Source organism: Nonomuraea sp. NPDC049378 (assembly GCF_055586745.1).
In genome coordinates this window covers 1-111,960 of record NZ_JBVJHP010000015.1, presented here as the reverse complement: position 1 = coordinate 111,960, position 111,960 = coordinate 1, and the positions used below count along the sequence as shown (strand labels likewise).

Genomic DNA, 111,960 nt, shown 5'->3' with positions numbered 1-111,960 from the left:
GCGTGGCGGGGATAGTCGGCGCCCTTGAGCACGAACAGTTCCCGCGTTTTGAGCAGCGGGAAGTTGCGCTTGTCGGTGGCGCCCCAGGCGCGCATGGTGCGCTCGACCGCCTTGCGGCCCACCTTGTGGATCAGCAGGTCGGTGGCCGTGTTGTCGCTGATGGAGATCATCAGCTTGGCGGCCTCCATCACGGTGACCTTGCTGCCGTCGGGCCGGTCCTGGAGCTCGCCGCTGGGCAGGCTCTTCAGCTCGGGGGTGATGGTGAGCTCGGTGTCCCAGCTGAACGCGCCGGCCTTGATGCGCTGGGCCACGGTGCCGAGCACGTACAGCTTGAAGATCGAGCCCAGCGGGCGCTTCTTGCCGCGGGCGATGGCGTGCACGGGGCGGCAGTCGCCGTTCTTGGCCACCTCGGCTGCGACGAAGCCTGCCTGCGGCGCCGCCTTCTTCAGCCGCTCGTCCAGTTCCGCCCAGCTCTTGGGGGCGGGCGCACGGAACAGCAGGCCGTTGATCAGCCCGGCGGTGTCCACCGACACCGAGATCTCGTGTCGCCACTCGCCCTCGGTCGCCAGGGCGATCAGCGCGTTCTCCTTCGACGTCGTGACCTTCTCCAGCCGCAGACCCTTGTAGTTCGCCAGGACCTGGTTGATGACCTTGGCCGGGGTTCCCTTGAGGAAGTCGGCGGCGAAGTGCTTGCCGATCTCCGCCTCCGGGACCGGCGGGGAGGTCAACGCGTCGAGCAGCCAGGCCAGCTGCTTGCCTGCGGGCGTGTCAGGGATTCCGGGCGCGGCGACGGCGGTCGCCGGCACGGTGGCTGCCTGGACGCTCGCGGCCCCAGCGGGAATGGGCTGGTTCACGCAGGCCGTCATGGAGACCGCGACCGCGGCAGTCGCCAGAACCCGGGTGGGCTTCGACGGGATGTTCATGAGGGGGCTCCTTCGACCTCGACTTCGGCGTATCACCAGCGAACCGGAGCGCGGGGTCGCGGGCCACCAGGTGGACCGCCGTTCTCGCAGGTAAGGCTGTCCGTAGGAAATATGCGGATAACCTCATAGACGCCCTCCCGATCCCCCATGACGATGGAGGCTTATGACATCCAGGCTGGTGGCCGGGCTGCTCGCGGTGGCCTCGGCCATGGGGATCGTGACGGGCATGTCGCTGGTGGGAGGCTGGCCCTCCTCACTGGTGGCGCTGGTGTCCATCATGATCGTCCTGATGCTGCCCGCCGTGGGCTGGTTGCTGGCGTTCAGACGTCCGGAGATCCGCTACGGCTGGGTCCTGCTCGCGGCCGGCCTGTCGCTGGGGATCGGCACGCTCGGCGTGGGGCTGACCGCTTCCGGCGCCCCCGCGGGACTGTTCAACCACGTGTCCACCGTCGCGTACGCTCTGTTCTACGGGCTGACCTGGATCTTCGTCCCGCTGCTGTTCCCCGACGGCCGGCTGCCCTCGAGGCGCTGGCGGGCCGTCCCGTGGATCTCGGGCATCGCGATCGCCGTGCACGGCATCGGCACGGCGATGGCCGGGCTGGATCCCGGCAGCCCGGCGATGACGTCCTTGCCGGCTGACCGCCTGGTCGCGGCGTCGGTGGGCGGCTTCGGGCAGTTCGTCACGTGGGTCATCGCGGGGGTCGTGTTCTGCGGCCTGGTGCTCCGCTGGCGGCGCAGCGAGCCGCCCGAGCGCGGGCAGTACGCGTGCATGGTCGCGGGTATCGCCGCGACCGCGGCGGGCGGCGTGCTGACGTCGCTCTTCCTTCTCGGGCTGAGCACGCCGACCCTCACGGCGATCGCGGGCCTCGCGCTGGTCGGATCCCTTCCCGCCGCCCTCGGGGTGGCGATCGTGCGGCACCGGTTGCTCGACATCCGGTTCGGCATCAGGGGGTCGCGCCTGCACCTGGTGTTCGACGTGCGGCCGACGGTCGGCGAGATGTTGTCGGACCTGGGCACCGCGCTGGAGGACACGCCGGAGCCGGTGGAGCAGCTCGGCCGGCTGGCCGCCGCGGTGCGCGCCGGGCTGGAGCTCGAATGGGCGGCCGTGACGCTCGCCGACGGGACCCGCGTGGTGGCGGGCCGGGCGGAGGGCCCGGCCGCGCTGACGATGCCGGTACGCGGCGGTCTCGGGCACATCGAATGCGGCCCCAGGGACGCCGGACCGTTGACCGCCCAGGACCGGCGGCTCCTGGAGGCGCTGGCCGTGCCCGCGGGCCTGGCGATCCAGAGCGCCGGGCTGGTCACCCGGCTGGTCAACGCGCAGGAGGCCGAACGCCGCCGCATCGAACGCAACATCCACGACGGCGTCCAGCAGCAGCTCGTCGCCCTCATCGCCGGCATCGAGCTGGCCCGCGCCACGGGAGCGGGCGCCGACATGCTCGCCCACCTGCGCGAGCAGGCCCGCCAGACGCTCGCCGACCTGCGCGAGCTGGCGGCCGGCATCCACCCGTCGTCCCTCAGCCAGGGCGGCCTGGTGGAGGCCGTCGAGGAGCGCTGCTCGCGCCTGCCCGTGCGCACGACGGTGACCTCGTCCCCGGACCTGCGGTCGAGGCGCTTCACCGACGAGATAGAAGGTGCGATGTACTTCACGGTGAGCGAGGCCGTGGCCAACGCGCTCAAGCACGCTAAGGCCGCGACCATAGACGTACGCCTGTCGCGGGCGGGCGGCCGCCTGACCGCCGCCGTCACCGACGACGGGAAGGGCTTCGACGCCGCGCTCACGCGGCGCAGGGGACTGGCGACGTTGTCGGACCGGCTGGACGCCCTCGGCGGCGGCCTCGCCGTCGGCAGCGAGCCGGGGAAGGGGACACGGGTGAACGCGTGGGTGCCGGTCGATGAGTGAGCCGATCCGCACGGTCGTGGCCGACGACCACTATCTGGTGCGCGAGGGCACCCGCCGGCTGCTCGAGATGTCGGGCGAGGTGGCGGTCGTGGGCGCGGTGGGCAACGCCGACGAACTCCTCGACGCCGTACGCCGGCTCGGCCCCGACGTCGTGATCACCGACATCCGCATGCCGGGAGGGGAGTGGCGGCCGGGCTTCGAGGGCATCGACGCCGCCCACCGCATCCGCTCCGCCCACCCGGGCGTCGGGGTGGTGGTGTTGTCGCAGTTCGCGGACGCGCTGTTCGCGTTCGAGCTGTTCAAGCACGGCACCGAGGGCTACGCCTACCTGCTGAAGGACCGGGTGGGGGATCTGGACGAGCTGCTCGGCGCGATCAACGCGGTGGCCTCGGGCGGCTCGGTCATCGACCCGAAGGTGGTGGAGGGCCTGCTGGCCAGGCGTGACGTGCGCGGCCAGCGGGAGGAGCTGACCGGCCGCGAGCGCGACGTGCTGCGGGAGATGGCGCACGGCCGTTCGAACTCGGCCATCGCCCGGGCCCTGCACCTGTCGATCTCGTCGGTGGAGAAGAACGTCAACGCCATCTTCACCAAACTCGGCCTGGAGAACAGCGGGGACGTGCACCGCAGGGTGGCCGCCGTCCTCGCCTACCTGGGACCCGACCCGTCGTAGCGTGCTGCCCCCGCTCAGCCCTCGCTGCTGGCGTGAGCGGCCTGCACGGCCTTGCGCAGCGCGGTGGCCACCGGTTCGACCGGCTCCGACAGTTGCTCGATCCGTCTCCTGCCGTGGTGGCGTTGCTCCCGCGCCGGCGGCATGATCTTCAGCCTGGCCGCCGCCGCGAGGGCCGCCAGGATCCGGACGTCCTGGTCGAGGCGGCTCACGGGCCGGCCGCCGAGCGCGGCCCTGCTGACGCGCTCGGCGAGCTTGCGCGACAGGTACGGCCTTCGCGGCGTGATCCGCTCGACGGGGAACAGCAGCACCCGCCGCCGCTCCACCCGGATGAGCCGGGCGGCCTCCAGCTCGTCGCGGACGAGGCGGAACGCGTCCGCGCGGTCCTTGCGGATCCACTGCCGCCACGACCTGGGCGGGGAGTTCGAGATCTGCTCCCACACGGCCGCCTGGAGCGGGCCGGGGTCGACGGGGGCGATGACCGCCCGCGCCATGCCCGCGTCGTCCGTCAGGTTGCCGGCCACCAGCAGCTCGGCCAGCGCCGCCGCGCGCAGCAGGTAGCCCAGCTCGCCGCGGTTGGCCAGTCGTTCCTTGCGCAGGTCGAAGGCGAGCAGGAACGCCGACCTCGGCAGGGACTCATCCCGCTTCACCTGTATCTCCGTCTTCATCCGCCGGCTCCTTGTCCTCCTGGGTTTCCTCCTGGCTTTCCTGGTTCTTCCGGGGGCGTCCGCGGGGCCGCATCCGTCCCACGCCGTCGGGCAGGCGCCCGGCCTCCGACAAGGCCCTGCGCAGCAGGAACTCGATCTGCGAGTTGGTGCTGCGCAGGTCGTCGGAAGCCCACCTGGCCAGCGCGTCGTGGACCACCGGGTCGAGCCGAAGGAGGATCTTCTTCCGTTCCACGACGTTTACTGGTAGAGCGTTCCGGTGTTCACGATCGGCTGGGTGTCACGATCGCCCACCAGCACCACGAGCAGGTTGCTCACCATGGCGGCCTTGCGCTCCTCGTCCAGCTCGACCACCTCGTGCTCGGCGAGCTTGGCCAGCGCCGTCTCGACCATGCCGACCGCTCCTTCGACGATCCGCTGGCGGGCCGCCACCACCGCGCCGGCCTGCTGGCGGCGCAACATCGCGTGGGCGATCTCCGGCGCGTAGGCCAGGTGGATGATGCGGGACTCGATGACCTTCACCCCGGCCGCGGCCACCCTGATCGAGATCTCCGCGGACAGCTTCTCGTTGATCTCGTCGGCGTTGTCGCGCAGGGACAACCGCGGCTCGCCGTGCGAGTCGTACGGGTAGCTGCCCGCGATGTGGCGCACCGCCGTCTCCGCCTGGATGGCGACGAACTCCACGAAGTCGTCCACCTCGAAGACCGCCTGCGCCGTGTCCTCCACCTGCCAGACCACGACGGTCGCGATCTGGATGGGGCTGCCGTCCGCGTCGTTGACCTTCGTCACGTCCGTCTCATGGTTGCGGATCCTGGTGGACACCCGCCGCCGCAGGGTGATCGGGTTGACCCACTGCAGGCCGGGCGTGCGCAGGGTGCCGACGTAGCGGCCGAGCAGCTGCACGACCCTGGCCTCACCCGGGGCCACCGCGGTGAGCCCGAAGGACAGCACGATGCCGATGAGGATCGCCAGCACGGACGCCACGAGCAGCCACACGCCGCCCTGCCCTGCCTCCGAGGCGAGCATGGCGATGGCCACGACGAGCAGGGCCACCCCCGCGAGCGTGACCAGCGTGGACACGCCGGCCATCACGAACCCGTTGGCCGCCCGGACCGGGCGCTCGTTCGTGCGCGGCGCCGGCATGTCGATGACGGCCCCTTCGACTGTGACCCCGCCTGTTGTGCCGCTCATGGCCGGTCTCCTTCTCTGCCGATTTCACGTTGCTATCTAAGTGATATCATTTTTTGAGCAAGAGGGCGAGAGGGATTTCCGGGCACAGGTCGGCCCCGCCCGGAGCGGGGCGCGTGCGGGCGGGGTGGTTCGGGATCAGCCGAAGACGGCGGGTGGGGGGACGGGCGCCAGGACGGGGTCGCCGTCGTTGATGGGGGCGGCCCCGGCGACGAAGTTGGTCAGCGCCTCGCCGTGCACGCAGCGCGCCTGCGTCAGGCCCCCGGCCGCCCTGCGGCTCAGCAGGTCGAGCGGGAGCGCGGTGCGGGACGCGGCCACGATGAGGTTGCCGAAGCGTCGGCCGCGCATGATCCCCGGCTCGGCCATCAGGGCCACGTGGCCGAAGGTGGCCGTCACGGTGGCCATCAGGCGCCGGGCGAACGCCAGCCCCTTGCCGTCGGCCAGGTTGATCAGCAGGGTGCCCGACGGGCGGAGGACGCGCGCGATGTCGCCCATGTACTCGGTCGTGGCCAGCTCCACCGGCATCGTCGCGCCGGAGAAGGCGTCGAGCACCACCAGGTCGGCCGAGGCGTCCCAGATCTTGGCGGTGCCCGCGCGGCCTCCGTCGACGATGACCTTCAGTTTCGGGACGGACCGGAGGTTCAGCTGCTCGCGTACGAGGTTGACCAGCAGGCCGTCGGGCTCGATGACGATGTGGCGGGAGCCGGGGCGGGTGGCGGCGACGTAACGGGGGATCGTGCAGGCGCCGCCGCCCACGTGGAGGCAGCTCAGCGGCCCTTCCGCCAGGAGGTCGATCACGTCCGCCATGAGCCGGACATACTCGAATTCCAGAAATGTCGGGTCTTGTAGGTCTACGTACGACTGAGGTACGCCATCCTTGGACAGCACCCAGCCGTCCTGCCTGTCCAGATCCCGGAGAAGTTCGATCTCGCCGAACGTCACCGGATAAAGGCCGGGCATCGGTTCCCGCTGTCCACGTGCCACGCTGATCCCTCCTGGGAGAACCGTATGCGACGAAGAAGACTGATGGTGCTCGTTGTCGCTCTTGTCGCGGTGCTCGGTGCGGGTGCGTTCGCCGTGATGGCGTCGAGCCGGGTCCGGGGGAGCGCGTCCGAGACCGCCGCGGCGTATTTCGCGGCGTGGCGCGAGGGCGACGTCCTGGGCATGGTCCGCCTGGTGCACCGGCCGCCCCCCGACTTCTCCCAGCGGCACTACGCGCTGACGGAGGAGTTGCGCGTCGAGTCCATCCAGCTCACTTCCGGCCAGGTGAAGAGCGCGGGCGACGAGAGTGCCGAGGTGCCGTTCTCGGGGGTGCGCCGGCTCGCCGAGCTCGGGGCATGGCCGTTCACCGGCGTGTTACGGCTCGGCGTGCGCGAGCGGGCCTGGAAGGTGTTGTGGGCGCCCGAGACGCTGCACCCCCTGCTCAAGGACGGCGGCACGCTGGAGCTGGGCGAGGTCGAGGCGCCGGCGGCCGAACTGGTCACCAGAGAGGGCCACAAGATCCCCAACGACAGCTACGCGGAGGCGTACCTCGATCCGCTCAAACCCGAGTTCGAGACCGCCCATCACGGCTGGGAGCTGGTGTCCAGGGTCCCGGGCCGGCCCGCCAGGCGGGTGCTGGCCCGCGCGCCCGAGGCGAACGTCGAGCGCACCACCCTGTCGCGCCCGGTCCAGGCGGCGGCCGCCAGGGCCCTGGACGGGGTGGACGACTCGGCGGTCATCGTCATCCGGCCGAGCACCGGCGAGATCCTGGCGCTGGCCGACCGCCTCAGGAACAACTACAGCGCCGTACGGGACGTCTTCCCGCCCGGCTCCGTCTTCAAGACGATCACCGCCGCCGCGCTGCTGAAGTCGGGGCTCGACCCGTCGGCCCAGGTCGAGTGCCCCGGCACGTACACCATCCCGTTCCACCGCGCCTTCCAGAACGACGGCCAGGTGGACCGCGGCGTCGTCAGCTTCGCCGACGCGTTCGCCCACTCGTGCAACACGACCTTCGTCCAGCAGGCCACCACCAGGATCGACGCCGGCGCGCTGCGCGAGACCGCGGACCTGTGGGGGTTCGGCCGGCCCATCGCGACCGGCATCGGCGGGACCTGCGGCGCCATGCCCGACACCGACGATCTCGACATGTTCGCCGCGGACGCGATCGGCCAGGGTGAGGTGGTCGCCACCCCGCTGTGCATGGCCACGCTGGCCGCCGCCGTGCAGAGCGGCGTCTGGCGCTCGCCCCGGCTGCTGTCGAAGGAGCTGGTACGCCGCATCGACGGTCCGCCGCACGACGACGTGCCCATGGACCAGGCGGTCGTGAGCGCGCTGCGCGACATGATGGCCGCCGTGGTCGATCACGGCACGGCCAGTGAGGCCGGGCTGCCCGAGGGCGTGGCGGGCAAGACGGGCACGGCCGAGGCCGTGGACGGCGAGGGGCCGCACGGATGGTTCATCGGTTACCGCGATGACCTGGCCTTCTGCGTGTTCGTCCGGCATGGGGGATCGGGGCGCCGGGCGGCCGTCCCCATAGCGGCCCGGTTCCTCAACGGGCTGTGACCTCTGGGGCCTCTGAGCTGAGGGGCCGGCCGCGTGAGGGAACAAACCTACGGTACCGTAGGTTTCCATGACGACCCTCACCGTCAAGCCACGGCTGCGGGGCTGGTTGCACACCGGAGCACTGCCCGTCACGCTGGTCGCGGGGTTCGTGCTCGTGGCGCTCGGCCCGACCCTGCAGGCCCGCCTGGCCTCCGCCGTCTACGCGATCACCTCGGCCCTGCTGTTCGGCATCTCGGCCACCTACCACCGCAGCACGCTGGGTCCCCGCCTGGCGGAGTTCCTGCGCAGGTTCGACCACGCCAACATCTACCTGATCATCGCCGGCACCTACACGCCCTTCGCCCTGCTGGCGCTCGACGGGGTGGCCAGGGTCGCGGTGCTCTCCGTCATCTGGGGCGGAGCGCTGGCCGGCGTGCTGTTCCGGGTGTTCTGGATGAGCGCCCCGCGCTGGCTCTACACGGTCCTCTACCTGGCGCTGGGCTGGACCGCGATCTTCGTGATGCCGCAGTTGCTGCAGGGGGCGGGCGTGGCCGCCGTCGTGCTGGTGGCCGTCGGCGGCGTGTTCTACTCGGCCGGAGCGATCGTGTACGGCCTGCGCCGTCCCGACCCGGCGCCCCGCTGGTTCGGCTTCCACGAGGTCTTCCACGCCTGCACCGTCGCCGCCTACCTGGTGCAGTACATCGCGGTCTCGATCGTGGTTTACTCGCACGGGTGAGCGCGGCGGCGACCCGTGGCCGGCGACGGCGGCCGGGTCACTGACATTTGACCCGGTGCTGGTCTGTTCTCGGGTGTTTCCCGGAAAACAGACCAGTATGGGTGATATCGCAAGTTCGTGGTGGATGTTGCTGATCCGTGGCCTCGCGGCCATCGTCTTCGGCTTCCTGGCGCTCATCTGGCCGGGCATGACGTTGCTCGTGCTGGTGATCTTCTTCGCCGCGTACGTCCTGGTGAACGGGGTGTTCGCGCTGCTGTCCGCCTTCCGTCACGGCGCCGGGTCGCGGATCTGGCTGCTCATCTCCGGAATCGTCGGCATCGTGGCCGGCGTGGTGGCGTTCGCCTGGCCGGGGATCACCTCCATCGCCCTGCTCTACGTCGTGGCCTTCTGGGCCATCGTCGCCGGCGTCGCCGAGGCCATCGCCGGGATCCAGCTGCGCAAGGACATCGAGAACGAGTGGATGCTCATCGTCGGCGGCATCCTGTCGGTGATCTTCGGCGTCCTGCTGCTCATCTGGCCGGGGCCGGGCCTGCTCAGCCTCGTCTGGCTCCTCGGCATCTTCGCCATCCTGTATGGCATCGCCGAGGTCGCTCTGGCGCTTCGCGTGAAGAACTTCACTTCCAGTCCACGTGTGCCGTAAATTTTATGTGTGAGAAGGCGTTCCTCGAAAGGAACGTACGACCCTACGTGGAGGCGCCATGGACGTGCACACCCGCCTTGCCCACCACCTGCTCGTCGACGGCTACCGCCTGGTGCTCGACCTGGAGCTCAGCCGCGGCTCCTGGCTCGTCGACGCCCGCGACGGCCGCCGCTACCTCGACTTCTACACCTTCTTCGCCTCCGCCCCCCTCGGCGTGAACCCGCCCTTCGACGCCGACTTCACCCAGCTCCTCGGCCAGGTCGCCCGCAACAAGCCGGCCAACCCCGACATCTACACCGAGCACCTCGCCGACTTCGTCGACACCTTCGTCCGCGTGCTCGGCGACCCCGCGCTCCCGCACCTGTTCTTCGTCGAGGGCGGCGCCCTCGCCGTCGAGAACGCGCTCAAGACGGCCTTCGACTGGAAGAGCCGCCGCAACGAGGCCGAGGGCCGCTCACGCGACCTCGGCACCAAGGTTCTGCACCTGACCAAGGCCTTCCACGGCCGCAGCGGCTACACCCTCAGCCTGACCAACACCGAGCCGGGCAAGACCGACCGGTTCCCCATGTTCGACTGGCCGCGCATCGACGTGCCCGCCATCCACTTCGGCGACGTCGAGGCGGCCGAGCAGCGCGCCCTCGCCCAGGCCAGGGAGGCGTTCGAACGCCACCCCCACGACATCGCCTGCTTCATCGCCGAGCCCGTCCAGGGCGAAGGCGGCGACAACCACATGCGACCGGAGTTCCTCCAGGCCATGCAGCGCCTGTGCCACGAGTACGACGCCCTGTTCATCCTCGACGAGGTGCAGACCGGCGGCGGGACGACCGGGACGCCGTGGGCCTACCAGCAGCTCGGACTGGAGCCCGACGTGGTGGCGTTCGCCAAGAAGGTCCAGGTCGGCGGGATCATGGCCGGTCGCAGGGTGGACGCGGTGCCGGACAACGTGTTCCAGCTGAGCGGCCGCATCAACTCCACCTGGGGCGGCGGCCTGGTGGACATGGTGCGCAGCCGGGGCATCCTCGAGATCGTCGAGCGCGACGGCCTGATCCAGCGCGCCGCCACCCTGGGCACCGTGCTGCTCGAACGCCTCACCAAGCTGGAGGCCGAGCACCCCGAGACCATGGCGAACGTGCGCGGCCGGGGTCTCATGTGCGCGTTCGACCTGCCCGACAGGGCCGCCCGCGACGCGCTGGTGGCCAGGCTCAGGGAGGAGCAGGGGGTGGTGGTGCTGCCGTGCGGCCCCCGCTCCGTACGCCTCCGGCCGGCGCTGAACATCCTGGAGAGCGACATCGACCACGGCATGGCGGCCCTGGCCGCGGTGCTCTGAGCGCCGTCACTGCGTGACGCTGGTGGCGGTGCGGCGCGGCCCGAGGTAGCGCCAGAAGAAGTTGATCAGCACGTTGACCCGGTTGCGCCCGCCCAGCAGGTACGCCACGTGCACGAAGATCCACACCAGCCAGGCGGGCAGCCCGCGCATGGTCATCCCGTTGGACAGCTGGAGCACCGCCTCCGCCTTGCCGACGGTGGCCATGATGCCTGGGTCACGGTAGGAGAAGCGCCGCAGCGGCCTGCCGTGCGCGGCGGCCAGGATCTGCCTGCCCACGTGCTTGCCCATCTGGATCGCCGGCTGGGCGAGCTGGGGCAGCGGGTCCGGCTGCCCCGACAGATCGCCGGCCACGAAGATCTCGGGGTGGTCGCGCACGTTCAGCGCCTCCGTCAGCGTCACCCGGCCGCCCTTGCCCTGCGGCAGGCCCCAGTCGGACACCTGCTTGGGCGCGGCGACGCCGAGCGCCCACACGGTCACGTCGCTCGGCAGCCGCGTGCCGTCCTCCAGCACCACGGCGTCCGGTTCCACGGACGCCACCGTCGCCCCCAGGCGCAGCTGCACCCCTCTCCTGCGCAGCGCCTCGGCCGCCGCGTCGCGCAGCCGCGGCTTGTACGGCGACAACACGAAGTCGAACCGTTCGACGAGCGTCACGCTGGTCTGGTCGGGGCGGAGCTCGGGATGCGTCAGCGGCGTCGTGTGCCGGCGCAGCTCGGCCAGCGTGCCCGCCATCTCGACGCCGGTCGCGCCCGCGCCCACCACCACGACGTGCGTGCTCGCGCGCCGGCCCGCCGCGGTGTCCTCCAGGTAGTGCTGGAGCCGCCGGCGCAGCGCCGCCGCGTCACCGAGGGAGTAGATCGGCAACGCGTTCTCCGGCGCGCCCGGCACGTTCAGCCAGTTGGTGGTGACGCCCGTGGCCAGCACGAGGTAGTCGTAGTCGAGCCCGCTGCCGTCCTCGAACTCCACCCGCCGCTCCGCGGGCAGCACCTTGCTCACCGCCGCCCGGCGAGCCCGCACGTTCGGCCACCTGGCCGCGAACGTCCTGATCGGATAGGACACGTCGGCCGTTCCCATCCCCGCCGTGGCCACCTGGTAGAGCAGCGGCTGGAAGGTCGAGTAGGGGTTGCGGTCGACGAGCGTCACCAGCGCGCCGCCCTTGGCCAGTTCCCGGGTCGCGTTCAGACCGGCGAAGCCGGCTCCTACGACGATGACTCGTGGTCTCCTCGTCATGACAGTCCTCTCCCCGCGAAACGGCGTCATGCATCCCTATGGCACCGACAGCGGCCTTTAAACCACCACGGGGAGAAGAGCGCTCCTCCTGCGCGGCCGCCGGGACGTGGCCTCAAGGGGCGGATCGGCCAAGGGCGGGTGCGACGAACCCGGCCGGGGAGCATGGGCGCGCCGCAGCCATGCGGCGCGGCCGGTCAGGAGGTCAGGGGCGCAGGGACACGGCCCACCGGCGAACCCGTTCCGGTGGGCGTTCCCGGGCGCGGACGGCTACTTCTGGCGTGACTGCCACAACCCGATGGCGGTGACGCGTGAGCTGACGCCGAGCTTCGCGTAGATACGGTTGACGTGGTTTTTCACCGTTTTCTCGCTGAGGAACAGGCGCTGCGCGATCTGACCGTTGGACTGGCCAGTGGCGATCAGGTCCATGACCTCGGCTTCGCGTTTGCTCAAGGACGTGAATACGCTATCGAACGCTGCGTCGTCGACTCTCATCCGGCCTCCGGGGGCGCGCAGACGGTCAGATCGCCGATGGCCCCCGTGCTCCGGCGTTAGCGGTAGACAGCGAGCATAACTCGCATTGTCAGGATTTGGGGGCGTTGTTGGAAGAAAACGACGACGGCCGGTCCCGAAGGACCGGCCGTTCGTTCAGGGTGAGTGAAGGGACTTGAACCCTCGACATCCAGGACCACAACCTGGCGCTCTACCAGCTGAGCTACACCCACCATGGCCGCCGCTGCGCGGTGGCACAAGAAAAGTGTAGCGGTGTTCGGGAGTCTTTACGCCACTGGTTTAGTCTCCGACACGCTCGGCAAGCGATCTCGCGGTGGCAGAATCGGGCCCCGGCTGGGCCACGAAGATCGCCGCGCGGTAGTAGCGAAGCTCCCTGATGCTCTCCTTGATATCCGCCAGAGCACGGTGTCCGCCCTGCTTTTCCGGGGCGGCGAAGTAGACCCGGGGATACCACCGGCGGACCAGTTCCTTGATCGACGAAACGTCCACCATCCGGTAGTGCAAATAGGCATCGACCCCGGGCATGTCGCGGGCGATGAACGTGCGGTCCGTGCCGATGGAGTTGCCGCACAGCGGCGCCTTCTTCGGCTCGGGCACGTGGCGGCGGATGTAGTCGAGCACGAGGGACTCGGCCTCCGCCAGCGTCACGCCGCCCGGCAGCTCGGGAAGCAGCCCGGAGGCGGTGTGCATCTCGCGCACGACCTCCGACATCTGCTCCAGCGATTCGGGCGGCGGCTTGATGACCACGTCGACGCCTTCGTCCAGCTGCCGGAGCTCGCTGTCGGTGATGACGCACGCCACCTCGACGAGCGCGTCGCGCCCGAGGTCGAGCCCGGTCATCTCGCAGTCGATCCAGACCAGCAAGTCACTCATTCGCTCTCCTCGCACAGCGGCTCGGAGCAATCCGCCCGCTTGTTACCCCCACCAGCCTAGTGCCACCGGTCATGCGGGCTTGAGCGAGTCGATGACGTCACCCACCACATCGGTGCCCAGATTGTCGGGGACGGAGACGTAGACGATGGCCGGCCGCCGGCCGTCGCCGCGGTCCATGAGCACGATAGCGCCGTTCTCCTTCTTCCACTTGTAGTCGTTCTCCTCCGACACCTTGCTGAAGTCGAGCTCGAACTGCAGGATCCAGGCGTCACTGTCGCCGATCTTCATCGCCTTGTCCTCGACGATCTTGCTCTCGTGCGCGAGCCGGTAGTACCTGCCGAAGTTCATGAAGACGGCCTTGGCCGTGTCACCCAGACGGGAGGCGCCGGTGTAGGGGTAGATCGGGTTGAGCACGCCCGCGTAGACGTTGCCGATCCAGTCGCCGTCGCCCTCGTAGTTCTCGTGCGAGACCTTCTGCACCCCGCTCGACCACTTCTGCTGGGCGGGGTCGGGGCCGTTGATGGCGCTGGACTCGGGCACCGTCCAGTCGTCGGGCGCCTGGAAGGAGACCCCGGCCTGCGGGTCGGTGACGCGGCCGCTCACCGGTTGCGGGAGCTCGACGGCGCCCTGGCTGGGCGGCGGCTGGTTCGACGGGGGATCGTTGGTGGGCGGGTCCGGCTGGAACGTGTCGGTGGGCGACGGGCCGGCCATGGGTTCGGTGCCGCCGCGGTTGACGAGGACGACGCCTCCGACCACGATCAGCGCGACCACCACGAGTGCCGCCAGCCCGCCGAACACCCACGGCATCGGATTGCCCTGCCTGGGCGGCGGGCCGTGGCCGGGCCCCGGCAGCGGAACGCCGCCCCACTGCTGCGCGGGCGGCGCGGGCTGGCCGTAGGCCGACTGCCCGTACGTCGGCCCGCCGTACTGCAGCGTGGGGTTGGCCGGCGTCGCCGACCAGCCAGGGTCCGGCTGCGGTCCGGAACCGGGTGACCTGGGCCCCGGACCCTGCGACGGGGGCTCGAAACCGGGCGGCTGGAGATCGGGGCCGTGCGCCTGGGGCCCGGTGACCGGCTGCTGGGGGGCGCCTGCGGCCGGCTCCTGCGCGTGGGTGGCGTCGGTCCACTGGCTGCCGTCCCACCAGCGCAGCCGGGGCTCTCCATAGGGGTCCGGGTACCACCCCGCGGGGGTCTGCGTGGTCATGTTCGCCAGATTAGTCCTCTCTCACGCGAAACTCGGACTTCCCGGTACGGCGGCCGGCCCGTGACCCCTTCGAGCCGGGAGTGAGAGCTCTCCTGGCAGCCGGCCCCGGCGCTCAGCACTTGTAGGTGAAGGTCGCCTCGCCCGATCGCACGGGGCCCGGCGTGAGGACACGCAGCGTCGCCGTGGCCTTGACGGTGCTCTTCCCCTGCAGCTTCCAGCGCAGCGGCAGCGCGTACGACGTCTCGCCGGCCCTGGTGCGCAGCGTCCCCTTGACGACCTCCTCGTCCAGGCTCTTGCGCCATTCGAAGGCGATCTCGCCGGGCGCTCCGTTGGTGACCACCGTGCCGGTGATCAGGACGGAGCTGTCGCAACCCTGGGTCTTCTCCGGCGCCGTCACCTCGACCGACGTGATCGCCAGGCCGGGCGTTCCGCCCAGCCTGTACCAGGCCAGGATCGCCCCCGCCATGACGGCGGCGAACACCGCGGTGGACAGGATCGTACGCCGGCGCCGGGCTCGCGAGGCCCTGCCCGCCTGCTTCGGGTGCGCGGCGGGTTCGCCGCGCCCGTCCCGCCAGATCCGCTCGGCCGTGGTCTGCGGGCGCTGCGGCTCCGTGCCCACCCCCGGCCCGAACCGCACGGGCCCAGGGGAACGGCCGGGCACGTGCAGCAGCGTGACGACGTCGCCCTCGTCCCGCGGCACGACCGGCGCCCGCGCGTGCGCGGGCGGCTGCGCGAACGCCGACCTGCCGCGGGCCGCCCGGGCCAGCGCGTCCCTGCTGACCGTGCCGCCGGGCAGCGCCGAACGTCCGGTGACCAGCGTGTCCCTGGCGGCGGCCAGGCCGAGGGTGGTGGCCGAGGTGGCGGCGCGGGTGAACAGCCCGGCGGCCTCCGGCGTGCTCTGCTCGCAGGAGGCGGCCAGCCCGCGCGCCAGGGACGCCCAGCCGGTCGCGTCCCGCGCGGGTGCGGAGGCCTGGCCGCGGACGGCGTCGGACAGGCCGCGTTCCGACAGCAGCGCGGCGCCCTCCGCCGTGATCACCACCGTGCGCGGATGCACGGAGCCGTGCGTGACCCCGGACGCGTGCAGCGCGAGCAGGGTCTGGGCGGTCTCCACCAGTACGGCCGCCGCGCCGTCGGCGGGGATCGGCCCCGAGGCGAGCAGGTCGGCCACGGTGGGGCCGGCCGCCTGCGCGGTGAGCAGCCACACCTGCTCGCCGGTGGCCACGACGTCGGCCACCGGGATCAGCCCGGTCAGGCCGGCGAGCACGAGCCGCTGGTCGGTCATCACCGACTGGACGACCCGGTCGCGGACACCGGGCAGTACGATGATCTTGGGATCGAACAGCAGCGCCCCGGCCCTGCGGCCGTCGGGGGAGATGGCGTCGATCCAGTTGCCGAGCTCGGTCACCCAGGTGTGCTGGGTGAGCCGGAAGCCGGCGATTCCGTTACCGGGGCCGTTCGCAGGGTCGTCCATCGCCGTTACCCCCCCGCCTGTGAGTGTCTAGCGCCTGCCTCCGTGGCGTCGCGGGGTGCGGCGCCGCACCGCAAGTGTGACCGGAAGCGTGCCCGTCGTCACGAGTCCGGTCGCCAACAGCAGGGCCTGCGCCTGGGCCGAGGCGTCCTGCCGGGGCTGCTCCCCGGCGGTCGGCAGGTCACCGGCGGGCCGGTCGTCTCCCGGCTCGCTGCGCGGCGTCCCGGGCCCCGGCGGCTGCTCGCCTTCCGGCCCGTCGGAGGCGGGCGGTTGCGTGGGCTCGGTCGGCCGGTTCGTCGGGATGGTGAAGGTGGGCGCGGACGTCGGGGTGGGGTCGGGCGACGTCGACGGCGGCCGGTCACCGTCGGGCACGTGGACGTCGCCGCTGAGCCGCGGCCGCTCGGGGGTCGGCGTCGGGGTCGGGGTCGCGGTCGGCTTCCTGTTCTGGCGGGGAGTCCTGACCCGGGTCGGCGTGGGCCGGGGCTTCGGGGTGCGCGTCCGCGTGGCCGGGCGGTCGCTGGGCGGGGCGGTTGGCGCCGTGCCGCTCACGGTGGGAGCCGGCGTGGCCGGCGTGGCGTCCGGCGTACGGCTGGTCTCCTCCGGCGAGGGCGCCGGCTCCTCATCCGTCATCGGGGGCTCCGGTGCCCCCGGCTCGGTCGTGGCCGGCGTGACCAGGGTGAGCTGCGCCTGCAACACGGGTTTGTCCTCGGCCGCGTTGACGAGGAGCACGATCGCGGCGACCAGCACGACGGCGGCGGTGGCGCCGATGGCGAGCTTGGCGGGAAGCGTGCGAAGGAGGCGCGACGGGTCGCGGAAGCGGGTCTCGACCACCGTCGTGCCCGTCTCGGCCGGCTCGTCGAGCCCGGTCGGGAAGAACAGCACCAGCATGCCGGCCAGGGCGGCAAGGCGGCGGCGTCCGCGCTCTTCCCAGTCGGGGCCGTACGCCCCGGCCGCGACGGTCTCCAGCTCGGCCAGGAACGCCTCGGCCGACGACGGGCGCGCGGCCGGATCCTTGGCGAGGCCGCGTTCGACCAGGCCGCGCAGGTGCTCGGGCACGTCGCCGACCGGCGGGGTGGCGCGCTGGTGCTGGTGGGCCAGCGCGGCCACGTTGGCCGCGCGGAAGGGGCGGGAGCCGGTCAGGCACTCGAAGAAGACGACGGTGGCGGCGTAGACGTCGGTGGCGGGCCCCGCCGGCGCGCCCGACCACTGCTCAGGAGCCATGTACGGGGGCGTGCCCGCGGGGCTCGCCCCCTGGCCCGTCCTGACCGCGATGCCGAAGTCCACCAGCTTGCTGGTGCCGTCGCTCTGGACCATGACGTTCTCGGGCTTGAAGTCGCGGTGCACGACGCCGATCGCGTGGGCCGAGGCCAGGCCCCTGAGCGAGCCCTTGAGCACGGTCAGCGCCGCCTCGGGGCCCGTGGGGCCCTCGGACCGGATGAGCTCGCGCAAGGAGACCCCGTTGACGAGCTCCATGATGATCGCCGCGCCCTGGCCGCTCTCGACGTAGTCGATGAGGCGGGCGTGATAGGCGCTCTGCAGCGTGGAGAGCAGCCGGGCCTCGTGCCGGAAGCGGGCGACGAAGCCGACGTCGGAGCGGAGCTCGTCGCTGAGATATTTGATGGCCACCTCGGCGCCGTCGTAGTCGCGCCGGGCCAGGACCACGCGACCGGCGGCGCCCGCCCCGAGCTCACGAACCGCGGCATAGCCAGGGACCCCCCACTGACCATCACCATGCATAGCGGTCTCCTCCGGAGTCGTACGGGCCCCCACCTCATCAAACGGTCCGTAGCTTAACCAGAGGGAACCACAATCCCGCTACTGATATCGCTAGATGTCAGCTTTGTCACCTGATGGTGCCGGGTGACTCCGCCCTCGGGCTCTGGCTCGGCTCGTCCTCCGGCTCCTCCTTGGGACATTCCGGCGTGCTACCGGAGGCGCCGGCGTCGCCGTTGCCCGCCGCGGGCACGGTGGCGGCCGTCACCGTCCACGTCGAGCCGCAGCGGAGCTTGGCGGGGAAGCGCAGCGTTCTCGTGTACGAGGTGCCGCCGGACAGGGTGACCGCCCGGGTGCCCAGGCGTTCGCCGCCGGCCGCGAACGAGACGGCCAGGCGTACCCGCTGGGTGTCCGACGTGACCACCGCGACCGTCGCGGCCAGCCCGTCGCCGGACGCCGCGGCCCGCTGGACCGACACCCGCCGCACGGCCGGAGGGCACGGGACCCGGGCCCGCGCGCCTGCCGTCCTGCCGCCCGCGCGCACGGTCACCGACAACGTCGCGCCGCACGGGCGTGACCGGAAGGTGTGGGCGAGCGAGCGGGCGTACGAGGTCCGGCCGGACAGGTTCGCGGAACGGGTGGCGACCTGGTCCCCGTTGACCGCGAACTCGGCCCGTACGGGGATCTCCGCCGTGCCGCTCGCGCTCACCCGCAGCCGGGCGGTCGCGGTGCGGCCCGGCGCGGCGGGCAGGCCGAGCGAGACGCGCAGGCCCGTCACCTCGGTCGGGCAGGGCGGCAGGGAGAACGTGCCCGACCCGGCGCCACCGGCCGCCGCGGGTGACGTGGTGACGGCCAGCCGGAGCGCGCCGCCGCACGGGCGCTCTCCCATGGCCCAGGTGAGCGTGCGGGTGTACGACGTGTCGCCGCTCAGGCGTACGCGCTGGACATGGCCGTCCGTGCCGGGGGCCCGCCAGGTCGCGACGGCGACGACGGGGGCGGTGCCGCTGGTGCGCAGCGTGACCGTGGCGCGGGCGACCCCTTTCTCATCCACCGCGAGAGCGCCCACGCCGATCCGCAGCACCGTGGTGGCCGGTGCGGACGTCGGCGTGGAGGTGCCGGTGGGCCCGCCCGGCGCGGACCCGGACGCGTCGGGGGTCCGTACCGGCGTGGTGGTCGCGCCGGGACTGCGCACCGGCGTCACGGGCGTCACGGTCGCGCCGGGGGTTCGTGCCGGTGCGGTGGCGCGGGGTGTCCGCGCGGGGCCGGTGGTCGCGCGCGGCGGGGCGCCGCTCTCCTCGGGCGTGCTCGCGTCCCTCGTCGGCGTGCCCTCCGGCGGCGTGCCGGCCGTGCTCTCCGAGGGTGTCCCCGGGGTCGTCGCGGGCGTCGTCTCCGGCCCGCCGGAGACCGGTGCCGTCGAGAGCTCCGTCGGCGGCACCGCCGCAGCCGCGCCGATCTGCGCCGGTGGCGGCTGCCGGTTGACCAGCACGACCGCCACCGTCACGGCCGTCGCCGCCGCCACGCCGGCGGTCACCACCACGCGGGCCGCCTTCGAGCGCATCCCGCGGAGCACCCTTGCACGGGCCGCTCCCGGCCGCATCCTCACGCGGCTCGCTTTCGAGCCCGTTCCGCGGAACACCGTCCTGGCCAGCGACGTGCCGACCTCGGGGGCGGGCGTTTCCGGCCGGGGCAGCAGCAGGGCGAGCAGCGCGACGAGCGCCGCCAGCCGCCGCCTGCCGCGCTCCTCCCAGTCGTCCCCGTACGCCGCCCTCGCGGTGGCCTCCACCTCGGCCACGAACGCCGACGCGCTCGCCGGCCGCAGCGCCGGGTCCTTGGCCAGGCCACGGCTGATCAGCCCGCGCACCGGCTCGGCGACGTCGTGGGCGGGCACCGGGGCGTACAGGTGCTGGTAGCCCAGGACGCTCGGCTCGGTGGACCGGTACGGACGGTGCCCGGTCAGGCACTCGAAGAAGACGGCCGTGGCCGCGTACACGTCGGTGGCGGGGGAGGCGGGCCGCTCCTCCCACAACTCGGGCGCCATGTAAGGAGGAGTGCCCTCGGTGCGCGCGACCGTGCCCTGGCGTACCGCGATGCCGAAGTCGACGAGCTTGCTCACCCCGTCGTCGCGGACGATCACGTTCTCCGGCTTGTAGTCCCGGTGCACCAGGCCGAGGGCGTGCGCCTTGGCCAGGCCGAGCAGCGAGCCCTTCAGCACGACCAGCGCCGCCTCCGGCCCGGTCGTGCCGTTCTCGCGCAACAGCGCCCGCAGCGAGACGCCGTTGACCAGTTCCATGACGATGGCCGCGCCGTGAAGGTCCTGGATGTACTCCCACAGCGTGGCGATGTGCGGGTCGCGCAACGTGATCAGCAGCCGCGCCTCCGACTGGAACCTGGCCAGGGCGGCGGGATCGTGCAGCAGCCGCGTCGACAGGTATTTGACGGCGACCTCGACGCCCGTCTCGTCATGGACGGCCAGCGTCACCCGCCCGCCGGCACCCTGCCCGAGCTGCTTGATCTCCGTGTAACCGGGGGCGCTCCACTGCATATGCCTCTCCCATCAGGGCCGGCCCACCTGATGAGACGCGTGATCAAGCAGTCAGGTTTTCCAGGTGCGCCTGCTTTATGGAACTACTCACGGGAGAGGACGTGAACAGGTGTGGCGATACCTTCTGGGAGCACCGGATCGGGCTCCGGCTCGCCCCGGGACGTGACCAGGGGCACCACCCCGGCCCACACGGGCAGCTCGTAGTCCTCGGGTTCGTCCTTGGGCGCGCCGCGCCGGATCTTGACCGACGCCTCCTCCAGCGACAGCGCGAGCACGGCCGTGGCGGCGAGCTCCTTGCGCGAGGGCAGGCGGGCGTAGTCCCACTGGCCGGGCGCGAGCTGTTCGGACAGCGCCCGCAGCGCATCCATGCGCTCGTCGGCGTCGGTCACCAGCCTGGGGCGGCCGTAGATGATCGCCGAGCGGTAGTTGAAGGAGTGGTTGAAGATCGAGCGGGCGAGCACGATGCCGTCCAGGTGGGTCACCGTGACGCACACCTCGCTCCCGTCACCGGCCCGCAGGGACCGCGCGCCGGTGGAGCCGTGCAGGTAGAGGGTCTCACCGATGCGCCCGTAGCCGGTCGGCACGACCATGGGGTGGCCGTCGACGACCACCCCCAGGTGGCAGACCAGCCCGGTGTCCAGCACCTCGTAGAGATCGTTCCTGTCGGTGCTGCCGCGCTCTTTGGCACGGCCGAGCGTGGTGCGCGAAGTGGTGGAGAGCATGGTTCGACCGTACGGGCGAAGTGGACCTATTCTGTAGGGCCACTATCAGCCCCTTCGTAGAGACCACTTCCGCCGGTGCACACTCCGCCATCCACCGCGGGCCGTCGGCCGCAGCCTACCGCCCGCACCCACGTCGACCTGCCCGTGTCCCTGTCGCGCGACTCGGCCGAGCCGCTCACGGCGCAGCTCGCCGGCTGGTTGCGCCGCGCCATGCTGGACGGCGCCCTGGCGCCGGGGGAGCGGCTGCCGTCCACGCGGGCGCTGGCGGTGCAGCTGGCGGTGAGCAGGACCGTGGTCACCGAGGCGTACCAGCAGCTCTACGCCGAGGGCTGGCTGGACGGGCGGCACGGCTCCGGCACGTACGTGGCCGACATCGAGGCGCCGCGGCCGCCCCAGGAGAGGCCGTCACAGGAGGCGCGCGTGCCCGCCGAGCCGCTCCCCGGCAGGGAGGTCGACGGCGGGATCGACCTCAGGCCGGGCCGGCCCTGGGTGCGCGACTACGACAGGGCGGCGTGGAAGCGGGCCTGGCGCAAGGCGGCCGACCTGCCGCCCGGCGGCTCGCCCGACTCCTACGGCCTGCCGCGGCTGAGGGAGCTCCTCGCCGACCATCTGCGCCGCGCCAGAGGGATGGCCGTCGGCCCGGAGAACGTCCTGGTCACCCGGGGCACCGGCAACGGGCTCGACCTGTGCGCGATGGCGCTGCTCGGCACGGGCGCCAGAGCGGGGGTCGAGGACCCCGGCTATCACGTGGCGCGCACGGTCTTCGCGGCCAGGGGCGCGGAGGTGGTGCCGTGCCCGGTGGACGCCGACGGCGTCGTCGTCGACGGGCTCCCGCGCGACCTGCGCGTGCTCTACACCACGCCCGCCCACCAGTATCCGCTGGGCGGCAGGCTGCCGATCCCGCGCAGGGAACGCCTGCTGGCCTGGGCCAGGAGCACCGGCGCGACGATCGTCGAGGACGACTACGACGCCGAGTTCCGCTACGACGTCGCCCCGCTGCCCGCCCTCTACGGCCTCGACCCCGCGCGGGTGGTGCTCCTGGGCACGCTGTCCAAGATCCTCGCCCCTGACGTCGGGGTGGGCTGGCTGGTCGGCGACCCCGCGCTCGTCGAGCGGATCGCGGGGCTGCGCCACACGGTGGCCGACCGCACCAGCGGTCCCGTGCAGCAGGCCGTCGCCACCCTGCTGGAGCGCGGCGACCTCGACCGGCACCTGCGCAGGATGCGCCTGGAATACGCGCGCCGCCGGGCGCTGGTCGTCGACCTGCTCGGGCCCGTCTGCAGGCTGCGGGGCGACACGGCGGGGCTGCACGTGCTGGCCGAGCTGCCCGAGGCCGTCGCGCCCGCGGTCGTCGCGCGGGCCAGGGAACACGGCATCCTGCTCGACTCCATCGAGCACCACCACCACGGCCGTCCCCGCCTGCACGGCCTGGTGATCGGGTACGGCTCCGCCTCGCTCGCCGACGTCCGGCGCGGCTGCCACATCCTGGCCGGCCTGATCAGGCGGGCGACCGGCTGACGGGGCCCTCCGAGGGCTCCAGACGGCGCAGGACGGGCAGGGCGCGGGCGGCGTACAGCGGGTCGACGGGCAGCACGTGCCCGGCCCACCAGCGCGCGGGGGCGGGGTGCGGTGACGCCTCGGCGTAGCCGGGCGCGTAGTCGTCGTACGGCGGGTCGTACAGGTAGCCCGTCGCCACCCCGTGCCGCTCCAGCTCGGCGATGGCCGCGTCCCTGTCGCGCACGAGCAGCGGCACGCGGAACAACGGCTGGTCCAGGTTGTCGCGCACGGCGGGAGCGACCGTGGGCAGTTCGGCCAGCCGCCGGACGCCCGCCAGGCGGCGGGCCCGCGTCCTGGGCACCTGGGCCAGCCGCCTTGACCGGTACCAGCGGACGAGCCGGCCCCGGTGACGGCGGTAGTCGTGCAGGTCGGCGCGGACCCAGGGGTCGAAGGGCGGCAGCGCGGGCGCGTGCTTGAGCGCCGCCCGCAGCCCGTCGGGGTCGAGCGGGATCCGGTAACCCTCGCGCGACTCGTGCAGGCCGAGAGCCCTGGAGAGGGCGAGCGCGGGGCGTACGAGGTTGGACCGGAGCGCTGCCTGGCGGGCCATGGACGTGGCCACGCTCATCAGGTCGGCGCGCAGCGAGCCGGGGGCCAGCAGCTCGTCGCGGGCGCGGGCCAGCGCCCTCATGTCCGACACGCTCTCGACGGCGAGCACGCCGCCCGAGCCGGCCCCGGCGTGTTTGGAGAGGCTGAAGACGCCCGCTTGGCCGAACGTTCCCAGCGGCCGGCCGTCGACGTGGCTGTCCAGGGCGTGGGCCACGTCCTCGATGAGGATCTTGCCGGTGAGGGCGGGGACGCGGTCGGGCAGGCCGTACAGGTTGGTGGTCAGGACCGCGTCCACGCCGTCGAGGTCCACGCGGGTGACGTCGATGTTGCCGTCACGGGGGGAGAGCGGCGCGATCACCGGCCGCAGCCCGGCGGCCAGCACCAGGAACAGGATCTCGTCGGCGGAGATGGGCGACATGAGCAGCCGCTGGCCGGGCCGGCACCAGTGGCGTAACGCCAGGTAGAGGCCTAACCGGTTGGACGGAAGCGACAGGCAGTGACGGCCTGTGCGCTCTGCGATTGCCTTCATCCTTGTAGGACAGTACGCAGCTTTCCATACGTTTTCAACGCTTTGTCGGCCGTCTTGAGCAAGATCGGGTTGGCCATCACCGTGGCGCGCGTCTTGCGCGCGGGCACCCGCACCATCCAGTGCAGCCCCGCCGCGGCGCCGACCCTGGCCACCCGGCCCTCGGCCACCTGCAGCTCGCCGGTCTTGAGCTTGTCTTTGTACTCCTTCTGGCCCCGGCCCATGTCGATGACGCGGATGCCGGCCTCGGCGGCGCGCTCGGCCATCGCGAGATGATGGATGAGGCCGGGGGAGTATTTCGCGAAGCGGGGGTCGTAGGCGGGGAACCAGCCGACCAGCGCGGTGCCGGTGCGCAGCCCGAAGTGCCCGGCCACCGGCTGGTCGTCGGCGTGGACCATGTCGAGCACCCCGGCGAAGCTCTCCGACCGGGTGGCCAGCAGCCGCTCGACCAGCTCCACGATCCACCGCTGGGAGAACCGGTCGGTGCGGCCCGTGCGGCGGTACTGGTCGGTCTTCCAGCCGAGCAGCGTGCGCAGCGGCGCCACGTCGGCGCTCGCGTAGTCGTGGCGGATCTTCCCGACCTCGCGCTCCAGCTTGCGGGCCTTGGCCAGGGTTGATTTGTACGTCTTGCCGGAGTGCTGCCTCAGGAACTCGGTGTAGCGGTCGTAGCCGTCGCTCAGGTCGATGATCGGCGACGGGTGCCGCTCGTGCCGGGGTTCCAGCAACGGCTGCCCGGCCACCAGGTGGTCGAACTCGTAGACCGACAGCCCGCAGTCCCTGATCAGCCGACGGGGATCGAGGTCGAGGCCCTTGACGTGGACGATGCCCTGCGCGTCGGTGAGCCCGGCGGCGACCGGCTTGCCGATGCCCAGCGGATGCCGCTCGAAGGGGAAGAACCCGACGATCTCCGGACCGTCGTGAAGCACGGCCACGCGGACGACATCGCGGACCTCGCCCACCGTGATCGTGAACTCGGGCGACAGGAACGGGTTGTCGAAGACGGTGCCGGGCTCCTGCAGGCTCCGCCACCGATCGATCTCGGGCTCTCCCAGCTCACGAGGCAGGGCAAGGGTGACGCGCATGGGCTCCTACTGTGTGCAGCCACTCTGTGTCCAGCGTCTGGGCAGACGTGTACTCCCCAGGGTAAAGGATCTCGCGCCATGCACATCGCCGCTGGTCTGGAACGTTACGCAACTCCCAGCTGGCATTCAGCACAGAATGAGGTTCTAATGTGTGTTCATGACCGTACCTGGCATCGACCATCCCAGCCTGGTCGCGTGGATGGGCCGTAACGTGCCCGACGCGGGCGAGCCCCTGTCCGTCTCGCTGATCTCGGGTGGGCGGTCGAACCTGACGTATCTGGTCGAGGCCCGCGAGCGCCGGCTGGTGCTGCGCCGGCCGCCGCTCGGCCATGTGCTGCCCACCGCCCACGACATGCGGCGCGAGTTCCGGGTCATCTCCGCCCTCGCGCCGACGCCCGTGCCGGTGCCGGGTCCTGTCGCGTTCTGCGGCGACGAGAACGTGATCGGGGCGCCGTTCTACCTCATGGAATACGTGGCCGGCGCCGCCGTACGGACCAGGGAAGAGCTCGGCGACCACACGCCTGAGCAGGCGCGGCGGCTGTCGGAGCGGCTGGCCGAGGTGCTGGCGGCCATCCACGCCGTCGACTACCGCGCCGTCGGGCTCGCGGACTTCGGGCGGCCGGAGGGCTATATGGCCAGGCAGCTCGACCGGTGGTGCCAGCAGTGGGAGCGGTCGAAGACGTCGGAGTCGCCGGAATACCACCGGCTCGTCGGCCGGCTGCGGGAGCGGTTGCCCGCCGAGTCCGCCGGCACGCTGGTGCACGGCGACTACCGGCTCGACAACACGCTGATCAGGCTGGGGGAGCTCGAGATCGCGGCCGTGGTCGACTGGGAGATGTCCACCCTCGGCGACCCGCTGGCCGACCTGGGGCTCACGCTGACGTACTGGCACGACGCGGGGGACGACGAGCGGGCGGGGATCCCGGTGGCGGGCGACGTGACGGTGGCGCCCGGGTTCATGAACGCCTCCGAGTTCGCGAGCCACTACATCAAAACATCAGGTCGGGATATTTCGGATCTTGGGTTCTATGTAGCTTTCGGTAACTTCAAGCTGGCGGTCATCGTGGAGGGTATCCACGCCCGCTTCCGGCAAGGTAAGACCGTGGGAGAGGGATTCGACCACATCGGCTCCGCCGTACCCACGCTGATCGCCCGCGCCCACCGCATGCTCGACCAGCACTGAAGAAGCTCGGCCGGCGAACGACCGGCACTCGACCGCCGCCGAGACGCTCGACCAGCCTGGACCCCGGGCCGACCCCGCAAGGAGCGCCATGAGCACAGTTGCACTGATCACCGGAGCGGCCAGCGGCATCGGAGCCGCCGTGGCACGCCGGCTCTCGGCCGGCGGGGTCAAATGCGTGCTCGTCGACCGCGACGGCGAGGGCGTGGAACGGCTGGGCAAGGAGGTCGACGGCGCGTGGCTGGCCGCCGACGTCAGCGAGGAGCAGGCCTCGCTCGACGCCGTCGCGCTGGCCGAGCAGCGGTACGGCCGGCTCGACCTGGTCCACCTCAACGCCGGAGTCAGCGGGCGGGTGGACCTGGCCGACTTCGACGTCGAGCGCTACCGCCAGGTGGTCGGCGTGAACGTGGACGGCGTCGTCTTCGGTGTCCGGGCCAGCGTCCCGCTCCTCGCCCGTTCCGGCGGCGGCGCCATCGTGGCCACCTCGTCGCTGGCCGGGCTCGTGGCCTTCTCCGGCGACCCCGTCTACACGATGACCAAGCACGCCGTCGTCGGCCTGGTCAGGGCGCTGGCCGAGCCGCTGGCCGCCCAGAACATCCGCATCGGCGCCGTGTGCCCCGGCTTCACCGACACACCACTGGTCGCGGAGTCGCGCGAGGTGTTCGTCAACGCGGGCTTCCCGCTGCTCACCGCCGGCGACGTGGCCGCCGCCGTGGAGTCCGCCTTCTACGCGGAAACCCCGGGCACCCTCCTCATCGTCCAGCCTGGTAGGCAGCCGGTGCCGTACCGTTATGCCGGGGTCCCCGGCCCCGCGGGCGGCCAGCGGCCACCACGTGTGGATTGAGGTACGCGATCTACAAGTGGGACACATAGTGTCATTAAGGCTGGCCTACGCCCAGCCTTTCTGTATGTTCGTCCTCTTGTGGACTCGTGAGGAATGAGGAGCGTTCAGTGATCCCGACCGATGGCCGTCATGCGCGCCGACGATCGCCCTGGCCCATAGCCCTTGGAGCCGGCATCCTCGCGGTCGTCCTCGTGGCGGGCATCATGGTCTACGCCTCGCTCAGGTCGCAGGGGCGCAGCGACTTCAACGGTCAGGTCGCCACGAGGGTGCCCACGGAGCCGGCCCCCCGGCTGGAGGAGCCGCCCGCGCTGCCCAACTGGCCGCGCTGGGGCGTCACGCACACGCAGTTCAGCGCAGACAACGAGCCAGAACACGTCCTCGAGCAGGCCAGGGGCGTGCTCGGCCGGGTGCCCATGGTGCAGAACCAGCACATCATGGGCTGGGGCGTCGGCAACCCCGAGCCGAGCCCGGGACAGTTCAACTTCGGCGACCTCGACCGGCGGCTGACCTTCATGTCGTCGTCGCGAGGGCTGCCGGTGATCACGTTGTGCTGCGCGCCCGACTGGATGAAGGGTGGCAAGGCCGGGCGTACGGACTGGAGCAAGAACCACACCGTCGCCCCCGAACCCGAGCATTTCGACGACTTCGCCAAGCTCGCCGTCAGGGTCGCCAAGCAGTATCCGACCGTCAAGCACTACATGGTCTGGAACGAGTTCAAGGGCTTCTGGGATCCGGCCACCAACAAGTGGGACGCCAAGGGATACACCGAGCTGTACAACAAGGTCTACACGGCCTTGAAGAAGGTGAACAGCGACATCAAGATCGGCGGACCGTACATCCCGATCGAGAGCAACGCGAGGAGCCAGGAGCCCTCCGAGCTCAGCGGCTCCTGGGGGTCCGTCGACCAGCGCGCGCTCGACGCGGTCCAGCACTGGATCGACCACAAGCAGGGCGCCGACTTCATCGTGGTCGACGGCGCGTCGATGACCAACGACAAGGGCAACGTCCCCGACGACTTCGCCGCCCAGGCCAAGTTCGGCGCCATCACCTCGTGGCTGCGGCAGAAGAGCGGCGACCTGCCGGTGTGGTGGGCGGAGTGGTACGTCGAGCCGGAGAACTCCGGATGGACGGAGGAGCAGCGCACCGCGGTGCAGGCGACGGCGCTGATGGAGTTCGCCACCAGCGGCGTCACCACGGCGCTCTACTGGAACCCGCAGATGAAGGACGAAGGCGAGTGCCCCGGCTGCCTGTGGGCGCCGAAGGTGGGCGGCGAGATGCCGATGGCCGGCCTGCTGAGCGGGTTCGCCAAGTGGTTCCCCGCCGGGGTCGAGGTCTCCAAGGTCAGGACCTCCGACCAGCGGATCAGAGCCATCGCCCAGCAGCGCCAGAGCGTCATGGTGAACACGTCCGGCGAGGACGTCACCGCGACCGTCGACGGCAGGCAGGTCACCCTGCGGCCGTACGAGATCAGGTGGTCCGGCAGAGGCATGTGAGCATGCCTGCCGGGTTCCTCATCGGCGACCGGGAAGGCGACGGCTCGCTCCGATCGGGCGGGCCGGCCTGGTCCCGTACGTCAGGTAACGCAGCAGCCACTCCACCGGCCCGTACCCATGCCCGCCGAGCCACCACCGGCTGTAGACGACCTGGGCGGCGAAGACGCCCGCGGCGATCAGCAGCTCCATCGGCGGGCTGACCCGGTCCACGAGCGCCAGCCCGTACCCCGTGAAGATCAGCGCGCAGATCAGCGACTGCGCCAGGTAGTTGGACAGCGCCATCCGGCCGGGCGCGGCCAGGGCTCGCCCGATGCGCGGCACGCGCGGCAGCAGCCGCAGGAACGTCGCCGCGTACGCGGCCGCCAGCAGCGGCGCCGTCGCCAGGTCCACCGCCTCGCCCCAGAACTTGTGCACCACGCCGGTCCAGGCGGCCAGCGCGGCGAAGGACGCCCCCGCCAGACCGGCCGTGAAGCCCGTCCACTGCAGCCTGCGCAGCGTTGTCGCGTGCGCGGACAGGTCGCGCAGGGCGCCTGACTTGCCGGCCGCCAGCCCGAGCAGGCACGCGGCCAGCACCGCCGGCCCCTGGAACAGGACGCGCAGCACGGTGATCAGCGACAGCTTCCTCAGGTGCTCCGACACGATCTGCCAGAAACCCCCGCCCAGCGCCGCGTCCGACCTGGCGGCCTCGGCCGCGCCGTCCGTCATCGTGCCCGACAGATCCAGCCCCAGCGTGGCCAGCACGGCCGCCAGCACGAAGCCGAGCGCCAGCACCGCCGTCAGCGCGACGGCCAGCAGCACGGCAGTCCTGGGCCTGATCCGGTGGAGGAACAGCAGGGCCAGGCCCACCACGGCGTACGTCGTCAGGATGTCCCCGGGGAACAGCAGCACGGCGTGCGCCAGCCCGATCAGGAGCAGCCCGGCCAGCCGCCGCAGGAACATCGGCCGGAACGCGCGCCCCTGCCGCGCCGCCGAGTCGAGCTGGAGCGTGAAGCTGTAGCCGAACAGGAACGAGAACAGCAGGTAGAACTTGTTCTCCACGAACATCGTCACGAACCATCGCACGGCCCAGTCGGACGGCGAGCCGAAGGCGGGCTCCGCCATCCCGGCCATCCGGTATCCGGAGGCCAGGAAGGCGATGTTGACGACGAGGATGCCCAGGAGCGAGAAGCCCCGCAACGCGTCGACGGAGACGATCCGTGCGGCAGCGGTACGTGCGTCCGGTTCTACGGGAAGTGCCCTCTGTGCCCTCATTGAGGGCATCATCCCGTAGAACCTGAGAGTTTCCTGGGAATTCAGTTATTTTGTGCGATGTAAATGAACCGTTCGATGATGACCGCGATGGCCACCACGAACGCCGGGACCGCCAGGAACAACAGGCGTTTGCGCGTCTTGCGCGCCCGGTTGGGACCGTTCAGGCGGATGATCTCGTAGCCGAGCAGCGCCACCCACGTCACGATCAGAGCCCCGATGCCGACCGGCGTCCACGGCGAGGTGGGGTCGCCGCGGCTCTTGTAGGAGTTCGGTTCGGGGATCTCCGTCCCCCTGACGAACTTCTTCCAGGTGTAGAGCGCCGCGTCCTCGTTGGAGAACACCCGTTTCAGGCTGGGCGAGGTGTCCAGCGCCGCACGGAACTTGGCCCCCCAGTCCGCCGGATAACCCTCGTTCAGCTGCAGGTAGCTCACCTGGCCGGTGCTCACCATCAGGTACGAGTTACGCGGCTGCTCCTGCAACGCCTTGACCGCGTCGGCGATCTTCGTCGGATCCTTGTGCACGAGCGCCTGCACGTTGAAGCTGACCCGCTCGACGTCGCGCTCGCCCCACGGCAGGGTCGGCGTGACCTCCGGCCCCAGCTTGGGCACCAGATAGAGCACCCGCGCGCTGGGCTTGTCGTGGTCGTAGACGTAGTGCAGGGCCGCCACCTCGCCGGTGGTGACCCGCTCGAACTTCTCGTTGCCGTACCTCGCCAGCAGGAACGCCATCGCGAACAACACCGCGAAGCACGCCGCGAGCACGACCGAGATCTTCCTGGTCAGCTCGGGGTTGAAGCGCACGTTCCGCTTGCGCAGCGGCACGGTCTCCTCGCGCACGTCGGCGCTGTCGGCCGGCAGGTTGGGGAAGAACGCGTACGCGGCCAGCAGGCACGCGCCGGGCAGCGCGAACATGTAGATGCGCAGCCCGATCTCGCCGCCGTAGCTCTGCAGCCCCAGCGCCAGCACGGGAACGCAGAGCAGGATCAGCGCCGACCTGTCGAACACCCCCCGCCGCAGCCGCCGGAACAACCCGGCCGCCGCCAGCCCGAGGATCACCACCAGGATGCCGAGCCGGGCCTGCAACACCATCGCGTGGGCGGGGTCGGTGCCCTCGATCCGGTCGCCGGTGTTGCTGCGCAGGTTGGACAGGACGTTGCCCAGGCCACCGAAGATCGTGTCGATCTGGCTCGCCCAGAAGCCCACCGTCATGTAGCTGATCCAGGCCGCCACCACGAGCCCGAGGAAGAACGGCAGCCCCCACGTCAGCGAGGTCCGCTTCACCAGCAGGAACGCCGTCAGCACGCCGAGCATCATGAACGGGGTGATCTGGTGCGAGGCCACCGACGCGATGAACAGCGCCAGCAACATCATCAGCATGAGCAGCTTGTCGGCCCGGTAGGTGCCGGTGTTGGCCAGCTCGCCCGGCGTCATCGCGTCCAGCCTGCCGAGCAGCCTGCGCAGGCCCTTCGGGGCGATCGGCCTGGTCCGCGGCTCGACCCGCCCGAACCATCGCAGCAGGATCGCCACGTACGCCAGATACAGGGCGAACGTGAAGCCCTGGGGCGAGAAGTAGTCCTGCCCGATCCACTGCACCAGCACGAACAGCAGCGCCGCGAACCACCGCGCCCGCGTGGTCGCCACCACCTGGCGCAGGATCAGCACGAACGGCAGCAGGTAGAGCAGGTTCGACAGGAGCGGCGTCCACTGCAGGATCGTCGTCATGTCGCTGATGCCGGCGGCCTTCGTCACGAACGCGAACAACGCGAAGAAGCCCGGCCAGCCCATGCGGGCGTCGATGCCGATCGCCGTCTCGCCCGTCCTGCTGATGAACTCCACGAAACCGGCATGGATGTACGCCGTCGGGAAACGCGGCTCGCTCGCCACGAGCGACCCCACGCCGTGCAGGGCGAACGCGATCGCGGCGATCTGGAACAGCAGCAGGAACTTGCGGTCGGTGCTCTGGGCGACCGTGACGAAGAACGACACGAGCATGATCAGGATCGCCAGGAACGCGGTGACCGGGAGCGCCGAGATCAGCCCGAGACCGTCGATGTCAGCCGGGTCCACACCCCGCAGCGGCCCCGGGGACACCTTGACGGCGAGCACGAACATGAGCAGGCCCTCGAGGACCAGCACCACGGGCAACCACCGGGGCGCGCTGGCGATCAGCGCGCTGACCCGGGCTTTCAGCGACTGCGGTCGCGCCGGCGCCCGCTGCGCGACCGGCCCTCCGGCCGGACCCTGCGGCAGCGCCTCCTGCACCACACCCACGCGCCCGTACGGCGGCCCCCCGACGTGCGCCCTGCCGGCGGGTCCTCCACCGGCGGGTCCTCCGACATGAGGACTCCCCGTCGCGGGCGGCGCTGCGGTGTTCGGGTTCCCCGCGCCGGGGCTCCCCGTTGCGGGCGGCGCTCCGGTGTTCGGGTTCCCGCCGTGTGGGGTTGCCGCTGCGGGTGGCGTTCCGAGGTTCACATTTCCGGCGTGAAGGCTTCCCGCGGCCGGGGTCGTGGCCGGCGGCGCTGCGGTGTTCGGGTTCCCCGCGCCGGGGCTCCCCGCTGTGGGTGGCGTTCCGGTGTTCGGGTTCCCGGTGTGAGGGCTGTCTGTGGCGGGCGGCGCTGCGCCACCCGGGTTTCCGCCGCGAGCTCCCGGCTCGGCCTTCCCGGCCGGTTGCGGAGGCACACCCGCCTGCCCGCCTCCCGCCTGTTTCGTCCCGCCGGCAGCCTGCGGCTTACCGGCACCTGGTGACGTACCGGTGCCCGGTGCGGCTGCGGGCGGCTGGGTGCCGCTGGAAGGCTTCTCCTCGGACGGTCCTGGGCCGGTGGCGGCCTTCGTTCCACCGGAGGGTCGGGAACCGCCCGACGACTGCGATCCGCCGGACGGCTGCGAACCGGAGGGTTGCGACTTGCCGGACGGTTGGGAGCCGCCGGGTGGCTGGGCGTCGGCGGCGGGTGGCGGGCGGAGCCCGGGGCTGGTCGGGGCGGTCTCCGGTGAGGAGCCCGCGTCGCCCTTCCCTGGCGGAGGTGTCACCGGGAGGCGGATGGCCGTGGTGCGCTCGGAGCCGGGCTCGGCGGCGCTCTCCGCGGCTTCCGCCTCGGTCTCCTCAGACGTGCCGGAGCCCTCACCAGGGGGCTCGAACGTCAGCTTCGGGATGATCCCGGTAGCTTCCGGATCGAAGGGCACGTCTGAGTCCTCCTTGTCCCCGCGCGCATCCTGGGAGCCCGTGGTCCCCGGTGTCACGCCATTGCTGTCCCGTTGCCTCGCGTTGACCATCATGCGGTCCCGGACGACCCCTGAGTGACAGCCGGTCGACCTGTATCGCCGAATCCGAGAATCTTACGCAGATTTCCGAAGATCAACAGCGCAACGAGGAGCTCGCTGGCCAGCAGACCGTATCCCACCGCGTTCACTCCGGCGAAGGGGAACAGCACGAGCGTGGACACCAGCACCAGGACGGCCAGCCCGATCTGGACGACGGCCAGCGTGCGCGCCCTGCTCTGGGCGCGCAGCGCGCTCAGATAGACCTCGATCAGCACCCGGGGCAGTACGGCGAGCGCCATGAGCCGCAGCAGCGTCGTGCCCTCCTCGGCGAAGGCGGGCCCGAAGATGGTCAGGATGAGCGGCGCCCCGGCGATCGCCACCGCGATGATCGGAACGACGATCATGAAGGCGCGCCGCAACGCCCGCCGGCAGTTCTCGGCCAGCTGGGACCGGTCGAACGCGCCCTCGACGGTCAGCGACACCGCCATGTTCATGGCCAGCAGCTCGATCATGCTGGCCAGGGTGTGCGCCATCGAGAAACGCCCGAACGTGGCCTCGCCCACCTGGGTGGCGATCACCACGGGCACCAGGTAGACGATGGCCAGGATGGACAGCGTCCCGGGGAAGTCACCCGCCAGGAACCTTCCAATTTCGCGCAGACGAGGAGGCTGCAGCTCCGCGCCGGCCTGCCTGGTGTGCCGCGGCACCACGACGCCGAAGATCAGGAAGTTGATCGGGATCAGTGCGAGGGCGGTCGGGACGACCCAGGAGACGAAGATGCCGCCGGAGGGCAGCGCGCCGGCGAGGGCGACCAGCAGCCCCATCTTGACCAGGCCGAAGACCAGGTTGTTCAGCGGTACGAACGGGGCTCTGCGCAGGCCGGTCAGCACGACGTCCTGGAGGGTGAACACCGCCCACACCACCACGGACGCCAGGAAGAACAGCCCCGGCCCGAACCCGGCCAGCACCGAATAGGTCTCGCCCCACAGGGGGAGCGTCAGCAGGAAGCCGACAGCGGCGACCCCGCCCGTGGCGGCGGCCAGGCCGTACCCGCGCAGGATGAGCTCGGGCGTGCGGCGGCCGGCCACCGGCAGGTAGCGGGCGAGCGCTCCGACGAACCCGAGCGCGACCAGCGACGCGAACAACCGCATCGCCGTGATCACCGCCTGGCCGCGGCCGAACTCGTCGGGGGTGTAGTAGTGGGCGGCCAGCAGCCAGTAGCCCATGCCGAGCACGCCGGTGATGACGGTGTTCGCCATGAGCGCGTAACCCTGCCGGAACAGCGGGTTGCGCAGGTCGACGAGGATCCGTCCCCAGACCCTAGACATTGCCGCGCACCCGTTGCAGCCCGTACCTCGTCCTGCGCACGACGGCGTAGCCCTTGGTGAGGATGCGCTCGCGCATGTAGATGAGAGGTACGGCGGTGCCTTCGACGGCGCGCTTGAACATGTTGATGGTCGTGCCCTTGCCGACCGTCAACCGGGGGATGGCCAGCATGTCGTGCCGGTCCGCGGCGATCGTGTTGCTGACGGCGCAGGCGGCGAAGTAGCCGGCCTTGCGCACCTCGCGGCGTACGCGGGCGCTGGAGTAGCCGTAGGGGTAGGCCATGGTGGCGACCGGCGCGCCGATCTTCTCCTCCAGCAGGCCCTTGTTCCTGCGCAGCTCCTGCCGGAGGTCCTCGGTGCGGAGCTGGTCGAGCTGGGGGTGGCTGTGGCTGTGGCCGCCGATCTCGATGCCGGTCTGCGCGGCCTCGCGGGCCTGGCCCCAGGACAACATGTCGTCCAGCGGCCTGCCCGCCGCGTCGTCGCCCGCGTCGGACACCCAGCCGCTGGTCAGGAAGACCGTGGCGGGGAAGTTGTAGCGTTCGAGCAGTGGAAGCGCGTGGCTGTGGAAGTCGGCGTAGCCGTCGTCGAAGGTCACGACGACCGGCTTGTCGGGCATCGAGCGGCCGTTGTTCTTGTTGAGCGAGGCCACCAGGTCGCCCAGCGTGAGCGGGGTGAAGCCGCTCTCCGACAGGTAGGCCAGCTGCTCGGCCAGGTCGGAGGGCCGCACCGCGTGCGGCCTGGTGTCGTCGTTGGGGCTGTCGGTGACCGAGTGGTACATCAGGATCGGGACGCGGATCATGAGCGTGCCACCTTCAGCCGTGCCGTGCCCACCACGTATCCCCAGGTCGTCCAGGCCAGCCCGATCACGATCGCGGCGGCCCGGCCGAGCCCGCCCAGGTCGCCCCGCAGGGCCTCGCCCACGCCGCGCAGCGCGCCGAGCGGCAGCGTCTTGATCGCGTGCGCCCGCTCGCTGGCGAGCCCGTCCTGGGTGCCGACCTCCTGCGTCACCAGGGCCTTCGACAGGCCCTCCGCGTAGCACCTGGACCGGAAGTAGGCGAAGCCCTCGCGCTGCTTCGACACCTTGTGCCCGATCACCGCGCGCGGCTCGAACAGCATGACGGAGCCGGGCTTGCGCTGGGTGAGCCGGATGCAGAACTCGGTCTCCTCGCAGCCCAGCGGCCGCGACTTGCGCCCCTGGACGCTGCGCCCGATGCCGCTGTGGAAGCCGCCCACCTCGGACACGACGTCGCGCAGGAAGGCGGCGTTGCCGCCCATCACGTTGCGGATCGGCGCCCTGACCGCGGGCATGCCGCGGTAGGTGCAGCCGACCGTCCAGTCGAACTCGTACGGGAACCACCGCGGCCGCCTGCCGGACGCCCACAGGGGGTCGGTGCGACCGCCCACGCCCACCACGCCGGGTTCCTGGAAGCCCTCCTCCAAAGCCTCCAGCCACCCGGTGTCGGCGACGGCGTCGTCGTCGAGGAACGCGACGATCTCACCGTTGGCCGTGGCCGCCCCGGTGTTCTTGCCTCCGGACAACCCCTGCTCGTGCGTGTTCTCCACCACGATGGCCTGTGGATATTCGCGCTTGAGCTTGAGGTGCAGGTCGGGGTTGTGGTCGACCACCAGGATCAGCTCGTGGGCCGGGCGGGTCTGGTTCTCGACCGACTCGACTGCCTGCCTGATGTCCTCCCACCGCTCCTCGGTGTAGACGCAGATGACAACAGACGTGTTCACAACGGTCCTTTTTATGCGACGCCTCGGTCAGCGGCAGGAGTGGCGGTGGGCTCAGGCTGGGGCGGAGAGGGCTGGCGGCGCCACTCCTTCAGGATGGTCTTGAGCACACGGAAGCCATCTCGTACGACGTGCAGGTTGCTCTCGCCGTGGATGCGGTTACGCTCGTGACTCGGCACCTCGTGCACCTTCAGCCCGGCCTTGGCCGCGCGCACGTTCATCAGCGTCTCCACCTCGAAGCCGTCGCAGTCGAGGTCGAGCACGTCGAGGTGGCGCGCCCAGAAGGCGTTGTAGCCGTAGCACAGGTCGGTGTACTGGGTGCGGTACATCACGTTGACGATGCCGGTGAGCACCTTGTTGCCCAGACGGCGGTTGAGCGTCAGGTCGTCGCTGCCGCCGCCGGCGGCGTAGCGCGAGCCCTTGACGAAGTCGGCGCCGGTCACCAGCGCGCCCACGAAGTTGATGATCTCGCGGCCGTCGGTCGAGCCGTCGGCGTCGATCATCACGATGATGTCGCAGGTGCACGCCGCGAAGCCGGCGGCCAGGGCGTCGCCCTTGCCCTTGCCCGTCTGGGTCACGACCTTCACGTTGGGCCGCAGCCGCCTGGCCACGGCGACCGTGTCGTCGACGGAGTTGCCGTCGACCAGCACGATCTCGTCGACCCACTGCGGGATGGTGGCGAAGACGTGCGGCAGGTTCTCGGCCTCGTTCATCGCCGGCACGACCACGCTGACCGTCGGTGAGATGGCCAGGTGCGGCGTCACGGGCGTGAAGCTCGACGGTGGCGGCATCGACCGCAGGGGTCCGGCCTGGAGCTTGCCGTTGTGCTTGGTTATCTCGGGACTCATGGCGAGGGAATTCCTTCCGGGACCCCGTCGTGCGAACCGGACGAGGCCATCCCCGGGTGCTGCGGGAATGACGAAACCGGTGGGCGGTGCATTGGGGGTCCTGTGTGGAGAGTGAGGGTGTTAGGTGCTGGTGCCGGGGGTGGGAGCGGTCAGCTCGCTCCCGATGCTTCCTTGACTACATTGGGTGACTCCTGCTGTTGCACTGAGGTGCGCACCCGACCAAAGCCCTTGAGGACACGGTCGGCCGCCTTATAAAGAGACGGTCGGTCCATGACAATTGTTCGGGCCTTGTTGAAAGGAGTTCGGCCGATCCAGTGCACCGCCGCGGTCGCGGACGGTCTCGAGATGCGGCCTTCTGCGACGTACAGGACCCCGCTCTTGAGCCAGTCTTTGTACTCCTTGCCGCCCTTGCCCATGTCGACCATGTGCAGCCCGTCGTTCGCGGCGGCCTCGGCCATCTGGAGATGATGGACGATGCCCGGCGAATAACGGGCGAACTCTGTGTCGTAGGCGGGGAACCACCCTACAAGCGTGGTGGCCGTACGGAGGCCGAAATGTCCAGCCACCGGAGTGTCGCCCGCATAAAGCATGGTGAGCACGCCTCCGAAATCAGATGACTTTTCGGCATGCATCATTTCCGTCAGCTCGACGATCCACGGCTGGGCGAACCTGTCGACCCGGCCGGTCCTGCGGTATTGGTCCGACTTCCAGGCCAGCAGGGTGCGCAGCACCTCGGGGTCGGGCGAGGCCCACGCGAAGCGCAGCTCTCCCTGGTCTCTGCCGAGCTTGCGCTCCTTGTAGCGGACGGTCTTGAGGTTCTTCGGCGAGTTGGCCTTGACCTGGTCGATCCAGGCCTCGAACCCCGAGGTGAAGTCCATGACCGGGGCCGGGCGGACATCCTGCTCGTAGGGGGCGAAGGTGGGCTGCCCTGCCACCAGATGGTCGAAGTCGAACACGCTGAGCTTGCAGGCCCGCATCAGCGCCTTGGCGTCGAGCTCCAGGTCCGGCGTGGCGATCAGGCCGTGGCAGGTGGTCAGGAAGCCGCCGAGCGGCTTGCCGATGCCGAAGCTGTGCCGTTCGTACGGGAAGAAGCCGGCGATGCCGCCGCCGTCGGAGATGACCGCCACCCTCACGTAGTCGCGCAAACGGTCCATCGCGACGGCGAACTCGACGGAAAGGAACGGGTTGTCCAGACCCGGGTCCGCCTTCTGCAGCTCCCGCCACCGGGCGCGTTCGGAGTCTCCGAGGTCTCCCGGCCGAACTACCTGGATGTTCACCTTGCCCTGGCCCCCTGTTCGGTCTGCATGCTCTTCCCCCGGTACAACACGCGAAGCACGTACATGAACCCTCCGAGCACGGCGACGGTCGCCACACCGGCCCTCGGCGACCACGCGTTGAACAGCAGCATGGCCTGCGCGAGAAGCACGTTCAGTACGAGACTTGCGGCAGCCCCTACTGATAGTGCGGCAAGGGGATCACGATCACGCAACAGTCCCACCACTGCGGCCCCAGGAACGAACAGCAGGAACAGGGAGATCAAGAACGGGCGCAGCGGTGTCTCGATGTCGAACAGCGCGACTGTCGCCCCCGCTATGCAGGCGAACGCCAGCACCCACGCCAGCGCTCTGCGGTGCTTGAGCATCTCCTGGATTTCTCCTGATCTTCCTGGTCGGGGCGTGTTTGATCGCAGTTCATGGGACCAATCAGCGCCTGGGCACGTCAATGCCGACGCTTGGTGACGCTGACCGGTTCACCCTCGGGCTGAGATTTCTCATGTGAACTTCAACACATGGTCAAGCGCTCTTCGGCCCCGGAGTGGTCCCCAAGCACACCAGAATGCCCTATGAGGCAGGGGATCTTCGAGCCAGGGCCCGAATTATGCCCAATTGTCGACTAAGCACCGATCTACCAGCGCTTGGTGCGACGATGACCCGTTCACTCGTCCATGGTGTCCACGGAGGAGCTCTCCGCACCGGCGGTGGGCGTCTCCGGTGGCTCGGTGATCTCCGTGGGCACGTCGCCGTCCGGCGCGTCGGAGGCGGGCGGCCGCTGGTCGGCCACCCAGGACAACGAGCAGGATCTGGTGCCGCCGTTCGAGGTGAAGGCGACGCGGCCACGGCCGGACACGGTCGGATCGACGGCCGTCACCACCACCCGCACGGAGCCGCCCGCCTTGATGGACCCGCTCGCCGGGTGCACGTCCAGGCCCTGCGAGGCGGTGGCCACCCAGGAGACCGGGGCGTTGCGGGCGCTGAGCCCGATCCTGGCCAGGCCGTCCATCCCCTCCGGGCACGACGCGACGAGCCGCGGGCCGGGCGCGGGCCTGCGCCGGGAGGCCGTGGGAGCGGGGGCGGGCCTGGTGCGGGGCCGCGTGGCGACCGGCCGCCCGCTCGGCGCGCGCCTGTCCGGCCGGGTCGCGCCCGGGGTCGGCGTCCGGGTCGGCGTCGGCGTCGGCGAGAGCGCCGGCTCGTCCTCCTCCAGAACGGGAACGGGCTCGGGATCGGGGCTCAGCGCCACGGAGAGCGCGGGGGACGGTGCCGGCGGCAGCGCGGCGCCGCTGGAGACGTCCCGCCCGTTGATCACGACCACGGCGCCCGTCGCGGCCAGCAGACAGGCCCCGGCCAGCGCGACCGGCGCCAGCCGGCGCGGCCTGCGCCGGCGCGAGCGGCCCTCGGCGGCCACGGGGAACCCCGTCCGGTCGAAGCTGTCGCCGCGGTCGGTGATCAACGTACGGGTCTGGTCGCGCTCCGGGTTGACGCACGTGTCGACCACCCGGCGGCGCAGCGAGAGCGGCGCGAAGACGACCGGCACCATGTCCAGCAGCCGAAGGGCCGAGATCTGCCGGTGCCGGCCCTCGGTGCACACCTCGCACCCGCCGATGTGCCCCGACAGCCGCCGGCGCAGCAGCGGGGTGAGCGGCCCCTCCCACGAGTCCACCATCGCCGACAGGTCAGGACAGTGCGCCCGCCCGGTCCTGGCCAGCACCACGGCGGCGGCGGCGTTCTCCAGGTGGTCGCGGGCGCGGCCCAGCCTGGCGGTCACCTGCCGCGAGGTCAGCCCGAGCACCGCGCCCACCTCGGCCGGGGTCAGCCCGTGGCGCAGCGACAGCACCAGGACCTCGCGCTCGTTCCTGCTCAGCTCGCCCAGCGTCTCGTGGACCAGGTCGGCCAGTTCGGGGTCGTCGTGGTCGCCGGGCTCCGGCAGCGGCAGGCCCTCCACGGGGGTGCCGCTCCGGTGCGACATCCTGGCCTGCGCCTGGAACCGGGCCAGCGCGTACAGCCAGGCCCGCAGCCTGGCGGGCTCCTTCAGCCGGTCCGCGCATCCTTGCGCGGTGACGAGCGCGTCGTGCACGGCGTCCCCGGCGACCTCCCGCTCCTCGATGAGCGAGCAGGCGTAGTCGTGCAGCCGCTCGCCGTAGGAGTCGTACAGCCTGGCGGGGGCGTCGGTGTCCGCGCGCCGCAGAGCCTCGACGAGCTCCTGATCGTCGGTACGGTCGACGCTCGGCCATCCAGGCACGGATTCCCTCCCCGCGGGTGGTACGGGCTACTCAGCCCCACGCGGAGAGGACGCCGCCCCCTTTGAGCCGGTTCGCCCACCATGCCGAACGGTTATGAGGGTGGGCGGGTTCAGCCGTCGCAGTTGGGGGAGCAGAGGCGGCGCTCCATGCCCTGCAGGAAGAAGTCGCGGACCTGCAGGATGTCCTTGGCGATGTACGCCTCGCCGCCCGTGGCCTTGGCCAGCGCGTCCATCTGCCGCTTGCCCTTCTCGGCCTCCGGGCCGAACGCGATGAGCAGGATGCTGATGGGCCGCTTCGGGTTGTAGGTCTTCTTCAGGTACCGCAGGATCTCGGCGTTCTTGACGCCACCGTCGGGATCGTCGTTGCCGGCGCCGTCCGTGAGGATCAGCAGCGTGTTGATCTTGTCTTGCCGGAACGTCTTGGTCAACTCGGCGTAGGCGGCCCTGATCGTGTCGTTCAGCCCGGTGTCGCCCGTGGGCTTCGCCTGGATCTGGGAGAACGTCGTGGCCAGCGCCTCCTTGCGCAGCGCCCCGTCGATCGACTCGGAGAGCGGCCCGACGGAGACCAGTTCCTTCCAGTCCTTGTCCCGCCCGTCCAGATGCGTGGAGAACGTCCACAGACCCACCTCGGAGTCGGCGGGGAAGAGCGCGAGCCCCTCGGTCGCGATCTTGTTGATGGCCTGCATGCGGGTCATGTCCGTGCCGGGCACGGGCAGCGCCATCGTTCCCGAGACGTCGAGCAGGGTGAGCAGCCGGGAGCCGAGGTTCAGCCTGGACCAGGTCTGCACCATCCTGGCCACCGTCGCGGTGTCGGGCGGTTCCAGCGCGGTCGGCGGGTCGGCGGTGAAGCCCTTCTCCTCCGACAGCGCGTCGCCCGCCTTGCCGTCGGTGCCGCGGAACCCGGCGGCGCGCAGGATCTTCCCGGCCGACTCCGTCGTCAGGTTCTGCTTGAAGTCCGCCGCCGCCTTCAGCACCGCCGGGTCCTTGGTCAGGATCGTGACGGGGTAGTCGAGGCTGAGCGTGCCTTCCTTCGGATAGAGCGCCACCACCGGCGCCTCCGGCTTCTTCGCGTTGTGGGCGTGGATGGCCTGCTCGGAGGTCACCCCGACGGGCACCCTGCTGGACTTCACCGTGAGGCTGGCCAGCAGCGCCGTCGGGTCGGGCGCGAGCTGGCCGGACAGCTCCTTCAGCGCGCCCACGAGCGCCTTGTCCTGCTTGGCCTCCCTGGCCGTGCCGGCGGCGGCCAGCAGCGCGGCCAGCCCGGCGGAGTTCTTCTGGGGGTCGAGGGCCAGCACGCGTACCTTCTTGCCGGGCCCGTCCACGTTCGCGACGTTCGCCGCCGCGATCATCGCGCTCCAGCTCGGCTGCAGGGTGCCGGTGAGCTTCTGCGCGGCCGACTCGGCCGCCGCCAGCACCACGGGAGAGGTCGCGATCGACCCCTCGACCTGCGGCAGCGCCTTGCCTGCCGAGGTCTGGCGCATGCTCTCCATCAGCAGGCTGGAGTCGGCCACCCAGAAGTCGGCCGGCATCTTGCCCGCGGCCAGCGCGTTCGCGGTCTTCGCCGCCGCCTGCTTGGCCACCGTCACCTCGACGCACTTGCTGTCGATCGAGTGCATGGCCTTGTTGTAGTTGCCGGCGATCTTGTTGAGCGCGGGGTGGATGTCGGGGGTCGCGACGACGCGCAGCGGCAGCTTGCCGCTGGAGCAGTCGTGGTTCCTGTTGAAGATGACGAACGCGGCGACGCCGAGGAGCACGGCCATCGCGACGGCGCCCGCCAGCGGCACCAGCACCCTGCCGCGACCGTTGCCGGATCGTTTGCGCGGGGGTGGAGGTTCGCTGGCCCGGTATCCGCCGTCGAGATCGTCTGTGCGGTGTCGCCCCACGATGCCCTCTTAGGTGTGTAGGAACCTTCCGGAGACCCTAGCGGGAGAAGCTCCGCAATACTCCGGGAACGATACTCGGTGCGGTCAGTGTGGTTAAACAGCCCTTTTGGTGCGTTGATTACGGTGTGTTGCCTTCAATGGCAGCATGCGTGACCGCGCCAGGCGCGCCTTCCCTCGCGTACGGCGACCACCGCCAGGGCGACCGCGACGGCCGGGTCGACCCACCACCAGCCGATCGTGTTGAGCCACAATCCGGCGAGCACGCCCGCCGCCATGGCGGCACAGATGAGGTTCTGCGTGCCCTCGCCCGCCGTCGACGGCGACGCCAGCCGCGCGCCGAGCCGCCGCTTGGCGATGCCCAGCAGCGGCATGCTGACGAGGCTGACCGCCGTCACCACGATCCCCAGCACGCTCGGCACCGCCCGGTGCCCCGCGCCCAGGTCGTACGCCACGTGGATGACCAGATAGGGCGCGAGCAGCCAGAAGCTCACCGCCACCGCCCGCCTGGCGGTGGTCTCCGCGCTCGGCGACAGCGTGCGGGCGCCGGTGAACCGCCACACCACGATCATGCTGGCCGCCGCCTCGACCACGGCGCACAGGCCCCATCCGATCAGCGCGACGGAGTGTGCCACGAGGCCCGCCGCCAGGCCGAGCGTGCTTTCCACGCCCAGCCAGACGAGCGTAGCCACCGAGAGTGAGCGAGCCGCGCGAGCGGCGCGCAACCAGTCTGCTGACGCGGCCGGATGCTCACGAATCCGCTGGTCAGGCACCATGAACCCCCGAACTCCCGGCTTCCGGCCGTCGACAGCGCTACGTACCGTACCCACTACTCTCTGTAACTCTAGAGTGCGGGAGCAAAGGATGTTCAAGGTTCGGCGCATAATGGACGAAGATCGTCAGATGGGGGGAGACGATTGCCGTTCACGCCCAGTCACATCGCCGCGGTGGTGCCGCTGCTGGCATCTTCCCGGGTGCGCAGGTTCGCCGACCCGTGGGCGCTGGCGCTGGGGGCCATGGCGCCCGACCTGCCGCTGTTCCTGCCGTTCCTGCCCGACTACACCGACTGGCACTCCTGGCCGGGTGTGGTCACTCTCGACCTCGCCGCGGTGCTCGTGCTGCTGCCGCTCTTCCACGTCGTGTTCAGGGACCCGCTGGTCGCCCTCCTGCCCGCCGCGCTCGCCGGCCGCGCCGCGCTGCTGGCTCCCGAACGGCTCAGGCTCCTGCCGATCTCCGCGGGCGCGGTGATCGGCGCCGCCTCTCACGTGCTCTGGGACTCCTTCACCCACTCCACCGGGGTCGTGGAATGGGGCGGCCGGCTCGGAGACCCCCTTTTCGGCGAGATCCCGCTCTTCCGCCTCCTGCAGTACGCCTCCTCCGCGATCGGGCTGGCCGTCGTCGTGTGGTGGGGCCGGCGCGGACTGGCCAGGATGCCCGCCGAACTGGTGCCCGGCCGCCTGCGGATCTCGCCACGCGCACGGTGGTCGGTCCTGGCCGCGTGCGCGGCGGGCACGGTGGCGGGCGCCCTCCTGTGGCCGCTCGTGGACGAGCCGAGCCCGGAACTGGGCGTCCCCAGCGTGCTCACCAAGACGGGCGCGGGCACCCTGATCGGACTGTGCCTCGTCCTCACCTGCTACGCGGTGGTCTGGCAGGTCAGGCGGCGCATGGCAGTATCGGAAGGTGCTTGAGTACGTCACCGACCCCGACGACCCGCGCCTGAGCGACTACACCCGGCTCAGGGACGTGGAGCTGCGCAAGAGCCTGGAGGCCGAGCGCGGGCTGTTCCTCGCCGAAGGCGAGAAGGTCATCAGGCGCGCCATCGGCGCCGGCTACCCGATCCGCTCGGTCCTGACCACCCGCCGCTGGCTGGCGCCGCTGCAGGACGTGCTCGGCGACGCCACCGTCTACGTGGTGAGCGACGAGATCATGTCCGGCATCGCCGGCTTCCAGGTCCATCGCGGGGCGCTGGCCTCGATGGAACGCCTGCCCCTGCCCGGCGTCGAAACCCTGCTCAAGCGGGGCGGGCGGCGCCTGCTCGTGCTGGAGGACCTGGTCGACCACTCCAACGTCGGGGCGATCTTCAGGTCCGCGGCGGCGCTCGGCGTGGACGGCGTCATCCTCTCGCCCCGGTGCGCGGATCCGCTCTACCGCAGGGCGGTCAAGGTGTCGATGGGTGCGGTGTTCTCGATCCCGTACGCGCGGATGGACGACTGGTTCGAAGGGCTCGCGCACCTGCGGGAGGCGGGCTGCCGGACCCTGGCCCTGACCCCGGACCAGACCGCCGTCCCCATAGACGAGGTCAGGGCCGCGGGCCGGGTGGCACTGCTGCTGGGAGCCGAGGGCGACGGGCTCTCGTCCCACTGGCTGGAGGAGGCCGACCAGGCCGTGTGCATCCCCATGAGCGCCGAGGCCATGGCCGCCGGGGTCGACTCCCTCAACGTCGTGGCCGCCGCGGCCATCGCCTGTCACGGGCTGATGCGCTCGTCCCCCTGACGTCTCATCCCGGGTGGCTCGGCCGGGACGCGTTTAGGACGCGCACACGGGGCACGGCGAAACCGTCGTGAGGAGACGGAGATGCACCCTGTACAGAAGGCCACCTCGCTGGGCATGGGCGTGCTCAGCGGCGCGCTGGCGACCCTGTTGTTCCGCCGGATGTGGAAGCTGGCCGCGGGCGAGGACGACTCGCCCGACGCCGAGGACCTCGAGCGCGACCTGACGGAGATCCTGGTCGCCGCGGCCTTGCAAGGGGCGCTGTTCGGCCTCATCAAGGCCATGGTGCACCGGGCGAGCGCGAAGACGTTCCGGCGCAGGTCGATCCAGGGCCGGGCGAAGGTCTGACGAACGCTCCATGACCGGTCCCCGGCGGGGCGGACTCTCGTACGATGAGGGCGTGCTTCGTTCCGTGTGGAACGAGCCCCCTCCCCCCAGCCCGCCCGCGCGGGGCCGGCGGGACTGGGCGCTCGTAGGGGTGCTCTTGTCGCTCGCCCTGCTCGAAGGAGCCGTGCGGCCGGACATGCCGTGGCGGGCCGTCTCGGTGATCGTCACCGTCGTGCTGGTGCCCACGCTGCTCTGGCGCAGGACGCGGCCGCTGCTGATGGTCGTGATCGCCTTCACCACCTCGAGCGTGGTCCCGCTGTTCATGGACGGCGGTCGCCCCGACGCGTACACGATGGTGTTCGTGCTGATCCTGGTCTATTCGTTGTTCCGCTGGGGGTCCGGCCGCGAGGTCGTGATCGGGCTGGCGGTCATGCTCCCCGGCGTGCGCTTCTCCCTGGCCGGCGCGCCGCTCGCCCCCGCCGACGCCGTCGGCGCGTTCGCGGTCCTCTTCTCGGCCATGGCGCTCGGCGGGGCGCTGCGTTACCGGGCGCGGGCGCGGATGCGCGAGCTCGACCAGGTCAAGCTGCTCGAACGCGAACAACTGGCCCGCGACCTGCACGACATCGTCGCCCACCACGTCTCGGCCATGGCGATCCGCGCCCAGGCGGGCCTGGCGACGGCGGTGAACCGGCCGGAGGCCGCCACCGACGCGCTGCGCGTGATCGAGGCCGAGGCGACGCGCGCCCTCGCCGAGATGCGCGCCATGGTGCGCGTCCTGCGCAGGAACGAGCCGGCGGAGCTGGCGCCCAGCCGGCACATCTCCGACCTGCGGCAACTCGCCGGCAAGGGCCGCGTCGGCCCGTCCGTGAACGTGCGGCTCGCCGGAGATCTCGACGGCCTCTCCCCGTCGGTCGGGGCCGCGATCTACCGCATCGCCCAGGAATCGATCACCAACGCGCGGCGGCACGCCCGCCACGCCACCCGCATCGACGTCCTGGTGGCCGCCGACGACACGTCGGTGCGCTTACGGGTGAGCGACGACGGCGACACCGCCTCGCCGCGCCAGGCGGACTCGCCCGGCTACGGGCTGCTCGGCATGATCGAGCGCGCCGACCTGCTCGGCGGCACCTGCGAGGCCGGCCCGGGCCCCGAACGCGGCTGGACCGTGACCGCCGTCCTGCCCAGGGCAGGGGCGGCGACGTGAGCATCCGGGTGATCGTCGCAGACGACCAGGAGATCGCGCGCACCGGGCTCAGGATGATCCTGGACGCCCAGCCGGACATCGAGGTCGTCGGCGAGGCCGGCGACGGGCGGCGGGCCGTCGAGCTCGCGCGCCGGTTACGTCCAGACGTGTGCCTGTTCGACATCCGCATGCCCCACCTCGACGGCATCGAGGCCACCCGCTCCGTCGCGGGGCCGGCCGTGGACGCCCCGCTGGCCGTGGTCGTCATCACCACGTTCGACCTCGACGAGTACGTCTACGCCGCGCTCAGGGCCGGCGCCCGCGGATTCCTGCTCAAGGACGCCGGCCCCGACCTGCTCGGCCAGGCCGTACGCGCCGCCGCGGGCGGCGACGCCCTCATCGCCCCGAGCGTCACCGCCCGGCTGCTCGCCGCCTTCGCCGACTCGGGACGCGGCACCCCGCCGGCGCAGCCCGTCGAGGCGCTGACGGACCGCGAGGAGCAGATCCTGCTCACCGTGGCGCGCGGCCGGACGAACAGCGAGATCGCCGCCGAGCTGCACATCTCGCTCAGCACCGTGAAGAGCCACATCGCGAGCCTGATGACCAAGCTCGGCGTGCGCAACCGCGTCGAGATCGCCATGTGGGCCTACGAGACCCGCCGCGTCAGGCCCTGACCGGGCGGCCCGCCCGCCGCCTCCTGACGATCCACTCGGCCACGGCGAGGTTGATCACCCAGCCGGCGCCCACGAGCAGCGCCCTGCCGGTCCCATCAGGGGGAGCGGGCACGAAGAGGAACCAGAGCGCCTGCGTCACCGCCTGCGACCCCGCGGCCAGGCCGAGCGCGTACGCGCGCATCATCCAGGCGCGGTGGCGGGCGATGTCCCGGCGCAGGACCGCGGCGACGCCGAGCACGAGGGATCCGGCCATGACCGTGCCGAACACGAGCCGGAAGGCGGCGAGGAGGCCACCGTCCCCGGGCGGCAGGGCGGAGAACAGCGTCAGCCACAGGCCCGTCAGCGCCGCCACGAGCCCCAGCGGGACCAGGATCCTGCCGAGCACGCGATGCCGCCGCGGCCGCCACCGCCCGCCGAACTGGAAGGCGCCCAGCAGGTTGTACAGGCAGGCGGCGACGATGTGCAGGGCCACGGGGAGCGGCGCGGCGAAGAACCGCGCGTTGTCCGGCGTGACCTCGGCGCCGCCGGTCAGCTCGGTCAGGCGGATCGCCCCCGCGAGAAGGGGGACGAAGCCGAGCGCGATCAGCCCGGTGCGCGCGAGCCAGGTCGCCCTGCCCGCCCCGAGGCGCGTGATCGTCGTGCTCTCGTGGGTCATGCCCCGATCGTGGCCGCGCGAGCGGTCGCGGTCATCGCCTTTCAGGACCGGTTCCGGGCGTCCGAACGGCTGACGGGAAGGTCGTACTTTCGGCTGTTACGCCCTCGTGCAGGGCTGTTCACACTGACGTTCGTGGTGGTACGCGACCGGCGTCACCAACGGCACGAGGAGCATCCCATGAAGGCGTTCGTTCTGCGCTCGTACGGCTCACCCGACGTCCTGGAGCTCAAGGAGCTCGGCAAGCCGGAGCCCGGTGACGACGAGGTGCTGGTCCGGGTGCGGGCCACCTCCGTCCAGCCCTACGACTGGCATCTGATGAGAGGCGAGCCGATCGTCGCCCGCCTGATCGGCGAGCTCGGCCTGCGCAGACCGAAGATCGGCATCCTGGGCGCCGACGTGGCCGGCGAGGTGGCGGCGGTGGGCAAGAACGTGACGGAGTTCAGCCCGGGCGACGAGGTGTACGGGATGCCCCTGCAGGGCGGCTTCGCCGAGTACGCCTGCGTACCCGAGCGCATGCTGGCGCCCAAGCCCAGGAACCTGTCGTACGAGGAGGCCGCGGCGGTGCCCCTGGCGGCCGGCACCGCCCTGCTGGCCGTGCGCGACCACGGGCAGGTGCAGCCAGGGCACAAGGTGCTCGTCAACGGGGCCTCGGGCGGCGTGGGCACGTTCGCCGTGCAGCTCGCCCGCGCGTACGGCGCCGAGGTCACCGGCGTCTGCAGCTCGCGCAACGTGGACATGGTGCGGTCGATCGGCGCGGACAAGGTCATCGACTACACCCGGCAGGACTTCACGCGGAACGGGCAGCGCTACGACGTGCTGATTGACATCGCCGGAAGCCGCCCGGGATCGGCCTGCCGGCGGGTGCTGACCGGCAGGGGAGCGCTCGTCGCCGTCGGCGGGCAGGCCGGCCGGTGGTTGCAGCCCGCCGGGCACGTCTTCTCGGTGCTGGCCGCGGGGCCGTTCGTGTCCCAGCGGGTGTCGTCCGCGGACGTGGTGAACTGCGAGGACACCAAGCGGAACCTGCTGGCGCTGACCGAGCTCCTCGAGGGCGGCGAGGTCTCGCCCGTCATCGACCGGAGCTTCCCGTTCGAGCGCATCCCGGAGGCCGTCGCGTACCAGGAGGCCGGGCACGCTCCCGGAAAGGTCGTCATCACGGTCGGCGACTAGGAGTCCGGGGCCGTGGGACCGTGTCGTCGTCCCCGGGCCGTGCGCCGGGCGCCGTTCGGCCTTCCCGCCGTGCACCTCTCAGGGCTGCTCTTCGTTGAGCCGGTCAGTGTGCCGGTAAGGGCGCAGGTCAGGGTGCCGGTCAAGGTGACTGCCGGGGTCGGCGACGACCGGACGGCTCACGATGGCGCTGTCGAGGCCCGTCTCCCTGATGTGGCGTTCGAGCGCGGGAGCCTGCCACGCGGTCGTGATGAGCGTGAGCTCCCAGCTGATCTCGTCGTGGCGGGCGGTCGGGCGTGGCGTCTCGGCTATGTCGATCGACGTGGCCAGTCCCGCGCGGAGGATGCCGTTGGCCAGCACGGCCGCCCTTTCGTGGCCCTCGATCGTCGCGCGGACCTCGATGAATTCCGCCATGGTCATCCTTTTCGAGGGGGTGAAGGCCAACCCTACTGTCCTCAGGTGCGAGAGAGATGTGCCCCAGATTGCTTCTAGCATTACTAGAAGTCTGGTCATTGCTAAGCTACGGTGACTGGAGTACCTGTCAAGGACCGAAGCTTGGAATGCATGCCATGGTTGCCACCGCGTACGTGATCGCCGCGCTCATCGGCGCCGGACTGATCGTGATCAGCCTGCGCTTCCTCCTTGTGCCCGAGTCCGCCGCCGCGGGTTTCGGGGTGCCCGGTACGGCCGCCGGCGCCTACTTCTCCGTCAAGGCCGTGCGCGACCTCGCCACCGCACTGCTGATCTTCGTCCTGCTCGCCCTCGGCGAACCGCGCACCCTGGGCTGGGCCTTCCTGGCCATGGCGGTCATCCCGCTGGGCGACGCGATCATCGTGGCCCGCCGCGGCGGCCACCCGGCGCTGGCGTACGGCATGCACGGCGGCACCGCCGCGGTCACCGTCGCTGCGGCGCTGTTGCTGCTCCTGAGTTGAGCGCGCCGTCAGCCCCGGGCGCACCATGGCCACTCCGACCCGCCGGGAGCGACGCCGAGGGCCGGTCCGTCAGCCGAGGGCGATCCGGTCGCCCGCGTAGTCGAGGAGCCGTTCGGCCGTGGTGAAGCGGCGCTCCGCCGAGCTGTCGTTCAGCAGCACGCCCACGACCTGCTCGCCACCGCGTACGCCCGCGAACAGCAGGCAGTATCCCGCGGCCCTCGTGTAGCCGGTCTTCACGCCCAGCACCCCGTCCGCGCGCGTGAGCAGCTTGTTGGTGTTGTGCCAGGTGTGCGCCCGGTGCACCTTCGTCTTCGCCACCCTGTGGACCGTGCGCCTGACCACGGTCGTGAACGTGTCGTCGTCCAGCGCCCACTGGGCCAGCCTCGCCTGGTCGGCGGCCGTCGAGTAGCCGCCGTTGCCCGGGGTGGGCATGCCGTCGGCGTTGGTGTAGCGGGTGTCGTCCAGGCCGAGCGAGCGGGCGGTGCGGTTCATCTTGGCGACGAAGGCGGTCTTGCCCGGGCCGTAGCGCCGCGCCAGCGCGTTGGCCGCGTCGGCGCCCGAGGGCAGCATGAGGGCGTACAGCAGGTCCCTGACCGTGAAGCGCTCGCCCTTGCGCAGGCCCGCCGTCGCGGCGCCGTTGCGTGCGGCGTACGCCACGTCGGTCGCGGAGATCCTGACCGTGTCGCTCAGGCTGGCCTCGCGCAGCACGACGTACGCGGTCATGATCTTGACGAGGCTGGCGACCGGCATCCGGCGCGTCTCGCGCTTGTCGAGGTGGATCGTCCCGGCCGAGTCGATGACGTACGCCGCCTTGGCCGCCACGGCGGGCTCGTCCGCCGCCACGGCAGGGGTGGCGACCCCGACCAGCACAGTGACCACGACAGAACCCATGAAACCGGCGATACGCATGGCAATCATGGTGTCAGGAGATCAAGGGTTCGTTTGCCTGACACGGCCATAGGTATGGATCTGGCACGGGTAAATGGTTGATAGATCCGACATGACGGGGGCGGCGGCCATGGCAGGCAGGTTCATCATCAGCAAGGACGAACAGGGCGGTTACCGCTTCGCGCTCGTGGCGAACAACGGGCAGACGCTCGCGGTCGGCGCGGGATTCCCGACCAAGGTGGCCTGCGTGAACGGCATCGAGACCGTACGCAGGAACGCCCCCGAAGCCGTCATCGACGACCGGAGCGGGCAGGAGACCTAGGAGACCAGGGCCTCGTCCTCGGAGGCCCGGCGGCGCCGCCGGCGGCGGATTACGAGCGCGGCCACGGCGGCGACGGCCACCACGGCCACGGCGGCCGCGGCGAAGGGCGAGGCGGCGGCCAGTTGCAGCCACCCCCACACGATCGCCGTGCCGCCGAACCACCACAGCGGTGCCCAGGTCAGGCAGCCCAGCGCGCTGGCGACGACGTACCAGGGGTAGGACACGCGCAGCGCCCCCGCCACCCACGGCAACGTGTGGCGCAACATGGGCACCCAGAAACAGCCGTAGACGGCCAGCGCGCCCCACTTCTCGACGACCTGCTCGATCTTCGTGATGCGCTCGCGGCCCAACTTGACGCCGACGCGGGACTCGTAGAGCTTCTCGCCGAGCTTGCGGCCTACCCAGTAGTAGACCTGGAACGCTCCGAACAGGGCGAGCATCAGGATGGCGCCGACGAGCCAGTAGGGGAGGCCGAGCCAGAACGGCTCGGCGAAGCCGTCGGAGACGGGGGCGATCGCACGTACCATCCGCAGCCACCCCTCCCAATGCCTTAGGTCAGCCTTACCTTAATCAAAGTCCCGCTTGCCTGCCACAGCGGCTGCAAGTCTCCCGCAACGGGTGCAACCAGCCGACAAGCGGGACTCAACCGCCCTGCCTCACTCTATGGCGGAGGCGAAAGAGGTGTTGACGATGACGACGAGAAGCGCAGCCGCCCTCGCCAGCGGCACCGCGAACACGGTCAAGCTCTTCGTGGCCGCGCTCGCGTTCACCAGCGCCTACGTCGGCTTCTCCGCCTACCACAACGCCATCTCGGCCACCGAGCCCGTGACGACCATCACCCTGTCGGCCCGCGAGAGTCCCATCTCCGCTCCCACCAGGCGGACGGCCCCCGCCGCCACGGCGGGAGAGGTCTCCGTCGGCGGCGGCGCCGGCTGCGCCGACCCGTACGTGGCCCGGAGCGTGGTCGTCAACCCCGACCCCGACCAGGCCGTGACGTACGGCTGGCGGCTCACCCGCTGGAGCCCCGCGAGCCGGGCCTGGCGCACCTACCTGGTGGACCACGGCGGCTTCGCCGCCGCCGCGAGCACCGTCGAGTGGCGGCCCCACGTCTCGGGCAACCCCGGGTGGTACCGCGTCGAGCTGGCCGTCGAAGGCGCCGAGACCATCAGGAGCGAGCGATTCCAGGTCAGCTGTTGACCGACTGCCGCGCCGCCTCCACCCAGCGCGGCACGCCGACCCGCCCGGCCACCTCGAGGGCCTTGTGGTAGTGGTCGCGCGCGGCGTCGGGCTGCCCCAGGCGGATGGCGAGGTCGCCGAGCGTCAGAGCGACAGGCCACAGCGCCACCACGCCGGTGCCGGCGCCCGCCACCCGGTCGGCGAACGGCTTGAGCTTGTCGTAGCAGTCGACCATCCGCTCCCGGTCGTCCAGCAGCATGCCGGCCAGCGCCCGCCAGGTCATCACCAGCTCGTAGAGGAAGTCGGGACGCACCGGCGGACGGGTGGCGGCCACGGCCCTGGCCTCGTCGAGACGGCCCGCCGAGGCGAGGGCGAGGGCGTAGGCGTCGAGCGTCCACTTGGCGCCCCGCAGGTGGGCCTCGGCGAGCTGGTCGACCATCCCGGCGGCCCGGCCGTCGACCAGGTGCAGGCAGAACGTCGTGATCAGCGGCAGGTCCTGGCGGCCCTCCAGCATGCCGGCCCGCTCCGTCATCCTGGCCGCGTCGCGGTAGGCCCGCCCGGCGCCGGCGTAGTCACCGGCGATCATGAGCCGCTGGCCGGCGTACCAGACGACGACCGCGGCCGGCGCCGACAGGTCGTACTGCTTGGCCAGGCGGTCGGCGGCGGCGGCGTGCTCGTCGGCGGTCGCGAACTCACCCCTGGCCGCCGCGCACTCCAGCAGCACCAGATGGGCCAGCGCCTGCGTGGCCATCTGGCCGGAGCGCTGGGCGACCTCCAGCAACTCCCTGCCGATGCTCTCGCGCGTGTCGACCGCGGGGATGTCGTACGACTGGCGCAGCCGCCCGCTGAGCGCGGCCGCGATCAGCGCGGAGTCGCCGCTCTGCCTGGCCAGCTCCAGCGCCTCCAGCGACGCCTGCCGGCCTCGCTCGGGGGAGGAGGAGCCCTCCAGCTCCAGGGCGAGCGTGGTCAGCAGGCTGGCCCGCAGCCGCTGCTCGCCCTCGGGCAGCTCCATGAGCGCCCGCTCGGTGACGTCGACGATCTCCCACGCGGTGCGGGTGAAGTCGCGGGCCATGCCCTTGTGCGGCACGGCCAGCGAGGCGGCCACCTTCGCGGTGATCTCGAGGTCGCCCAGCGGGAGCGCGGTGTCCATGGCCTGGCGGCGCAGAACCCTGGCCGCCGACATGTCGCCGCACAGCGCCAGGGCCCTGATCTGGCGCAGCATGAGCGCCAGCCGCTTCTTGGTGCGCTCCGGCGTCTGCGCGCCGCCCGGCTCGTCGTTGCGCGAACGGTCGAACGCGGCGATGGCCTGCTCCCACAGCGTGGCCGCCTCGCGGTGGGCGAAGCGCCGCTCGGCCTGCTCGGCCGCCAGCCCCGCGTAGTGGACGGCCTTCTCGGCCGCGTCGGCGAGGAAGTAGTGGTGGCCGAGCGCGGCCACGTCGGACGGAGTGCGCTCCTCGATGACGGCGGCCACGGCCGCGTGCAGCCGGGTGCGGCGCAGCCGGGACGCGTCGGAGTAGATCGTGTCGCGCACCAGGTCGTGGTCGAACCTGAGCAGCCCGGGCCCCGGCTCGGTCACCAGGCCCGCCAGCAGTGCCGCCTCGACGGCCTCGATGACGGCGTCCTCGTCGCCCGCCACGGCGATGAGCACGTCGAGGTCGACGTCGCGGCCGATCACGGCGGCCTGGAGCAGGATCTGCTGCGCGCCGGACGGCAGCCGCGAGATGCGCCGCCGCAGCACGTCGCGCACGCCGGAGGGCACCTGCGAGAGCACCTCGGTGGCGCTCGCCCGGTCGGCCGCGCCCTCGGAGTCGAGCAGGCGCACGGTCTCGCGGACGAAGAACGGGTTGCCGCCGGTGCGCTCGACGATCGACTCGACCGCGTCATCGTCGATCTCGCGCACGCAGGTGGCCTTGACCAGCTCGGCCACGGCCTTCGGGTCGAGCCCCGACAGGTTCACGCGGACCGGGCCGAGCCGGGCGAGGGCGGCCAGCACGTCGGACTGGCGGTCGTCGAGCTCGCTCTCCCTGCACGTCACCACGAGCAGCACCCGGCTGGTGGCCAGCAGGCTGGGCAGCGCCCGCAGCAGGGCCAGCGTCTGGTCGTCAGCCCAGTGGAGGTCTTCGAGCGTCAGCAGCACGGGCGACCTGCGCGCGACCCCCGCCAGGTAGCCGCCGACCGCGCGGTGCAGCCGGAAGCCGCCGGACACCTCGTCCTCGTCGGGGTCGGGGGCGGCGTCGTCGAGCAGCGGCGCGAGCAGCTGGGCGTATTCGCCGGCGCCGGTCACGCCGATGAGGGCGCGCAGGATCTCGACCCACGCCCAGCCGGGCGGGGTGGCGCTGGAGTCGGGGCAGGCCCCGGAGGCGGCGATCCAGCCGTCGCCGGCCAGCCGGGTCTCCACCTGGCGCAGCAGGGTGGTCTTGCCCGCGCCCGCGACCCCGGTCACGATCGCGACCTGGAACCTGCCGGTGCGGGAGGCCGCCGTGGTCAGCCTGGTCAGCTCGGCGTCGCGGCCGACGAACGGCTCGGGCTCCAGCGGCGGCGGGTCGACGGGCGTGGCCGGCCGGGGCGGCCAGGTGTCGGTGACCGGCGCTTGCCGCGCGGGCCGCGCCGGAGCGGCCAGCTCCAGCTCGGGCGACTGGGCCAGGATGTCGGACTCCAGCTTGCGCAGCGCCGGGCCCGGGTCGATGCCCAGCTCGTCGGCCAGGATGTTGCGCGCCCTGCGCAGCGCGGCCAGCGCGTCGCCCTGCCGGCCGCAGCGGTAGAGGCCCAGTGCCAGCAGCCGCCAGCCCTCCTCGCGCAGCGGATGCTCCGTGGTCAGTGCCTCGAGGTCGGGCACGGTCTCGGCGTGCATGCCGAGCCGCAGGCCGGTGTCGGCGTGCCGCTCGCGCGCCACGAGGCGCAGCTCGGTCAGCCGGTTGACCTCGGCCTCCGCCCACGGCTGGTCGGCGAAGTCGGAGTAGGGGGTGCCGCGCCACAGGCCCAGCGCCTTTTCCAGGCGGCCGCGGGCGGCCTGCGGATCGCCCTCGTCGAGGTGCTCGCCGGCCGCGCGTACGAGCTGCTCGAACCTGAGCGCGTCGACCTGGTCGGAGGCCACGCGCAGCGCGTAGCCGGACGCGACCGTCACGAGCAGCCGGTTGGGGCCGCCGCGCGGGCGGCCGGGCTCCAGCACCCTGCGCAGGCGCGAGATGTAGACCTGCAGGCCCGACTGCGCGCCCTTGGCCGCATCGTCGTCCCACAAGTCGTAAAGAAGCGTGTCAACGGGCACGACCTGGCCTCTGGCCACGAGGAGCCGGGCGAGGACGGCCCGCTGCCGCAACCCGCCGAGGTCGAGCTCGTCGTCGTGTTCGTACGCCTCGACTGGCCCCAGAACTCGGAACGCCACCATGTCAGCCGCCACGCTATGCGGGCCTGCGAATCACGCACAAGGTCTTTGTTGGGTTTGGGATTGTCACCGATCTACCTCCGCTTGGAAACCGCGTCCCCCGGTGCGGTGAGTCGTTGCAGGGTGCCAGGACATGGTGTTCACCTCGTGGTCGTGGTGCAGTGACCTGGAGCGCGTGCCGACCGGCCGCCGGGCGCGGCGGACGGCTCGATCCGGGTCGCGGAACGTCTTCGGCCGAGCGGGCCGGAGCGGTGGTCAAGAGGGGGCCTTCGAGATCGTGGACGGGGGCTCCGCCTCGGCGTCTCGGCCGTTTCGCCGGCGCAGGAGCGCCCATGCGCCCAGTGCCAGGCCGCCGAACGGGATCTCGATAGTGTAAGTCCAGAAGCCGAAAAGCAGTGCGGTCGCGATCGCGGGAGTGCCCGGCACCCCGAACGCGATCAGCAGGGCGGCCACGCCGCTCTCCATGATCCCCGCGCCGCTGGGCGTGATCAGGGCGCTGGTCAGGACCCTCGACAGCGCGAAAACGGCGATCGACTCGGCCAGGCCGGGCCAGGCGCCGGTGGCCTGCATGCAGGCGGCCATGATCGCCCACTGGAAGCCGAGGAAGAAGATCATGCCGAGCGACAGGCCGGGCCACCGGGTCCTGACGACGCCGGCGGTGTCGGCGCGCAGCCGGTGGAAGGCCGCGGAGGCGTGGAACTTCACCCGCAGCACCTTGGTGAGGCCGTCGAGCGCCCGGCCGAGCAGCGTGGCGGCGCGCTCCCAGTAGAGCGCCGCGGCCACGACCGCGCAGAGCACGAGGATGGAGATCGCGCCCGTCCAGCCCGCCTTGGCGACCGTCGCGTTGGGCGCCTCGTCCGCCATCAGCAGCGCGATGATCCCGACGGCCGGCAGGATAAACCTGAACAACGTGTTCCAGATGCCGCTGACCAGCGTCATGACCACGAACGAGCGGTTGGAGAAGCCCCATCCCTTCGTCATGGCGAACGACACCGCCACGCCGACCGCCCCGCCGAACGGCAGGAGGTTGCTCACCGCGCTGCCCGCGGCGTTGAGCGTGAGGCCCTGCAGGTTGTTCAGCCCCGGCAGGGAGTTGGTCAGCACGAACGTGTAGGCCACCAGGCTCAGCAGCCACAGCACGGCCATGATCGCGATCTCGCCCGCGCCGAGGGCGGCGAACAAGGTGCCGATCTCGGCCCAGGAGACCGGTTTGCCGGTGAGCGCGCGCACGATCTGAGGCAGGTAGACCACGAGCAGCACGGCCAGCCCGAGCGACAGGACGGACAGGGCGATCTGGAGCCACTTGTTCTTCATCGGGATCCAGTCTGACGGGTGACGCGGCGGCGCTCGTCGTTCGGGGGAACTTCGGGGAACTTCGGAGAACTGCGGGGGAACTCCGGCGGGGGACTAGGTCGGCCACCGGTCGAACGGATGGGTGAGGCGGGCGCCGGGAGGGAGGTCACGGCGAACGTACCACTCCGTGCCGAAGACCAGGCGGTAGAGAGGGCGGGGGACCTTCAGCATGACGGCGAGGGTGCGGTCGCTGTCGCCGCCGCTGGCCTGCGAGGCGTGCGCGGCCATGGACGCCCGCTTCTGTTTCGCATATTTCCGGACATTGACGCGGTGGGTGATCGTCTCGCTCGCCGAGTACGCGCTCTCGAACGTCCGCACGTCGAACTCCGGCGGGAACCGGTAGAAGCGGCTCGCCAGCCGCAGCAGCCTGACGAGCGGATCGCGGTTGACCGTCGCCTCCAGGACGATCGGCGTGCCCGCGATCTTCGACGCCCGCTTGCCCACCCGGTGCACCTGCACGTGGTCGGGATGGCCGTAGCCGCCCGCCGGGTCGTAGATCGCCAGCAGCTCGGCCTCCTCCTCCTGCAGGATCGCGGCCAGCGCCTTGGCCGCCGCCTCGGTGTCGGCGTCGATGAAGGCGTTGTCGGGTCGCTCGTCCGCGCTGCCGCCCTGAGGGCTCAGCCCCGAGTCGCCGTAACCCAGGCATTCCACGCGGGCGCAGCCGAGCAGCGCGGCCGACGCGTAGAGCTCCTTGAGCCTGGTCTCGCCGAGCGCCTCTCCCGGCTCCATCTCGGCCAGGCCGCGCTCGCCCGCCGTGGCCACCACGAGCACCACGCGGTGCCCCTCGGCCGCGAGCATCGCCATGGTGCCCGCCGTCAGCAGGGCCTCGTCATCGGGGTGGGCATGAAAGAACACAGCGGTACGTGGAGGCACACGCCCAGATTAGTCTGGGAGGGGTGCGGATCTTTCACGTGAGCGACTGTTACCTGCCGCGACTCGGGGGGATCGAGGTCCAGGTCGCCGATCTCGTGCGGATGCAGCGGGAGGCCGGACACGACGTCTCCGTGGCCACGGCGACCAGGGGCGAGCCGCTGCCGGGCGTGCACAGGATCGTCGCCAGGATGCCGTTCGACCTTCCCGTGCACCCGTTCGGAGTGGGGCATCTCACGCGCCGGCTCGCCTCGGTCCGGCCCGACGTGGTCCACGTGCACGCGGGGGCGGTCTCGCCGTTCGCCTGGATGGGCGCGCGGGCCGCGGTGCGTGCCGGGGTGCCGTGCGTGGTGACCGTGCACAGCATGTGGGATCCGGTCACGCGGGGCCTCTACCGGCTGCTGCGGCTCGCGTTCGGCTGGCAGCGGTGGCGGCTGGTGGCGACCACCGTCAGCAACGCCGCCGCGGCTCCCATCCGCGAGGTGGCGGGGCCCGGGGTGCCGGTGCGCGTGGTCGCCAACGGGCTCGACCTGTCGGGCTGGGCGCCGCCGCCAGGCCCGCCCGCCCCGCGCGAGGAGGTGCATGTCGTCGCGGTCGGGCGGCTGGCTCCGCGCAAGCACCCCGTACGCCTGCTGAAGCTGCTGCAGGCGGCCCGCGCGCGGGTCCCCTCCGAGATCCCCATGCGGGCCACGATCGTCGGCGACGGGCCCGCACGGGGCCAGATGGGACGATTCCTCGCCAAACACGGCATGACCGGCTGGGTCTCGCTGCCCGGGCGGCACACCCGTGAGCAGATCGCCAAGGTCCTGGAGACGGCCGACGTCTTCGTGGCTCCGGCGCCGCGCGAGTCGTTCGGCATCGCGGCGCTCGAGGCGCGGGCGGCGGGGCTGCCCGTGGTGGCCAGGGCGCAGAGCGGGGTCGCCGACTTCGTCAAGCACGGCACGGAGGGGCTGCTCGGGCGCACGCCGGGCGACCTGGCACGGGCGGTGGCGCGACTGTGCGCCGATCCGGGGTTGCGCGAGTCCATCGCGGCGCACAACCGTGCCACGCCGCCCGCCGCGGGCTCGTGGCCGGCCGTGATCGAGGGTTTCGACCAGGCGTACGCGCAGGCGAGGTCCATGCGCAGCCCTCATGAGCGGCCCCATGAGCCGCGAGGTGAGCGGCCCCCTCAGTCGCGCCGCAGCACCACGTAGCCGTCGCGCTCGAACACCTTCACGTAACCCTGGGCCTCCAGCTCGCCGACCGCGGCGAGCTGCTGCTCGGGCGTGCCGAAGGGGAACTCCCAGCGGGAGGTGTCGGCCACCACCCACGGCGCGCCGTGCGGCGTGGCCCCCCACAGCAGGACGGTGGTCCTCGAGGTCAGCGCGGGGCCGACGGAGTTGGCGGCCTCGACGGTGACCCCCGAGGGCACCTTGGCGACGGCCTCGGCGGCGGCGGCCGCCTTGGGCTCGGTGTAGAAGCCCGGATGGTAGAGCTGGTCGAGGGCGAACCGGGGCACCAGGGTGAGCGCCACCGCACAGGCGCCCGCCGCCCAGGCCAGCTTGAGCGAGCGGTCGCCGGAGCGTCTGATCAGCCGTAACAGCCTCGACAGGCCGTCGACGCCCGCGCAGAGCAGGATCACCACGGTGAACGCGCTGTAGTGGAAGTCCGCCTGCCACCACTGGGGCCGGTCGGCCAGCATGCGGACGAGCACGTGCGGCAGCGCGACCAGCGACAGCGGGGAGAGCAGGCACAACAACAACGTCGGCCACACCATCAGGAGCAGGGTGTCGACCTTGGCCTCCTCGCTGAAGGCGAGCAGCACCGCGGCGAACGGGTCACGCAGGATGCCGAGGAGGGCGCCGGGCAGGTCGTCCCCGAGATGCCCGTAGGCCCAGTAGTCCTTGGCGTCGCCGCCGAACACCGAGATCGTCAGCCCGCGCACGAGCAGCACGGCGCCGAGGCCGAGCAGCGCGCTCAGCACGCCGCGCCACCGGTCGCCGAGAGCGATCAGGCAGGCCCCCGCGCCGATCACCATGAGCCCCATGTCCTCCTTGACGAGGAGGAGGGCGGCCATCGCCAGGAACGCGGGCAGCATGCGTCCGGCGTGGTAACGCTCGATCATGATCGCGGTGAGCACGGGGACGAACATGGCCTCGTGCACGTCGAACGCGACCGCCTGCGCCACCGGCCACGACAGCGCGTACGCGACGCAGACCAGGTAGGCGGGCCAGGTGCCGAGGACGCGCCGGGTGAACAGCCAGACGAACGGGATCGCGGCGGCGAACAGCGCCGCCTGCGCGACGACCAGCGTCCCGGGGCCGTCGTGGATCCAGTAGAACGGCGCCAGCACCGCGTAGATGGGCGAGAAGTGGTCGGCGAGCTGGACGTAGTCCATGCCCCGGCCGCCGAACATGCCGCGCACCGGGATGTACGGAGGCCGCAGGCCCGCGTAGTTGCGCACCGCCTGGTCCACGATCACCAGGTCGAACGTGGTGGCCCTGAAGGTGGCGAGCTTGACCAGGCCGAGCACGGCGTAGGCCACCCCGGCGACGAGCGCGACGGCGCCCACCCGCACGCGGTGGCCCGGCAGCCGGCTCTTCCATGACGGGACGTCGCCGCCGCCGGCCCCCACCGGCGTCTCGAGCGTCTGTCCCGTCACGGGGAGCAAGACTAGAACGGATCAGCCCGAACCCGGACACGGCCGCCGCCCCTTACCGCCCCCCACGGGCGGAGCGGCGACCGTGCGCCCGGCTAGGAGCAGGCAGCCGTGATCTTGCTCTGGAAGCCGCTCACCTTGCCGCTGAACTCGGAGACCGAGCTCAGGTCGCCGCCCTTCATGGAGTCGAACCCGGCCGCGAGGTCGTTGAGCGCGGCGGCGACCTCACCGTCGTACTTGCCCGCGAGCTCCTTGGTCTTGTCGGCCGCGGTCTGCGACGCGGTGCCGATCGCGTCGGTGTCGGCGGCGTTCTTCGTGACCGCGGTGCTCCACTCACTGGCGATCTTGCCGGCCTCGCCGGCCGCGGTGTTGCAGTCTACGGCGTTGCCCAGGGCACCACAGGCGGTGGTGAGGACGGCAAGAGTAAGCGTCGCGGCCGCGACGGCCAGACGACGGCGTGGGGGAGTCATTTCCGTGCCCTTCGTAGGTTTGCGAACGAAGGGAACATTATGGGGCACGACTTGACCGCCACTTGCACCCCACTAACACCACGGGCGTCAGACAGGCGTAAAGCCGTGCAGCAGGACCTGCACGATCTGCTCCGGCTCGGGTAGGGGAAGATCCAGGAGCCCCCGGTAAGCGACGAAACCGGCGAACATATCGGTAAGCATCCAGAGGTCGGCGTTCGGCGGCAGCTCGCCGCGTTCGATCGCGCGCTCGTACACGATCCACGAGCGCTCCATCCTGGCGCGCATCCCGGTACGGATGATCTCGGCGACCGCCGGGTCCCGGCCCGCCTCGCCGAAGACCTGCCTGGCCAGGCGCGCGACGTCGGGATGGTGCCAGAGGGCGAGGGTGTCGGAGACCACCACGCGCAGGTCGCCCTCGAACGAGCCGGTGTCGGGGATGGCGACGTGCGCGTTCATGAGGCCGGTGATGGCTTCGAGCACCATGTCGCGCTTGCTGGCGTAGCGGCGGAACACGCTGGCCCGGCCCACGCCCGCCGCCGCCGCGACGTCGTCCACGGTGAAGTCGAGGCCTTGGGAGAGCACCAGCCCGGCCACGGCCTGCCTGATGCGGTGATCGACCGTGGGATCGGGCTTGCGTCCACGCGCAGACATAATGATACTCCCAATATCAGATATCAACGGTCTCACAATTAGGGGTTGCTATGAGGGTAATCGTGGTCGGAGCGGGCGTCGCGGGGCTCGCCGTGGCGCGCGGCCTGCTCAACGCCGGTCACGAGGTCGAGATCTACGAGGAGGCCCCCGAGCTGCGTACGGCCGGCGGTTCGGTCACGCTCTGGCCGGCCGCCACGGCCATCCTCCGCGAGCTCAAGGCCGACTACTCCGGGACCGGGCGGCGCCTGGAGACCATGGAGTCCTGGGCCGTCGATGGGCGCAGGCTGTTCACCGTCGACCTGACCGAGGCCGAACGCCGCTACGGCCACCCGAGCGTGCACGTGGCCCGCCGCGACCTGGTCGAGCTGCTCGCCGACGGCATGCCGGTGACCTACGGGGTGGGCGCCGAGCACGTGGTGCCCGAGCGGGCCGAGGTGCGCCTGTCCGACGGCCGTACGGTCCGCGGCGACGTGCTCGTGGGGGCCGACGGGCGGCGCTCGGCGGTGCGCGAGGCCCTGTGGGGCGGCGACCGCGCGAAGCTGAGCGGCTGGGTGACCTGGCAGGGGTTCACCACCAGGCCCACGACGCTCACCGAGCAGGCCAGGGCCGTGATGATCGCCGGCGCGCGGGGGTTGTGCGGGCTGATCCCGGCGGGCGGGGGCCGGCTGTTGTGGTGGTTCGACGTCAAGGCCGCGCCGGGCGGGCCCTTCTGGGACGGCGATCCCGACGTGGCCGAGCGACTGCGGGAGCGGTTCCGCGGATGGGCGGAGCCGGTGCCCGACATTCTGGAGACGATCACCGAGATCGACTTCTTCCCCCATCACAAGCAGCCGTTCGCCGCGGCCTGGGGCAAGGGGCCGACCACGCTGGCCGGCGACTCCGCCCACACCATGCCGCCCACCATGGCCCAGGGCGCCAACCAGGCGCTGGAGGACGCCTGGCTGCTGAGTACGGCGATCGGCGGCCTGGGGTCCGGGCCCGGTCGCGACGAACTGGCCGGCGCGCTGCGCGCGTACGAGCGGGCGAGGTCGAAGGTCGTACGCCTGCCCGCCCGGCTGGCCGCCACCGCGATCACCGACAGGCAGGGCTCGTTCGCCGGATTGTTCCCCGACCGGTTCGCGACCTGGCTGTATGTCAAGTGGTTGCGGAGAGTCAGCACATACCTCTTGACAGCGTCCTGAGCGCGACCTGACGATGTCGCATATAGAGCAACTCGGTGCGTAATACGCAACAAGAGGTGACGGTTGACGACGACGTCAAGCTTGATCGCGACCCTTCAGGGGAGCTCCTATACGGACCCTGAGGTGTTCGCGCACGAGCAGGCAAGGATCTTCGAGAACCTCTGGTTCTGCGCCGTCAGGGCAGGGGATCTGCCCAAGCCGGGCGCGTTCAGGACGGTCCAGGTCGGCAGGGAGAACGTGATCGTGGTCCGCGGCCGGGACGACCGGCTGCGCGCCTTCCTCAACGTCTGCAGGCACCGCGGCGCCCGGCTGTGCGTGGAGGAGCAGGGCGAGGTACGCCGGACGATCAGGTGCGCCTACCATGCCTGGTCCTACGACCTCGACGGCCGGCTCGCCGCCGCGCCCAACCTGGTGAAGATGCCCGACATCGACCGCGTGGCGTACGGGCTGGTGCCCGTGCACCTGCGGGAATGGCTGGGGTACGCGTGGGTGTGCCTGGCCGCCGAGCCGCCCTCGTTCGAGGAGACGGTGCTCAACGCCGCCACCGAACGGCTCGGCGACCCGGCCGCCATCGACCGCTACCACGTCGAGGATCTCGCGCTCGGCCGCAGGATCCGCTACGACGTCAAGGCCAACTGGAAGCTCATCGTCGAGAACTTCATGGAGTGCTACCACTGCGCCACCATCCATCCCGAGCTGACGGCCGTGTTGCCGGAGTTCGCCGGCGGCTACGCGGCCCAGTACTACGTGGGCCACGGCGCCGAGTTCGCCGCCAGGGCCGAGGGCTTCACCGTGGACGGCGGCCCCGGCTTCGGCCGGCTGCCCGAGTTGTCACAGGAACAGGACCGGCGCTACTACGCGATCACCGTCAGGCCGCAGGTGTTCGTCAACCTCGTGCCCGACCACGTGATCATGCACCGCATGTACCCGATGGCCGCCGACAGGACGGTCGTCGAGTGCGACTGGCTCTACCATCCCGACGTGATCGCCTCGGGGGCGGACCTGTCGACGTCCGTCGAGTTGTTCCACCGGGTCAACGAGCAGGACTTCGACGCCTGCGAGCGGACCCAGCCCGGCATGTCGTCAAGGGCGTACGTGGAGGGCGGGGTGCTCGTGCCGAGCGAGCACCACATCGCCCTCTTCCATCAGTGGGTGAACCAGCGCTTGCGGGGATAGCGCACGGTGAGCCCTCCGTACTTCGCCCTGCCGCTGATCACCACCTGGAGGGCGCCGGGGCGAGGCCGGCTCGGGACGTGGCTCGTCGAGGTGTTGCCCCAGTCGCTCTGGAAGGCGTCCACGTTCACCACCGCGCCCTCGGGCAGGATGATCTTGGCGGAGCCGTACGTGAGGTCGAGCTCGACGTCGACGACCGAGTGCGTGATGACGGCCTGGGAGAGGTCGAGCTCGGCGCTGCCGTATTTGGAGGACACCCGCAGCCGCCGGGGGACGGCCCAGTCGCCCGAGCGCTTGAGATGGCCGTGCTTCGCCTCCAGTTCGACCACGTCGTTGACCTGGGGCTGGTCGACGGGGAGATCGTTGATCAGACTCAGCAGGTCGCCGTAGGTCTTCGCACTCAGGGCGACCTCGAGCCGGTCTTCGAGCTCCATCTGGGTGAGACGACCCTCGGTGAACGCCCGTTGAAGCTGCTGGGCGGTGCGTTCCCGATCTTCGTCGGAGACCCGCATCTGCATTTCCGACATGTCATGAGCATAGGTTCGCAACGCTCAGAACGGGAGACGTCGGCCGGAAGGGGCGCGCAAATCGAGGGGCGGCGTCGGGCGCACAGGCCGGGGGCGGTGGCTGACCTGTATTCTCTTCACATCTATTGGGTACCCGGCGGATCGCCGTGAAGTCGCGATCCTTGGGTAGCGTGAAGGCTGATGTTGGCAGAACCGTTCTCGCATCCGGCTCTCCTCTACCGAGGCGAGCCGGAATACGTTGCTGCCACGACCGCCTTCGTCCGCGAGGGCCTGGCGGCCGGCGATCCCGTCGCCGTAGCCGTCCCCGCCCGCAATCTCTCGCTCATCGAGGCCGCGCTGGGGCCGGAGGCCAGGGCGGTCAGCCTGATCGACATGGGCGAGGAGGGGCGCAACCCCGGCCGCATCATCCCCGCCGTGCTGCGCGACTTCGCCGACCGGCACGCCGGCGACCACGTGCGCATCATCGGCGAGCCCGTCTGGCCGGGCCGCACCACGACCGAATATCCCGCGTGCGCCCAGCACGAGGCGCTGATCAACCTGTCGTTCGCGGGCCGGCACGTCACGATCCTGTGCCCCTACGACGTCGCAGCCCTGGCCCCGGCGGTGATCGAGGAGGCGGCGCGCACCCATCCCGTGCTGCGCGACGCCTCCGGCGAGCGGCGCAGCCCCGCCTACGCGCCCGAGCTGGTGATCGACGCGCACAACCGGCCGCTGGACGAGCCCCCGCCGAAGTGCCCCACGCTGCGGTTCGACAGCGGCAACCTGTCGGCGGCGCGGGCGCTGGCCGCGCGCGAGGCCGCCACGCTGGGCTTCGACGGCGACCGGCTCGACGACGTGCGGCTGGTCGTGGCCGAGCTGGGCGCCAACAGCCTCGACCACGGCGGCGGCGACGGCACGATCAAGGTGTGGTTCGCGGACGGGCGGCTGGTGTGCGAGGTCAGCGACGCCGGCCACATCACCGACCCGCTGGCCGGGCGCAGCCCGGTCGACCCGCGCCAGGCGGGCTCGCGCGGGCTGCTCATCGTCAACCTGCTCAGCGACCTCGTACGCGTGCACTCGACGCCGGAGGGCACCACCACCCGGGCCTATTTCGACGCCCCCCGCCACCGCTGAGCGGCGGCGTCAGAGCTCGACCTCCGCCATGCTGGGATAGCGCGTGCCGCGCACCGCGCCGGCGGGCACGGCCGCGGCCAGCGCGCCGAGCTGCTCGGGTGTCAGTCTGATGTCCGCGGCGGCGGCGTTCTCCTCCAGATAGCGCAGCCGCTTCGTGCCCGGGATCGGCACGACGTCCTCCCCCTGGGCGAGCACCCAGGCCAGCGCGAGCTGCGCCGCGGTGACGCCGGCCGCGTCGGCGATCTTCTTCACCTCGGCCACCAGCGCCTGGTTGTGCCGGGCGTTGTCGCCCACGTTGCGCGGCATGTGCTTGCGGAAGTCGTCGTCGGGCAGCTCGTCGGCCGGCGGCAGCGTGCCGGTCAGGAAGCCGCGGCTGATCGGCGAGTAGGCCACCAGCGCGACGCCGAGCTCGCGGGCCGCCGGCCGGATCTCCTCCTCGATACCCCTGGTGAACAGGGAGTATTCGCTCTGCAGCGCGGCGATCGCATGCACGGAGCAGGCCTCGCGCAGCGTGCGCGCGCTCACTTCCGACAGCCCGAGATGGCGCACCTTGCCCTGCTCGACCAGCTCCGCCATGGCGCCTACCGACTCCTCGACCGGGACGGCCGGGTTGCGGCGGTGCATGTAGTAGAGGTCGATGTGGTCGACGCCGAGCCGCTTGAGCGAGGCGTCGCAGGCGGCCCTGATGTACCCGGGGCTGTTCACGACCGAGCGGCTGTCCCCTTCACGCTTGACGCCGAACTTGGTGGCCAGCACCACCTCGCCGCGGCGGCCCTTGATGGCGCGGCCGACGAGCTCCTCGTTGGCCCCTTTGCCGTACATATCGGCGGTGTCCAGAAAGTTCATGCCGAGGTCGAGTGCGCGGTTGATGACGGCGATCGACTCGCCCTCGTCGCCCCGGCCGTAGAATTCGGACATCCCCATGCAGCCGAGCCCGAGCGCGGAGACCTCGGGTCCGCCGTTTCCGAGCGTGCGCCTCTTCATCACTGCCTCCTTGGTCCTCCCTCCAGGGTCACCTCTGGAGCGCACTCCAGGTCAAATCGGGCTGCGGCCGGCTCCACCCACCCTGAGGGGGCGAGCCCTACCCAGGGTCATGTCCAGGCAGGTCACCGGTGTCGGCCAGGGTCTGCCGCGACCAAGGTATTAGGGGATCCTTCAGGGCCGGTTCGGGCCCATCTCCGATGGTCGCAAAGCTCGCGTTCCACGAGCTTGGAGGCATGAAGGGATTGCTTGCCACGGGATTCGCAGCCATCGGCACCGGGAGCGGCGCCATGCTCGCCCTGCACGCGGGATCCGACCTGGACCCGCTGCACAGTGTGATCAGCGAGTACGCGTGGCAGTCCGCCGGATGGCTGCTGCCCGCCTCGCTGACGTTGTTCGCGGCAGGCTCCGCGCTGATCGCCGAGGCACTGCGCCGGTCCGGGACGAACCTCTGGGTCGTCGCGCTGCTCCTGGTGTGGGGGACGAGCATGTTCCTGGTCGGCGCCTTCCCCACGGACCGGCCTGGAGTACCGCTCTCCCTGTCGGGAGGCATCCACCGTTATGCCGCCTTCGCCGCCTTCCTGGTGATGCCCGCGGCAGGATTGTTGCTGGCCCGGGCGAACGTGCGGTTCGCCAGAGCGGTGCGGGTCCTCAGCGGGGTGGCGCTGGGGGCGCTGCTGCTGGTCGTGATCCCGTACGTGGTCCGCATGCTCGGCGTCCCGCTGACCAACGAGGACATCCCGGCCGGCCTGACCCAGCGGGTCGTGGTCATCACGGAGCTGGGCGTGCTGGCGCTGGCCGGCCTGTCGATGCTCAAGCCCTCGGCCCGGCGCTCCGGCGTCTCGCCGATCATGGCCTAGCCCCAGGAGTGAAAGCAGCCTCCCGGGAAAGGGGAGAGTTCCGCATTCACCTGAGGAGTGGCTGTAATGACGATTCTGATCGCGTACGACGGTTCCGACGACGCCAAGGCCGCGATCGCGTTCGCGGCCGAGATGTTCCGCGGCGCGGACGCGGTCGTGCTGACGGTGTGGGAGCGGCTGGCGATGACCTCGGCCAGGGCCTCCGCCGGGCTGATGATGGCCATGGACCAGTCCGCCCTCGAGGACGAGGCGATCGCCAAGGCGATGCGCGAGCTGGCGGGACGCGGCGCGGACCTGGCGAAGGAGGGCGGGCTGAACGCCGTCCCCCGGTGCGACGTGGACAGCGTGGCCGTCTGGTCGACGATCGTGGACGTCGCCGGCGAGATCGACGCCAAGCTCATCGTGACCGGCACGCGCGGGCTCGGCGGGGTGCGCTCGCTGCTGCTCGGCAGCACGTCGGACCGGGTGCTGCACCACGCGGGCAGGCCGGTGCTGGTGGTGCCCGCCCCGGAGCGGAAGGACTGAGCGTTCACGTGTTCGCGTACGATGAGGGCACCGTGACGTCGATGGCCCGGGCGTGCCGCTGAAAGCGCCCCGAACATGCACACCACTGAGAGGCCCACCCTCCCGCGCGCATGAGCGGGATCCGGGTGCGCACCAGGAAAGATCTCCGGTCCCAGCGACGGCGGCGACCGCCCCGCTGCCTGGGTCACCTCACCGTCGCGCCGCTCTGGCCGATGCACAACGCCAACCTCGGCACCCTCCTGCGCACCTGTGACGCGGTCGGCGCGTGCCTGGCAGTGCCCCGCCTGCCGTGGGTGCCCGAGGCGCTGGCCAAGGGCAACACTCTGCGCAAGGGGGCCTGCGTGCACTGGGTGCGCCCGCTGGGCTGGCTGGCCCGCAGGGAGGAGCGGGTGCTCGGCGTCGAGCTGGCCGAGGAGGCCATCCGGCTGGCCGACCTGCCGATGGCCAGGGAGCCCACCGTGGTCGTGCTGGGCCACGAATCCACCGGCATTCCCGGCGAGGCGCTCGACCTGCTCGACGCCGTGGTCGAGATCCCCATGATCGGCACGGGCGCGAGCCTCAACGTGGCGGTGGCCGGGTCGCTCGTGCTGTACAAACTGGCCGGATTCTCCTGAGCTCGCCCTGTAGCATGGGGATCATGACGACGTGCCTGGTGATGATGAGCCCCTAGGGGCTCATCATCGGCGACGTCTTGTTGAGGCCCTGCGAGCGGGGCCTCTCGTCGTGTCCGGGGCCCCTTGGAGGCATCCGATGTACATCACGACGACCATCCCCTACGTCAACGCCCGCCCGCATCTCGGGCACGCCCTGGAGCTGGTCCAGGCCGACGTGCTGGCCCGGCACCACCGGCGGCGGGGCGAGCCCGTGCGGTTCCAGACCGGCACCGACGACAACTCCTTGAAGAACGTGCTGGCCGCCGAGGCGGAGGGCGTGCCGGTGCGGGAGCTGGTGGACAGGAACGCCGCCGCGTTCGAGGCGCTGCGGGGGCCGCTGGACCTGTCCTTCGACGCGTTCATCAGGACGAGCAGCCATCCGGGGCACCGTGCCGGCGTCGAGCGGATCTGGGAGGCCACCCGGCACGACCTCTACCAGCGGCACTACGAGGGGCTCTACTGCGTGGGCTGCGAGCAGTTCTACCCGGAAGGGCCCTGTCCCGATGGCCACGAGGCCCCGCTGCAGGTCGTCTCCGAGCAGAACTGGTTCTTCCGGCTCTCCCGCTATCAGGACATCCTGCTCGACCTCGTCCGCGGCGGGCGGCTCAGGATCGAGCCGGCGGCCCGGCGCAACGAGGTGCTGGCGTTCATCGAGGCGGGGCTGGACGACATCAGCGTCTCGCGGTCCGCCGCCCGCGCCCGGGGGTGGGGCATCCCGGTTCCCCGCGATCCCGGCCAGGTCGTCTACGTGTGGTGGGACGCCCTCGCCAACTACGTCACCGCGCTCGAAGGCGGCGACTACGACCGCTGGTGGGTGGCCGAGCCGCGCAAGGTGCACCTCATGGGCAAGGGCGTGATCCGCTTCCACGCCGTCTACTGGCCCGCCATGTTGTTGTCCGCGGGAAAGCCGCTGCCCACGGGGATCTTCGTGCACGACTACCTCACGGCGGACGGCCGCAAGATCAGCAAGTCGTCTGGTGGCGCCGCCGACCCGGTGGCGCTGGTGGACGCGTACGGGGTCGACGCCGTGCGGTGGTGGCTGCTGCGTGAGGTGCCGCGCGTGGGCGACGCCGACTTCACCGAAGGACGGCTGGCCGCCCGCGCCGACGAGGACCTCGCCAACGGGCTGGGCAACCTGGTCAACCGGGTCGTCACCATGGTGCACCGGTTCCTGGACGGCCGGGTCCCCGTGGAGGCACGGGAAGAAGTGCCGTTCGACGTGGCTGACGCGGTGCACGAGGCTCTGGAGGCCTTCGACTTCCGGCGGGCGGCGAGCGCCGTGCAGGCGCTGGTCGAGCAGGCCAACCGGTACGTCGAGCGGACCCGGCCCTGGGCGCGGTCGCGGGCCGGCCAGGAGGTGGCCCTGGCCACGCTGGTGCACGCGTGCCGGACGCTGGCCGTACAGCTGGAGCCGTTCCTGCCCACGGCGGCGGCGCGCGTGGCCGCGGCCGTGACTTCCGCGGGTGACGGGCGGCTGCCCCGGCCGGAGCCGTTGTTCCGGCGGCTGGCCGTGCCGACCGCCGGGCCACGTGACGCCCCGCGAGCCGGTGTTGACGGCGGGCGGTCGCCAGCCTAGGTTGGCGCGCACCAGACCCGCCGGTATGGAGGCGCCGCATGCCCACCGTCGACACCATGCGCGGTCCCGTGGACGTTGACGATCTCGGGCAGACCCTCATGCACGAGCACATCTTCGTCGTGGCCGCCGAACACCTGGACAACTACGGCAGGGGCGCGTGGTGGGACGAGGAGTTCCGGGTGGCGGACGCGGTCGGGAAGCTCAACGCGGTGGCGGCGAAGGGCGTGCGGACGCTGGTCGACCCGACGGTGTGGGGGCTGGGCCGCTACATCCCGCGCGTCCAGCGGGTCGCCGAGCAGGTGCCGGGCCTGAACATCATCGTCGCCACCGGCCTCTACTCCTTCGAGGAGTTGCCGCACCAGTACGAGCACCGGGGCCCGGGCCTGTTCCTCGACGGGCCCGACCCGATGGTCGACGACTTCGTCCGCGACCTCACCGACGGCATCGCCGACACCGGGGTCAGGGCGGCGTTCCTGAAGTGCGTCGTCGAGGCCAAGGGCCTGACGCCCGGCGTCGAGCGCATCTGCCGGGCGGTCGCGCGGGCGCACGCGCGCACCGGCGCGCCGATCACCGTCCACACCAACGCGTTCACCCGGAGCGGACTTCTCGCGCTCGACCTGTTCGCCGAGGAGGGAACCGACCTGGAGAAGGTGATCGTCGGGCACGCGGGGGACAGCAACGACCTCGACTACCTCATGCGCATGGCCGACACCGGCGCGACCCTCGGAATGGACCGCTTCGGGTTGGACGTCTACAACTCGACCGCGCAGCGGGTGGCCACGATCGCGGAGCTCTGTCAGCGCGGATACGCCGACCGTATGGTCCTCAGTCATGACACCGCCTGTTTCATGGACTACTTCGGCGGTGCCTGGGATGACGCCCGCGCCACGCTCGCGCCCAACTGGCGCTACGATCACATTCACGACGACGTGTTGGCCGCACTGCTCGACTCGGGTGTGACCGATGGCCAGATTGAGCAGATGCTGGTGTTCAACCCGAAGCGCTACTTCTCGTAGAGTGGTTGGATCGGGCAAGCAACGCAGGTAGGTGGAGCTGGGTGACTTCGGAGCAGGCCTTGTCGATAAGCCTCGGACTCCAGGGACCCTGTGTCATCGCGCGGTTGACGGGGGATTTCGACTTCGGCTCCGCCGCGGAGGTTCGCGACCGCGTCACCAAGGCTCTCGACCTGACCCAGCCTCCGCTGCTCGTCATCGACATGCAGGCGGTCAGCGTCTGCGACTCCTCGGGCCTGTCCGTGCTGGTCTACCTGCACAAGGCCGTCACCGCCTCAGGGGGCCGGCTGCTGTTGTCGGGGCTCAACGGCCGCTGCAAGCACCTGTTCGCGATCACCGCGCTCGACAAGTTCTTCGACATCCGCAGCACGGCCGAGCTGGCCATCGCCGAGCTCAACGAAGCGGGCGATCCGCCGCCGTTCACCGACTGAGTGCCGGCAAGGGGCCCAGCCGAAGGGCCGTCTGCCGTGCTGTCCCTGCTCAGCAGGCTGGGCATCTCCGGCATTCGGGTATAAGCCCAGCATAAAAATGTAACTGTTTCATATCAGATCGCCTTGGTGAAATGTTGGTATTTCCGGATTCTTGTTGTAATCGACTGGATACCGGTCGCTGCCACAGGGGGATGGCGACGGCATCACTGGGGGAATCATGATCAGAAGTCTGGTTGGAACGTTCTTAGTCGCCGCTGCGGCTACCTCGCTCATGGCCGCGCCCGCCGGCGCGACGTCGTCCTCGGCCGGCGCGTCCTCGGCCGGCGCGGTCGCGGTCACCGCCAAGCCTCATCTCATTCGCGGCAAGATCTCCTTCGGCCGGTGCGGGCACACCTGCCGGGTCAAGGTCAGAATCAGGAACATCTCGCGTACGACCGTCTTCAACGTCAGGCTCAAGGCCCGGCTCAAGGTCAACGGCAGGCACGTGGGCACGTGCTACGACAACGTCGGAACCATCAGGGCCCGCAAGACCCGCTGGGCCTCGTGCACCGTGCGCTCCAGGAGCCTCTCCCGCGCCTACAACCGGTATCTCGCCGGCAGGAGCGACTACAACCGGCACGTCTTCACCACGACCTACTACAGGTATTACCGCTAGACGACGGACGAGGGCCGGCCGCGTCGCGGCCGGCCCTCGGGCCTACGCGGTGACGAGGAGCGCCAGCCCGATCAGCACCACGACCGGGACAAGCCACATCACGGCCTCGACAGCGAACTCCTTGTACATCGCGTGAATCTCCTTCTCCGGGGCAGGCACACGTCAATGGGCAGCATAGCCGCCCGCCAACCATGCCGAGGTCGCGGAGCTCGCGGAGCTCGCCGCCGGGCTCAGGCGGTGACCGCGCCGTCGGAGGCGGAGCGGACGGTGGCCACATATTTGGTCAGCACGCCGCGTTCGACCTCGCGTTCCGGCCGCTGCCAGGCGGCGCGGCGGCGTTCCAGCTCGGCCTCGGGCACCAGCAGGTCGAGGGTCGCGGCGGCGCTGTCGATGACGATCGGGTCGCCGTCGCGCACCAGCGCGATCGGCCCGCCGTGGTAGGCCTCGGGGGCCACGTGCCCGATCACCCGCCCGTGCGAGACCCCGCTGAAACGGCCGTCGGTCACGAGGGCCACCGAGGTGCCGAGGCCCCGGCCGACCAACGGGCCGGTGATCGAGAGCATCTCGCGCATGCCGGGCCCGCCCGCCGGCCCTTCATAGCGGACCACGATCACGTCGCCGGGCACGATGAGGTCCGCCTCGATGGCGGCGATGCACGCGTCCTCGGAGTCGAAGACCTTGGCCGGGCCTTCGTGGCGGAAGTCGTCCTTGCCGCCCAGTTTGAGCACGCATCCGTCGGGGGCGAGTGAGCCGCGCAGGATGGCCAGGGCGCCCCGGGCCTTGAACGGCTGGTCCGCGTCGGCCACGACGGTCTGGCCCGGTGTCTCCCGGGCCTGCGCGGCGACGTCGGCGAGCGTGCGGCCGTCGACCAGGGTGACGTTCTCGCGCAGCAGGTCGGCTTCCAGCAGGCGGCGGACGACGAGAGAGGTGCCGCCCGCCCGCCACAGGTCGGCGGCGGTGTGAGGGCCGCCGCTCGGCTTGAGCCCGGTGATGATCGGGACCTGGCGGCAGACCTCGCCGATCGTGTCGATGGCGAGGGGAAGTCCCGCTTCGCGGGCGATGGCGAGCAGGTGCAGGACGGCGTTGGTGGAGCCGCCCATGGCCGCGACCGAGACGATCGCGTTGTGCAGGGCGTCGGCGGTCAGGATGCGGGAGGGGCGGGCGTCGCGGGCCAGCGCCTCCATGGCGATCTGGCCGGCGCGGCGGGCGGCGGTGTCCTTCTCCGGGGCCACGGCGGGGATGTCGCCGATGCCGAAGGGCGCCAGGCCGAGGAAGTCGGCGACGCTGCCCATGGTGTTGGCGGTGTACTGGGCGGCGCAGGTGCCGGCTCCTGGGCAGGCGTGGCGGGCCAGGTCGTCGAGTTCGGCCTGGTCGAGGCGGCCGACGGCGCGTTCGCCGAGGGCTTCCCACATGTCCTGGATGGTGACGTCGCGTCCGCGCCAGCGGCCCGGCAGCATGCTGCCGCTGTAGAGGACGACCGCGGGCACGTCGAGGCGGGCCAGCGCCATGATGGCGGCCGGCACGGTCTTGTCGCAGCCGACGATGGCCACCAGGGCGTCGAAGGAGTGGGCCCGGCCCATGAGCTCGATCGAGTCGGCGATCACTTCGCGGCTGATCAGCGAGGCGCGCATGCCTGGCGTGTGCATGGTGAGGTTGTCGGAGACGGCGATGGTGTTGAACTCCATCGGCAGCCCGCCCGCCGCGCGCACGCCGTCGGCCACGTGCGCGGCCAGCTCGCGGTGGTTCAGGTTGCACGGCATGGTGCCGGTCCAGGTGGAGGCGATGCCCACCACGGGGCGGCGCATGTCCTCGTCCGACAGGCCCATGGCATAGAGGTGGGAGCGGGCGGGTGCGCGGTCGGGGTCGTCGGCGATGCTCAAGGGGTCAACCTCCGGTGTACGGGTCGTCGCACCTCAATGATCCTGTGCCCGCTCCCGGCGGCTTCCTCCGGCCCCCTCACTGCTCGCGCAGGCCCCACGGCGAGCCGTACGCCACCAGCAGGTCCAGGAACGGACGCGGCTCGAACGCCTCCGGCCCCAGCACGCCCGCGCCCTTCCACACGCCGCCGGCCAGCAGCTCGAGGGCGACGACGGGATTGACGGCGGTCTGCCAGACCACGGCCTGGGAGCCGTACTCGTGCATCGACCACGCGTTGTCCACCACGTGGTACAGGTACACCTCGCGCGCCCGCCCGTCCTTGGCCCCCTTCACCCAGGTGCCGGCGCAGGTCCTGCCGCGCATGCGGTCGCCGAGCCCCGCCGGATCGGGCAGCACGGCGGCGACCACGTCGCGCGGGGCCACCAGGGCGGTGCCCTGGCCGGACCTGACCCTGACCGGTTCGGTGCCGGACAGCCCGAGCGTGTGCAGGGCCCTGAGCTTGTCGATGAAGTCCTGGCCGAGGCCGTACTTGAAGGTGACCCGGCCGGCGTCCACCCAGCGCGGGACCAGCACGACCTCCTCGTGCTCGACGTTCACGCACTCGACCGGGCCGATGCCCTCGGGGAAGTCGAAGACCTCCGGCTCGCTGAACGGCTCAGTGGTGTGCCAGCCGCGGCCCTTCTCGTAGACGACCGGCGGGTTGAGGCATTCCTCCAGGGTGGTCCAGATGGAGAACGACGGCGCGAACGCGTAACCCTCGACGGTCAGGTCGCCGCCGTCCCTGACGCCGATCTCCTCGATCTCGTCGAAGAGCTCGTCGGCGGCGTACCTGGCGAAGACGTCGGAGAGGCCCGGCTCCACGCCCATGCCGACCAGGGCGAGCCGCCCGGACGCGGACCACGCGTCCGCGCGGGCGAACTGCTCGTCGCCCAGCTTCACCCCAACCTCCTCGTACGGCCGGTCGGGGTGCGGCCGCGACAGCGACATCGCCATGTCGAGATAGTCCGCTCCGGCCGCGAGCGCCGCCTCGAACAGCGGCAGCACGAAACGGGGGTCGGTGGCGTTCAGCAGGACGTCGCAGCGGTGTACGGCGAGCAGCGCGGCCACGGCGGCGGTGTCGCCGGCGTCGACCCTGGCGGGGGTGAACCTGCCCGCCCGCTCGCCCAGCGCGGTGATGGCCGCCTCGGCGCGGGGGAGGTCGTAGTCGGCGACGACCATGTGCTCGAAGAACGGGCGGCGCGCCGCGATCCTGGTGATGGCGGTGCCCACACCGCCGGATCCCACGAGAAGGATGCGCATGACAATAAATCCCCTTTTAAGTGGATTCGAGGGGTGTGTCGTCCATCCCATGCCGGTAGGCTCATCAACGTCAATGATGTTGACATAAGGGGCGGGCCATGGCCGAACGGGTGGTCGGCGAGACGTCGCGCAGGCGGCGGCGCCCCACCAAGCAAGGGCAGGTCCTGACCCACCGGCTCATCGTCGAGACCGCCCTGCGGATGTTGCGGGAGCACGGCGCGGCAGGGCTCAGCGCCCGCCGGCTCGGCCTCGCGCTCGGGGCCGACGCCAGCGCCGTCTACCGCTACTTCCGCGGCATGGACGACCTCGTCCTCGCGATCGCGGACGAGCTGTACGGCCACGCCATGGCCGGCTGGGCGGCCACCGGCGACTGGCAGGCCGACCTGCGCGACCTCGGCCTGCGCATCCACCACGCCTACCTCGCCCACCCGCAGGCCGCCCTGCTGACCGCCAGCCGCGTCACCGGCCGGCCGAACGAAGTGGCGGGCGACGAGACGATCCTCGGCATCCTGCGCGGCGCCGGCTTCCCCGACGACGACGCCGTCCGGATCTACCACGCGTTCATCGACCAGAGCCTGGCCTTCGCCATCCTCGACGCCGCCACCCTGGCGCTCCCCAAGGCGGCGCGGGAGGCCGACGAGGAAGTGTGGCGCGACACGTACGCGCGGCTGCCCGTCACCACCCACCCCAACATCGCCGCCACCGCGCCGCTCCTGGTCGCCCGCATGAACGACAGCGCCTACCCGACGGCGCTCGACATGCTGCTGTCCAGCGCTTCGTCCCAGCTCAGCGGGTAGATCGCAGGTATGCCCGTGCACCTGGGCATGCGCGGCCTCTTCCTGCGCCATGCCGACCCGTCGGCCGTCCCGCAACGCGGCACGCGGCTCCGGCTGGCCACGGACGAGGTGGCGTACGACCTCATCGCCCTCATCCAGTGCGAGCCGCTCGGCCCGCGTGCCTCGCTCGACCCCGACCCGCTGCGCGGGATGTGGCAGGCGGCGACCGCGTACATGTCGCTCGGCAGGGACGCCGGGCAGGTCGTCAGCGACCCGGACGCCCCGGACGAGCGCCGGGTCTGCAAGCGTGAACGTTGCCGCCGGTGCGGGGCCGCCGTACGGACCTGGTAGCTCGCCTCCAGAACCGCGTATGCCTGCCCGGTGGACCAGTCCGGGTAGCCTGGCAGCAGGAGTGACATGAGCATCACCACACGTGACCACCTGCTGGACATCCGGCGCATCTACCTCGAGCCCGCGGCCGCCGAGCTGCCCCGGGGCCAGGAGATCCTCGCCCGCTTTCCCGGCGCCGAGCTCATCGAGATCGCCGGCCACCACCGCATCCCCGAGCTCTACGGCGACGAGCGCAACGTCGCCCGATGGGTGCGCATCAAGACCGAGGCGCTGGTGCTCGGGGTGAAGAAGTCGCTGACGGCCCGCCCCAACGGCCGCTCCGCCGACTTCATCGCCCCTTCCACGGCCAACGGCTGCGCGATGGCCTGCGCCTACTGCTACGTGCCGCGCCGCAAGGGATACAGCAACCCGATCACCGTCTTCGCCAACATCGACAAGATCATCGCCTACCTCCGGCGTCACGCCGCCCGGCAGGGCGTCAAGTCCGAGCCCAACCAGGTCGATCCCCACGACTGGGTCTACGACATCGGCGAGAACTCCGACTGCTCCGTCGACGCCACGATCTCCCGGAACGTCCGCGACCTGGTGGAGACGTTCCGCGACCTCCCCGGCGCCAAGGCCAGCTTCGCCACCAAGTACGTCAACCGCGACCTGCTCAACTGGGACCCTCGGTCGAGTACCAGGATCCGCTTCAGCCTCATGCCCGCCGCCGACTCCAAGCTCCTCGACATCCGCACCTCACCCCTCACCGACAGGATCTCGGCGATCAACGACTTCGTCGCCGCCGGGTACGAAGTGCACGTCAACCTCAGCCCGGTCGTGGTCCGCGACGGCTGGCTGGAGAGCTGGGCCGAACTGCTGGAGCAACTCGACGACGCCCTCAACCCCGAGGCACGCCGGCAGCTCGCCGCCGAGATCGTGTTCCTCACCCACAACGAACGCCTCCACGAGGTCAACCTGGGCTGGCATCCCCAGGCGGAGGAGGTGTTGTGGCGGCCGGACGTGCAGCAGGCCAAACGGTCGCAGACGGGCGGCTGGAACGTCCGCTACCGTACCGGCCTCAAGGGACGCTACGTGGCCGCCCTCACCGACCTGATCACCGCCAAGCTGCCTTACTGCCGCATCCGGTACGCCTTCTGAGCTCCGGTGCGCAACGGGGCGCGCCGAAGAGCGATGGAGTTCACGTCAATGCTGTGCGGACTTTCACGAAGAAGCCGGAATCCGTCGCCATTCGAATCAGGAACTGCTGGTGAGCGTAGCTGCGCATCCCGGAGAACCAGGTCGTCTCCGGTAGCCGCCGCAGTGCGAGGACGGTCTCGCGCGGCTTCTGATCCGGGCGGACGATGTACATGGCCTCGCTGATCACGCCGGGCATCGAGCCGCCCTTGGTGCCGATGAGGAGCGTGCGGGGATCGGCGCCGGGCTGGCGCATCGGCCATTCCAAGTGCCTGCTCGCCGTCTTGTCCGTCCTGAGCCCGGCCAGCACTCTGCGCAGAACGCCGGGTTCGACGCGGGTCACGGTTTCGCCCAAGGAGGCCTGCTGGGCGAAGCCGGGAAGCGTGAGCCGCACCGGCTTTCCCGCCTTGACGTAGTTCTTCAGGCAGACGTCGGCGGTGAACGTGCAGCCGCCGAAGGCGCGGAGCATCTCGCCGTTGATGGTGCCGACGCGCGTTCGCGCGATCTTGCGCAGCGCGCCGGGGCCGAGGCGGTCGCGCAACAGGTCGGCGGCGGCGTTGTCACTCTCCTCGATCATGGCGGAGACGATCTGGTCGAGCGTGACGCTCGTACCGGGCTTGAGCCGTTGGAGCGCCGCTTCGTGCGCACCGCCATCGGTGCCGGGCAGGTGGTAGGAGTTCCACCGGGTCACGGGGACACGTTCGTCCGGCTCGATCTTTCCCTTGTGGACGGCGGCGGTGTAGGCAGCGAGGTGGATGATCTTGATGGTCGACGCCACGGGGGTGAGGCGATCGGCATTGTGGCTGATGCCCTGCGTCACCAGCGCGACGTCGTCGGGGTGAGCGCGGATGTAGGAGAGTACGGCCTCAGCGTCCTTCAGGTCGGCCGGGGCAGCGCTCGTCGGGGAGACCAGCAGCGAGGGCAGGAGCATGGCGAAGAGAGCTTTCATCTATCAAGCCGCCTTTCGAGATGATCAGTCGGTTTCTTGTGCTCGTGCGCGAGAGGTGCCCTCCGTGATCTGCCGGAGTGTGGCCATGTAGCTCTGGAAGGCGTCACGCCCGGCGTCGGTCAGCGACAGCCAGGTTCGAGGACGCTTGCCGACGAAGCCTTTCGTCACCCGCACATAACCCGCCTTCTCCAGCGTCTGGATGTGCTTGGACAGCAGCGAGTCGCTGACCTCGATCGTGTCCCTCAGGTAGCTGAACTCGACCGTCTCCGCCGCCGCGAGCATGGCCGTGATGGACAGCCGTACCGGTGCGTGGATGATCTCGTCGAGCGCGTGCCGAGGATGGCTCACCGATCACTCCCCGGAGCGGAACACGCGCACCGCGCCGTACAGCAGGGGAGCGCCCGCGATCAGCGCGACCACGACGTCGGGCACCACCGACTCCGGCCCCGGCTCCATCGGGCGCAGGAACATGTTGTAGAGGGACGCGAGCACGACCGTCCCCACGAATGCCCCGGTGACGGGGTAGACGATCCGGGACATCAGCCGACTGTAGACCCGCTCGCGGAAGACGAGGCGAGCGCCGAGCACCACGCCGACGACGAGGAGGAGCCCTAGGCCGCTGTAGTCCTGGACCGCCTCGGGGCCGAGCAGCGCGGCCAGCCAGTAGGCGGTGGTGATCAGCCACAACGTCAGGAAGAAGATCGCGCCCCGTCGGCCCGTCCTTCGTACGGCGCTCTGCGCGCGGTCCACTTCGCGAAGGGCGGCTTCCGCTGACAATTCGTCATGTTCAGGCATGTTTCCTCCAAGTCACATTCTTTACTTGGAAGAGAGTACTCAACCGTCATTCAAGTGTCCAGCCCCGGATCGAACGCAGCGAATCCAAAGCCTGCGCATAAGCGGCGCGATAACCCCCTCGTCTCACACTGGTCCCACCGGATGTGATCAAGCGCAGGAGGGATACACATGACGGGGGAAAACCGCAGACCGCTGGCCGCACTCACGCTGGCCGTACTCACCGGCGTCGGGCTGGTCGGGCCCGCCCAGCTCGCCCACGCCGACGCTTCGCACGCAAGAGGGCCGCGTCCAGCCATGCAGCTCCCGTTCCCGTGCGAGCAGAAGTGGCGTCTGAATACCTGGGGCCACGCGCCGGCACTGGACATGGTGCGGGAACCGCAGAGAGCAACCAACGGATCCAAGCTCATCGCGCCGGCTGCCGGGACCGTGGTCATGTCGAAGTGGAGCAACGGCGCCGGGCACAGCGTCAAGATCGATCACGGTGGCGGGTGGTACACCGTCTACATCCATCTGCGGGTCCGCAGCGTCAAGGTCGGCGACCGGCTCACCCGCGGTTCCGTGCTGGGACAGGTGGGCGGCACGGGGACGAACGGCAATACCCCTCACCTGCACTTCGAGACCTGGTACGACAAGAACGGTGACGGAAAGACCGGATGGGGCGGACCGGGAGTGGAACGGGTCCCCTCCGTTTTCAACGGCGCCGTCTACGGCAACCGCGACGGCCAGGAATACCGCAATGTCTCCAGCAACAACTGCAATGTCGGGGAACTGGGACCGCACTGATCCGCCCAGCTGACCTGCCCGCCCAGTCCTGTGCTTCCGAGGGGCGGTCCAGCCTCGTCGAAATCCAGGAGTGAGGGACGGTTCTGGGGATGTGCCGGCCCGGATCCGATCAGGGGTCAGAGGCGGTTCTGGGCGATGCGTTTGCCCAGACCGGCCAGGGAGTCGTCGGCCATGAGCGCGGGCAGGCGCGGCGCGTCCTCGTCGATCCGGCGCAGCACCGCGGGATGGTCGCCGCTGAAACGACTCCACGCCCTGACCACCTCCGGCATCGCCGCGATGGCCGCCTCCGAAAGGATCGCCTCCCGGGGCAACCACGACGTCAGGAACGCCGAGACCCGTTGCGGGCTCCACCACCGCGGCCGGTCCCCGACGAACTCGGCCAGCTTCTCGAACGCCTTCCCCGCCCCCTGCATCTCCGGCAGGTCCCGGAACCGGGCCAAGATGTCGTCGGACGCGCCACGCACCAGCCCCGGGACGCCCTGGGCCCGGGTGATCGCCAGCGGCCGCACGCTCGCCAGCGTGTCCGCGACCTCCGCTCCCATGATCCGGTCACCCAGCTCGAACGCGTCCAGGATCCGCCCGGCCACCGTCCCGGGCTCGGCCGCCTCCAGCCCCAGATCGTCAAGGAACTTGACCTCCTCGACCAGCGCGTCGACCGCCAGCCCGCCTTGCGGCTGGTCGATGCCGACGACCAGGAGGTGCGGCTCCTTGCCGTTGTCGTAGCGGAAGGAGAGCACGGCCAGCACCTGCTCGCCGTACGGGTCGGCCTTGCCGTACCAGGCGCCCTCGCACGTCACCCGTCCCATCCGGCGCACCCACCCGGCGAGCGTCCCAGCCAGCCCGCGAGCGGCCTCGGCGTACACTTCGGCACCCGCCCCCGTCGTCGCGTCACCCGCCGGGGCGGGCATGTCCGGCAAACCCGGGGCGTCGGGAGGAGACAGCGGACGGCCCGCGTTGACCGCCGCGATGGCGACCAGCGTGAGCCGCGCCTCCGGACCGCCGTCCACCGCCAGCTCGCTCAGGAACGGCCGGATCTGCGCCGGATCCAACCCGGCCGTGACCTTGGCCGCCCAGAGCTCTGTCCGCAAGGGCGAACGCCATCTGAGCAGGTCACGCGCCTGGACGACAGCCGTGGAAAACGCCTCTGTGCTCACCATCCGACCGTACCTCGCTGACGCGCGCCCCTCGTCCCTCGCTCCTGCCCCCTATCCTGATCACAGGCGAAGAGTGGGGCAGCATGGAGATCCGCATTCTCGGGCCTGTCGAGGTCCGTCGAGACGGGGCGCCGGTGCCGCTCGGCGGTTCGAAACAGCGCGCGCTCCTCGCGCTTCTGGTGCTCAACGCGAACGGTGTGGTCTCCGTCGATCGGGTGATCTCGGCACTGTGGGACGAGGACGTGCCGGCAACGGTCGCCAACCAGATCCAGCAGATGGCGTCCAAGCTACGCCGAGCGCTGGGCAGGGACACCGGCCGCGAGTCTCCACTCGTGTACCGCTCCTCGGGCTACGTCCTGCGCCTGGACGAGACGGCGAGCGATCTCGCTGTCTTCGAGCGCTTCGCGGAGCGCGGACGTGCCGCGCTCGCCGACGGCCGGCCGGCCGACGCTGCCCGCGATCTCGGCGCCGCGCTCGAGCTGTGGCGGGGTCCCGCACTGGGCGACACGACCGGCCCGCTGATCCTCCTGGAACGCCCACGGCTGGAGGAACGACGCCTCGGGGCCGTGCAGGACAGGATCGACGCCCAGTTCGCGCTCGGCCGTCATGCCGATCAGATCGGTGCGCTGACGGCGCTGGTGGCCGAACATCCACTGCGCGAGTCGTTCCGCGAACGGCTCATGCTCGCGCTGTACCGATCGGGCCGCCAGGCCGATGCGCTGGCCGAATACCAGCGGCTGTACCACCTTCTCGACGAGGAGCTGGGCATCCAGCCATGCGCGAGCGCGCAACGACTGCATCGGCAGATGCTTGCCGGCGCACCCGATCCGGAGGCCGGGCCGGTGCCGGACCCGCCGCCGGCTTCGGCCGCGCTCGCCGGGCACGGGCCACGGGACGTACCGGTCGTGCCGCGCCACCTTCCCGCGGCCACCCGCGACTTCGTCGGACGGGGGGACCAGGTCAAGCTGCTCGACGAGCTGCTGCCCGACGGCGAGAGCGGCGACGCGCCCGCCGTGGTGATCTCGGCGGTCTCCGGCCCCGCCGGCGTCGGCAAGACCGCGCTCGCGGTGCACTGGGCGCACCGGGTCGCCGAGCGATTTCCCGACGGCCAGCTGTACGTGAACCTGCGTGGCCACGACCCGCTCGGTCACGGGCTGTCGCCGGCCGAGGCGTTGCGCCGGTGTTTCGACGCGCTGGGGGTGCCACCGCAGCGGATCCCCGCCGACGTGGACGCCCAGGCGGGGCTCTACCGCAGCCTCCTGGCGGGAAAGCGCATGCTCGTTCTCCTTGACGACGCTCGTGACGAGGAACAGGTACGGCCGCTGCTGCCGGCCTCACCGGGCTGCTTCGCCCTGATCACCAGCCGCAACCAGCTCTCCGGCCTGGTCGCGGCCCAGGCCGCCCGGCCGATCCCGCTGAGCCTGCTCACCGAGGTCGAAGCGCGCGAGTTGCTTGCTCGCCGGCTCGGCGACGATCGTGTGGTCGCCGAGCGTGAGGCCGTCGACGCCATCATCTCTCGCTGCGCGCGGCTCCCGCTTGCCCTGGCGGTGATGGCCGCCCGCGCCGCCGCCCAACCCGGCTTCCCGCTCCATGCGTGGGCCGAGCGGCTGCGCGACGCCGAGAGCACCCTCGACGCCTTCTCGGGCCCGGATCCCGCCACTGACCTCAGAGCGGTGTTCGCCGTCTCCTATGACGGGCTCTCCGCGGGCGCGGCCCAGCTCTTCCGGCTTCTCGGACTCCACCCCGGCCCGGACGTCTCGCTCACCGCCGTCGCCAGTCTCGCCGGCATCCGCGTCTCCCAGGTGCGGCCCCTGCTGGCCACCCTCACCGCCGCGCAGCTGCTCATCGAGCACCGTCCCGGCCGCTTCACCTTCCACGATCTGCTTCGCGCGTACGCCAACGAGCTCGTACGCGGGCAGGAGAGCAGCGCCGAAGCGCACGGGGCTCTTCGCCGCCTGCTCGACCACTACGTGCACACGGGCCGCCGGGCAGCGCTGCTGATCAACCCGGCGCGCCGCGAGATCACCCTCGACGATCCCGTTCACGGGGTCACGATCGGCGATCTGACCGGCAGCCGGCAGGCCGAGGCCTGGTTCTCCGACGAGCGTGCCGTTCTTCTCGCGGCCATCGACCTGTCGGTGGCCGCCGGGTTCGATGCGGCGGCCTGGCAGATCGCCTGGACTCTCGAGAACTTCCTCGACTGGCAGGCCCAGTGGGGCGACTTCGCCGGCATCCAGACGATCGCTCTCGCCGCCGCCAAGCGGCGGGGCGACACCTTCCAGCAGGTGCTCTCACACCTGGCCCTGGGTTGTGCGTCCAGCAGCCTCGCGCGGTACGACGACGCCCACACCCATGCGAAGCGGGCGTTGGAGCTCGCGGCGGAGATCGACGACGAGGCGGCGCAGGCGGAGGCGCATCATACGCTCGCCTGGGTCCACGGGCAGCGCGGTGACGTCGACGAGGCCGCCCATCACATGCGGCTCGCCCTTGAGCTGTACCGCGTCGCGGACGTGCCGCACGGGCAGGCCGAGATGCTCAGCGGGCTCGGACGGCTGTACGCCGACCTCGGCGACGGCGACCGGGCCGTCAGCTGCTGCCGGCAAGCGCTCGCCCTGTTCCAGCAGATCGGCGACGCGCGTGGGCAGGGCGCGGCATGGGACGCTCTCGGGTACGCCCACCACCACCTCGGCCACCACGAAGAAGCCATCACGTGCCACCGCCAGGCCCTCGATCTCCTCCGAACCGGGCGGGACAGCATGACGGAGGCGGAGACGCTCCTCCACCTCGGCGACGTGCACGCCACCCTGCACGACGATCAGGCGGCGCGACAGGCCTGGCAGGACGCGCTGGCCATCCTGGACGAGCTCTCCCACCCCGGCGCCGACGAGGTGCGCGCGAAGCTCCGTAACCACCGTCAGGCCTCGGGGTGAACTCCTGAACCGTACGGGCCCCCGATTCGGCGAGGAGCAAGGCAAGCCCGGCTGAACGCGCGCTCCGCAGGGTCCTCCGCTGGGTCCTCCGCTGGGCCCTGCGCACCCAAAGCCCACGCGTATGCGTCGCGATTGCCGCCGCGTTGTCGATGGCCGGCGGCGCTTCCTCCGACGGCGCCCACCACGCCGATCTCTACGCCTGGGATGCCAACCCGGGCAACGGCACGTGCGTCCCGGGGAGCCGTGCAGTGGCGGCACAACATCGGCAACCCCTACGACGACCCTCACCAACTCGCGGGCGCTGAAGGCATCGGCGCCGCGGGGAGGCGTGTCCAAGGTCAGGGCTGGCCGGGGGCGTGCGCCTCGCCGGGGAAGACCTGCCCGGTGCCGGGGCGGGGATGCCGGCCCTCGCCGGAAGCCGCTGGGCGGCGTTTCGCGAGGGCCGGCGTCGGGCCGGGATGGTCAGCGGTTGTCGCCGCCCAAGCCCGCCTTGCGCAGGGCCTCGGCCATGGCGCCCGTCGGTGCGGGACGGCGCTGGCCGCCGCGCCCGCGCTGGCCGTCGCCGTTGCCGCGCTGCCCGTTGCCCCTGCCGCCGTCGCCGCGACGCTCGTCGCGACCGCCCTGGCCTCGGCCGTCACCACGAGCGCCCTGGCCGCCTTGGCCGTCGCCACGAGCGCCCTGACCGTCGCCACGAGCGCCCTGACCGTCACCGCGGCCGCCCTGGCCGCGTCCGCGCTGGCCGTCGCCACGGCCGCCGTTGCCTTGGCTGCTGTCGCGACCGTCGTCGGCGCCGCGGGGGCCCTGGCGGCCGGGGCCGCGGCGGGAGCCGTCGGCCGGGGACTGGGTGGTGATCTCGTCTTCCAGGCGAAGCGTCAGGGAGATGCGCTTGCGGGGGATGTCGACGTCGAGGACCTTGACGCGCACGATGTCTCCGGGCTTGACCACGTCGCGGGGATCTTTGACGTAGGTGCGGGACATGGCGGACACGTGGACGAGGCCGTCCTGGTGCACGCCGACATCCACGAAGGCGCCGAACGCGGCCACGTTGGTGACGACGCCCTCCAGGATCATGCCCTGCGTCAGGTCGGAGAGCTTCTCGACGCCCTCCTTGAAGGTGGCCGTCTTGAACGCGGGCCTCGGGTCACGGCCCGGCTTTTCCAGCTCGCGCAGGATGTCGGTGACCGTGGGCAGGCCGAACGTGTCGTCGGTGAAGTCGTCGGGCCTGAGCGAGCGCAGCGCCGCGGTGTTGCCGATCAGCGTCTTGAGGTCGCTCTTGACGGCGCCGAGGATGCGCCGCACCACGGGGTAGGCCTCAGGGTGCACGCTGGACACGTCGAGCGGGTCGTCGCCGCCGCGGATGCGCAGGAAGCCGGCGCACTGCTCGAATGCCTTGGGCCCGAGCCTGGGCACGCTCTTCAGCGCCGAGCGCGCGCGGAAGGGGCCGTTGGCGTCGCGGTGGCGGACGATGCTCTCGGCCAGCGTCGAGCCGATGCCGGACACGCGCGTGAGCAGCGGCGCCGACGCGGTGTTGACGTCGACCCCCACGGCGTTGACGCAGTCTTCGACCACCGCGTCGAGCGAGCGGGAGAGCTTGGATTCGGCGAGGTCGTGCTGGTATTGGCCGACGCCGATCGACTTGGGGTCGATCTTGACCAGCTCGGCCAGCGGATCTTGCAGCCTGCGGGCGATGGAGACCGCCCCGCGCAGCGACACGTCGAGCTCGGGCAACTCCTGCGAGGCGTAGGGCGAGGCGGAGTAGACGGAGGCCCCGGCCTCGGAGACGACGATCTTCGTCACCGACGGCATGTGCTGGACCAGCTCGCCGGCCAGCTTGTCGGTCTCGCGCGACGCGGTGCCGTTGCCGATGGCGATCAGCTCGACGCCGTGCCGCTGCGCCAGCGCGCCCAGCACGGCGAGCGACTCGGCCCACTGCCGCTTGGGCTCGTGAGGGTAGATTGTGGCCGTTTCGACGACCTTGCCCGTGGCGTCGACCACGGCGACCTTCACGCCCGTACGCAGGCCGGGGTCGAGCCCCATCGTCGGCCGCGCGCCGGCCGGCGCGGCGAGCAGCAGGTCGCGCAGGTTGGCCGCGAAGACCCGCACCGCTTCGTCCTCGGCGGCCTGCCACAGCCGCATGCGCAGGTCGATGCCCAGGTGCACCAGGATGCGCGTGCGCCAGGCCCAGCGCACGGTCTCGGTCAGCCACTTGTCGGCCGGTCGGCCCTGGTCGGAGACGCCGAACCGGGAGGCGACGCGCATCTCGTAGTCGGGGCTGTCGTCGGGCTCGAGCGTGACGGAGAGGATCTCTTCCTTCTCGCCCCTGAACATGGCCAGGATGCGGTGGGAGGGCAGCTTCGTGAACGGCTCGCCGAAGTCGAAGTAGTCGGAGAACTTGGCCCCCGCCTCCTCCTTGCCCTCGCGCACCTTGGAGACCAGCCGGCCACGGTTCCACAACTGCTCGCGCAGGGCGCCGATGAGGTCGGCGTCTTCGGCGAAGCGCTCGACCAGGATCGCCCTCGCGCCTTCGAGAGCCGCGGCCGCGTCGGCCACCCCCTCGGTGACGAAGCCCTCCGCGGTGGCCGCCGGGTCACACGCGGGATCGGCGAGCAGCTGGTCGGCCAGCGGTTCGAGCCCCAGCTCCCGGGCGATCTGCGCCTTGGTGCGCCGCTTGGGCTTGTAAGGCAGGTAGATGTCTTCGAGCCTGGCCTTGGTCTCCGCCGCCATGATCTGCTCGCGCAGCTCGTCGTCGAGCTTGCCCTGCGACTCGATCGACTCCAGGATGGCCGCCCGGCGCTCCTCCAGCTCGCGCAGGTAGCGCAGCCGCTCCTCGAGCGTGCGCAACTGCGCGTCGTCGAGGGCGCCGGTGGCCTCTTTGCGGTATCGCGCGATGAACGGCACGGTCGCGCCGCCGTCGAGCAGATCGACGGCCGCCTGCACCTGCCCGTCGCGTACGCCGAGCTCTGCCGCGATCCGCTGGTGAATAGAGAGCACTTGCCTGCCTTTCGATGGTCCCGCCGGTCAATTGTGCAGGACTACGCCGTCTTTCATGACCAGAGTGCGCCCAGGGTGAACGACCACGGCCTCCGCCGGGCCTCCCGAGGGCACGACCACCAGGTCGGCCCGGTCACCCTCGGCCAGGCCGTAGCCCGCGAGCCCCAGCGCGCGGGCGCCGCCGTAGGTGGCGGCCTCCAGCGCCAGCTCGATGTCCTCGTCCGCGCGGAAGGTGCTGCGGTAGGCGACGTGCATCGCCCGCTCCAGCATGTCGCCGCTGCCGTAGGGGCCCCACAGGTCGCGGATGCCGTCGTGGCCGCACGCGATCGTGACGCCCGCGGCCCGCAACTTCTTGATGGGCGGCACGGGGTAGTTGTAGACGGCCCCGGTCACCAGCGCCACGCCCGCGTCGGCGAAGCCCTGCGCCAGGCGGTCGACGTAGGGCTCGTCGAGCTGGCCGAGCGCGTAGGCGTGGCTGACCGTGACCCGGCCGCCCAGCCCGAGCACCCTGGTGCGCTCGGTGATGAGCTCGAGCTCCCAGCCGCCCAGCGAGCCGCCGTCATGGAGGTGGATGTCGAGATGCGTGCCGTAGCGCCCGGCCAGGCCGAAGATCAGATCGAGGTGGCGCACCGGGTCGCGGTCGATGCCCGCGGGGTCGAGCCCGCCGACCGCCTCGACGCCGCCCTTCAGCGCCTCTTCGAGCAGCTCGGCGGTGCCGGGGTTGGTCAGCACGCCGTGTTGCGGGAAGGCGACCTGGCGCACGTCGAGAGGGGAGCGCGCGGCGGCCTCGCGCACGGCCTCCAGGCCGCGCAGGCCGACCTCGGGATCGATGTCGGTGTGGGTGCGCACATGGGTGGTGCCGGCCGCGCTCATGCGCTCCAGCAGCGCGCCGATCCGCTCGACGCTCGGCACGCCCAGCTCGGCCCGGCGGGCGAGGTCGTTGCCGATGCGGCCGGCGAGCGTGTCGCCGGCCGAGTGGGGCACCCATGGCCCGCCATGAAGCGTCTTGTCGAGGTGGCAGTGGGCCTCGACGAGGCCGGGCAGCACCAGCTGACCCGTGACGTCGACGACCCGGGCGGCGGGCGCGTCGATGCCCTGGCCGACCCGGGCGACGCGGCCGCCGCGGACGAGGACGTCGGCGGGTGCGCCGAGCCCCCAGGGGTGCCCGCCACGGATCAGCACGTCGGTCATGCCCAGCACCCTAAACGGCCGGACCGACGATTTCCGTGTCGCCGCTGTGACGGTTCCGGACCCGGCGGGCGGCGCGGACGTCATCCAGGGTGACGGATGCCCGGGGTGGACGGGCTGGGTGATCGGGTCAGCTGGGGTTGCGGGCGAAGAGTTCGAGATGGTGGCACGTACGGCAGCGGTAGGCCTCGACCTGCCACTTGGGCCGGCCGAAGAGCTTGGCTCCGCCGAACAGACCGCGTTCGAGCGGGCCCTCCACCCATCTGACGTATCCCTGGGAGCTCTGGCCGGAATCCATGATGAACCCGGGCTCCAGCGACTCTTCCCCGCAATGCGTGCACCGCAGAATGGACATGCGGCCCGAGCGTAGTCAGATCTCGTCGAGATGGGAGACGTTTGCCATGTCGGCGGCGTCGGTGCTGGGCCGCCCCTCGAACCAGGCGTCGAGGATCTCACCGAGCACCACGTCGGACGTCAGCCGGAGGCTGAGCGCGAGCACGTTGGCGTCGTTCCAGGTGCGGGCGCCGTCGGCGGTGTAGGCGTCGACGCAGAGCGCGGCGCGGACGCCGGGCACCTTGTTCGCCGCGATGGACGCGCCCGTGCCCGTCCAGCAGCAGACGACCGCCTGGTCGGCACGCCCTTCGCTGACGTCTCTCGCGGCGAGTTCGCAGGCCCACGCCCAGTCGGCGCGCTCGCCGTCGCCGAGCGCGCCGTGGGCGACCACCTCGTGCCCGCGCCTGCGCAAGTCCGCCACGACCCGCTCGGCCACGCCGTCCTTGCTGTCGGCGGCCACCGAAATCCGCATGTGTCCTCCCGGCTGCTCACCTCAGATGTACCAGCGCCCCCGGCTGGAATCGAACCAGCGGCCTCCTGTTCCGGAAACAGGTGCGCTCTCCGCTGCGCCACGAGGGCCCGTGGCGGGTGCGGGAATCGAACCCGCCTGGAGCGACGCATGAAATCGCCGGGCACACCAGCGCCCCCACCCGCCTGGGAAGACGCCCGGGCGGGGCCGGGGCCGGAGATCAGCCCCGACGCGCCCAGGACACGCCCGTGCGGCGCCGCACGCGCATTCGCCGGGTGGTCATGGGAGGTCCTTTCGCTGGATCAGGTGCCGGTATCGAGCATGGCGGTCGTACGCGTGACGGCGCAACGCGTTTATGCCGCACATGTCAGACTGGCGCATTGGTGCGGTATGTGCTTGGTTGTGCAGCCATATGAGCATTGACGAGAGTGACATCCCGGCGCTCGCCCGGGGGTGCGCGATCCTGGGCACCGGCGGCGGGGGAGACGTGCGTACGGGGTCGCTGGCCGCGGTCAGGGCCATCCGGGCGTACGGCGAGGTGCCGCTGGTCGAGCTGGCCGACCTGCCCGGCGACGCGCTGGTCGTGCCGCTGTCCGGGATCGGTGCGCCGACGGTCGGCCACGAGATGATCCATGGCGAGGACGAGCCCGAGCGCGTCGCCGATGAGGTGGAGCGGCTCTTCGGCCGGCCGCCGAGCGCGATCATGTCCTCCGAGATCGGCGGCTCGAACGGGGTCGCACCCGTCGCCTGGGCCGCGCGCCTCGGGGTGCCGCTGCTCGACGCCGACGGCATGGGCCGGGCGTTCCCCGAGGTCCAGATGGTGTCGATGTACGTGGCCGGGATCCCGGCCGACCTGGTGATCATGTCTGACATCGTGGGGAACGTCGTGACCATCCGCCCGATCGACGGGCTCTGGTCCGAGCGTCTGGCACGGGCCGTGTGCGTGGCCGCCGGTTCGCACGCGCTGATGGCCGACTACGTCCTGACCGCCGGCCGGGCCCGCGGCGCGGTCATCGAGGGCACGGTCACCCGCGCGCTGGCGATCGGCAGGGCCACGGAGGGCGCGGCCGACCCGCTCGGAGCGCTCCAGGACCGGCTCGGCGCGGTACGCCTGATCACCGGCAAGCTGACCGACGTGGAGCGGCGCACCACCGGCGGTTTCGTCCGGGGGACGGCCACGATCGAGGGCACCGGCGACGACCGCGGCCGCCGCCTCACCGTGGAACTGCAGAACGAGAACCTCGTCGCCGTCGAGGACGGCGCCGTGCGGGCCATGGTCCCCGACCTCATCACGATCGTGGACACCGAGACCGCCGCCGCCGTCCAGACGGAGAGCCTGCGGTACGGCCAGCGCGTCAGCGTGCTCGCCTGGCCCTGCGACCCGCTCTGGCGCACGCCCAGAGGGCTGGAGACGGCCGGGCCCGTGGCGTTCGGCTACGACCTCGACTACGTACCCGTCGAGGAGCTGACGGCGCATGGCTGACCTGCGGATGGGGATCGACGTCGGCGGCACGAACACCGACGCGGTCGTGCTCGGCGCCGACGGCCGGGTGGTGGCCAAGGCCAAGCGGCCGACGAGCAGGGACGTTACCGGAGGGTTGCGGGCGGCCATGGACGCGGTGCTCGCGGAGCTGGAAGGGGCCGCGGGAGCGCGGACGCCGGACGGCGGCGTGCGGAGCCGGGTGGGCCGGGTCATGCTGGGCACCACCCACGCGACCAACGCGATCCTGGAGCGCGGGAACCTCGGCCGGGTCGCCGTGCTCAGGCTCGGCGCGCCCGCCACCACCGCCGTGCCCCCGCTCTCCGGCTGGCCGGACGACCTGCGCGAGGCCGTGTCGGCGGGGGAGGCCGTCGTCCCCGGCGGGCACTACGTCGACGGCCGCGAGATCAGCGCGCCCGACCTCGGCGCGGTCCGCCGCTTCCTGGACGGCGTGGAGGCCGACGCGGTGGCCGTCACCAGCGTCTTCAGCCCGGCGAGCGACGGGCACGAGCGGCTCGTCGCCGAGCTGGTCACCTCCGAGTACGGCCTGCCGGTCTCGCTGAGCCACGAGATCGGCACGCTGGGGCTGCTCGAACGCGAGAACGCCACCGTGCTGAACGCCGCCCTCTACGGCGTCGCCGCCCACGTGACCGGCGCGCTGAGCGCCGTCCTGGCCGAGCGCGGGCTGGACGCGCGCCCGTACCTGGCGCAGAACGACGGCACGCTCATGACGGTGGAGCACGCCGCGCGGCTGCCGGTCGCGACGATCGGGTCGGGCCCGGCCAACTCCTTGCGCGGCGCCGCGTTGCTGTCCGGCGTGGCGGACGCGGTCGTGGTGGACGTCGGCGGCACGTCCACCGATCTCGGGGTGCTGGCCGGCGGCTTCCCCCGCGAGTCGGCGGCGGCGGTCGAGATCGGCGGGGTGCTCACCAACTTCCGCATGCCGGACATCCTCTCCGTCGCCCTCGGCGGCGGGAGCGTGGTGCGCGGACGCGGGGTCGGCCCCGACTCCGTCGGCTACCGGATCGCCGGTGAGGCGCTGGTCTTCGGCGGGGCCACGGCGACGATGACCGACGCGGCGGTGGCGGCGGGCCGCACCCCGCCGGGGGCCGCCGCATGGCGCGGGCGTCTCCCCGCGGCCGTCCTGGCCCGCGCGGCCGCACGACGGAACGGCGCGGACGCGCGGGCAGCGGCGGCGGGCGACGGGCCGGGCGGAGGGCCGGTCGCGCGGGACGGGACGGAAACGATCGCCGACATCCTGGCGAGGGCGATCGCCGTCGCGGACGAGATGGTCATCGACGCCGTGGATCGCATGGCGCTCGGCAGGACCGACCGGCCCCTGGTCGCGGTCGGTGGGGGAGCGTTCATCCTGCCCGCCCGCATCCCGGGCGTGAGCCGGGTGATCCGCCCCGAGCACGCCGAGGTGGCCAACGCCGTGGGAGCGGCCATCGCCCTCGCGAGTGGCAGAGTCGATACGATCTTGCCTGCGGGAGATAGTCGGCCAGAAGCGATCGAAAGGGCCAAGGAAGAGGCGGTGGCGCGAGCCGTGGCGGCGGGGGCGGATCCCTCCGGCGTCGAGATCGTCGATCTCCTCGAGGTGCCGCTGAGCTATCTCTCCGAGCCCGCCGTACGCGTACACGTCAAAGCAGCCGGACCCCTCGCCCGGTGAAAGATCGAAAGGATCCCCCCACCATGCGCTGGCACAAGCGCTTGCTCGTAGCCGGGCTCACCGGCGCCCTGGCCCTGACCGCAGCCGCGTGCGCGGGCGGCCAGGTGCGCGGCGCCGGAGGCACGCCGGAGCCGGCGAAGAGCTCCGGCCCGGCCGCCACGCAGACCGCGAAGGCCAACGACAGCACGTTCGTCTACGTGCCGAACCTGGACGTGGTCACCGACTGGGACCCGGCCACCTCCTACTCCAACGAGATCGTCGCCCTGTCGAACATCTACGAGGGCCTGACCCGTTACAACTTCCAGTCCCGCGAGGCCGAGCCGCGCCTGGCCACCGAGTGGAGCTCGGCCGACGGCGGCAAGGAGTGGACGTTCAAGCTGCGCCAGGGCGTGAAGTTCCACTCGGGCGCCACGCTCGACGCCGAGGCGGCCAAGAAGGCGATCGAGCGGACGATCGAGAAGAAGGGCGGCGCCGCCTACATCTGGGACTCGGTCGACACGATCGAGGCCGTGGACGCGACCACGCTGAAGTTCACGCTCAGGCGCGCCGCGCCGCTCGACCTGATCGCCTCCTCGGGCTACGCCGCCTACATCTACGACGTGGGCGCGGTGGACGCCGACGGCAAGACGACCGCCGGCACGGGCCCGTACACGATCGACTCCTGGCAGAAGGGCAAGGAGACCGAGCTCACGCTGAAGGCGTTCGAGGACTACTGGGGCGGCTGGACGCCCGAGCAGTACAAGAAGGTCGCCTTCCGGGTCACCCCCGAGACCACCACCGCGTGGCAGCTGCTGCAGAAGGGCGAGGTCAACTTCGTCCAGCGGCTGAACCCGCAGCTGTTCGAGCAGGCCGGCATGACCGACAACGTGCAGACGGCGCGGTCGCCGTCGTTCCAGAACCTGCTGGTGCTGTTCAACACGGCCGCGGGCCCGACGAAGGACGTCAGGGTACGGAAGGCGCTCCAGCTCGCGATCGACTACGACGGCCTGGCGGCGGCGCTGAAGGGGGCGGGGCTGAAGGCCGGCGGCCTGGTGCCGGAAGGGCTGCTCGGCCACGTGAACGGCATGGAGCCCGAGCACGACCCGGCCAGGGCACAGGAACTGCTCGCCGAGGCCGGATACGGCCCCGACCTCGCCGAGCTCAGGCTCTCCCTCACCTACGCGCAGGGCGACGAGGACCAGAAGATGCTGGTCACGCTGCTGAGCTCGGCGCTGAAGAAGCTCAACATCACGCTGCAGGCCAAGCCCATGACGTGGAGCGCCCAGTGGGACCTGGGGAAGAAGCAGGGGCAGGACATCTTCGTCATGTACTGGTATCCGGACTATCCGGACGCCTATTCGTGGTTCCTCAACGTGTTCAAGAGCGAGGACGAGCCGCGGTTCAACCTGTCGTACCTGAAGGACCGCGAGATCGACGCGGCCGTCGAGAAGCTGCCCGAGCTCATGGCGACCGACGCGCTCAAGGCGGAGGACGCGTTCGAGGAGCTGCAGAAGAAGATCATCGGGGAGCAGGCGGCGGTGGCGGTGCCGTACGTGCAGACCTACCAGCGCGCGCTGACCGCTGATGTCAAGGGGTACGTGGACAACCCCGCCTATCCCAACGTCGTCTTCTTCTACGACCTCGAACGCGCACGCTGACGCCCATGCTGCGCTATCTGGCCCGCCGGCTCGGCCAGGCCCTCCTGGTCGTCGCCGGCGTGGTCGTGCTCACGTTCGCCGTCATGCGGCTGGTGCCGGGGGATCCGGCGGTGGCGTTCGCCGGGCCGAAGGCCTCGCCGGAGGAGCTCGCCGCGGCGCGCGAGCGGTTCGGGCTGGACGATCCGCTGCCGGCGCAGCTCTTCGCCTACGTGCGCGACCTGTTCACCGGCGACTGGGGGGTCAGCCTGCGCACCCGGCAACCCGTGCGCGAGGATCTCTATCTCGCCTTTCCCGCCTCGCTCGAACTGGTCGGGGCGGCTCTGCTGATCGCGGTGGCGGCGGGGATCCCGGTCGGGGTGCTGGCCGCCCGCTATAAGACGAAATTTCCGGACTTGGGGGTGCGGTTCGGCAGCATGCTGGCCGTCTCCGTCCCCGTCTTCTGGCTGGCCCTGGCCCTGCAGCTGATCTTCGCCGGCAAGCTCGACTGGTTCCCCGTGGCCGGCGAGTACGACTCCTCGCTGGACACCACGAGCCCTCTCACCCTGTGGACGAACATCACCGTCGTCGATGCCCTCATCACCGGCAACTGGCCCATCCTCACCAGCACCCTCCACCACCTGGCGCTGCCCGCCCTGGTCGTGGCCGCCTACCCAGCGGGCGTCATCGCCCAGATGACCAGGGCGACCCTCATCGAGGAGTCCGGCCAGGACCACGCCAGGCTGGAACGCGCGCTCGGGTTCGGCGAGACGTCCATCCTGACCAAGTTCGCCCTCAGGCCGGCGCTGAGCCCCGTGTTGTCGCTGATCGCCCTGGTCTTCGCCTACTCCCTCGTCAACGGCTTCCTTGTCGAGGCGATCTTCAACTGGCCGGGCCTGGGCCGCTACGCCGCCGAGTCGATCCGCTCGCGCGACACGCCGGCCATCGCCGGCGTCACCCTCCTGGTCGCCCTGGTCTACGTTCTGGCCAACCTGGTCGTGGACGTGCTCCAGGGCTTCCTCGACCCCCGGGCGAGGAGCCGATGAGGAGCCCGCGCGCCGAGGTGCCGCTGCGGCGCTCCCTGCCACGGGTGCCCGACCGGTTCGCCGCCTTCGGGGCGGTGCTCATCGTGCTCATCGTGCTGGCCGCGATCATGGCGCCGTGGCTCGCCCCGTACCCGGACGAGCCGCGCCCGCTGGAGGGGTCGCTGCCGCCGGGCGGCGCGCACTGGTTCGGCACCGACCAGCTCGGCCGCGACGTGCTCACGAGGATCCTGTACGGCGGCCGCACCTCGCTGGCCATCGCGGTGTCCGTCCTGGCGGTCTCGGCGCTCGGCGGTGTGACGCTGGGCGTGGTGGCCGGGTACGCGGGCGGCTGGGTCAGGGACGTGATCATGCGGGTCACGGACGTGTTCCTGGCCTTCCCCGCCCTGCTCCTCTCGCTGGCGCTGGCGGTCGTGCTGCCGCCGAGCGTGAACACGGTCATCCTGGCCATCGCGGTGACCTGGTGGCCGTGGTACACCCGGCTGGCCGCGTCCGTGGCCGCCACGATCGCCGCCAGCCCGTACGTGGACGCCGCCCGGTGCCTCGGCGTGCCCGCGCCGCTGATCGTTTTGCGGCACGTGCTGCCGAACTCGCTCACCCCCGTCCTGGTCCAGATCTCGCTGGACGCGGGCGGCGTGATCCTCACCGCGGCGGCGCTGTCGTACCTGGGGCTCGGCGCGCAGGAGCCGACGGCGGAGTGGGGGCTGATGGTGCAGCAGGGGCAGACGCTGTTCACCACGAACTGGTGGATCGGCACGTTCCCCGGGCTGGCGATCCTGGTGACGGCGTTCGCGTTCAACATGCTGGGGGAAGGGTTGCGCAACGCGCTCGACCCCAGGGCGAGGACGGTCACGTGATCGAGGTGCGTGACCTCCAGGTGCGCTACGCCGGGCGGTTGGCGGCCGACGTCCCCGAGCTGGACGTTGGCGCGGGCGAGTGCGTCGCGATCGTGGGGGAGAGCGGCTCGGGCAAGTCCACGACGCTGCTCTCGCTCCTGGGTCTCACCGAGGGCGCCGAGGTCTCGGGACACGTCAGGGTCTGCGGGGTCGACGTGCTCGCCGCCTCGCCGCGCCGGCTGCGCGAGATCCGCGGGGCCAGGGCGGCGCTCGTGATGCAGTCACCCCAGTCGGCGCTCAGCCCCGCCACCCGTCTCGGCGTGCTGATGCGCCGCGCGCTCAGGCTCCACGGCGTCGGGAAAGGCGCAGGCCGGGGCGGGAGCCTGGACGAGATCATGGCGAAGTCCGTGGCGGCGGTCATGCTCGACCGCACGATCCTGCGGCGTTACCCGCACGAGATCTCCGGCGGCCAGGCCCAGCGCTTCGCCATCGCGCTGGCCATCGCCCTGGGCGCCGAGGTGATCCTCGCCGACGAGCCGACCAGCGCCCTCGACGTGACCGTGCAGGCCGAGGTGGTCGGGGTGCTCCACCGGCTCAGGGTGGAACGAGGGCTGGCACTCCTGCTCGTCTCCCATGATCTGGCCCTGGTCTCGACGATCGCCGACCGGGTGCTGGTCATGAAGGGCGGGGAGGTGGTGGAGTCGGGTCCAGCCGCGAGGTTGCTGGCCGAGCCGTCGCACCCCTACACGCGCGAGCTGCTGGAGGCGCTGCCGTGACCATGCTCAGGGCCGAGCGGGTGACCCTCGGGTACGCCGGGCGGGCCGTCGTGCACGACGTGAGCCTGGACGTCACCGCGGGTGGCGTCGGGCTGATCGGGGAGAGCGGCTCGGGCAAGACGACCCTGGCGCGCGCGTTCCTGGGCCTCCTCACCCCCATGGCCGGAAACATCTGGTACGGCGACCAAATCCTCAAAAAAGCGGACATGCGGGCGTTCCGGAAAGACGTCCAGCCCGTCTTCCAGGCCGAGGCCCTCGACCCCAGGATGCGCATCGGCGCCTCCGTCGCCGAGGCCCTGCCGGCGCGAGGACCCCGCGCCGCCCGTGCCAGGGTGCCGGAACTGCTCGAACAGGTCGGGCTCGACCCCGCACTGGCCGGCCGCAGGCCGCACCAGCTCTCGGGAGGCCAGCGCCAGCGGGTGGTGATCGCCAGGGCCCTGGCGGTCGGCCCCCGCCTGCTCATCCTGGACGAGCCCACGAGCGCGCTCGACGTCACCGTCCAGGCCAGGATCCTCGACCTGATCGCCTCGCTGGACACCGAGCGCCTGCTGATCACGCACAACCTCGCCGTGGTGCGGCGGCTCTGCCGCACCACGCACGTGTTGTTCGCGGGGCGGGTCGTCGAGTCGGGAGCCACGCGCGACCTCCTGGCGAACCCGGCCCACCCCTACACCCGCGCCCTGCGCGACGCCGTGCCCGAGCGCGGCGGCCCGCCGCCGCGGGCCAGGGGCGCGACGGAGGCCGTGCCGGCGCGGACGGGCTGCCCGTTCAGGCTCCGCTGCCCGCTGGCCGTGCCGGAGTGCGAGCGGCCGCCCGCGCTCAGGGACGTGCGGGGCCGTCAGGTGGCCTGCCACCGGGCGGAGGACGTGCTGGTCACCTAGCCGGATAGCGCGCCTTGAGGTGCGCGGTGAAGTCTTCGGCGAGTTTGTCCATCAGCCTGGCCAGCTCCGCTCGCTCTTCCGGGGGCCAGCCGGCCGTGGCGCTCTCGAACCACGCGGCCGTCACCCGGCGGCACCTGCTCGCGGCCTCGGCGCCGTCCTCGGTGAGCGCGATGCGCCAGGCGCGGCCGTCGTCGGGGTCGCGCACCCGCTCGACCAGCTTGCGCCCCTCCAGCGCGGCGACGTGCCGGGTCACGTGCGGGCTCTCCACCTGCAGTCCTGCGGCGATCGCGCCGATCCTGCACGGCTCGCCCGCGTCCAGCAGGTGGACGAGGATCTGCACGTCGGGCCGGTCGAGCCGGACGCCCGCGGCCTCGGTCAGGCGCTCGTGCGTCTTGGCACGGTGGAGCGTGGCCGCGAGCCGGCGGTAGGCCGAGACCGTCTTGATGAGATCGTCGTCCATCGGTTTGCTTACCTAACTTAGGTATGTATCATCGTTCCTCGACTAATTACCCAAAGTATCTAAAAGGAGCGGAACATGGCGACAGCCGTCGCAACCGCGCGCCGGGACACCTCGGCGCGCAACCCCTGGCCGGCCGTGGTGTCACTGGCCTTCGCCGCGTCGATCGCCGCCTTGCAGAACACCGCGGTCGTGCCGTTGCTTCCCGTGCTGCAACGTGAGCTGGACGCCTCGCTCACCTCCGTGAGCTGGACGCTGACGGTGAGCCTGCTGGTCGCCGCGGTTTCCACGCCGCTGTTGTCGCGCTTCGGCGACATGTACGGCAGGCGCCGCATGATCCTCGCCGCCCTGGCGCTGCTGGTGGCCGGCTCGGTGATGGCGGCGCTGGCCACCTCTCTGACCTGGTTGCTGGTGGCGCGGGTGTTGCAGGGGTTCGTGGCCGCGCTGGTGCCGCTCTCGATCGGCGTGGTACGCGACATGTTGCCCGGACGCCAGCTCGCGACCGGCATCGGCGTGCTCAGCGCGACGATGGGCTTCGGCTCCGGCGGCGGGATGATCCTGGCCGGGCTCGCTTCCGGAGACTGGCACCTGGTCTTCTGGATCACGGCCGCCATCTCCCTGGTGGCCTCCGTCTTCGTGGCCTTCCTCGTACGCGACCGCGCGCCGGCCGTCAGAGGCCGTCCCGACCTGCTCGGCGCGGGGCTGCTGGCCGCGTGGCTGGTCGCGCTGCTGCTGGCCATCAGCGAGGGCGGCTCGTGGGGCTGGACCTCGCCCGGCGTGCTCGGGCTGTTCGCGGCCGCCGCGGTGCTGGCCGCCGTGTGGGTCGTGGTCGAGCGCCGGGTGCCCGAGCCGCTGGTGCAGATGGCGATGCTGGTCCACCGGGGCACGGTCGGCGCGACGGTGGCCTCGATGCTGCTCGGCCTCGCGTTCTTCACCCTCCTGACCGGCATCTCCGGTTTCGCCCAGGCGCCCGCCGGCTCCGGCTACGGCCTGGCGGCCTCCACCCTGGAAGTCGGGCTCTACCTGCTGCCCAGCACGCTGTTCATGCTGGTGCTCTCCCTGTTCGCGGGCCGGTTGATGCGTCACTTCCACGCCTCGTCCATGGTGGCCGCGGGCTCGGCGGTGACAGGGCTGGCGGCGTTGTGGCTGGTGGCCAGGCACGACGGCCCCGCCGACCTGTACATGGCGGCCTCGCTGATGGGCATCGGCTTCGGCATCGGGTACGCGGCGCTCGGCACCATGGCCGTCGAGCACGTCGAACCGGGCATGACGGCCGTCGCCGCGGGCGTGAACGCGCTCGTGCGCATCGTGGGCGGAAGCACCGCGGGCGCCGCGATCGCCGCCATCCTGGCCGCCAGTCCCGGCGTGCGCGGCTACCAGTGGGTCTTCGGCGTGGCCGCGGCGGCCGGAGCGGTGGCCGCGCTGTTCGCGGCCACGTACGGATGGCTCAACCGCCGGGCGGTCACAGCGCCTTCAGCCCGCTGATCACCTCGAGCAGCACCTTCGCGTCGGGGGCCGGAGGCGGGTGTTCGACCTGCACGAGCTGGCGCGCGTGCAGGTCGCCGACCAGCACCCTGATCACGCCGATGGGCAGGTTGAGCTCGGCCGCCACGTCCACGAGCCGGGTCGGCTGGGTGCACTTCTGCAGGATGATCAGATGTTCGGGGTCGAGGCCGCGCGGCGTCGTCAGGCCGCCGGACGTGATGATCACCGCGATGAGGTCGATGGCCTCGCTCGCGGGCACCGTACGGCCCCTCGTCAGCAGATAGGCCGGGACGATCGGACCGGCGTCCTCGTCCAGCCAGCGCTCTTCTGGCTTGTCACTCACTGCGCACCACCCGCATGGGTCGAGCGGGTTCCTTGACGTGGGGATCCAGGTCCGGATCGGCCACGTGCTCAGCCGGGATCAACACGATCGCGGTGGTCCCTCCATATGGTGAACCGCGTAGTGTCACGCGGATGTCATGCCTGGCGGCCAGGCGGGAGACGACGAAAAGGCCGAGCCTGTCGGTGTCGGCCAGGTCGAACTCCGGCGGGCTGGCCAGCCGCTCGTTGAGTTCGTCCAGCACCTCCGCGCTCATTCCGAGCCCGCGGTCCTCGACCTCGAAGACGAACCCCCTGGCCGCCTCCTCGCCCCGCACGATGACCTGGGTGTGGGTGGGGGAGTAGACGGTGGCGTTCTCGATCAACTCCGCGACGAGGTGGATCACGTCGCCGACGACGGGGCCCGCCAGTCGCTGGCCGGACATCGGCTCGACGGTGACCCGCGGGTAGTCCTCCACCTCGGCGGCCGCCCCGCGGGCGACGTCGAGCAGCGGCACCGGGCGGCTCCAGCCGCGGCCCGGCGTGGCGCCCGACAGGATGATCAGGCCTTCGGCGTGGCGGCGCATGCGCGTGGTGAGGTGGTCGAGCTTGAACAGGTCCTCGAGGGCGTCCGGGTCGGTCGCACGGTGCTGCATGTCCGCCAGCTGGATGCGCTGGCGGTGCAGCAACGTCTGGCTGCGCCTGGCCAGGTTGCGGAAGACGTGGCCGACGCCCTCGTTGAGCCGCGCCTGCCCGATGGCGGCCTCGACGGCGGTCTGCTGCACCGTGGAGAAGGCCTGCCCGACGTCGTCGATCTCGACCGTGGTGCTCGCCACCGACACCTCGGGCAGCTCGATCCGCTCGCCCCTGCGCAGCGTGCCTACCACGTGCGGCAGGCGCTCCTGCGCCACCTCCAGGGCGGCCAGCCGGAGCGCGCCGAGCTCCCGCGACAGCCGGTTGCCCATCCGCAACGAGAACACGATCGACACGACCACCAGCACCAGAGCGGTCCCCGCCAGCAGCTGCGCCCGGCCGAGCACCCGGTCGGCCACCGGGTCGGCGCGCTCGTTCAGGTTGGCGCTGGCCCGCATCTGGACCGCCTGGAACGACTTGGCCAGCTCCTCCGTGACGCTCAGCCAGTCACGCGGCGAGCGGCCGGAGATGATCTGGTCCTCCATCATCCGCATCCGCTGATAGGAGGCGGAGGTGATCATGGCGACCTGGGGGTCGCGCAGCGGCGGGTCGAGCTCTCCGAGCGCCTGGTCGACGAGGAAACGCCGGTTGCCGACGATCTGCGTGAAGGTCCTGCGCTCCACGGCCGTGGTCGGCCCGAGCGCGATGGCCTGCTCCCGGGTGAGCAGTTCCTTCGCGTAACTCATGTCGATGACCACGCGCGACTGCTCGTAGATCGGGATGTCGTCGATGAGCGCGACGCGGCGGTGCAGGCCGAACAGCGCGTCGGCGATCGCGTCGTAGGACTCAACTGCGTGCAGGCGGTCGCTCAGGCTCGTGTCGATCTCTCTTCTGATCACGTCGAGCCTGTTCAGTTGCGTGTACACCGCGTTCACCTGCGTGCGGATCTCTTCCGATCTGTCCTTGGAGTTGCCCGAGAGCCGCGTGAAGGTGTCTTCAGCGGCGTCGGTACGGCTACGCTGCGCCTCCACCGCGGTCTGGGCCGCCATGTGGCGCAGGTGCTTGGCCGAGACGAGACGCTCGCGCTGGATCTCGTTGATCAGTTTGTACGCTGGATGGCGGAGGTTCGTCCAGAGTGTCTTGTACTCGCGTAGCTCCAAGCTCTCGGTGGCGGTGACGGCGGTGATGACGCCCCACAACACCACCATGGAGGTCAGAGGCACCAGTAGGAGTCCGATGATCTTCATGCGGATCGTTCGGCTACGACCCATGGCACCTCACTCCGGTCGGTCCCCTGCTGGCAACCCCGGACGGGACAAGCCCCGAGGATAGCAATTCGATCACCAGATTGCCCAATTTTTCGGGAGTTTTGGACATGTTTTCATGATCATGCAGTAGGTTTCCCCGGGTAGATCGGTGGCGGAGGAGGACGCGTGCGCAGTCGTCTCGTTGCGGCCGCGGCGCTGGTGCTCCTCGCGGCGTGCGCGGCGCCCACGGAGGTGCGCCAGGCGCCGGAAGGGACGGCGCCTTTCGTGCACGTCTACAACACCGACGTGATCACCGAGTGGGATCCGAGCCGCTCCCACTCCAACGAGATCATCGCCTTCCAGAACATCTACGAGACCCTCACCCTCTGGAACCCGGTCACCAAGATCGCCACCCCTCGCCTGGCCACGTCCTGGCGCGCCTCGGCGGACGGCCGCACCTGGACGTTCACCATCCGCTCAGGCGTGACCTTCCACACGGGCAGACCGGTGGACGCGGCGGCCGTCAAGGCCTCGATCGAGCGCACCATCAAGTCCAGGACCGGAGCCTCCTACATCTGGAACGCCGTCTCCTCCATCAGGGTCGACGACCCCCAGACGGTGACCTTCACGCTGCGCTACGCCGTCCCGCTCGACCTGGTGGCCTCCGCCGGGTACGCCGCCTACATCTACGACACGAAGGCGGCCCCCGACCTGACGAAGTGGTTCGCGCAGGGGAAGGACGCGGGCTCCGGACCGTACACGGTGGCCCGGTGGCAGAAGGGGGCGGAGGAGGAGCTCACGCTCACCGCGTACGACGGCTACTGGGGTGGCTGGCGCAGGCCGCACTACAACACCATCAAGTTCCGTGCCGTGCCCGACCCCGCCAGGGCGTACAAGATGTTGACGGACGGCGAGGCGACCTTCGTCGGCCGGCTCTCGCCCCGGCTGTTCGCCAGGGCCTCGGCCACGCCGGGCATCCGCACGTCGGAGGCGCGCTCGTTCACCACGGCGATGATGTTGTTCAACACCGCGCGCGGCCCGATGAAGGACATCCGGGTGCGCCGCGCCATCCAGAAGGCCGTCGACTACCAGGGCGTGGTGCGGGCGCTCCGTGGCGCCGCGGGCCCGGCGAGCGGCGTCGTGCCGGAAGGGCTGCTGGGCCACGTGCCGGGCAGGGAGCCCCGGCAGGACCTGGAGGGCGCAGCCCGGCTGCTGGAGAAGGCGGGCTACGGGCCCGGCGGCGAGCCGCTGCGCCTGCGCGTGACGTACGGGCGGGGTCAGTACGACCAGCAGGTGCTCGTCTCGAAGTTGCGGGCGGCGCTGCGCCCGCTCAACGTCACCCTCGACGCCCTGCCCATGCACTGGAACGCGCAGTGGGAGCTGGGCAGGAAACGCGGCCAGGACATCTTCATCATGTACTGGTGGCCCGACTACGCCGACGGCTACTCCTACTTCGGCAACGTCTTCCACAGCTCGGACAGGCCGGAGTTCAACCTGTCCTACCTCCGGGACGACGCCCTGGACACGCTGCTCTATCCGGTGCCCGAGCTGGCCATGACCGACAAGGCGGCGGCGCAGCGGGCCTACGAGCAGGCCACGGTCAGGGTGCTCGACCAGCGGGTGGCCGCGGCGGTGCCGTGGGTGGTCTACTCGCAACGCGCCTATCTGGGCGGTGTCGAGGGATATGAGGACAACCCGGCCTATCCGGACGTGGTCTTCGTGCACGGCCTCAGGCCGTCGGCGTGATCTCCTCAGAGGTGTCACCGCGGGTGGCGTCGACCCGCTCGCGCAGGCGGGCCCTGATCTCCTCGGGCGTGTAGGCGCGGCGGCGCCGCTCCGCCCGCGCGATCACCACTCCCGTGGCGGCCACTCCCATGATTCCGGCCAGACCGAGCATCTTCCACCACCGCATGTGCCTAGGCTAACGGTGTGCTGACTCTCGACGAGGCCGTCAAGGTGACGCGCACCGGTGACCTGTGGATCTTCCGCGGGCGCTCGGTGCCCGACCGCGCCATCCAGACGGTGACCAACAGCCCGGTCAACCACGTGGGCATGGCGATCGTGATCGAGGACCTGCCGCCCATGATGTGGCACGCCGAGCTGGGCCGGTCGCTGCCCGACCTGTGGGCGGGCACGCACCAGCGCGGAGTGCAGCTGCACGACCTGCGCGACGCCGTGACGGTCTGGGCCGACCGGTACGACCAGCGGCCCTGGCTGCGCCAGCTCGACCCCGAGGCGACGCGCGAGATGGAGGACGCCGCCCTGCGCACGGTCGCCCGCCTCGACGGCACCCCGTTCCCCTCCACCACCCGGCTGGCCGCCCGCTGGGCCAGGGGCCGGATCCCGCGCCGCCGCCGGGAGCAGACGCTGGAGAGCGCCTACTGCGCCGAGGTCGTGGCGGTCACATACGAGGAGATGGGGCTGCTGCCCGCCGGTCGCCGGCCCAACTGGTACGACCCCGGCAGGTTCTGGAGCGGCGACGACCTGGGGCTGCTCATGGGATTCCGGCTCGGCAACGAGATCACCGTGGGCGTCGAGCGCGCGCGGCGCTGAATCGTAAAAAACAGGCAAAGGTCGCAGGCGTGTGGGACGGCCCTGCCCGCTGACGGCCGCCCGCGTTCCCGTCGCCGGGCGTGTTCTCGGCGCGGATGCGAAGATGACGAAGCTTTGACGCATTAGGCTCGGACACGATGGACATCCGCGTGCTCGGCCCGGTCGAAGTGCACGACAACGGTGCTGAGATCCCGATCGTGGGCGCCCAGCAGCAGTGCGTGCTCGGGCTCCTCGCGGCCTGCCACGGCGCCTACGTACCGGTCGACCGGCTGATCGAGGCGCTGTGGGAGGAAGACCCGCCCAAGACCGCCAAGACCATCGTCCAGCTCAAGGTCTCCCAGCTGCGCAAGACGCTGGGCGGGCGCATCGCCAGCACCACGGCCGGCTACTCGCTCGCCGTGCCCGACGACGAGATCGACGTGCGCCGCTTCCGCCGCCTGGCCGCCGAGGGGCGGGCGGCGACCCGGCCGGAGCAGGCCGCCGCGGCCTGGGAGCGGGCGCTCTCCCTGTGGCGCGGACAGCCCCTGCAGGGGGTCGGCACCACCTGGGTCGACCAGCGCGTACGCGGCCCGCTGACCGGCGAGCGGTGGGACCTCGTCGAGGAGTACGCCGCCGCCCTCATCGAGCTGGGCCGCCACCGCGAGGTGCCCGCGCTGCTGCAGGAGCTCAGGGACGAAGAGCCGCTCAGGGAGACGCCGCACGCGCTGGCCATGACGGCGCTGTGGCACGACGGGCGGACGGCGGAGGCCCTGGAGCTGTTCCACGGGGTGCAGCGGCTGCTCGCGGGGGAGCTGGGCGTGGATCCCGGGCCCCGGCTGCGCGACCTGCACCAGCGCATCGTCGAGGGCCACCGGCCGGTGGTGCCGCGCCAGCTCCCCCGCGACGTCGCCGGCTTCGTCGGCAGGCAGGCCGAGACCGAGCGCGTACGCGAGCTGCTGCGCGAGGGCCGCGTCGCCGTGGTCACCGGCGCGGCGGGCATCGGCAAGTCGGCGCTGGCCGCGCACGTCGGCCACCGGGTCGCCGCCGAGTTCCCCGACGGTCAGCTCCACGTCGACCTCAACGGCTACGGGCAGGGCGAGCCGCTTCCGCCCGAGCGGGTGCTGACCCGCCTGCTCGGCGCTCTCGGCGTGCCGGCGCCGAACAGCATCGCCGAGCAGCTCGACCTCTACCGCTCGACGCTGGCCACCAGACGGGTGCTGCTCCTGCTCGACAACGCCGCCGACGCCGAGCAGGTGCGCCCGCTGCTGCCCGGCGGCTCCTGCGGGGTGATCGTCACCAGCCGTGACACGCTGCGCGGCCTCATCCTGCAGGGGGCGCAGAGCGTACGCCTGGCCACGCTCACCCCCACCGAGGCCAGCGACCTGCTCGCCGACCTGGTGGGCAAGGACGTCGTCCACACCGACCCCGAGGCCGTCGCCGAGCTGGCCGAGCTCTGCGGGCACCTGCCGCTCGCCCTCGCCATCGCGGGCGCCAACCTCATCGGCCGGGCCGACCTGCGCGAATACATCAAGGAGCTGCACGCCGACCGCTGGAGCACGCTGGCCGTCGAAGGAGACGCGCAGGCCACGGTCGCCACGGCTTTCGCCAGCTCGTACGCCGCGCTCCCCGACGACGCGCGCATGTTGTTCAGGCGCTTCGGGCTGGTCCCCGGCTGCGACTTCACCGCCCACTCCGCCGCCCGCCTGGCCGGCACGGACCCGGCCACGACCACCCGGCTGCTGACCAGGCTGGCCTCCGCCCATCTCGTGGAGGAGCACACGCCAGGCCGCTACCGGCTGCACGACCTGGTCGCCCTCTACGCCCGCGAGCACTGCACGGCGGGTGACGACGACCCCGCCCGGCTGCACGCCTACTACCTGCACACCGCTCGGGCGGCCGCGCCGCTCCTCGCGCCCTCCATCGAGCTGCTGCCACTCACGCCTGAGGACCCGCCGTACGACGCGGAGGAGTTCGCCGACGCCGGCGCGGCCACCGCCTGGCTGGACGCCGAGCAGCACAACCTGCTGGCGGTGATGGACCACGCCTCCGGACGCATGCTCTGGCGGCTGATCGAGACCCTGCGGGCCTTCATGTACGGCACGTACCAGCCCGACGTGATCGCGGCCCTGGCGCGCAAGGGCCTGGCCGCCGCCGAACGCGACGGGGACCTCGCCGGGCAGGCCAGCATGCACCACACGCAGGCCAACACCCGCTTCGTCCTGAACGAACCGCGCGCGGCCCTGCGCCACTACGAGCTGGCCGCCGAGCTCTACGAACGGATCGGCTGGGGCACGGGGACGCTCCTGGCGCTGACCAACTTCGTCGTGGCCACCTCCAGCCTCGGCGACTTCCACGAGGGCGCGGCCAGGCACGAGCGGATCGTCCGGCTGTGGGAGGCGTTGGAGCCCTCCACGAAGCTCGCCGCCACGCTGGAGAACCACGCCATCGTGCTGCTGTGGTCGGGGCGCGCCCGCGAGGCCCTGGAACAGCAGCTACGCGCCAACCGCATGCGGGAGTCGCTCGGCGAGCCGCCCGCCTGGCGGGCCAGGGCGTGCTCCATAGTCGGCGACATCCGGCTGGCGATGGGCGACCTCGACGCGGCCGCGGAGGCGTTCGAAGAGGGCCTGAAGTCCGCCCACGGGGGCCAGCTGCCGGGGACGTTGTCGAGCGCGGCCATGGCGTACCACCTGAAGGGCGAGGACGCGAGGGCGGCCGATTTGGCGCGGCGAGCCGTGCAGACGGCCAGGGCCAGCGGGCTGCGCAGCGAGTACGACGAGGCGCGCAGCACGCTCGCCCTGGTGGACGACTCCATCGAGATCGGCGTGCGCATCTCCATGCTCAAGGAGGTGATCGCCTCCTACCGCCACCGCACCTATCCCTATCTCGACGCCCGCGCGCGCGTCTGGCTGGCCGAGGTCTGCCTGCGCGGCGGCCGGCACGCCGAGGCCGCCGAAGCGGCCGAGCAGGCGCTCGACGCGGCCACCCGGCACGGCCTGCGGCGGCTCGAAGGGCTGGCGCTCACCCTGCTCGCCCGGGCCGACCTGCTCGACGGGCGGCCCGACGCGGCCCGCGAACACGCCAGGCGGGCCGCCGAGGTGCACGGGGAATGGGGACACCGGCTCGACGAGGCCGCCGCGCGGGCCGTGCTCGACGAACTCTGAGCCCGCTCAGGTCCGGGCGGACAGCAGCGACTCGAAGGTGCTGCGGAGCTCCCGGCCCGGGTCCACGCCGAGCTGGTCGGCCAGCAGGCGGCGCGTGCGCTCGTACAGCTCCAGCGCCTCCGCCTGCCGCCCCACCTGGTAGAAGGCCGTCATGAGCAACGACACCAGCCGCTCCCGGTGCGGGTTGGCCGTCACGCTCGCGCGCAGCGGCGCGACCAGCCGCTCCGGTTCTCCCAGCCGGAGCCTCATGCGCGCCAGCTGCTCGATGGCGGCCAGCCGCGCCTCCTCCAGCTCGACCGCCGCCACCTCCAGCGACCTGCCGCCTCCCGGCCCGCCCAGCGCAGGACCCCGCCACAGGGCCAGCGCCTCGTCCAGCAGATCGGCGCCGGACCCGTCGTCGCGCCGCGCCGCCTCGGCGACCAGCCGGCGAAAACGCAGCGCGTCCACCGACTCGGGGTCGGCCAGCAGCACGTACCCTGACGAGTCGGTCTCCACCCGGGCGCCGACCAGCGTCCTGCGCAACCGGTACACGTGCCCCTGCACGGTCATCCGCGCACTGTCCGGGGGATCACCCTCCCACACGGCGTCGATCAGCCGCTCCACCGGCACCGGACGGTTCAGGTCCAGCACCAGCGCGGCCAGGACGTAACGACGCTTACGCGGCCCGGTGTCCAGGCGGCGCCCCCCAACACAGGCGTCAATGGACCCGAGCAGGCGAAACTCCAAGCGATCCATCCGGACAGCCTGCCGGGACGCGCTAAAAGGCGGCTAAACACAGCGGTGCCAACAGAACGCCAACTCCTTCTGTCAGGGTCTACCTCTCACGATCTCGCCCAACAGGAAGAGAAACATAGTGATCACGAAGAAGGCCGCGATCGCCGTCATGGCGGGCTCGCTCATCGCGGGGCCGATGGCCACCGTCGCCATGGCGCAGCCGAGCAACGCCGCCGTCGTCGCGAAGGACCGCCTCGGTCCCGGTGACTGGCTGCTGCCCGGACAGTCGCTGACCTCCGGCCGGTTCAAGCTCATCCAGCAGGCGCAGGGGAACCTGGTGTTCTACGACGGCACCAAGGCGCTGTGGAGCTCGCCCACCGCGGGCAAGCCGGGCGCCCGGACGACCATGCAGAAAGAGGGCAACCTCGTCATCTACGGCCTCGACAACAAGCCGCTGTGGTCCACGCAGACCGCCGGCAACCCCGGGGCCTACCTCAAGCTGCCCGAGCAGAGCGGCAACCTGGTGATCTACTCCAGGGACAACAAGCCGCTGTGGTCCTCCATGGCCTACATCAGCAAGCTGCCCTCCGGCCAGGTGCTGCGCCCCGGGCAGTTCATCCAGTCGCACAACGGCCGCTACAAGCTGATCCAGCAGAAGGAGGGCAACGCGGTCCTGTACGACGGGCGGCGCAGCCTGTTCACCACGCCGACGGCGGGGCACCCGGGCGCGCGCTCGATCATGCAGAAGGAGGGCAACTGGGTCGTCGTCGACAAGAACAACAAGGCCCTGTGGACCACCAGGACCGCCGGAAACCCGGGCGCCTGGCTGTCGGTCAGCAACGACGGCCGCGTCATCATCTACTCGGCCGCCAACAAGCCGCTCTGGACCAGCCAGATGCGCTGACCGGCCCGCGGGGGCGCTCGCTGCCTGCCGCCCCCGCCGGTGGCAGGCTGGAAGCATGCGCCTGGCTACCTGGAACGTGAACTCGGTCAAGGCACGACTGCCACGCCTGCTCGCCTGGCTGGCCGAGGTCAAACCCGACATCGTCTGCCTGCAAGAGACCAAATGCCCCGCGGACGCGTTCCCCGCGGCGGAGGTGGGCGCGCTCGGCTACGCCGCCGCGGCCCACGGCGACGGGCGGTGGAACGGCGTCGCGCTGCTGTCCGCGGCCGGGCTCGACGAGGTGACCCTGAGCTTCCCCGGCGAGCCCGGATTCGCGGAGCTCGACGGGGTCGGCGCCGCCCGCCCCGAGGCCAGGGCCATCGGGGCCACCTGCGGCGGCATGCGGGTGTGGTCCCTGTACGCGCCGAACGGGCGCACGGTCGACTCGCCGCACTACGCGTACAAGCTGGACTGGTTCTCGGCGCTGCGCGACGCGCTCGAAGCCGAACTGGCCGCCGGGCCCGTGGTGGCGTGCGGCGACTACAACGTGGCGCCGTCCGACGCCGACGTGTGGGATCCCGCGCTCTTCGTCGGATCCACCCACGTCACCCCGGCAGAACGCCAGGCGCTGGCCGGCCTGCGCGCCCTGGGACTGCACGACGTCGTGCCGACGCCCATGAAAGGGCCGCACCCCTTCACGTACTGGGACTACCGGGCAGGGATGTTCCACCAGAACAAGGGCATGCGCATCGACCTGGTCTACGCGAGCGAGGACGTCGCCGGGCGGGTGCGGTCGGCGTACGTCGATCGCGAGGCCCGCAAGGGGAAGGGGCCGTCCGACCACGCGCCGATCGTGGTGGATCTGCGGCCATGAACTTATTCCTATTCACGGCCATCCGAGTATTCTGTGGTCTCGAATGTTTCGGGGGGTGTAAAGAACCATCAAGGCCACAGGGGGAGCTCCGTGGAACCTGCAGACGGCCGTGTCATTCTCTTCATCCTCGTCGCCCTCGCCGTGTTCGCCCTCGGCCGCCGCTTCCAGACCATGGTCATCATGCGCCAGGTGTGGAAGCAGAGCGCCAGGCAGGTCAGCGCCAGAAAAGCCGTCGCGAACAACGCCGCGAAGTCGTTGATCGGCATAACCCTGCTCGCGATATTCGTCGTCTGGCTGGTGCTCAACCTGAATCGCGTCATGTGAGAAAACGCTGTCGGTGATCACCGCGCAATTGCACGAAGTGGAGCAATCACCGAATTTCCTGGCCCGCACGATCAGCGGCGGTGGCGGCGGAGGGCCCAGGCGGCCAGCACCGCGGTGCCCGCGGCGGCCAGGGTGACGGCGCGGGTCAGGCGGACCGCCCGGCGGATGTCCTTGACGTCGGGCTCGGGCCCGTCACCCATCGTCGGACGGTGTTCGACCCTGCCCTGGTAGACGTTCGTGCCGCCCAGCGTGACGCCCAGCGCGCCGGCGAACGCGGCCTCGCAGCGGCCGGCGTTCGGGCTGGGGTGCCGGTGGCCGTCCCTCATGAGCGCGGTCAGCGCGCCGCGCGGGTCCGGCCCGGTCAGGACGGCGAGCAGGCCGGTCAGCCGCGCGGGCACGTAGTTGGCCACGTCGTCGAGCCTCGCCGCGGCCCAGCCGAACCGCTCGTAACGCGCCGAGCGGTGGCCGACCATGGCGTCCAGCGTGTTGACGGCGCGGTACGCCAGCAGGCCAGGCACACCCGCCACCGCACCCCAGAACAGCGGGGCCACGACCGCGTCGGAGGTGTTCTCGGCCAGCGACTCGACGGTGGCGCGCGCCAGCTCCTCGGCCTCCAGCCGGGAAGGGTCGCGGCCGCACAGGTGGGGGAGGCGGGCCCTGGCACGTCGGAGGTCGTCGTGTTCGAGGGCGGCGGCCATGTACGAGCCTTCGCGGGCCAGCGTGGTGCCTCCCAGCACGGCCCAGGTGGCGACGGCCGTCACGATGGTGCGCGCGGGCCGGCCGGGGACGCGCTGGGCCAGCACGCCGAGCGCGGTCGCGCCGCCGACGCACACGGCGACGTGCAGGACTCCGCGCGACCGCGCGTCCCTGTAGAGCGAACGTTCCAGCCTCGCCGCGGCGCGCCCGAAAAGGGCCACCGGATGGGCGGGAGTCCGCGGGTCGGCGACGAGCCGGTCGAGCGCCACGCCGAGAGCGAGGCCGAGAGGGTCAGACCAGGTGGGCATGGAGCTCATCTTCGTGCACGTCCAGCCATGCGGCGGCACGCCGGATGCGCTCGCCGGCGCCGTTCGCCCACATCCTCGCCCAGTTGCCGCCGGCCGAGGCACGGGTGCGCATGACGGTGTAGGAGCGGTGGAAGCGGAGCCTGGCCAGCTCGAGAAGGCGGCGCCGGTCACGGGGCAGCACGCCGTACGCGTCGCAGAACAGGCGCAGGCGCTCGCCCACGTCGAGGGCGCGGAGGAGCGGAGGGCGGTCGACGGGGTCGGCGATCGGGGCCCAGTGGCGGAGGGCGGTGACGATGTCGAAGAGCCGCGTGGTCGGCCGGGCCAGATCGAAGTCGATCAACGCGTACGGCCGCCCCGCCCGAAAAATCACGTTATCCATCGTCAAGTCACAATGGCCGATGACTTCCGGCTCTTTATCATCATTCGATCCCCCCTCCCAGCCGTCCAGCACCAGCGGAAACCCCGCCGTCGCATCGTGGAACTCCCGCACCAGCACCGCGAGCCCGGCCAGCGCCTCATCGCTCGCGCTCTCCGGCCGCAGCCCGGTCGTGCCCGGCACGTACGTGAGAACCTCGCGCCCGTACTCGTCCATCCCCACCACACGTGGCGCACCCTCGAACCCCGCCGCCTCAAGGTGCCTGAGCAGGGCGTGCACGGAGGGCGTGGACGTACTGGCCGGTCTGCGCACGGTGTCACCGACGCGCACCACCCCGTCAGTCACATCCCCGCCCTGCAAGGGAATCTCATGCAGGAGCGTCGCGACCATGCCACGGAAGCTTAGACTTTCCGCCCCGCTTCCGCCCGATCTTTTCGCCGCTTCCGGCAACAAGATCGCCCCGCTCGATGCCCGTACCCTCCCTGGGTTGGGTGCCGCCGGCTTCCTCCCGTTCCGGTATCCTCCCTGTGGCCCGCACGACCAGACAGAGCACCGGCTGGACCGTGGCGGCCATGGTCACGGAGTTCCTGGTCATGTGCGGGTGTGATCGGGTCGACAGACTGACACGGGAAAACGTGTGCGTGACATGTCGCCGGATCATGCACAATAAGGCGGGAGCGCCCTTAGCTCAGCTGGATAGAGCACCGGACTTCTAATCCGACGGTCGCAGGTTCGAATCCTGCAGGGCGCGCTGTTGTGATGTCTCAGGACATCGGAAACCCTCGAACCTACGGGTTCGGGGGTTTCGTCGTGTTGGGGTTTGCCTGGGGTTGGTAGTCACGGGTGGGGT

The 111,960-nt window shown here is 71.2% G+C and carries 104 protein-coding genes and 4 tRNA genes (1 of these 108 only partly in view); 50 read left to right on the top strand and 58 right to left on the bottom strand.

The annotated features are described in order from the left end of the window. Positions 1-923 carry the 5' portion of a serine hydrolase gene (locus tag ACZ6SA_RS30755; protein ID WP_465832043.1) on the bottom strand. Its footprint begins 439 nt before the window's first position, so the window shows 923 of its 1,362 coding nt (coding positions 1-923); its start codon is at positions 921-923; its stop codon lies off the left edge, out of view. A gap of 163 nt (positions 924-1,086) precedes the next feature. Here ACZ6SA_RS30755 and ACZ6SA_RS30750 point away from each other — a divergent pair, with 163 nt between their 5' ends. Further along, positions 1,087-2,826: a sensor histidine kinase gene (locus tag ACZ6SA_RS30750; RefSeq protein WP_465832041.1), complete on the top strand. Its 1,740-nt coding sequence runs from the start codon at positions 1,087-1,089 to the stop codon at positions 2,824-2,826. After that, positions 2,819-3,496: a response regulator transcription factor gene (locus tag ACZ6SA_RS30745; RefSeq protein WP_347775824.1), complete on the top strand. Its 678-nt coding sequence runs from the start codon at positions 2,819-2,821 to the stop codon at positions 3,494-3,496. The genes ACZ6SA_RS30750 and ACZ6SA_RS30745 overlap by 8 nt, the downstream gene beginning before the upstream one ends. A gap of 14 nt (positions 3,497-3,510) precedes the next feature. Here the strand turns inward: ACZ6SA_RS30745 and ACZ6SA_RS30740 are convergent, their stop codons facing one another. The 4 genes from ACZ6SA_RS30740 to ACZ6SA_RS30725 form a co-directional block, all read right to left on the bottom strand. Beyond that, complete coding sequence (locus ACZ6SA_RS30740; RefSeq protein ID WP_465832038.1) at positions 3,511-4,161, bottom strand: GPP34 family phosphoprotein; 651 nt, start codon at positions 4,159-4,161, stop codon at positions 3,511-3,513. After that, on the bottom strand, positions 4,130-4,393 hold the full coding sequence (locus ACZ6SA_RS30735) for a type II toxin-antitoxin system antitoxin (protein WP_465832036.1): 264 nt from the start codon (positions 4,391-4,393) through the stop codon (positions 4,130-4,132). Before ACZ6SA_RS30735 ends, ACZ6SA_RS30740 begins: the two co-directional genes overlap by 32 nt. A 5-nt stretch (positions 4,394-4,398) precedes the next feature. Continuing rightward, positions 4,399-5,349, bottom strand: a complete 951-nt coding sequence (locus ACZ6SA_RS30730) for an SPFH domain-containing protein (RefSeq protein WP_465832034.1) — start codon at positions 5,347-5,349, stop codon at positions 4,399-4,401. A 135-nt stretch (positions 5,350-5,484) separates the two neighbouring features. After that, positions 5,485-6,330, bottom strand: a complete 846-nt coding sequence (locus ACZ6SA_RS30725; RefSeq protein ID WP_465832032.1) for a spermidine synthase — start codon at positions 6,328-6,330, stop codon at positions 5,485-5,487. A 42-nt stretch (positions 6,331-6,372) separates the two neighbouring features. On the opposite strand from ACZ6SA_RS30725, the gene ACZ6SA_RS30720 reads away from it, so the two are divergent. The 4 genes from ACZ6SA_RS30720 to lat all read left to right on the top strand — a co-directional run bounded on the left by ACZ6SA_RS30720 (position 6,373) and on the right by lat (position 10,572). After that, positions 6,373-7,890: a penicillin-binding transpeptidase domain-containing protein gene (locus ACZ6SA_RS30720; RefSeq protein WP_465832030.1), complete on the top strand. Its 1,518-nt coding sequence runs from the start codon at positions 6,373-6,375 to the stop codon at positions 7,888-7,890. 67 nt (positions 7,891-7,957) lie between these two features. After that, positions 7,958-8,605: a PAQR family membrane homeostasis protein TrhA gene (gene trhA, locus ACZ6SA_RS30715; protein WP_347647161.1), complete on the top strand. Its 648-nt coding sequence runs from the start codon at positions 7,958-7,960 to the stop codon at positions 8,603-8,605. Between the two features lie 97 nt (positions 8,606-8,702). Further along, entirely contained in the window at positions 8,703-9,245 is a 543-nt protein-coding gene (locus tag ACZ6SA_RS30710) for an HdeD family acid-resistance protein (RefSeq protein WP_347647162.1), read from the top strand. A 58-nt stretch (positions 9,246-9,303) separates the two neighbouring features. Beyond that, on the top strand, positions 9,304-10,572 hold the full coding sequence (lat, locus tag ACZ6SA_RS30705) for an L-lysine 6-transaminase (protein ID WP_465832028.1): 1,269 nt from the start codon (positions 9,304-9,306) through the stop codon (positions 10,570-10,572). Positions 10,573-10,578: 6 nt separating this feature from the next. Here lat and ACZ6SA_RS30700 read toward each other — a convergent pair whose 3' ends face one another. From ACZ6SA_RS30700 to ACZ6SA_RS30660, 9 genes are all read right to left on the bottom strand, one after another. Further along, positions 10,579-11,799, bottom strand: coding sequence for an NAD(P)/FAD-dependent oxidoreductase (locus tag ACZ6SA_RS30700; protein WP_465832026.1), 1,221 nt, complete (start codon positions 11,797-11,799; stop codon positions 10,579-10,581). A 267-nt stretch (positions 11,800-12,066) separates the two neighbouring features. Further along, positions 12,067-12,291, bottom strand: a complete 225-nt coding sequence (locus ACZ6SA_RS30695) for a helix-turn-helix domain-containing protein (protein ID WP_132601090.1) — start codon at positions 12,289-12,291, stop codon at positions 12,067-12,069. Between the two features lie 157 nt (positions 12,292-12,448). Further along, positions 12,449-12,521: transfer RNA gene (locus ACZ6SA_RS30690), tRNA-His, on the bottom strand. Positions 12,522-12,588: 67 nt separating this feature from the next. Further along, on the bottom strand, positions 12,589-13,182 hold the full coding sequence (gene orn, locus ACZ6SA_RS30685; RefSeq protein ID WP_347618763.1) for an oligoribonuclease: 594 nt from the start codon (positions 13,180-13,182) through the stop codon (positions 12,589-12,591). Positions 13,183-13,251: 69 nt separating this feature from the next. Continuing rightward, positions 13,252-14,385: a DUF2510 domain-containing protein gene (locus tag ACZ6SA_RS30680; RefSeq protein WP_465832023.1), complete on the bottom strand. Its 1,134-nt coding sequence runs from the start codon at positions 14,383-14,385 to the stop codon at positions 13,252-13,254. A gap of 112 nt (positions 14,386-14,497) precedes the next feature. Further along, positions 14,498-15,856: a protein kinase family protein gene (locus ACZ6SA_RS30675; RefSeq protein ID WP_465832021.1), complete on the bottom strand. Its 1,359-nt coding sequence runs from the start codon at positions 15,854-15,856 to the stop codon at positions 14,498-14,500. Between the two features lie 27 nt (positions 15,857-15,883). Further along, positions 15,884-17,590, bottom strand: a complete 1,707-nt coding sequence (locus tag ACZ6SA_RS30670; protein WP_465832019.1) for a serine/threonine-protein kinase — start codon at positions 17,588-17,590, stop codon at positions 15,884-15,886. Between the two features lie 106 nt (positions 17,591-17,696). After that, positions 17,697-20,108 carry a serine/threonine-protein kinase gene (locus ACZ6SA_RS30665; RefSeq protein ID WP_465832017.1) on the bottom strand — a complete coding sequence of 804 codons (2,412 nt, stop codon included), beginning with the start codon at positions 20,106-20,108 and terminating at the stop codon, positions 17,697-17,699. Positions 20,109-20,191: 83 nt separating this feature from the next. Next, positions 20,192-20,830: a pyridoxamine 5'-phosphate oxidase family protein gene (locus ACZ6SA_RS30660; RefSeq protein WP_465832015.1), complete on the bottom strand. Its 639-nt coding sequence runs from the start codon at positions 20,828-20,830 to the stop codon at positions 20,192-20,194. A 75-nt stretch (positions 20,831-20,905) separates the two neighbouring features. On the opposite strand from ACZ6SA_RS30660, the gene pdxR reads away from it, so the two are divergent. After that, entirely contained in the window at positions 20,906-22,348 is a 1,443-nt protein-coding gene (gene pdxR, locus ACZ6SA_RS30655) for a MocR-like pyridoxine biosynthesis transcription factor PdxR (protein WP_465832013.1), read from the top strand. Here pdxR and ACZ6SA_RS30650 read toward each other — a convergent pair. After that, positions 22,329-23,462 (bottom strand): DegT/DnrJ/EryC1/StrS family aminotransferase, encoded by a 1,134-nt coding sequence (locus ACZ6SA_RS30650; protein ID WP_465832011.1) that lies wholly within the window; start codon positions 23,460-23,462, stop codon positions 22,329-22,331. The genes pdxR and ACZ6SA_RS30650 overlap by 20 nt on opposite strands. Next, positions 23,459-24,541 (bottom strand): GNAT family N-acetyltransferase, encoded by a 1,083-nt coding sequence (locus ACZ6SA_RS30645; RefSeq protein ID WP_347647171.1) that lies wholly within the window; start codon positions 24,539-24,541, stop codon positions 23,459-23,461. The genes ACZ6SA_RS30650 and ACZ6SA_RS30645 overlap by 4 nt, the downstream gene beginning before the upstream one ends. A 157-nt stretch (positions 24,542-24,698) precedes the next feature. Here ACZ6SA_RS30645 and ACZ6SA_RS30640 point away from each other — a divergent pair, with 157 nt between their 5' ends. The 3 genes from ACZ6SA_RS30640 to ACZ6SA_RS30630 all read left to right on the top strand — a co-directional run bounded on the left by ACZ6SA_RS30640 (position 24,699) and on the right by ACZ6SA_RS30630 (position 28,058). After that, a complete protein-coding gene (locus ACZ6SA_RS30640) occupies positions 24,699-25,724 on the top strand; it encodes a phosphotransferase family protein (protein ID WP_465832008.1) in 1,026 nt (341 codons plus the stop codon). Between the two features lie 88 nt (positions 25,725-25,812). Beyond that, complete coding sequence (locus ACZ6SA_RS30635; protein WP_347647173.1) at positions 25,813-26,565, top strand: SDR family oxidoreductase; 753 nt, start codon at positions 25,813-25,815, stop codon at positions 26,563-26,565. A 107-nt stretch (positions 26,566-26,672) separates the two neighbouring features. Beyond that, the gene (locus tag ACZ6SA_RS30630) at positions 26,673-28,058 is read left to right on the top strand and encodes a GH39 family glycosyl hydrolase (RefSeq protein ID WP_465832001.1); all 1,386 of its coding nucleotides are present in this window, start codon (positions 26,673-26,675) and stop codon (positions 28,056-28,058) included. Between the two features lie 18 nt (positions 28,059-28,076). On the opposite strand, the gene ACZ6SA_RS30625 is transcribed toward ACZ6SA_RS30630, so the two are convergent. The 11 genes from ACZ6SA_RS30625 to ACZ6SA_RS30575 all read right to left on the bottom strand — a co-directional run bounded on the left by ACZ6SA_RS30625 (position 28,077) and on the right by ACZ6SA_RS30575 (position 42,561). Further along, positions 28,077-29,309, bottom strand: a complete 1,233-nt coding sequence (locus ACZ6SA_RS30625) for a DUF418 domain-containing protein (RefSeq protein WP_465831999.1) — start codon at positions 29,307-29,309, stop codon at positions 28,077-28,079. A gap of 41 nt (positions 29,310-29,350) precedes the next feature. Further along, positions 29,351-31,579: a hypothetical protein gene (locus tag ACZ6SA_RS30620; protein WP_465831997.1), complete on the bottom strand. Its 2,229-nt coding sequence runs from the start codon at positions 31,577-31,579 to the stop codon at positions 29,351-29,353. 998 nt (positions 31,580-32,577) lie between these two features. Beyond that, positions 32,578-33,894 carry a lipopolysaccharide biosynthesis protein gene (locus ACZ6SA_RS30615; protein WP_443155206.1) on the bottom strand — a complete coding sequence of 439 codons (1,317 nt, stop codon included), beginning with the start codon at positions 33,892-33,894 and terminating at the stop codon, positions 32,578-32,580. Continuing rightward, positions 33,887-34,690, bottom strand: coding sequence for a polysaccharide deacetylase family protein (locus ACZ6SA_RS30610; RefSeq protein ID WP_347647178.1), 804 nt, complete (start codon positions 34,688-34,690; stop codon positions 33,887-33,889). Before ACZ6SA_RS30610 ends, ACZ6SA_RS30615 begins: the two co-directional genes overlap by 8 nt. Then, a complete protein-coding gene (locus ACZ6SA_RS30605) occupies positions 34,687-35,628 on the bottom strand; it encodes a glycosyltransferase family 2 protein (RefSeq protein ID WP_347647179.1) in 942 nt (313 codons plus the stop codon). Before ACZ6SA_RS30605 ends, ACZ6SA_RS30610 begins: the two co-directional genes overlap by 4 nt. Before the next feature lie 11 nt (positions 35,629-35,639). Then, positions 35,640-36,473 (bottom strand): glycosyltransferase family 2 protein, encoded by an 834-nt coding sequence (locus ACZ6SA_RS30600; protein WP_347647180.1) that lies wholly within the window; start codon positions 36,471-36,473, stop codon positions 35,640-35,642. Between the two features lie 149 nt (positions 36,474-36,622). Continuing rightward, the gene (locus tag ACZ6SA_RS30595) at positions 36,623-37,600 is read right to left on the bottom strand and encodes a GNAT family N-acetyltransferase (protein ID WP_465831993.1); all 978 of its coding nucleotides are present in this window, start codon (positions 37,598-37,600) and stop codon (positions 36,623-36,625) included. A 146-nt stretch (positions 37,601-37,746) separates the two neighbouring features. Further along, positions 37,747-38,115, bottom strand: coding sequence for a hypothetical protein (locus tag ACZ6SA_RS30590; protein ID WP_347647182.1), 369 nt, complete (start codon positions 38,113-38,115; stop codon positions 37,747-37,749). A 293-nt stretch (positions 38,116-38,408) separates the two neighbouring features. Next, positions 38,409-39,989, bottom strand: coding sequence for an RNA polymerase sigma factor (locus tag ACZ6SA_RS30585; RefSeq protein ID WP_465831991.1), 1,581 nt, complete (start codon positions 39,987-39,989; stop codon positions 38,409-38,411). Positions 39,990-40,099: 110 nt separating this feature from the next. Then, complete coding sequence (locus ACZ6SA_RS30580; protein ID WP_443155210.1) at positions 40,100-41,872, bottom strand: substrate-binding domain-containing protein; 1,773 nt, start codon at positions 41,870-41,872, stop codon at positions 40,100-40,102. 134 nt (positions 41,873-42,006) lie between these two features. Then, on the bottom strand, positions 42,007-42,561 hold the full coding sequence (locus ACZ6SA_RS30575; RefSeq protein WP_347647185.1) for a cation diffusion facilitator family transporter: 555 nt from the start codon (positions 42,559-42,561) through the stop codon (positions 42,007-42,009). 225 nt (positions 42,562-42,786) lie between these two features. Between ACZ6SA_RS30575 and ACZ6SA_RS30570 the strand changes: the two genes are divergently transcribed. The 5 genes from ACZ6SA_RS30570 (at position 42,787) to ACZ6SA_RS30550 (ending at position 46,543) form a co-directional block, all read left to right on the top strand. Next, the gene (locus ACZ6SA_RS30570) at positions 42,787-43,557 is read left to right on the top strand and encodes a DUF4184 family protein (RefSeq protein WP_465831988.1); all 771 of its coding nucleotides are present in this window, start codon (positions 42,787-42,789) and stop codon (positions 43,555-43,557) included. After that, a complete protein-coding gene (locus tag ACZ6SA_RS30565; RefSeq protein WP_347647187.1) occupies positions 43,550-44,362 on the top strand; it encodes a TrmH family RNA methyltransferase in 813 nt (270 codons plus the stop codon). The genes ACZ6SA_RS30570 and ACZ6SA_RS30565 overlap by 8 nt, the downstream gene beginning before the upstream one ends. Before the next feature lie 81 nt (positions 44,363-44,443). After that, on the top strand, positions 44,444-44,707 hold the full coding sequence (locus ACZ6SA_RS30560; protein ID WP_347647188.1) for a DUF4235 domain-containing protein: 264 nt from the start codon (positions 44,444-44,446) through the stop codon (positions 44,705-44,707). Between the two features lie 52 nt (positions 44,708-44,759). Continuing rightward, a complete protein-coding gene (locus tag ACZ6SA_RS30555; protein ID WP_465831985.1) occupies positions 44,760-45,890 on the top strand; it encodes a sensor histidine kinase in 1,131 nt (376 codons plus the stop codon). Then, positions 45,887-46,543 (top strand): response regulator transcription factor, encoded by a 657-nt coding sequence (locus tag ACZ6SA_RS30550; RefSeq protein WP_347618790.1) that lies wholly within the window; start codon positions 45,887-45,889, stop codon positions 46,541-46,543. Before ACZ6SA_RS30555 ends, ACZ6SA_RS30550 begins: the two co-directional genes overlap by 4 nt. Here the strand turns inward: ACZ6SA_RS30550 and ACZ6SA_RS30545 are convergent. Next, positions 46,533-47,198, bottom strand: a complete 666-nt coding sequence (locus ACZ6SA_RS30545; protein WP_347647190.1) for a DUF2306 domain-containing protein — start codon at positions 47,196-47,198, stop codon at positions 46,533-46,535. The genes ACZ6SA_RS30550 and ACZ6SA_RS30545 overlap by 11 nt on opposite strands. 177 nt (positions 47,199-47,375) lie before the next feature. Here ACZ6SA_RS30545 and ACZ6SA_RS30540 point away from each other — a divergent pair, with 177 nt between their 5' ends. Continuing rightward, the gene (locus tag ACZ6SA_RS30540) at positions 47,376-48,365 is read left to right on the top strand and encodes an NAD(P)-dependent alcohol dehydrogenase (protein ID WP_465831982.1); all 990 of its coding nucleotides are present in this window, start codon (positions 47,376-47,378) and stop codon (positions 48,363-48,365) included. A 78-nt stretch (positions 48,366-48,443) separates the two neighbouring features. Here ACZ6SA_RS30540 and ACZ6SA_RS30535 read toward each other — a convergent pair whose 3' ends face one another. Continuing rightward, a complete protein-coding gene (locus ACZ6SA_RS30535; protein ID WP_347647192.1) occupies positions 48,444-48,776 on the bottom strand; it encodes a hypothetical protein in 333 nt (110 codons plus the stop codon). Between the two features lie 155 nt (positions 48,777-48,931). On the opposite strand from ACZ6SA_RS30535, the gene ACZ6SA_RS30530 reads away from it, so the two are divergent. Then, positions 48,932-49,294, top strand: coding sequence for a DUF4267 domain-containing protein (locus tag ACZ6SA_RS30530; protein ID WP_347647193.1), 363 nt, complete (start codon positions 48,932-48,934; stop codon positions 49,292-49,294). 69 nt (positions 49,295-49,363) lie between these two features. Here ACZ6SA_RS30530 and ACZ6SA_RS30525 read toward each other — a convergent pair whose 3' ends face one another. Continuing rightward, entirely contained in the window at positions 49,364-50,203 is an 840-nt protein-coding gene (locus ACZ6SA_RS30525) for a D-alanyl-D-alanine carboxypeptidase family protein (RefSeq protein WP_347647194.1), read from the bottom strand. Between the two features lie 73 nt (positions 50,204-50,276). On the opposite strand from ACZ6SA_RS30525, the gene ACZ6SA_RS30520 reads away from it, so the two are divergent. Then, positions 50,277-50,504 carry a YegP family protein gene (locus tag ACZ6SA_RS30520; protein ID WP_347647195.1) on the top strand — a complete coding sequence of 76 codons (228 nt, stop codon included), beginning with the start codon at positions 50,277-50,279 and terminating at the stop codon, positions 50,502-50,504. Here the strand turns inward: ACZ6SA_RS30520 and ACZ6SA_RS30515 are convergent. Beyond that, positions 50,501-51,031, bottom strand: coding sequence for a DedA family protein (locus tag ACZ6SA_RS30515; protein ID WP_465831978.1), 531 nt, complete (start codon positions 51,029-51,031; stop codon positions 50,501-50,503). The two genes, ACZ6SA_RS30520 and ACZ6SA_RS30515, sit on opposite strands and share 4 nt — an antisense overlap. Positions 51,032-51,194: 163 nt before the next feature. Between ACZ6SA_RS30515 and ACZ6SA_RS30510 the strand changes: the two genes are divergently transcribed. Further along, entirely contained in the window at positions 51,195-51,701 is a 507-nt protein-coding gene (locus ACZ6SA_RS30510) for a hypothetical protein (protein WP_465831976.1), read from the top strand. On the opposite strand, the gene ACZ6SA_RS30505 is transcribed toward ACZ6SA_RS30510, so the two are convergent. The 3 genes from ACZ6SA_RS30505 to ACZ6SA_RS30495 all read right to left on the bottom strand — a co-directional run bounded on the left by ACZ6SA_RS30505 (position 51,691) and on the right by ACZ6SA_RS30495 (position 57,288). Next, positions 51,691-55,065 (bottom strand): BTAD domain-containing putative transcriptional regulator, encoded by a 3,375-nt coding sequence (locus tag ACZ6SA_RS30505; protein ID WP_465831974.1) that lies wholly within the window; start codon positions 55,063-55,065, stop codon positions 51,691-51,693. The genes ACZ6SA_RS30510 and ACZ6SA_RS30505 overlap by 11 nt on opposite strands. A 252-nt stretch (positions 55,066-55,317) precedes the next feature. Next, positions 55,318-56,376: a lysylphosphatidylglycerol synthase domain-containing protein gene (locus ACZ6SA_RS30500; protein WP_465831972.1), complete on the bottom strand. Its 1,059-nt coding sequence runs from the start codon at positions 56,374-56,376 to the stop codon at positions 55,318-55,320. Positions 56,377-56,469: 93 nt separating this feature from the next. Next, positions 56,470-57,288, bottom strand: coding sequence for a PIG-L deacetylase family protein (locus tag ACZ6SA_RS30495; protein ID WP_347647200.1), 819 nt, complete (start codon positions 57,286-57,288; stop codon positions 56,470-56,472). A 23-nt stretch (positions 57,289-57,311) separates the two neighbouring features. On the opposite strand from ACZ6SA_RS30495, the gene ACZ6SA_RS30490 reads away from it, so the two are divergent. Continuing rightward, the gene (locus ACZ6SA_RS30490; protein ID WP_465831970.1) at positions 57,312-58,478 is read left to right on the top strand and encodes a glycosyltransferase family 4 protein; all 1,167 of its coding nucleotides are present in this window, start codon (positions 57,312-57,314) and stop codon (positions 58,476-58,478) included. Here ACZ6SA_RS30490 and ACZ6SA_RS30485 read toward each other — a convergent pair. The 3 genes from ACZ6SA_RS30485 to ACZ6SA_RS30475 form a co-directional block, all read right to left on the bottom strand. Continuing rightward, a complete protein-coding gene (locus ACZ6SA_RS30485) occupies positions 58,454-59,926 on the bottom strand; it encodes a DUF2079 domain-containing protein (protein WP_465831968.1) in 1,473 nt (490 codons plus the stop codon). The genes ACZ6SA_RS30490 and ACZ6SA_RS30485 overlap by 25 nt on opposite strands. A gap of 92 nt (positions 59,927-60,018) precedes the next feature. Continuing rightward, the gene (locus ACZ6SA_RS30480) at positions 60,019-60,393 is read right to left on the bottom strand and encodes a hypothetical protein (RefSeq protein ID WP_465831966.1); all 375 of its coding nucleotides are present in this window, start codon (positions 60,391-60,393) and stop codon (positions 60,019-60,021) included. A gap of 87 nt (positions 60,394-60,480) precedes the next feature. Then, entirely contained in the window at positions 60,481-61,044 is a 564-nt protein-coding gene (locus ACZ6SA_RS30475) for a TetR-like C-terminal domain-containing protein (protein WP_347647204.1), read from the bottom strand. A gap of 50 nt (positions 61,045-61,094) precedes the next feature. On the opposite strand from ACZ6SA_RS30475, the gene ACZ6SA_RS30470 reads away from it, so the two are divergent. Both ACZ6SA_RS30470 and ACZ6SA_RS30465 read left to right on the top strand, forming a co-directional pair. Beyond that, entirely contained in the window at positions 61,095-62,225 is a 1,131-nt protein-coding gene (locus tag ACZ6SA_RS30470; RefSeq protein WP_347647205.1) for an FAD-dependent oxidoreductase, read from the top strand. A gap of 81 nt (positions 62,226-62,306) precedes the next feature. Beyond that, positions 62,307-63,401 (top strand): aromatic ring-hydroxylating oxygenase subunit alpha, encoded by a 1,095-nt coding sequence (locus ACZ6SA_RS30465; RefSeq protein WP_465831963.1) that lies wholly within the window; start codon positions 62,307-62,309, stop codon positions 63,399-63,401. On the opposite strand, the gene ACZ6SA_RS30460 is transcribed toward ACZ6SA_RS30465, so the two are convergent. After that, positions 63,371-63,925 (bottom strand): DUF1707 SHOCT-like domain-containing protein, encoded by a 555-nt coding sequence (locus tag ACZ6SA_RS30460; RefSeq protein WP_347647207.1) that lies wholly within the window; start codon positions 63,923-63,925, stop codon positions 63,371-63,373. The genes ACZ6SA_RS30465 and ACZ6SA_RS30460 overlap by 31 nt on opposite strands. A gap of 180 nt (positions 63,926-64,105) precedes the next feature. Here ACZ6SA_RS30460 and ACZ6SA_RS30455 point away from each other — a divergent pair, with 180 nt between their 5' ends. Continuing rightward, the gene (locus ACZ6SA_RS30455; protein ID WP_347647208.1) at positions 64,106-65,038 is read left to right on the top strand and encodes an anti-sigma factor RsbA family regulatory protein; all 933 of its coding nucleotides are present in this window, start codon (positions 64,106-64,108) and stop codon (positions 65,036-65,038) included. 9 nt (positions 65,039-65,047) lie between these two features. Here ACZ6SA_RS30455 and ACZ6SA_RS30450 read toward each other — a convergent pair whose 3' ends face one another. Further along, positions 65,048-66,022 carry an aldo/keto reductase gene (locus tag ACZ6SA_RS30450; RefSeq protein WP_465831960.1) on the bottom strand — a complete coding sequence of 325 codons (975 nt, stop codon included), beginning with the start codon at positions 66,020-66,022 and terminating at the stop codon, positions 65,048-65,050. Between the two features lie 233 nt (positions 66,023-66,255). Here ACZ6SA_RS30450 and ACZ6SA_RS30445 point away from each other — a divergent pair, with 233 nt between their 5' ends. From ACZ6SA_RS30445 to ACZ6SA_RS30415, 7 genes are all read left to right on the top strand, one after another. Next, positions 66,256-66,879, top strand: coding sequence for a DUF998 domain-containing protein (locus ACZ6SA_RS30445; RefSeq protein ID WP_347647210.1), 624 nt, complete (start codon positions 66,256-66,258; stop codon positions 66,877-66,879). A 66-nt stretch (positions 66,880-66,945) separates the two neighbouring features. Next, complete coding sequence (locus ACZ6SA_RS30440) at positions 66,946-67,404, top strand: universal stress protein (protein ID WP_347647211.1); 459 nt, start codon at positions 66,946-66,948, stop codon at positions 67,402-67,404. A 110-nt stretch (positions 67,405-67,514) separates the two neighbouring features. Continuing rightward, positions 67,515-68,018, top strand: a complete 504-nt coding sequence (locus ACZ6SA_RS30435; RefSeq protein WP_465831957.1) for a TrmH family RNA methyltransferase — start codon at positions 67,515-67,517, stop codon at positions 68,016-68,018. 136 nt (positions 68,019-68,154) lie between these two features. After that, positions 68,155-69,633: a methionine--tRNA ligase gene (gene metG / locus ACZ6SA_RS30430; RefSeq protein WP_465831955.1), complete on the top strand. Its 1,479-nt coding sequence runs from the start codon at positions 68,155-68,157 to the stop codon at positions 69,631-69,633. A 38-nt stretch (positions 69,634-69,671) separates the two neighbouring features. Then, positions 69,672-70,649 carry a phosphotriesterase family protein gene (locus ACZ6SA_RS30425; RefSeq protein ID WP_465831953.1) on the top strand — a complete coding sequence of 326 codons (978 nt, stop codon included), beginning with the start codon at positions 69,672-69,674 and terminating at the stop codon, positions 70,647-70,649. 41 nt (positions 70,650-70,690) lie between these two features. After that, complete coding sequence (locus tag ACZ6SA_RS30420; RefSeq protein ID WP_132603662.1) at positions 70,691-71,077, top strand: STAS domain-containing protein; 387 nt, start codon at positions 70,691-70,693, stop codon at positions 71,075-71,077. A 217-nt stretch (positions 71,078-71,294) separates the two neighbouring features. Next, positions 71,295-71,732, top strand: coding sequence for a hypothetical protein (locus tag ACZ6SA_RS30415; RefSeq protein ID WP_347647214.1), 438 nt, complete (start codon positions 71,295-71,297; stop codon positions 71,730-71,732). A 230-nt stretch (positions 71,733-71,962) separates the two neighbouring features. Here ACZ6SA_RS30415 and ilvD read toward each other — a convergent pair whose 3' ends face one another. Together ilvD and ACZ6SA_RS30405 are read right to left on the bottom strand one after the other, a co-directional pair. Next, the gene (gene ilvD, locus ACZ6SA_RS30410) at positions 71,963-73,612 is read right to left on the bottom strand and encodes a dihydroxy-acid dehydratase (RefSeq protein ID WP_465831950.1); all 1,650 of its coding nucleotides are present in this window, start codon (positions 73,610-73,612) and stop codon (positions 71,963-71,965) included. 76 nt (positions 73,613-73,688) lie between these two features. Then, on the bottom strand, positions 73,689-74,909 hold the full coding sequence (locus tag ACZ6SA_RS30405) for a saccharopine dehydrogenase family protein (RefSeq protein ID WP_465831948.1): 1,221 nt from the start codon (positions 74,907-74,909) through the stop codon (positions 73,689-73,691). A gap of 98 nt (positions 74,910-75,007) precedes the next feature. Here ACZ6SA_RS30405 and ACZ6SA_RS30400 point away from each other — a divergent pair, with 98 nt between their 5' ends. The 3 genes from ACZ6SA_RS30400 to ACZ6SA_RS30390 all read left to right on the top strand — a co-directional run bounded on the left by ACZ6SA_RS30400 (position 75,008) and on the right by ACZ6SA_RS30390 (position 77,176). Then, complete coding sequence (locus tag ACZ6SA_RS30400) at positions 75,008-75,706, top strand: TetR/AcrR family transcriptional regulator (protein ID WP_465831946.1); 699 nt, start codon at positions 75,008-75,010, stop codon at positions 75,704-75,706. A 9-nt stretch (positions 75,707-75,715) separates the two neighbouring features. Beyond that, positions 75,716-76,036, top strand: coding sequence for a hypothetical protein (locus tag ACZ6SA_RS30395; RefSeq protein WP_465831944.1), 321 nt, complete (start codon positions 75,716-75,718; stop codon positions 76,034-76,036). A gap of 66 nt (positions 76,037-76,102) precedes the next feature. Next, a complete protein-coding gene (locus tag ACZ6SA_RS30390; protein ID WP_465831942.1) occupies positions 76,103-77,176 on the top strand; it encodes a spore photoproduct lyase family protein in 1,074 nt (357 codons plus the stop codon). Positions 77,177-77,216: 40 nt separating this feature from the next. Here ACZ6SA_RS30390 and ACZ6SA_RS30385 read toward each other — a convergent pair whose 3' ends face one another. The 3 genes from ACZ6SA_RS30385 to ACZ6SA_RS30375 are packed head-to-tail and all read right to left on the bottom strand — an operon-like array spanning position 77,217 to position 78,956. Further along, positions 77,217-78,161, bottom strand: a complete 945-nt coding sequence (locus tag ACZ6SA_RS30385) for a serine hydrolase (protein WP_347647220.1) — start codon at positions 78,159-78,161, stop codon at positions 77,217-77,219. Between the two features lie 24 nt (positions 78,162-78,185). After that, positions 78,186-78,509 (bottom strand): winged helix-turn-helix domain-containing protein, encoded by a 324-nt coding sequence (locus ACZ6SA_RS30380; RefSeq protein WP_347647221.1) that lies wholly within the window; start codon positions 78,507-78,509, stop codon positions 78,186-78,188. 3 nt (positions 78,510-78,512) lie between these two features. Next, positions 78,513-78,956 (bottom strand): hypothetical protein, encoded by a 444-nt coding sequence (locus tag ACZ6SA_RS30375; RefSeq protein WP_465831939.1) that lies wholly within the window; start codon positions 78,954-78,956, stop codon positions 78,513-78,515. Positions 78,957-79,124: 168 nt separating this feature from the next. Here ACZ6SA_RS30375 and ACZ6SA_RS30370 point away from each other — a divergent pair, with 168 nt between their 5' ends. After that, positions 79,125-79,739 carry a M23 family metallopeptidase gene (locus ACZ6SA_RS30370; protein WP_465831937.1) on the top strand — a complete coding sequence of 205 codons (615 nt, stop codon included), beginning with the start codon at positions 79,125-79,127 and terminating at the stop codon, positions 79,737-79,739. A 116-nt stretch (positions 79,740-79,855) separates the two neighbouring features. Here the strand turns inward: ACZ6SA_RS30370 and ACZ6SA_RS30365 are convergent, their stop codons facing one another. Beyond that, complete coding sequence (locus ACZ6SA_RS30365) at positions 79,856-80,827, bottom strand: hypothetical protein (protein ID WP_465831935.1); 972 nt, start codon at positions 80,825-80,827, stop codon at positions 79,856-79,858. A gap of 149 nt (positions 80,828-80,976) precedes the next feature. Between ACZ6SA_RS30365 and ACZ6SA_RS30360 the strand changes: the two genes are divergently transcribed. Then, complete coding sequence (locus tag ACZ6SA_RS30360; protein WP_465831933.1) at positions 80,977-83,823, top strand: AfsR/SARP family transcriptional regulator; 2,847 nt, start codon at positions 80,977-80,979, stop codon at positions 83,821-83,823. Between the two features lie 462 nt (positions 83,824-84,285). Here ACZ6SA_RS30360 and ACZ6SA_RS30355 read toward each other — a convergent pair whose 3' ends face one another. From ACZ6SA_RS30355 to ACZ6SA_RS30330, 6 genes are all read right to left on the bottom strand, one after another. Continuing rightward, complete coding sequence (locus ACZ6SA_RS30355) at positions 84,286-86,814, bottom strand: Tex family protein (RefSeq protein WP_465831931.1); 2,529 nt, start codon at positions 86,812-86,814, stop codon at positions 84,286-84,288. Between the two features lie 27 nt (positions 86,815-86,841). Next, positions 86,842-88,005, bottom strand: a complete 1,164-nt coding sequence (locus tag ACZ6SA_RS30350) for an amidohydrolase (RefSeq protein ID WP_465831929.1) — start codon at positions 88,003-88,005, stop codon at positions 86,842-86,844. Positions 88,006-88,132: 127 nt separating this feature from the next. Continuing rightward, entirely contained in the window at positions 88,133-88,357 is a 225-nt protein-coding gene (locus tag ACZ6SA_RS30345; protein WP_347647228.1) for a PF20097 family protein, read from the bottom strand. A 15-nt stretch (positions 88,358-88,372) separates the two neighbouring features. Continuing rightward, entirely contained in the window at positions 88,373-88,807 is a 435-nt protein-coding gene (locus ACZ6SA_RS30340; protein WP_347647229.1) for an RpiB/LacA/LacB family sugar-phosphate isomerase, read from the bottom strand. A 34-nt stretch (positions 88,808-88,841) separates the two neighbouring features. Continuing rightward, positions 88,842-88,914, bottom strand: a tRNA-Arg gene (locus ACZ6SA_RS30335). A gap of 3 nt (positions 88,915-88,917) precedes the next feature. After that, a tRNA-Met gene (locus ACZ6SA_RS30330) sits at positions 88,918-88,990 on the bottom strand. Positions 88,991-89,216: 226 nt separating this feature from the next. Here ACZ6SA_RS30330 and ACZ6SA_RS30325 point away from each other — a divergent pair. From ACZ6SA_RS30325 to ACZ6SA_RS30295, 7 genes are read left to right on the top strand one after another with little or no spacing between them, the layout of a single operon-like run. Further along, positions 89,217-90,287 carry a DUF917 domain-containing protein gene (locus ACZ6SA_RS30325; RefSeq protein ID WP_465831926.1) on the top strand — a complete coding sequence of 357 codons (1,071 nt, stop codon included), beginning with the start codon at positions 89,217-89,219 and terminating at the stop codon, positions 90,285-90,287. After that, positions 90,280-91,953, top strand: a complete 1,674-nt coding sequence (locus tag ACZ6SA_RS30320; protein WP_347647231.1) for a hydantoinase/oxoprolinase family protein — start codon at positions 90,280-90,282, stop codon at positions 91,951-91,953. The genes ACZ6SA_RS30325 and ACZ6SA_RS30320 overlap by 8 nt, the downstream gene beginning before the upstream one ends. 23 nt (positions 91,954-91,976) lie before the next feature. Next, complete coding sequence (locus ACZ6SA_RS30315; RefSeq protein ID WP_347647232.1) at positions 91,977-93,590, top strand: ABC transporter substrate-binding protein; 1,614 nt, start codon at positions 91,977-91,979, stop codon at positions 93,588-93,590. 5 nt (positions 93,591-93,595) lie between these two features. Beyond that, positions 93,596-94,612, top strand: coding sequence for an ABC transporter permease (locus ACZ6SA_RS30310; protein WP_347647233.1), 1,017 nt, complete (start codon positions 93,596-93,598; stop codon positions 94,610-94,612). Further along, positions 94,609-95,466, top strand: coding sequence for an ABC transporter permease (locus ACZ6SA_RS30305; protein ID WP_347647234.1), 858 nt, complete (start codon positions 94,609-94,611; stop codon positions 95,464-95,466). Before ACZ6SA_RS30310 ends, ACZ6SA_RS30305 begins: the two co-directional genes overlap by 4 nt. After that, the gene (locus tag ACZ6SA_RS30300; protein ID WP_465831923.1) at positions 95,463-96,221 is read left to right on the top strand and encodes an ATP-binding cassette domain-containing protein; all 759 of its coding nucleotides are present in this window, start codon (positions 95,463-95,465) and stop codon (positions 96,219-96,221) included. Before ACZ6SA_RS30305 ends, ACZ6SA_RS30300 begins: the two co-directional genes overlap by 4 nt. A gap of 2 nt (positions 96,222-96,223) precedes the next feature. Then, positions 96,224-97,102 carry an ABC transporter ATP-binding protein gene (locus ACZ6SA_RS30295; RefSeq protein WP_465832257.1) on the top strand — a complete coding sequence of 293 codons (879 nt, stop codon included), beginning with the start codon at positions 96,224-96,226 and terminating at the stop codon, positions 97,100-97,102. On the opposite strand, the gene ACZ6SA_RS30290 is transcribed toward ACZ6SA_RS30295, so the two are convergent. Then, positions 97,095-97,562: a MarR family winged helix-turn-helix transcriptional regulator gene (locus ACZ6SA_RS30290; protein WP_347647236.1), complete on the bottom strand. Its 468-nt coding sequence runs from the start codon at positions 97,560-97,562 to the stop codon at positions 97,095-97,097. The genes ACZ6SA_RS30295 and ACZ6SA_RS30290 overlap by 8 nt on opposite strands. Positions 97,563-97,637: 75 nt before the next feature. Here ACZ6SA_RS30290 and ACZ6SA_RS30285 point away from each other — a divergent pair, with 75 nt between their 5' ends. Further along, a complete protein-coding gene (locus ACZ6SA_RS30285; protein ID WP_347647237.1) occupies positions 97,638-99,044 on the top strand; it encodes an MFS transporter in 1,407 nt (468 codons plus the stop codon). Here ACZ6SA_RS30285 and ACZ6SA_RS30280 read toward each other — a convergent pair. Both ACZ6SA_RS30280 and ACZ6SA_RS30275 read right to left on the bottom strand, forming a co-directional pair. Next, complete coding sequence (locus ACZ6SA_RS30280; RefSeq protein ID WP_347647238.1) at positions 99,022-99,387, bottom strand: DUF742 domain-containing protein; 366 nt, start codon at positions 99,385-99,387, stop codon at positions 99,022-99,024. The two genes, ACZ6SA_RS30285 and ACZ6SA_RS30280, sit on opposite strands and share 23 nt — an antisense overlap. Beyond that, complete coding sequence (locus ACZ6SA_RS30275) at positions 99,380-101,242, bottom strand: sensor histidine kinase (protein ID WP_465831920.1); 1,863 nt, start codon at positions 101,240-101,242, stop codon at positions 99,380-99,382. Before ACZ6SA_RS30275 ends, ACZ6SA_RS30280 begins: the two co-directional genes overlap by 8 nt. A gap of 186 nt (positions 101,243-101,428) precedes the next feature. On the opposite strand from ACZ6SA_RS30275, the gene ACZ6SA_RS30270 reads away from it, so the two are divergent. After that, positions 101,429-102,988 carry an ABC transporter substrate-binding protein gene (locus ACZ6SA_RS30270; protein ID WP_347647240.1) on the top strand — a complete coding sequence of 520 codons (1,560 nt, stop codon included), beginning with the start codon at positions 101,429-101,431 and terminating at the stop codon, positions 102,986-102,988. Here the strand turns inward: ACZ6SA_RS30270 and ACZ6SA_RS30265 are convergent. Next, complete coding sequence (locus ACZ6SA_RS30265) at positions 102,972-103,154, bottom strand: hypothetical protein (RefSeq protein ID WP_347647266.1); 183 nt, start codon at positions 103,152-103,154, stop codon at positions 102,972-102,974. The genes ACZ6SA_RS30270 and ACZ6SA_RS30265 overlap by 17 nt on opposite strands. Before the next feature lie 20 nt (positions 103,155-103,174). Between ACZ6SA_RS30265 and ACZ6SA_RS30260 the strand changes: the two genes are divergently transcribed. Together ACZ6SA_RS30260 and ACZ6SA_RS30255 are read left to right on the top strand one after the other, a co-directional pair. Continuing rightward, positions 103,175-103,795 (top strand): hypothetical protein, encoded by a 621-nt coding sequence (locus tag ACZ6SA_RS30260; protein ID WP_465832255.1) that lies wholly within the window; start codon positions 103,175-103,177, stop codon positions 103,793-103,795. A gap of 137 nt (positions 103,796-103,932) precedes the next feature. Beyond that, on the top strand, positions 103,933-106,935 hold the full coding sequence (locus tag ACZ6SA_RS30255) for an AfsR/SARP family transcriptional regulator (protein WP_465831917.1): 3,003 nt from the start codon (positions 103,933-103,935) through the stop codon (positions 106,933-106,935). A gap of 6 nt (positions 106,936-106,941) precedes the next feature. Here the strand turns inward: ACZ6SA_RS30255 and ACZ6SA_RS30250 are convergent, their stop codons facing one another. Beyond that, entirely contained in the window at positions 106,942-107,670 is a 729-nt protein-coding gene (locus ACZ6SA_RS30250) for an AfsR/SARP family transcriptional regulator (RefSeq protein WP_443155255.1), read from the bottom strand. 118 nt (positions 107,671-107,788) lie between these two features. Here ACZ6SA_RS30250 and ACZ6SA_RS30245 point away from each other — a divergent pair, with 118 nt between their 5' ends. The 3 genes from ACZ6SA_RS30245 to ACZ6SA_RS30235 all read left to right on the top strand — a co-directional run bounded on the left by ACZ6SA_RS30245 (position 107,789) and on the right by ACZ6SA_RS30235 (position 109,730). Next, the gene (locus ACZ6SA_RS30245) at positions 107,789-108,553 is read left to right on the top strand and encodes a hypothetical protein (protein WP_347647244.1); all 765 of its coding nucleotides are present in this window, start codon (positions 107,789-107,791) and stop codon (positions 108,551-108,553) included. A gap of 55 nt (positions 108,554-108,608) precedes the next feature. Beyond that, entirely contained in the window at positions 108,609-109,406 is a 798-nt protein-coding gene (locus ACZ6SA_RS30240; RefSeq protein ID WP_443155257.1) for an exodeoxyribonuclease III, read from the top strand. Between the two features lie 90 nt (positions 109,407-109,496). Then, positions 109,497-109,730, top strand: a complete 234-nt coding sequence (locus ACZ6SA_RS30235) for a hypothetical protein (RefSeq protein ID WP_347647246.1) — start codon at positions 109,497-109,499, stop codon at positions 109,728-109,730. Between the two features lie 71 nt (positions 109,731-109,801). Here the strand turns inward: ACZ6SA_RS30235 and ACZ6SA_RS30230 are convergent, their stop codons facing one another. After that, the gene (locus ACZ6SA_RS30230) at positions 109,802-110,734 is read right to left on the bottom strand and encodes a cobalamin biosynthesis protein (RefSeq protein WP_465831914.1); all 933 of its coding nucleotides are present in this window, start codon (positions 110,732-110,734) and stop codon (positions 109,802-109,804) included. After that, positions 110,718-111,455, bottom strand: coding sequence for a phosphotransferase (locus tag ACZ6SA_RS30225; RefSeq protein ID WP_465831912.1), 738 nt, complete (start codon positions 111,453-111,455; stop codon positions 110,718-110,720). The genes ACZ6SA_RS30230 and ACZ6SA_RS30225 overlap by 17 nt, the downstream gene beginning before the upstream one ends. Before the next feature lie 332 nt (positions 111,456-111,787). Here ACZ6SA_RS30225 and ACZ6SA_RS30220 point away from each other — a divergent pair. Then, positions 111,788-111,861: transfer RNA gene (locus ACZ6SA_RS30220), tRNA-Arg, on the top strand. Positions 111,862-111,960: the final 99 nt, after the last annotated feature.

Excerpts from the sequence above, each read along its gene's own strand:
- ACZ6SA_RS30625 (WP_465831999.1), bottom strand. The coding sequence starts at position 29,309 with ATGAGGGCACAGAGGGCACTTCCCGTAGAACCGGACGCACGTACCGCT.
- ACZ6SA_RS30510 (WP_465831976.1), top strand. The coding sequence starts at position 51,195 with ATGACGACGAGAAGCGCAGCCGCCCTCGCCAGCGGCACCGCGAACACG.
- ACZ6SA_RS30610 (WP_347647178.1), bottom strand. The coding sequence starts at position 34,690 with ATGATCCGCGTCCCGATCCTGATGTACCACTCGGTCACCGACAGCCCC.
- ACZ6SA_RS30665 (WP_465832017.1), bottom strand. The coding sequence starts at position 20,108 with ATGCAGTGGAGCGCCCCCGGTTACACGGAGATCAAGCAGCTCGGGCAG.
- ACZ6SA_RS30515 (WP_465831978.1), bottom strand. The coding sequence starts at position 51,031 with ATGGTACGTGCGATCGCCCCCGTCTCCGACGGCTTCGCCGAGCCGTTC.
- orn (WP_347618763.1), bottom strand. The coding sequence starts at position 13,182 with ATGAGTGACTTGCTGGTCTGGATCGACTGCGAGATGACCGGGCTCGAC.
- ACZ6SA_RS30230 (WP_465831914.1), bottom strand. The coding sequence starts at position 110,734 with ATGCCCACCTGGTCTGACCCTCTCGGCCTCGCTCTCGGCGTGGCGCTC.
- ACZ6SA_RS30590 (WP_347647182.1), bottom strand. The coding sequence starts at position 38,115 with ATGCTCAAGCACCGCAGAGCGCTGGCGTGGGTGCTGGCGTTCGCCTGC.
- ACZ6SA_RS30710 (WP_347647162.1), top strand. The coding sequence starts at position 8,703 with ATGGGTGATATCGCAAGTTCGTGGTGGATGTTGCTGATCCGTGGCCTC.
- ACZ6SA_RS30315 (WP_347647232.1), top strand. The coding sequence starts at position 91,977 with ATGCGCTGGCACAAGCGCTTGCTCGTAGCCGGGCTCACCGGCGCCCTG.
- ACZ6SA_RS30460 (WP_347647207.1), bottom strand. The coding sequence starts at position 63,925 with ATGTCGGAAATGCAGATGCGGGTCTCCGACGAAGATCGGGAACGCACC.
- ACZ6SA_RS30700 (WP_465832026.1), bottom strand. The coding sequence starts at position 11,799 with ATGACGAGGAGACCACGAGTCATCGTCGTAGGAGCCGGCTTCGCCGGT.
- ACZ6SA_RS30285 (WP_347647237.1), top strand. The coding sequence starts at position 97,638 with ATGGCGACAGCCGTCGCAACCGCGCGCCGGGACACCTCGGCGCGCAAC.
- ACZ6SA_RS30695 (WP_132601090.1), bottom strand. The coding sequence starts at position 12,291 with ATGAGAGTCGACGACGCAGCGTTCGATAGCGTATTCACGTCCTTGAGC.
- ACZ6SA_RS30475 (WP_347647204.1), bottom strand. The coding sequence starts at position 61,044 with ATGTCTGCGCGTGGACGCAAGCCCGATCCCACGGTCGATCACCGCATC.
- ACZ6SA_RS30360 (WP_465831933.1), top strand. The coding sequence starts at position 80,977 with ATGGAGATCCGCATTCTCGGGCCTGTCGAGGTCCGTCGAGACGGGGCG.
- ACZ6SA_RS30505 (WP_465831974.1), bottom strand. The coding sequence starts at position 55,065 with ATGGTGGCGTTCCGAGTTCTGGGGCCAGTCGAGGCGTACGAACACGAC.
- ACZ6SA_RS30600 (WP_347647180.1), bottom strand. The coding sequence starts at position 36,473 with ATGAGTCCCGAGATAACCAAGCACAACGGCAAGCTCCAGGCCGGACCC.
- ACZ6SA_RS30640 (WP_465832008.1), top strand. The coding sequence starts at position 24,699 with ATGACCGTACCTGGCATCGACCATCCCAGCCTGGTCGCGTGGATGGGC.
- ACZ6SA_RS30440 (WP_347647211.1), top strand. The coding sequence starts at position 66,946 with ATGACGATTCTGATCGCGTACGACGGTTCCGACGACGCCAAGGCCGCG.
- ACZ6SA_RS30480 (WP_465831966.1), bottom strand. The coding sequence starts at position 60,393 with ATGACTCCCCCACGCCGTCGTCTGGCCGTCGCGGCCGCGACGCTTACT.
- trhA (WP_347647161.1), top strand. The coding sequence starts at position 7,958 with ATGACGACCCTCACCGTCAAGCCACGGCTGCGGGGCTGGTTGCACACC.
- ACZ6SA_RS30615 (WP_443155206.1), bottom strand. The coding sequence starts at position 33,894 with ATGTCTAGGGTCTGGGGACGGATCCTCGTCGACCTGCGCAACCCGCTG.
- ACZ6SA_RS30385 (WP_347647220.1), bottom strand. The coding sequence starts at position 78,161 with ATGAAAGCTCTCTTCGCCATGCTCCTGCCCTCGCTGCTGGTCTCCCCG.
- ACZ6SA_RS30265 (WP_347647266.1), bottom strand. The coding sequence starts at position 103,154 with ATGCGGTGGTGGAAGATGCTCGGTCTGGCCGGAATCATGGGAGTGGCC.
- ACZ6SA_RS30395 (WP_465831944.1), top strand. The coding sequence starts at position 75,716 with ATGCCCGTGCACCTGGGCATGCGCGGCCTCTTCCTGCGCCATGCCGAC.
- ACZ6SA_RS30290 (WP_347647236.1), bottom strand. The coding sequence starts at position 97,562 with ATGGACGACGATCTCATCAAGACGGTCTCGGCCTACCGCCGGCTCGCG.
- lat (WP_465832028.1), top strand. The coding sequence starts at position 9,304 with ATGGACGTGCACACCCGCCTTGCCCACCACCTGCTCGTCGACGGCTAC.
- ACZ6SA_RS30295 (WP_465832257.1), top strand. The coding sequence starts at position 96,224 with ATGCTCAGGGCCGAGCGGGTGACCCTCGGGTACGCCGGGCGGGCCGTC.
- ACZ6SA_RS30305 (WP_347647234.1), top strand. The coding sequence starts at position 94,609 with ATGAGGAGCCCGCGCGCCGAGGTGCCGCTGCGGCGCTCCCTGCCACGG.
- ACZ6SA_RS30340 (WP_347647229.1), bottom strand. The coding sequence starts at position 88,807 with ATGCGGATTTCGGTGGCCGCCGACAGCAAGGACGGCGTGGCCGAGCGG.
- ACZ6SA_RS30250 (WP_443155255.1), bottom strand. The coding sequence starts at position 107,670 with ATGGATCGCTTGGAGTTTCGCCTGCTCGGGTCCATTGACGCCTGTGTT.
- ACZ6SA_RS30635 (WP_347647173.1), top strand. The coding sequence starts at position 25,813 with ATGAGCACAGTTGCACTGATCACCGGAGCGGCCAGCGGCATCGGAGCC.
- ACZ6SA_RS30470 (WP_347647205.1), top strand. The coding sequence starts at position 61,095 with ATGAGGGTAATCGTGGTCGGAGCGGGCGTCGCGGGGCTCGCCGTGGCG.
- ACZ6SA_RS30350 (WP_465831929.1), bottom strand. The coding sequence starts at position 88,005 with ATGACCGACGTGCTGATCCGTGGCGGGCACCCCTGGGGGCTCGGCGCA.
- ACZ6SA_RS30390 (WP_465831942.1), top strand. The coding sequence starts at position 76,103 with ATGAGCATCACCACACGTGACCACCTGCTGGACATCCGGCGCATCTAC.
- metG (WP_465831955.1), top strand. The coding sequence starts at position 68,155 with ATGTACATCACGACGACCATCCCCTACGTCAACGCCCGCCCGCATCTC.
- ACZ6SA_RS30530 (WP_347647193.1), top strand. The coding sequence starts at position 48,932 with ATGGTTGCCACCGCGTACGTGATCGCCGCGCTCATCGGCGCCGGACTG.
- ACZ6SA_RS30540 (WP_465831982.1), top strand. The coding sequence starts at position 47,376 with ATGAAGGCGTTCGTTCTGCGCTCGTACGGCTCACCCGACGTCCTGGAG.
- ACZ6SA_RS30435 (WP_465831957.1), top strand. The coding sequence starts at position 67,515 with ATGAGCGGGATCCGGGTGCGCACCAGGAAAGATCTCCGGTCCCAGCGA.
- ACZ6SA_RS30375 (WP_465831939.1), bottom strand. The coding sequence starts at position 78,956 with ATGCCTGAACATGACGAATTGTCAGCGGAAGCCGCCCTTCGCGAAGTG.
- ACZ6SA_RS30405 (WP_465831948.1), bottom strand. The coding sequence starts at position 74,909 with ATGCGCATCCTTCTCGTGGGATCCGGCGGTGTGGGCACCGCCATCACC.
- ACZ6SA_RS30740 (WP_465832038.1), bottom strand. The coding sequence starts at position 4,161 with ATGAAGACGGAGATACAGGTGAAGCGGGATGAGTCCCTGCCGAGGTCG.
- ACZ6SA_RS30275 (WP_465831920.1), bottom strand. The coding sequence starts at position 101,242 with ATGAAGATCATCGGACTCCTACTGGTGCCTCTGACCTCCATGGTGGTG.
- ACZ6SA_RS30450 (WP_465831960.1), bottom strand. The coding sequence starts at position 66,022 with ATGAAGAGGCGCACGCTCGGAAACGGCGGACCCGAGGTCTCCGCGCTC.
- ACZ6SA_RS30400 (WP_465831946.1), top strand. The coding sequence starts at position 75,008 with ATGGCCGAACGGGTGGTCGGCGAGACGTCGCGCAGGCGGCGGCGCCCC.
- ACZ6SA_RS30535 (WP_347647192.1), bottom strand. The coding sequence starts at position 48,776 with ATGGCGGAATTCATCGAGGTCCGCGCGACGATCGAGGGCCACGAAAGG.
- ACZ6SA_RS30545 (WP_347647190.1), bottom strand. The coding sequence starts at position 47,198 with ATGACCCACGAGAGCACGACGATCACGCGCCTCGGGGCGGGCAGGGCG.
- ACZ6SA_RS30425 (WP_465831953.1), top strand. The coding sequence starts at position 69,672 with ATGCCCACCGTCGACACCATGCGCGGTCCCGTGGACGTTGACGATCTC.
- ACZ6SA_RS30675 (WP_465832021.1), bottom strand. The coding sequence starts at position 15,856 with ATGGACGACCCTGCGAACGGCCCCGGTAACGGAATCGCCGGCTTCCGG.
- ACZ6SA_RS30670 (WP_465832019.1), bottom strand. The coding sequence starts at position 17,590 with ATGCATGGTGATGGTCAGTGGGGGGTCCCTGGCTATGCCGCGGTTCGT.
- ACZ6SA_RS30345 (WP_347647228.1), bottom strand. The coding sequence starts at position 88,357 with ATGTCCATTCTGCGGTGCACGCATTGCGGGGAAGAGTCGCTGGAGCCC.
- ACZ6SA_RS30720 (WP_465832030.1), top strand. The coding sequence starts at position 6,373 with ATGGTGCTCGTTGTCGCTCTTGTCGCGGTGCTCGGTGCGGGTGCGTTC.
- ACZ6SA_RS30680 (WP_465832023.1), bottom strand. The coding sequence starts at position 14,385 with ATGACCACGCAGACCCCCGCGGGGTGGTACCCGGACCCCTATGGAGAG.
- ACZ6SA_RS30650 (WP_465832011.1), bottom strand. The coding sequence starts at position 23,462 with ATGAAGGCAATCGCAGAGCGCACAGGCCGTCACTGCCTGTCGCTTCCG.
- ACZ6SA_RS30255 (WP_465831917.1), top strand. The coding sequence starts at position 103,933 with ATGGACATCCGCGTGCTCGGCCCGGTCGAAGTGCACGACAACGGTGCT.
- ACZ6SA_RS30320 (WP_347647231.1), top strand. The coding sequence starts at position 90,280 with ATGGCTGACCTGCGGATGGGGATCGACGTCGGCGGCACGAACACCGAC.
- ACZ6SA_RS30370 (WP_465831937.1), top strand. The coding sequence starts at position 79,125 with ATGACGGGGGAAAACCGCAGACCGCTGGCCGCACTCACGCTGGCCGTA.
- ACZ6SA_RS30560 (WP_347647188.1), top strand. The coding sequence starts at position 44,444 with ATGCACCCTGTACAGAAGGCCACCTCGCTGGGCATGGGCGTGCTCAGC.
- ACZ6SA_RS30500 (WP_465831972.1), bottom strand. The coding sequence starts at position 56,376 with ATGAAGAACAAGTGGCTCCAGATCGCCCTGTCCGTCCTGTCGCTCGGG.
- ACZ6SA_RS30520 (WP_347647195.1), top strand. The coding sequence starts at position 50,277 with ATGGTTGATAGATCCGACATGACGGGGGCGGCGGCCATGGCAGGCAGG.
- ACZ6SA_RS30645 (WP_347647171.1), bottom strand. The coding sequence starts at position 24,541 with ATGCGCGTCACCCTTGCCCTGCCTCGTGAGCTGGGAGAGCCCGAGATC.
- ACZ6SA_RS30310 (WP_347647233.1), top strand. The coding sequence starts at position 93,596 with ATGCTGCGCTATCTGGCCCGCCGGCTCGGCCAGGCCCTCCTGGTCGTC.
- ACZ6SA_RS30525 (WP_347647194.1), bottom strand. The coding sequence starts at position 50,203 with ATGCGTATCGCCGGTTTCATGGGTTCTGTCGTGGTCACTGTGCTGGTC.
- ACZ6SA_RS30660 (WP_465832015.1), bottom strand. The coding sequence starts at position 20,830 with ATGCTCTCCACCACTTCGCGCACCACGCTCGGCCGTGCCAAAGAGCGC.
- ACZ6SA_RS30730 (WP_465832034.1), bottom strand. The coding sequence starts at position 5,349 with ATGAGCGGCACAACAGGCGGGGTCACAGTCGAAGGGGCCGTCATCGAC.
- ACZ6SA_RS30325 (WP_465831926.1), top strand. The coding sequence starts at position 89,217 with ATGAGCATTGACGAGAGTGACATCCCGGCGCTCGCCCGGGGGTGCGCG.
- ACZ6SA_RS30750 (WP_465832041.1), top strand. The coding sequence starts at position 1,087 with ATGACATCCAGGCTGGTGGCCGGGCTGCTCGCGGTGGCCTCGGCCATG.
- ACZ6SA_RS30415 (WP_347647214.1), top strand. The coding sequence starts at position 71,295 with ATGATCAGAAGTCTGGTTGGAACGTTCTTAGTCGCCGCTGCGGCTACC.
- ACZ6SA_RS30745 (WP_347775824.1), top strand. The coding sequence starts at position 2,819 with ATGAGTGAGCCGATCCGCACGGTCGTGGCCGACGACCACTATCTGGTG.
- ACZ6SA_RS30445 (WP_347647210.1), top strand. The coding sequence starts at position 66,256 with ATGAAGGGATTGCTTGCCACGGGATTCGCAGCCATCGGCACCGGGAGC.
- ACZ6SA_RS30240 (WP_443155257.1), top strand. The coding sequence starts at position 108,609 with ATGCGCCTGGCTACCTGGAACGTGAACTCGGTCAAGGCACGACTGCCA.
- ACZ6SA_RS30455 (WP_347647208.1), top strand. The coding sequence starts at position 64,106 with ATGTTGGCAGAACCGTTCTCGCATCCGGCTCTCCTCTACCGAGGCGAG.